The sequence below is a fragment of the Treponema denticola ATCC 35405 genome, assembly GCF_000008185.1.
Lineage (GTDB): Bacteria > Spirochaetota > Spirochaetia > Treponematales > Treponemataceae > Treponema_B > Treponema_B denticola.
This window is the reverse complement of sequence record NC_002967.9, coordinates 403,699-519,041: the sequence shown is the minus strand read 5'-3', so window position 1 is coordinate 519,041 and position 115,343 is coordinate 403,699. Positions and strand designations below refer to the sequence as shown.

96 protein-coding genes and 3 pseudogenes (1 of these 99 running past the window's edge) are annotated in these 115,343 nt (G+C 35.5%); 45 read left to right on the top strand and 54 right to left on the bottom strand.

Annotation, left to right across the window (positions count from 1 at the left end):
- The first annotated feature begins 97 nt into the window (after positions 1 to 97).
- The 3 genes from TDE_RS02250 to TDE_RS02240 all read left to right on the top strand — a co-directional run bounded on the left by TDE_RS02250 (position 98) and on the right by TDE_RS02240 (position 1,004).
- A complete protein-coding gene (locus TDE_RS02250) occupies positions 98 to 307 on the top strand; it encodes a DUF2281 domain-containing protein (protein ID WP_002672644.1) in 210 nt (69 codons plus the stop codon).
- A complete protein-coding gene (locus tag TDE_RS02245) occupies positions 307 to 684 on the top strand; it encodes a type II toxin-antitoxin system VapC family toxin (RefSeq protein WP_002681559.1) in 378 nt (125 codons plus the stop codon). The genes TDE_RS02250 and TDE_RS02245 overlap by 1 nt, the downstream gene beginning before the upstream one ends.
- 92 nt (positions 685 to 776) lie before the next feature.
- Complete coding sequence (locus TDE_RS02240) at positions 777 to 1,004, top strand: NifU family protein (protein ID WP_002681558.1); 228 nt, start codon at positions 777 to 779, stop codon at positions 1,002 to 1,004.
- A gap of 13 nt (positions 1,005 to 1,017) precedes the next feature.
- Here TDE_RS02240 and deoD read toward each other — a convergent pair whose 3' ends face one another.
- Entirely contained in the window at positions 1,018 to 1,719 is a 702-nt protein-coding gene (gene deoD / locus TDE_RS02235; RefSeq protein WP_002681557.1) for a purine-nucleoside phosphorylase, read from the bottom strand.
- 245 nt (positions 1,720 to 1,964) lie between these two features.
- Between deoD and TDE_RS02230 the strand changes: the two genes are divergently transcribed.
- Positions 1,965 to 2,774 carry an MBL fold metallo-hydrolase gene (locus TDE_RS02230; RefSeq protein ID WP_002681556.1) on the top strand — a complete coding sequence of 270 codons (810 nt, stop codon included), beginning with the start codon at positions 1,965 to 1,967 and terminating at the stop codon, positions 2,772 to 2,774.
- Positions 2,775 to 3,009: 235 nt separating this feature from the next.
- Positions 3,010 to 3,678 carry a transporter associated domain-containing protein gene (locus TDE_RS02225; RefSeq protein WP_002676815.1) on the top strand — a complete coding sequence of 223 codons (669 nt, stop codon included), beginning with the start codon at positions 3,010 to 3,012 and terminating at the stop codon, positions 3,676 to 3,678.
- Between the two features lie 62 nt (positions 3,679 to 3,740).
- Here TDE_RS02225 and TDE_RS02220 read toward each other — a convergent pair whose 3' ends face one another.
- Positions 3,741 to 4,838 carry an amidase domain-containing protein gene (locus TDE_RS02220; RefSeq protein WP_164920590.1) on the bottom strand — a complete coding sequence of 366 codons (1,098 nt, stop codon included), beginning with the start codon at positions 4,836 to 4,838 and terminating at the stop codon, positions 3,741 to 3,743.
- A gap of 14 nt (positions 4,839 to 4,852) precedes the next feature.
- Positions 4,853 to 5,377, bottom strand: a complete 525-nt coding sequence (locus tag TDE_RS02215) for a PsbP-related protein (protein ID WP_002681554.1) — start codon at positions 5,375 to 5,377, stop codon at positions 4,853 to 4,855.
- Positions 5,378 to 5,567: 190 nt separating this feature from the next.
- Here TDE_RS02215 and pdxS point away from each other — a divergent pair, with 190 nt between their 5' ends.
- Positions 5,568 to 6,416, top strand: coding sequence for a pyridoxal 5'-phosphate synthase lyase subunit PdxS (gene pdxS / locus TDE_RS02210; RefSeq protein WP_002666038.1), 849 nt, complete (start codon positions 5,568 to 5,570; stop codon positions 6,414 to 6,416).
- 88 nt (positions 6,417 to 6,504) lie between these two features.
- On the opposite strand, the gene TDE_RS02205 is transcribed toward pdxS, so the two are convergent.
- Positions 6,505 to 7,746 (bottom strand): galactokinase, encoded by a 1,242-nt coding sequence (locus TDE_RS02205; protein ID WP_002681553.1) that lies wholly within the window; start codon positions 7,744 to 7,746, stop codon positions 6,505 to 6,507.
- Positions 7,747 to 7,831: 85 nt separating this feature from the next.
- Here TDE_RS02205 and TDE_RS02200 point away from each other — a divergent pair, with 85 nt between their 5' ends.
- The 3 genes from TDE_RS02200 to TDE_RS02190 are packed head-to-tail and all read left to right on the top strand — an operon-like array spanning position 7,832 to position 9,003.
- The gene (locus TDE_RS02200) at positions 7,832 to 8,539 is read left to right on the top strand and encodes a tRNA 2-thiocytidine biosynthesis TtcA family protein (RefSeq protein WP_002666040.1); all 708 of its coding nucleotides are present in this window, start codon (positions 7,832 to 7,834) and stop codon (positions 8,537 to 8,539) included.
- Between the two features lie 48 nt (positions 8,540 to 8,587).
- Complete coding sequence (locus TDE_RS02195; protein WP_002666045.1) at positions 8,588 to 8,809, top strand: DUF1902 domain-containing protein; 222 nt, start codon at positions 8,588 to 8,590, stop codon at positions 8,807 to 8,809.
- Positions 8,809 to 9,003 (top strand): type II toxin-antitoxin system HicA family toxin, encoded by a 195-nt coding sequence (locus TDE_RS02190; protein ID WP_002681551.1) that lies wholly within the window; start codon positions 8,809 to 8,811, stop codon positions 9,001 to 9,003. Before TDE_RS02195 ends, TDE_RS02190 begins: the two co-directional genes overlap by 1 nt.
- Positions 9,004 to 9,016: 13 nt before the next feature.
- Here the strand turns inward: TDE_RS02190 and arcA are convergent, their stop codons facing one another.
- Positions 9,017 to 10,249 (bottom strand): arginine deiminase, encoded by a 1,233-nt coding sequence (gene arcA, locus TDE_RS02185; RefSeq protein ID WP_002681549.1) that lies wholly within the window; start codon positions 10,247 to 10,249, stop codon positions 9,017 to 9,019.
- Positions 10,250 to 10,422: 173 nt separating this feature from the next.
- Between arcA and TDE_RS02180 the strand changes: the two genes are divergently transcribed.
- Complete coding sequence (locus TDE_RS02180; protein WP_002681540.1) at positions 10,423 to 11,856, top strand: M20 family peptidase; 1,434 nt, start codon at positions 10,423 to 10,425, stop codon at positions 11,854 to 11,856.
- 64 nt (positions 11,857 to 11,920) lie between these two features.
- The gene (locus TDE_RS02175; RefSeq protein ID WP_002681538.1) at positions 11,921 to 12,403 is read left to right on the top strand and encodes a ferritin; all 483 of its coding nucleotides are present in this window, start codon (positions 11,921 to 11,923) and stop codon (positions 12,401 to 12,403) included.
- A 52-nt stretch (positions 12,404 to 12,455) separates the two neighbouring features.
- On the opposite strand, the gene deoC is transcribed toward TDE_RS02175, so the two are convergent.
- The 6 genes from deoC to TDE_RS02145 form a co-directional block, all read right to left on the bottom strand.
- Complete coding sequence (gene deoC / locus TDE_RS02170) at positions 12,456 to 13,106, bottom strand: deoxyribose-phosphate aldolase (protein ID WP_002672661.1); 651 nt, start codon at positions 13,104 to 13,106, stop codon at positions 12,456 to 12,458.
- Between the two features lie 59 nt (positions 13,107 to 13,165).
- Positions 13,166 to 16,144 carry a tetratricopeptide repeat protein gene (locus TDE_RS02165; protein WP_002681534.1) on the bottom strand — a complete coding sequence of 993 codons (2,979 nt, stop codon included), beginning with the start codon at positions 16,142 to 16,144 and terminating at the stop codon, positions 13,166 to 13,168.
- On the bottom strand, positions 16,134 to 17,681 hold the full coding sequence (locus TDE_RS02160; protein WP_164920589.1) for a LamG-like jellyroll fold domain-containing protein: 1,548 nt from the start codon (positions 17,679 to 17,681) through the stop codon (positions 16,134 to 16,136). Before TDE_RS02160 ends, TDE_RS02165 begins: the two co-directional genes overlap by 11 nt.
- A gap of 196 nt (positions 17,682 to 17,877) precedes the next feature.
- Positions 17,878 to 19,158 carry an APC family permease gene (locus TDE_RS02155; protein ID WP_002681529.1) on the bottom strand — a complete coding sequence of 427 codons (1,281 nt, stop codon included), beginning with the start codon at positions 19,156 to 19,158 and terminating at the stop codon, positions 17,878 to 17,880.
- 52 nt (positions 19,159 to 19,210) lie between these two features.
- The gene (locus TDE_RS02150) at positions 19,211 to 19,936 is read right to left on the bottom strand and encodes a gamma-glutamyl-gamma-aminobutyrate hydrolase family protein (RefSeq protein ID WP_002681526.1); all 726 of its coding nucleotides are present in this window, start codon (positions 19,934 to 19,936) and stop codon (positions 19,211 to 19,213) included.
- 53 nt (positions 19,937 to 19,989) lie between these two features.
- Positions 19,990 to 20,964: a hypothetical protein gene (locus tag TDE_RS02145; RefSeq protein WP_002681524.1), complete on the bottom strand. Its 975-nt coding sequence runs from the start codon at positions 20,962 to 20,964 to the stop codon at positions 19,990 to 19,992.
- Between the two features lie 264 nt (positions 20,965 to 21,228).
- Here TDE_RS02145 and TDE_RS02140 point away from each other — a divergent pair, with 264 nt between their 5' ends.
- Positions 21,229 to 22,263 carry an NADase-type glycan-binding domain-containing protein gene (locus TDE_RS02140; protein ID WP_010956745.1) on the top strand — a complete coding sequence of 345 codons (1,035 nt, stop codon included), beginning with the start codon at positions 21,229 to 21,231 and terminating at the stop codon, positions 22,261 to 22,263.
- Positions 22,264 to 22,306: 43 nt separating this feature from the next.
- Positions 22,307 to 22,576 carry a hypothetical protein gene (locus tag TDE_RS02135; RefSeq protein WP_002681515.1) on the top strand — a complete coding sequence of 90 codons (270 nt, stop codon included), beginning with the start codon at positions 22,307 to 22,309 and terminating at the stop codon, positions 22,574 to 22,576.
- 99 nt (positions 22,577 to 22,675) lie between these two features.
- Here the strand turns inward: TDE_RS02135 and TDE_RS02130 are convergent, their stop codons facing one another.
- Positions 22,676 to 22,957: a helix-turn-helix domain-containing protein gene (locus tag TDE_RS02130; protein WP_002681514.1), complete on the bottom strand. Its 282-nt coding sequence runs from the start codon at positions 22,955 to 22,957 to the stop codon at positions 22,676 to 22,678.
- A 171-nt stretch (positions 22,958 to 23,128) separates the two neighbouring features.
- Here TDE_RS02130 and TDE_RS02125 point away from each other — a divergent pair, with 171 nt between their 5' ends.
- The 5 genes from TDE_RS02125 to TDE_RS02105 all read left to right on the top strand — a co-directional run bounded on the left by TDE_RS02125 (position 23,129) and on the right by TDE_RS02105 (position 29,394).
- Positions 23,129 to 23,848 (top strand): DUF2715 domain-containing protein, encoded by a 720-nt coding sequence (locus TDE_RS02125; protein WP_002681513.1) that lies wholly within the window; start codon positions 23,129 to 23,131, stop codon positions 23,846 to 23,848.
- A 292-nt stretch (positions 23,849 to 24,140) separates the two neighbouring features.
- Entirely contained in the window at positions 24,141 to 25,280 is a 1,140-nt protein-coding gene (gene tgt, locus TDE_RS02120) for a tRNA guanosine(34) transglycosylase Tgt (protein WP_002681512.1), read from the top strand.
- 66 nt (positions 25,281 to 25,346) lie between these two features.
- A complete protein-coding gene (locus TDE_RS02115) occupies positions 25,347 to 26,816 on the top strand; it encodes a HEAT repeat domain-containing protein (protein ID WP_002681511.1) in 1,470 nt (489 codons plus the stop codon).
- Between the two features lie 2 nt (positions 26,817 to 26,818).
- Positions 26,819 to 27,628, top strand: a complete 810-nt coding sequence (gene recO, locus TDE_RS02110) for a DNA repair protein RecO (protein WP_002681503.1) — start codon at positions 26,819 to 26,821, stop codon at positions 27,626 to 27,628.
- Between the two features lie 62 nt (positions 27,629 to 27,690).
- Positions 27,691 to 29,394 (top strand): RecQ family ATP-dependent DNA helicase, encoded by a 1,704-nt coding sequence (locus tag TDE_RS02105; RefSeq protein WP_002681501.1) that lies wholly within the window; start codon positions 27,691 to 27,693, stop codon positions 29,392 to 29,394.
- Between the two features lie 23 nt (positions 29,395 to 29,417).
- Here the strand turns inward: TDE_RS02105 and rbr are convergent, their stop codons facing one another.
- A complete protein-coding gene (gene rbr, locus TDE_RS02100; protein WP_002681498.1) occupies positions 29,418 to 29,993 on the bottom strand; it encodes a rubrerythrin in 576 nt (191 codons plus the stop codon).
- Between the two features lie 241 nt (positions 29,994 to 30,234).
- Between rbr and TDE_RS02095 the strand changes: the two are divergent.
- The 4 genes and pseudogenes from TDE_RS02095 (at position 30,235) to TDE_RS02075 (ending at position 34,499) form a co-directional block, all read left to right on the top strand.
- Positions 30,235 to 31,232: pseudogene (locus TDE_RS02095) on the top strand (tetratricopeptide repeat protein).
- Positions 31,233 to 31,294: 62 nt separating this feature from the next.
- Complete coding sequence (locus TDE_RS02090; RefSeq protein ID WP_002681490.1) at positions 31,295 to 32,482, top strand: LysM peptidoglycan-binding domain-containing protein; 1,188 nt, start codon at positions 31,295 to 31,297, stop codon at positions 32,480 to 32,482.
- A gap of 14 nt (positions 32,483 to 32,496) precedes the next feature.
- A complete protein-coding gene (locus TDE_RS02085; protein WP_002681488.1) occupies positions 32,497 to 33,513 on the top strand; it encodes a tetratricopeptide repeat protein in 1,017 nt (338 codons plus the stop codon).
- Positions 33,514 to 33,528: 15 nt separating this feature from the next.
- Positions 33,529 to 34,499 (top strand): annotated as a pseudogene (locus tag TDE_RS02075) (tetratricopeptide repeat protein).
- Positions 34,500 to 34,502: 3 nt separating this feature from the next.
- Here TDE_RS02075 and TDE_RS02070 read toward each other — a convergent pair.
- From TDE_RS02070 to TDE_RS01990, 17 genes and pseudogenes are all read right to left on the bottom strand, one after another.
- Positions 34,503 to 35,876: a TolC family protein gene (locus TDE_RS02070; protein WP_010956742.1), complete on the bottom strand. Its 1,374-nt coding sequence runs from the start codon at positions 35,874 to 35,876 to the stop codon at positions 34,503 to 34,505.
- Positions 35,870 to 36,874, bottom strand: coding sequence for an HlyD family secretion protein (locus tag TDE_RS02065; protein ID WP_245522436.1), 1,005 nt, complete (start codon positions 36,872 to 36,874; stop codon positions 35,870 to 35,872). The genes TDE_RS02070 and TDE_RS02065 overlap by 7 nt, the downstream gene beginning before the upstream one ends.
- A gap of 162 nt (positions 36,875 to 37,036) precedes the next feature.
- Complete coding sequence (locus tag TDE_RS02060) at positions 37,037 to 39,202, bottom strand: peptidase domain-containing ABC transporter (protein ID WP_002681480.1); 2,166 nt, start codon at positions 39,200 to 39,202, stop codon at positions 37,037 to 37,039.
- 6 nt (positions 39,203 to 39,208) lie between these two features.
- Positions 39,209 to 41,032 (bottom strand): hypothetical protein, encoded by a 1,824-nt coding sequence (locus TDE_RS02055; RefSeq protein ID WP_010956741.1) that lies wholly within the window; start codon positions 41,030 to 41,032, stop codon positions 39,209 to 39,211.
- Positions 41,033 to 41,035: 3 nt separating this feature from the next.
- Entirely contained in the window at positions 41,036 to 42,301 is a 1,266-nt protein-coding gene (locus TDE_RS02050) for a clustered-type lipoprotein (protein ID WP_002685101.1), read from the bottom strand.
- 70 nt (positions 42,302 to 42,371) lie between these two features.
- Positions 42,372 to 44,216, bottom strand: a complete 1,845-nt coding sequence (locus TDE_RS02045; protein ID WP_010956740.1) for a hypothetical protein — start codon at positions 44,214 to 44,216, stop codon at positions 42,372 to 42,374.
- Positions 44,200 to 45,486, bottom strand: coding sequence for a clustered-type lipoprotein (locus TDE_RS02040; RefSeq protein WP_010956739.1), 1,287 nt, complete (start codon positions 45,484 to 45,486; stop codon positions 44,200 to 44,202). Before TDE_RS02040 ends, TDE_RS02045 begins: the two co-directional genes overlap by 17 nt.
- 10 nt (positions 45,487 to 45,496) lie before the next feature.
- Complete coding sequence (locus TDE_RS02035) at positions 45,497 to 46,684, bottom strand: clustered-type lipoprotein (protein WP_010956738.1); 1,188 nt, start codon at positions 46,682 to 46,684, stop codon at positions 45,497 to 45,499.
- Between the two features lie 11 nt (positions 46,685 to 46,695).
- A complete protein-coding gene (locus TDE_RS02030; protein WP_002681458.1) occupies positions 46,696 to 47,979 on the bottom strand; it encodes a clustered-type lipoprotein in 1,284 nt (427 codons plus the stop codon).
- A gap of 109 nt (positions 47,980 to 48,088) precedes the next feature.
- Positions 48,089 to 49,300 (bottom strand): lipoprotein, encoded by a 1,212-nt coding sequence (locus TDE_RS02025; protein ID WP_002681456.1) that lies wholly within the window; start codon positions 49,298 to 49,300, stop codon positions 48,089 to 48,091.
- A gap of 159 nt (positions 49,301 to 49,459) precedes the next feature.
- Entirely contained in the window at positions 49,460 to 49,963 is a 504-nt protein-coding gene (locus TDE_RS02020; RefSeq protein WP_010956736.1) for a bacteriocin-type signal sequence, read from the bottom strand.
- Positions 49,964 to 49,966: 3 nt separating this feature from the next.
- Positions 49,967 to 51,235 (bottom strand): clustered-type lipoprotein, encoded by a 1,269-nt coding sequence (locus TDE_RS02015; protein ID WP_010956735.1) that lies wholly within the window; start codon positions 51,233 to 51,235, stop codon positions 49,967 to 49,969.
- A 104-nt stretch (positions 51,236 to 51,339) separates the two neighbouring features.
- Positions 51,340 to 52,564: pseudogene (locus TDE_RS02010) on the bottom strand (hypothetical protein).
- A gap of 10 nt (positions 52,565 to 52,574) precedes the next feature.
- Complete coding sequence (locus TDE_RS02005; RefSeq protein ID WP_010692167.1) at positions 52,575 to 53,846, bottom strand: clustered-type lipoprotein; 1,272 nt, start codon at positions 53,844 to 53,846, stop codon at positions 52,575 to 52,577.
- A gap of 40 nt (positions 53,847 to 53,886) precedes the next feature.
- Positions 53,887 to 55,971 (bottom strand): CHASE2 domain-containing protein, encoded by a 2,085-nt coding sequence (locus TDE_RS02000; protein ID WP_002681441.1) that lies wholly within the window; start codon positions 55,969 to 55,971, stop codon positions 53,887 to 53,889.
- A gap of 11 nt (positions 55,972 to 55,982) precedes the next feature.
- Positions 55,983 to 56,849, bottom strand: coding sequence for a M48 family metalloprotease (locus TDE_RS01995; RefSeq protein WP_002676765.1), 867 nt, complete (start codon positions 56,847 to 56,849; stop codon positions 55,983 to 55,985).
- A complete protein-coding gene (locus TDE_RS01990) occupies positions 56,849 to 57,325 on the bottom strand; it encodes a hypothetical protein (protein ID WP_002672736.1) in 477 nt (158 codons plus the stop codon). The genes TDE_RS01995 and TDE_RS01990 overlap by 1 nt, the downstream gene beginning before the upstream one ends.
- A gap of 254 nt (positions 57,326 to 57,579) precedes the next feature.
- On the opposite strand from TDE_RS01990, the gene TDE_RS01985 reads away from it, so the two are divergent.
- Together TDE_RS01985 and gltA are read left to right on the top strand one after the other, a co-directional pair.
- A complete protein-coding gene (locus TDE_RS01985) occupies positions 57,580 to 58,416 on the top strand; it encodes a sulfide/dihydroorotate dehydrogenase-like FAD/NAD-binding protein (RefSeq protein WP_002676763.1) in 837 nt (278 codons plus the stop codon).
- Between the two features lie 13 nt (positions 58,417 to 58,429).
- Complete coding sequence (gltA, locus tag TDE_RS01980) at positions 58,430 to 59,941, top strand: NADPH-dependent glutamate synthase (RefSeq protein ID WP_002681438.1); 1,512 nt, start codon at positions 58,430 to 58,432, stop codon at positions 59,939 to 59,941.
- Between the two features lie 111 nt (positions 59,942 to 60,052).
- Here gltA and TDE_RS01975 read toward each other — a convergent pair whose 3' ends face one another.
- The 3 genes from TDE_RS01975 to TDE_RS01965 all read right to left on the bottom strand — a co-directional run bounded on the left by TDE_RS01975 (position 60,053) and on the right by TDE_RS01965 (position 64,469).
- Positions 60,053 to 61,672, bottom strand: a complete 1,620-nt coding sequence (locus TDE_RS01975; protein WP_002681436.1) for an ATP-binding protein — start codon at positions 61,670 to 61,672, stop codon at positions 60,053 to 60,055.
- Positions 61,673 to 61,800: 128 nt separating this feature from the next.
- The gene (locus TDE_RS01970; RefSeq protein WP_002681434.1) at positions 61,801 to 63,432 is read right to left on the bottom strand and encodes an MSP porin; all 1,632 of its coding nucleotides are present in this window, start codon (positions 63,430 to 63,432) and stop codon (positions 61,801 to 61,803) included.
- A 182-nt stretch (positions 63,433 to 63,614) separates the two neighbouring features.
- A complete protein-coding gene (locus TDE_RS01965) occupies positions 63,615 to 64,469 on the bottom strand; it encodes an Rpn family recombination-promoting nuclease/putative transposase (RefSeq protein WP_002681431.1) in 855 nt (284 codons plus the stop codon).
- A 252-nt stretch (positions 64,470 to 64,721) separates the two neighbouring features.
- Here TDE_RS01965 and TDE_RS01960 point away from each other — a divergent pair, with 252 nt between their 5' ends.
- Together TDE_RS01960 and TDE_RS01955 are read left to right on the top strand one after the other, a co-directional pair.
- On the top strand, positions 64,722 to 67,115 hold the full coding sequence (locus TDE_RS01960; protein ID WP_002681429.1) for an adenylate/guanylate cyclase domain-containing protein: 2,394 nt from the start codon (positions 64,722 to 64,724) through the stop codon (positions 67,113 to 67,115).
- A 33-nt stretch (positions 67,116 to 67,148) separates the two neighbouring features.
- Positions 67,149 to 68,069 (top strand): selenium metabolism-associated LysR family transcriptional regulator, encoded by a 921-nt coding sequence (locus TDE_RS01955; protein ID WP_002681428.1) that lies wholly within the window; start codon positions 67,149 to 67,151, stop codon positions 68,067 to 68,069.
- A gap of 67 nt (positions 68,070 to 68,136) precedes the next feature.
- Here the strand turns inward: TDE_RS01955 and TDE_RS01950 are convergent, their stop codons facing one another.
- Genes TDE_RS01950 through TDE_RS01925 form a run of 6 tightly spaced genes read right to left on the bottom strand, consistent with a single transcriptional unit; the run spans position 68,137 to position 74,921 of the window.
- Positions 68,137 to 69,528, bottom strand: coding sequence for a M14 family zinc carboxypeptidase (locus TDE_RS01950; RefSeq protein ID WP_002681425.1), 1,392 nt, complete (start codon positions 69,526 to 69,528; stop codon positions 68,137 to 68,139).
- A 17-nt stretch (positions 69,529 to 69,545) separates the two neighbouring features.
- Positions 69,546 to 71,129 carry an ABC transporter substrate-binding protein gene (locus tag TDE_RS01945; protein ID WP_002681422.1) on the bottom strand — a complete coding sequence of 528 codons (1,584 nt, stop codon included), beginning with the start codon at positions 71,127 to 71,129 and terminating at the stop codon, positions 69,546 to 69,548.
- Positions 71,130 to 71,147: 18 nt separating this feature from the next.
- Positions 71,148 to 72,125: an oligopeptide/dipeptide ABC transporter ATP-binding protein gene (locus TDE_RS01940; RefSeq protein WP_002676754.1), complete on the bottom strand. Its 978-nt coding sequence runs from the start codon at positions 72,123 to 72,125 to the stop codon at positions 71,148 to 71,150.
- Positions 72,122 to 73,090, bottom strand: a complete 969-nt coding sequence (locus tag TDE_RS01935) for an ABC transporter ATP-binding protein (RefSeq protein WP_002681420.1) — start codon at positions 73,088 to 73,090, stop codon at positions 72,122 to 72,124. The genes TDE_RS01940 and TDE_RS01935 overlap by 4 nt, the downstream gene beginning before the upstream one ends.
- 2 nt (positions 73,091 to 73,092) lie before the next feature.
- Positions 73,093 to 73,947 (bottom strand): ABC transporter permease, encoded by an 855-nt coding sequence (locus TDE_RS01930; RefSeq protein WP_002676751.1) that lies wholly within the window; start codon positions 73,945 to 73,947, stop codon positions 73,093 to 73,095.
- An 11-nt stretch (positions 73,948 to 73,958) separates the two neighbouring features.
- A complete protein-coding gene (locus TDE_RS01925) occupies positions 73,959 to 74,921 on the bottom strand; it encodes an ABC transporter permease (RefSeq protein WP_002676750.1) in 963 nt (320 codons plus the stop codon).
- Positions 74,922 to 75,122: 201 nt separating this feature from the next.
- Between TDE_RS01925 and TDE_RS01920 the strand changes: the two genes are divergently transcribed.
- The 3 genes from TDE_RS01920 to TDE_RS01910 all read left to right on the top strand — a co-directional run bounded on the left by TDE_RS01920 (position 75,123) and on the right by TDE_RS01910 (position 77,351).
- Positions 75,123 to 75,770 carry a TetR/AcrR family transcriptional regulator gene (locus TDE_RS01920; protein WP_002676749.1) on the top strand — a complete coding sequence of 216 codons (648 nt, stop codon included), beginning with the start codon at positions 75,123 to 75,125 and terminating at the stop codon, positions 75,768 to 75,770.
- 163 nt (positions 75,771 to 75,933) lie between these two features.
- Positions 75,934 to 77,106, top strand: a complete 1,173-nt coding sequence (locus TDE_RS01915; protein WP_002681416.1) for a double-cubane-cluster-containing anaerobic reductase — start codon at positions 75,934 to 75,936, stop codon at positions 77,104 to 77,106.
- Positions 77,103 to 77,351 (top strand): DUF3343 domain-containing protein, encoded by a 249-nt coding sequence (locus TDE_RS01910; protein WP_002666122.1) that lies wholly within the window; start codon positions 77,103 to 77,105, stop codon positions 77,349 to 77,351. The genes TDE_RS01915 and TDE_RS01910 overlap by 4 nt, the downstream gene beginning before the upstream one ends.
- A gap of 47 nt (positions 77,352 to 77,398) precedes the next feature.
- Here TDE_RS01910 and TDE_RS01905 read toward each other — a convergent pair whose 3' ends face one another.
- The 4 genes from TDE_RS01905 to TDE_RS01890 are packed head-to-tail and all read right to left on the bottom strand — an operon-like array spanning position 77,399 to position 80,475.
- Positions 77,399 to 77,659 carry a DUF3343 domain-containing protein gene (locus TDE_RS01905; RefSeq protein WP_002681415.1) on the bottom strand — a complete coding sequence of 87 codons (261 nt, stop codon included), beginning with the start codon at positions 77,657 to 77,659 and terminating at the stop codon, positions 77,399 to 77,401.
- A complete protein-coding gene (locus tag TDE_RS01900; protein WP_002681414.1) occupies positions 77,656 to 78,930 on the bottom strand; it encodes a double-cubane-cluster-containing anaerobic reductase in 1,275 nt (424 codons plus the stop codon). Before TDE_RS01900 ends, TDE_RS01905 begins: the two co-directional genes overlap by 4 nt.
- A gap of 1 nt (position 78,931) precedes the next feature.
- Positions 78,932 to 79,729 (bottom strand): hypothetical protein, encoded by a 798-nt coding sequence (locus TDE_RS01895; protein WP_002681413.1) that lies wholly within the window; start codon positions 79,727 to 79,729, stop codon positions 78,932 to 78,934.
- On the bottom strand, positions 79,726 to 80,475 hold the full coding sequence (locus TDE_RS01890; RefSeq protein WP_002681412.1) for an acyl-CoA dehydratase activase: 750 nt from the start codon (positions 80,473 to 80,475) through the stop codon (positions 79,726 to 79,728). Before TDE_RS01890 ends, TDE_RS01895 begins: the two co-directional genes overlap by 4 nt.
- Before the next feature lie 155 nt (positions 80,476 to 80,630).
- Between TDE_RS01890 and TDE_RS01885 the strand changes: the two genes are divergently transcribed.
- Entirely contained in the window at positions 80,631 to 81,647 is a 1,017-nt protein-coding gene (locus tag TDE_RS01885) for an ABC transporter substrate-binding protein (RefSeq protein ID WP_002681411.1), read from the top strand.
- Between the two features lie 47 nt (positions 81,648 to 81,694).
- Here TDE_RS01885 and TDE_RS01880 read toward each other — a convergent pair whose 3' ends face one another.
- The 8 genes from TDE_RS01880 to TDE_RS01845 form a co-directional block, all read right to left on the bottom strand.
- Positions 81,695 to 83,161, bottom strand: a complete 1,467-nt coding sequence (locus tag TDE_RS01880) for an ATP-binding cassette domain-containing protein (protein ID WP_245522435.1) — start codon at positions 83,159 to 83,161, stop codon at positions 81,695 to 81,697.
- A 135-nt stretch (positions 83,162 to 83,296) separates the two neighbouring features.
- Entirely contained in the window at positions 83,297 to 83,854 is a 558-nt protein-coding gene (locus TDE_RS01875; RefSeq protein ID WP_002681409.1) for a GIY-YIG nuclease family protein, read from the bottom strand.
- Positions 83,823 to 84,293 carry a DUF6884 domain-containing protein gene (locus tag TDE_RS01870; protein WP_002681408.1) on the bottom strand — a complete coding sequence of 157 codons (471 nt, stop codon included), beginning with the start codon at positions 84,291 to 84,293 and terminating at the stop codon, positions 83,823 to 83,825. Before TDE_RS01870 ends, TDE_RS01875 begins: the two co-directional genes overlap by 32 nt.
- 3 nt (positions 84,294 to 84,296) lie before the next feature.
- Complete coding sequence (locus TDE_RS01865; protein ID WP_002681407.1) at positions 84,297 to 84,509, bottom strand: hypothetical protein; 213 nt, start codon at positions 84,507 to 84,509, stop codon at positions 84,297 to 84,299.
- 11 nt (positions 84,510 to 84,520) lie between these two features.
- Positions 84,521 to 84,970, bottom strand: a complete 450-nt coding sequence (locus tag TDE_RS01860; RefSeq protein ID WP_002681404.1) for a zinc ribbon domain-containing protein — start codon at positions 84,968 to 84,970, stop codon at positions 84,521 to 84,523.
- A 29-nt stretch (positions 84,971 to 84,999) separates the two neighbouring features.
- Positions 85,000 to 85,551 (bottom strand): hypothetical protein, encoded by a 552-nt coding sequence (locus tag TDE_RS01855; RefSeq protein ID WP_002681402.1) that lies wholly within the window; start codon positions 85,549 to 85,551, stop codon positions 85,000 to 85,002.
- 53 nt (positions 85,552 to 85,604) lie between these two features.
- Positions 85,605 to 86,444, bottom strand: a complete 840-nt coding sequence (locus TDE_RS01850; protein WP_002681400.1) for a hypothetical protein — start codon at positions 86,442 to 86,444, stop codon at positions 85,605 to 85,607.
- Between the two features lie 21 nt (positions 86,445 to 86,465).
- Positions 86,466 to 86,738 (bottom strand): hypothetical protein, encoded by a 273-nt coding sequence (locus tag TDE_RS01845; RefSeq protein WP_002681398.1) that lies wholly within the window; start codon positions 86,736 to 86,738, stop codon positions 86,466 to 86,468.
- 424 nt (positions 86,739 to 87,162) lie between these two features.
- Between TDE_RS01845 and TDE_RS01840 the strand changes: the two genes are divergently transcribed.
- The 5 genes from TDE_RS01840 to TDE_RS01820 all read left to right on the top strand — a co-directional run bounded on the left by TDE_RS01840 (position 87,163) and on the right by TDE_RS01820 (position 94,320).
- Entirely contained in the window at positions 87,163 to 88,782 is a 1,620-nt protein-coding gene (locus TDE_RS01840) for an ABC transporter permease (RefSeq protein WP_002681397.1), read from the top strand.
- A gap of 22 nt (positions 88,783 to 88,804) precedes the next feature.
- The gene (locus TDE_RS01835) at positions 88,805 to 89,755 is read left to right on the top strand and encodes an ABC transporter ATP-binding protein (RefSeq protein WP_002681393.1); all 951 of its coding nucleotides are present in this window, start codon (positions 88,805 to 88,807) and stop codon (positions 89,753 to 89,755) included.
- Entirely contained in the window at positions 89,752 to 91,038 is a 1,287-nt protein-coding gene (locus TDE_RS01830) for a glycosyltransferase family 4 protein (protein ID WP_002681391.1), read from the top strand. The genes TDE_RS01835 and TDE_RS01830 overlap by 4 nt, the downstream gene beginning before the upstream one ends.
- A gap of 191 nt (positions 91,039 to 91,229) precedes the next feature.
- Entirely contained in the window at positions 91,230 to 92,801 is a 1,572-nt protein-coding gene (locus TDE_RS01825; RefSeq protein WP_002681389.1) for an ATP-binding cassette domain-containing protein, read from the top strand.
- The gene (locus TDE_RS01820) at positions 92,776 to 94,320 is read left to right on the top strand and encodes an ATP-binding cassette domain-containing protein (RefSeq protein ID WP_002681387.1); all 1,545 of its coding nucleotides are present in this window, start codon (positions 92,776 to 92,778) and stop codon (positions 94,318 to 94,320) included. The genes TDE_RS01825 and TDE_RS01820 overlap by 26 nt, the downstream gene beginning before the upstream one ends.
- Before the next feature lie 47 nt (positions 94,321 to 94,367).
- Here the strand turns inward: TDE_RS01820 and TDE_RS01815 are convergent, their stop codons facing one another.
- Both TDE_RS01815 and murD read right to left on the bottom strand, forming a co-directional pair.
- Entirely contained in the window at positions 94,368 to 96,215 is a 1,848-nt protein-coding gene (locus TDE_RS01815) for an alpha/beta hydrolase family protein (protein ID WP_002681385.1), read from the bottom strand.
- A 172-nt stretch (positions 96,216 to 96,387) separates the two neighbouring features.
- Complete coding sequence (gene murD, locus TDE_RS01810) at positions 96,388 to 97,818, bottom strand: UDP-N-acetylmuramoyl-L-alanine--D-glutamate ligase (RefSeq protein ID WP_010956725.1); 1,431 nt, start codon at positions 97,816 to 97,818, stop codon at positions 96,388 to 96,390.
- A gap of 162 nt (positions 97,819 to 97,980) precedes the next feature.
- On the opposite strand from murD, the gene TDE_RS01805 reads away from it, so the two are divergent.
- The 8 genes from TDE_RS01805 (at position 97,981) to TDE_RS01770 (ending at position 111,451) form a co-directional block, all read left to right on the top strand.
- The gene (locus TDE_RS01805; protein ID WP_002681381.1) at positions 97,981 to 100,596 is read left to right on the top strand and encodes a type I restriction-modification system subunit M; all 2,616 of its coding nucleotides are present in this window, start codon (positions 97,981 to 97,983) and stop codon (positions 100,594 to 100,596) included.
- Positions 100,590 to 102,395, top strand: a complete 1,806-nt coding sequence (locus TDE_RS01800) for a restriction endonuclease subunit S (RefSeq protein ID WP_002681379.1) — start codon at positions 100,590 to 100,592, stop codon at positions 102,393 to 102,395. Before TDE_RS01805 ends, TDE_RS01800 begins: the two co-directional genes overlap by 7 nt.
- 3 nt (positions 102,396 to 102,398) lie before the next feature.
- Positions 102,399 to 103,418, top strand: coding sequence for a virulence RhuM family protein (locus TDE_RS01795; protein ID WP_002681377.1), 1,020 nt, complete (start codon positions 102,399 to 102,401; stop codon positions 103,416 to 103,418).
- Positions 103,411 to 106,530 (top strand): type I restriction endonuclease subunit R, encoded by a 3,120-nt coding sequence (locus TDE_RS01790; RefSeq protein WP_002681375.1) that lies wholly within the window; start codon positions 103,411 to 103,413, stop codon positions 106,528 to 106,530. The genes TDE_RS01795 and TDE_RS01790 overlap by 8 nt, the downstream gene beginning before the upstream one ends.
- The gene (locus TDE_RS01785) at positions 106,531 to 107,229 is read left to right on the top strand and encodes a M48 family metallopeptidase (protein WP_002681373.1); all 699 of its coding nucleotides are present in this window, start codon (positions 106,531 to 106,533) and stop codon (positions 107,227 to 107,229) included. It begins immediately after the preceding gene.
- A gap of 117 nt (positions 107,230 to 107,346) precedes the next feature.
- Positions 107,347 to 108,903 carry an ATP-binding cassette domain-containing protein gene (locus tag TDE_RS01780; RefSeq protein ID WP_002681370.1) on the top strand — a complete coding sequence of 519 codons (1,557 nt, stop codon included), beginning with the start codon at positions 107,347 to 107,349 and terminating at the stop codon, positions 108,901 to 108,903.
- 69 nt (positions 108,904 to 108,972) lie between these two features.
- Positions 108,973 to 109,416, top strand: coding sequence for a helix-turn-helix domain-containing protein (locus tag TDE_RS01775; RefSeq protein ID WP_002681368.1), 444 nt, complete (start codon positions 108,973 to 108,975; stop codon positions 109,414 to 109,416).
- A gap of 91 nt (positions 109,417 to 109,507) precedes the next feature.
- Positions 109,508 to 111,451, top strand: coding sequence for an IdeS/Mac family cysteine endopeptidase (locus TDE_RS01770; protein ID WP_002681357.1), 1,944 nt, complete (start codon positions 109,508 to 109,510; stop codon positions 111,449 to 111,451).
- Positions 111,452 to 111,539: 88 nt separating this feature from the next.
- Here TDE_RS01770 and TDE_RS01765 read toward each other — a convergent pair whose 3' ends face one another.
- A complete protein-coding gene (locus tag TDE_RS01765; RefSeq protein WP_010956723.1) occupies positions 111,540 to 112,913 on the bottom strand; it encodes a sodium/glutamate symporter in 1,374 nt (457 codons plus the stop codon).
- A 194-nt stretch (positions 112,914 to 113,107) separates the two neighbouring features.
- Between TDE_RS01765 and TDE_RS01760 the strand changes: the two genes are divergently transcribed.
- The gene (locus TDE_RS01760; protein ID WP_002681349.1) at positions 113,108 to 114,850 is read left to right on the top strand and encodes an ABC transporter ATP-binding protein; all 1,743 of its coding nucleotides are present in this window, start codon (positions 113,108 to 113,110) and stop codon (positions 114,848 to 114,850) included.
- Position 114,851: 1 nt separating this feature from the next.
- A protein-coding gene (locus TDE_RS01755; RefSeq protein ID WP_002681347.1) for an ABC transporter ATP-binding protein crosses the window boundary here: on the top strand, positions 114,852 to 115,343 show its 5' portion. The gene runs 1,416 nt beyond the window's last position; only the first 492 of its 1,908 coding nucleotides appear in the window; the start codon lies at positions 114,852 to 114,854; the stop codon falls past the right edge of the window.

The following is a 115,343-nucleotide window of genomic DNA, read 5'->3' as shown; positions in this document are numbered from 1 at the left end:
GGAGGTGTGATAAACAGTTCGGCAGAAATTCTGCCTCGCTGTTTGTCTTCGAGTTTTGTGCTTTGCACAAAACATCGTGTTATTATGGGAGTAAACTATGCCATATATCGCTTTGGAAAAAAAGATAAATAACTTAACTTTAGAACAACAACAGTCTGTTTATGATTATGTAAATTTCCTTTTATATCAAAATACAGCTGCAAAAAATCAAAAAAATATACGCAGAAAACCCGGAGGCCTTGAAGGTAAATTCTATATGGCGGAAGATTTTGATAAAACTCCGGAATGTTTTAAGGACTATGTTTGATGTACCTGCTGGATACGCATACATTGCTATGGTTTTTAAGAGATTCTCCACAACTATCAAAAAAAGCTTTAGAGATAATTACTACAGAAAATAAAGTTTATGTCAGTATTGCCTCATTATGGGAAATAGCAATAAAAAAAAGTATAGGTAAACTTGAATTTGAACACTCTATAGAAAAAATCGCTGAATTATGCCATGAGAAGGATATTTTAATATTACAAATTCAACCCAAATACTTTGATAAAGTAATAAAGCTGCCAAATATTCATAACGATCCTTTTGATCGCTTGATTATTTCACAGGCAATAATTGAAAATTTGGTAATTATTACAAAAGATACAATCATTCCTAAATATAGTGTAAAAACTATTTGGTAACTAAAAATATTTAATAGCTTGCTTCACCTTGCTTTATCCTATTATTTTTTGTATATTTTGTGAAGTATTTATTAAGATAATCGGAGGTCATTATGTTAGTTAAAGAAGAAATAGAAAAAGGCATCGCTCTGGTAAGGCCTTATTTACAGGCTGACGGCGGAGATATAGAGCTTGATTCGGTTGATGAAGCCGGAAAAGTTTATGTTAAATTAAAGGGAGCCTGCGGCTCATGTCCTATGGCTATCTACACTCTTAAAATGGGTGTTGAAGAACAGCTTAAGGACATGTTCCCCGAAGTTACCGAGGTAGTCGCAGTTTAAAATTTTAGAGCGGTTAAGCTATTATTGCCTCTAAGGCAATTTCCATCATGGTTTTAAAGGTAGTTTGCCGCTCTTCGGCACTTGTCTGCTCCTGTGTAACTATATTATCCGAAATGGTAAGAACGGCAAGGGCTTGGCGCTTATACTTTGCAGCCAGAGTATAAAGCTCTGCAGCTTCCATTTCAACAGCTAAAACCCCGTAAGCGGCCCACATCTTCCATGTTTCAAGGTCATCATAAAAAACATCAGAGCTGGCAATCGAGCCTACTAAGGGTTTAATTCCCATTTTTTGAGCATGATCATAGGCATTTTTTAGCAAGCTCCAATCGGCGGTAGGAGCATAATGACAACCCCTAAAACGGTGCGTGTTAATACCCGAATCGGTAGAGGCCGCCATAGCTAAAACTACATCCCGCAAGCCCATATCCTTTTGCAAGGCTCCGGCCGTTCCGATACGGATAGCCCTTTGTACGCCGTACTCGTTAAACAGCTCATTTGCATAGATCGAAAAAGAAGGCTGCCCCATTCCGGTTCCCTGAACCGAAACCCTTACACCCTTGTAGGTTCCCGTAAAGCCCAACATACCTCTAACCTTGTTATAACATTGGGGATTTTCCAAAAAATTGTTTGCAACAAATTCCGCCCGTAAAGGATCCCCCGGTAAAAGAATTTTATCGGCAATTTCTCCTTGTTTTGCAGCTATATGAACACTCATCTTTACCTCCAATATATCTACGATAATATAAGTATACCCTATTCAAAACTAAAGTGCAAGACAACGCTTGGATTTAAAAAGCTCTCATGGATACCTCTTTTATTAAAAAAATATTACAAAATTGATTTCCGTGTTGAGGCAATGCGCAGACTTGACAACTTACAAAGTGATTGCTAGAATAATAAGTAGGAACTAAAAACTTCAGTTTTTAGAAATGCCCATATATTAATATAGGAGGTGTTTTTATGAGTTTGATGGATTATTTTGCAATTCATGTTGTTCCGAAACTGTATAGAGGAAAAGGAGCTTTTCATCCTGCGGAAACCGGAAAATTGACGGAAACGGTAAGTTGCGTAAGAGAGTACGATGTTAATATCTTTTTTATCCGCAAAGGTAACACTCTGATCGCAATAGATTCCGGGTACAAAAATCATCATGCTCTCTTGCCGGGGTGTAAAAAAATCGAAATCGATCCTAAAGCGGTTCAGGCGCTGTTTCTTACACATGCAGATCCGGATCATGCAGGCGGCTTGGATATTCGTTGTGAGAATTGTTTTATTAACGCTGAAATTTATCTAGGCGAAATTGAAGAAAATTATCTGACAAATACCATATATCGTAAAAAAATCGGCCCGTTCGGATTAAAAAATTCCGTGAAAATAAAAGACAATTATCACCTTCTTAAAGACGGCCAATCCGTTTCCGTCGGTGATTTGACAATTCAGCCGTTTTTAGTTCCCGGTCATACTCTCGGGCACTTAATGTATTTAATCGACAACGAACTGCTTTTTACGGGAGACTCCATTGCACTGAATCAAGAAGGCGGATGGTGTTTTTTTGATCTGTTCAACTACAACAGTGAAATGAATATTAAATCCTTGAAAACATTAAAGGAAAAACTGGATTTAAATAGAATTAAGTATGTATTTACTTCACATAACGGATTTACGGATAAAGCGAAGGAGGCCTTTGCGCATGTCGATGTTATTCCGAAATGGAATGAAAAAGGATTTATATTTGACAAAACGGCCCCTTATGATTGTTTTGCCGATTAACAATATTTTTCGTAAAAGTGCTTGACATTTATTTTAAAATTAAGTATATTACCTTCACACACAGAAGATACACACTATTATTCTATTCACAAGCAGCCCTTTCTCCTCCTTTTCGGGCTGCTTTCTTTTTATAAAAACGAATATTCCTAAGCTCAAAAGTTAAAGATAAAAATATTGACAAAAAAAAATCTTTTAGGTATACTTTCACCGGAAGTCGGAGAAACAAGGAGGGCATATGCAAAAAATTAAAGCTTTTTTTCATCAACAAAATCTAAGACGAAGAGCGGCAAGATTGGCAGGACGAATCGAAATTGTTCTATCTTTTGCAATGCTTATTGGAATTTTAATTCTTTCAATTGAAATCTTCTTTGACTTAAAAGAAATGATTTTCGCATTTATTTACGACAAAAAAGTTCCTTCTTTCTCCGAATTCTTATCATTGATATTTTCTCTTGTAATCGGTCTTGAATTTGTAAACATGCTTATAAAACATACACCGGGAAGTGCTCTTGAGGTTGTGCTTTATACTATTGCGAGAAAGATTATTGCCGATCACGGAAGTATGCTTGATGCACTTTTAGGTGTTGTAGCCATTGCAGCCTTATTTGCCGTAAAAAAATACCTAAACGAAGGCGGAGAGTACGGAGCCGGAAATGAATGTGATTATATCGTAAACGGCGGAACGAGTATCCATGAGATAAATCACAGGCTGGATTCGGATTTTGATGAGGCATACGGAAACACGGTTGCAGGTTATTTATTTAACTATCTTAAACAACAAGGCCGCTCACCTCACCTCGGATTGGAAGCCGACATAGGAGAATATAAATTCATAATCCACGAAATGGATAATGACTTAATAAGGTATATTAAAATTCTTCCTATAAATGAACATAAAAATTAAGTTTTGATTGAGTCCGGCTATTTATGAGAGCAGACCTCCATCAAACAGGGTAAGCCTTCAAGCTAATTATTCGGGTTCAAATAAATTACTTCGGATTCATGCAAGTGAGGAAATGAGACCTGTTTACGGTCGTTCGTATGACCATTGAACAATATGGTGATACTGTCATTGGATGTAATAAATACAACATGAGATTCTTTTATAAGACAGATAAAACCGCCCTCACTTGCAGCAGAATAATTTGTTGAATAAAATATTTTTTTTTGCTGCATATAGTCGGTTATTCCGCTGCTGGTATATCGGGGACTTCCTGTCCTGATCCAAATCATACTTTCAGGATACCAAGCAGCTGTCGGCGAAATTCCGCCTGCATAGATACACTGAGAAACATAGTTTGCACAATCATTATCATATGTCTTGTATTCGGGATTCCAAACCGAAATATCACTCGACATATTTAAGGGATTAGACGTGTATTTATTTGCATAGATGACGGCAGCTGCATTATTGTAATCAATCTTTTTTGAATTTGTATTAACGTGATATTTTATAAAATCAAAACCGTTTTGCATAAGAACCTCAGGCTCCGGAGGTTTTAAAGAAAAAGCATCTATTTTTGTAAGATAGGTTGCTATTTCAATTTTTATATTTTCAAAGTTATCTTTTTCGGTAAATGTGATCTTAAAAATATTGTTTTCAATTTGAGTTTTACCTATATACTTTTTTAATTCCGTAGTTCTTTTGTTGTATTGATTCAAAGCTTTTTTATTATCTTTAAAATATTCAACAGCCTTTTTCATTCCGGCAACAAAGGGAAGTTGATAAACCGAATTAAACTTCAACTTTTTTTCTATCGAAACAAAATAAAATCTTTCATTTGAACCATAGGATTCATCATCAGGTATATAATCATAAACGGAAATGTCCGAAATATCATAATATTCCGAGTATAAACTATCGGCATATTTTTTAAAAAAAATCTCTTCTTTTGAATTTTCCTGTTTAGGTTTTGACTTTATGCTTACATCATGTTTACTTAAACCTGATTTTCCTTCTTTAAATTCTTTTATTATAGGATACAGTTTAAAAATTACAACTATCCAAAGTAAAATTATAAAGAGAACAAAAATAAGTTTCGCTTTTTTTACTTTTTTTTCCATGAAAGAAAACTAAATTACTCTTCTTCTTTTTTATCAAGTACCTGAAATGTTTTCATAGAGGCATCGAGCATTTCCACAATTTCCGGCTCTACATCATGGGACAAGGTAGCAGCACAGATATAAAGAATATTGTTGTGCTTAAACAAATAAAAATAATGTTTTGCAATGCCTTCCCCTTCAGGCAGTTCTATAATTATTTTTCGGGATTCCAAATTATAATTATTTTCAAATTTTTCTTGCGTTATTACTGTATAAGCGGAGGCAGAGTCATCGGGCTCTTTTTGACCGGATAAATACTCACTGACTACTTCCTCCATTGAACCGGAAACTTCTTCGGAAACAAAAATCATATTTTGATTTTGCCCCTTTACCGAATCGCCGTATATTATCTTATATTTCAGCCCCGGATAAGTCATTGTTTCCCAACCGTCAGGCATTTCAAAGGTAAAATCCTTAAAGTCATCCATATAATAATCTTGAGATGACAGATAAGAAATCAGTATAAAAATAAAAGAAAGTATCGATAATTTTTTTTTCATAAAACGGCTCCTAATATAAAACCAACCTTAAAAACTATACAAAAGATGAGGAAAAATGTCAAGGTTTATCTTTAACCGTTTAAATAACACGGTTAAAAAATACAGCCCGGTTTTAAAATGATACCCTACTTTAACTTATCCCTGCTTTGCGGTATAATTGCACCCGTTCTAAACATTTATGGAGGTTTTTATGGATATTTTAGATAAACTGAGGGGCGGCGTCATTATGGACGTAACCAACCCTGAACAGGCCAAGATTGCAGAAAATGCGGGAGCCGTTGCAGTCATGGCCCTCGAAAGAATTCCGGCCGATATAAGAGCTGCAGGCGGGGTCTCAAGAATGAGCGATCCTAAGATGATTAAAGAAATCATAAAGGCCGTAAAAATTCCCGTTATGGCAAAGGTCAGAATCGGCCACTTTGTAGAAGCTTCAATTTTGGAAGCCATCGGTATCGATTTTATTGATGAGTCCGAAGTTCTGTCTCCTGCAGACGAGGTTTACCATGTAGATAAAAACAAATTTAAGGTGCCCTTTGTATGCGGCGCCCGAAATTTGGGAGAGGCATTAAGGAGAATTCAAGAAGGCGCAAAGATGATCCGCACAAAGGGTGAAGCCGGAACCGGAGACGTTATTCAGGCTGTAAAACACATGCGCCAAATCCAAAGCGAAATGAGGCAGCTGACATGCCTTCGCGAAGATGAACTCTATGTCGCAGCAAAGAATTTTCAAGTACCTTATGCCCTTGTAGAATATGTGCATAAGCACGGGAAGCTCCCCGTTCCGAACTTTTCGGCAGGAGGAGTTGCAACCCCGGCAGACGCAGCCTTGATGGTTCACCTCGGTGCTGACGGCGTTTTTGTTGGAAGCGGTATTTTTAAATCAGGCGATCCTGCAAAAAGAGCTGCCGCCATCGTAAAGGCCGTAAAGAATTACGATAATCCTGCAATCTTAGCAGAGGTTTCAGAAAACCTCGGCCCTGCCATGGTTGGAATCAACGAAGAAGAAATAAAAGTTATAATGAGCGAAAGAGGCGTGTAAGCCGCTTTTCTCAATCTTAAACAAAAAAGAGGTGTTTTATCGAGCTTCTAGACTCATTAAAACACCTCTTTTCGTTTTACACCTATCTTTATAAGATACGGACGCCTGCAGCACTTTTAAATTCAAAAAATTCGGGACTGCCTCCGGTTTTTTCAAAATACCTTTTATGTACCTCAAGATAAAATTCGTCAAGAGCATCTTTTTTTACCAAGGCCAGAATATAGCAGCCTTCGGTATTTCCGACTAACTTTGCTCCTCGGCATCCTCTTTGAATAATGGCAGTTTCAAAAAGAATATTTTGTTCGGTACTCATAAGCTCAAAATCATCTCTCATCGAAATATGGGATTCACAAAGGAGTTTCCCCAAAAGATCCATGTCTCCCTTCTCTAAAGCCATTACCGCCTTGGAGGTTCTTGCGTTTTCGGTAATGCAGTGCTTTACCCTCCGCATAATTGTCTTATCCAAAAAACTAGGTTGATAGTACGTATAATCAGCCTCGGTTATTTCGCAAAGATGATCCAAGTCTAATTTGTTTTGTAAAATACGCAAGCCCTCTTCACACTCCATGTAGCGGATATTGGAAGAAGCTCTATAAGCTTCACTATTTGAGCGGGTACCTATTATTACTATTCCATATTCTCTTAAATTTAAGGGCAGACTTAAAAAAGAAAGATCCCTAGAGTCAAACAAATTAAGAGAATCTTGTTTTGCCGAAAAGGAAGATATTTGATTTGACAGCCCTCTCTTTGTGTTTAAGATTTCATGTTCGGCTTCCAGACAGAGCGAGGCTATAACTTTAAAGTTCTCTTTAAGTTTAAATATAGATAAAAGCCCGGTACAAAAGCCCGCTTCAAAGGCCGGTAAGGAGGTTTGCCCTGTTTTAAAGCGTAACTTATCGAAGACCATTATATCAAAACCGCTTAAAGGATTTTCAAAATGCTTATTAATTTTTTGTGCCGTTAAAAGAATAATATTGAATATGGAGCTTGCAAAACCTTCTTTCCTGCTGTCCGGATTTTGATTTTTTCCGGCTTGCCCGCTTATAAGGCCTTCAAATTTTTTATTTAAAACCAAATCCGTCAAAGAAATTTTATCCGAGCTGTTTTTTCTAATAAAAAAATAAATAGATTTATCGCAGCATAAATTTAAAACATTTCCGCCGTTATAATCCAGCTCTTCGCCCATGAGGGTCAAACTAAGAGGAGAGGCTATTAAAATTCCTTCTTCCGGCGAAGCGTCATAAACCTCATCAAAAAGTTTTTTAAGTTCAAGTTTTAATTCGGCTTCGTCCATGTTTTCCAAATTTTTTATATCCGCATTAAAGTTCATACAACACCTCTATTCATTATCGGCAGGCAGCTTATTAAAACAAAAGCCATTGTCTTTTTTTAAAAAAAATATTATTCTCATATCCATGGCAAACCCCAAACTTTTTAGAACAATCGACAGGGCTGTTTTTGATTATAAGATGATAGAAGAAGGAGACCGAATTTTACTTGCTGCTTCAGGCGGAAAAGATTCTACGGCCTTAGCCGAGTATTTTTCAATGCGCTTAAAACGCCCCTCACCTAGATTTGAAGTTCATGCTATGCACATAGCAACCGATGTAGCCCCGCCCCTTTCTCCTGATTTAATAAAAATGTTTGAAAACTGGAATATTCCGCTCACAATAAAAACCGTTTCCGTCTTGGGAAGATTAAAACCTAATGAAAAGATGAATTGCTGGTGGTGCTCAACTCAAAGGCGAACCGAGCTAAATAAATTTGCTATGGAGGAAGGCTTTAATAAGATAGCCTTGGGTCATCACTTGGATGATATTTTGGAAACCCTTTTGATGAATTCCTTAGAAAAGGGAATATTGTCTACAATGCCCCCCGTCTTAAAATTCGAAAAATATCCCGTTACGATGATAAGGCCGCTTTGCCTTGCAGACCTCCCCATGATTATCCGCCATTCGGAGCAGGCCGGCTATATATGCTCGACCTGCACCTGCAACTTTCAAGAAAACTCCGCCCGCAAAACAGCCCGCTCAAGACTCGACCGCCTGACAGGCGGCTCCTACAAGCTCAAGATAAACCTTTTTAATTCTCTAAAGAATATCTTGCCTGAATATCTGCCGTGAAATAATTTACACTTGTAAAAATATCCCGCCTATGATAAACTTATAATCATGGAATATATCATTAAAATAAACTGGGACAATGAAGCCGGGGTATGGATAGCAACAAGCGATGATATAAGAGGCCTTGTTCTTGAAAGCGGTTCTATTGATGCCCTTATGGAAAGAGTACGATACGCCGTGCCTGATCTGCTCCAAGAGAATAATCAGATTCCTCACAATCAAACCACATTGCACTTTTGTGCCGAAAAATCCGAACGGATGTATGCATAATGGCACAGTATGAAAAAATTGTGAGAGAAATATTGCGTAAAAACGGGTGTGCTTTTGTAAGGCACGGCAAGGGCGATCATGACATTTGGTATAGTCCAATAAACGATTGCCGTTTTACCGTTGATTCCAAAATAAAATCACGGCATACCGCTAATGCTATCATGAAGCAAAGCGGTATAGCCCATAAGTTTTAGTCTTTATGTAAAGTTACCTTATATCTTCTCTTAATAAGGGCATGCTCATACAACGGGGGCCGCCGCGGCCGCGGGAAAGTTCACCGCAGGGCATTTCGAGGACTTTTAAGCCCTTCTTGTTTAAGATTTCGTTTGTAACATCGTTTCTTTCATAAACGACTATTGTGCCCGGGCTTATGCAGAGGGTATTGGAGCCGTCATTCCACTGTTCGCGTTCAGCTGCAATCTTGTCGCCTCCGGCACATTGGATGAGTTCAATCTTTCCGGCTCCCGTATATTTTTCAAGAACCTTTTCCAAGGTAGAATCAATCTGCTTTACATTGAGTTCTCCCTTTTTTGTTCCTCGTGTAATTTCAAAGACTCTTAAAGGCCCTAGAATTCCGGGGTGAATGGTAAACTTGTCAAAGTCTATTTGAGTAAAGACCGTGTCCAAGTGCATAAAGGCCCTGATTGCAGGAATCTGAAAGGCAAGGACGGTTTTTATAGGAGATGTTTCATTATCAAAGATATTGTTTGCTATAGAATCGATAGCGTTGGCAGATGTCCTCTGTGAAAGACCTATCGCCAAAACATCTTTACCGATATTTAAGATATCTCCGCCCTCAATGCTGGGAGCATCATAGCGGTTGTAAAATCTGTTTACCTTTCCGGCATATTCGGGATGGTGATCAAAGATGTATTCTCCGTAAATAGTTTCACGGCATCTTGTTACCGAGTACATTTTATTTAAGCTGACCCCGTTTCCTATACATGCAAAGGGGTCGCGGGTAAAGTAGAGGTTGGGCATAGGGTTTATTACCATAGAGCCCGAATCTAAAACATAGTGCGAAAGCGAATGTGTATTCTTAAAAGGTATCTCGTTTGCGTTTACACCTTCCATTGTTTTTAGGATAAGCTCTTTCGGATCCTTGATTGCATTAAGAAAATCATAGATCATTTTTTGATAATATTCGGAATAGATGTCAGCTTCGTTAATATACTGCTTTATAAATTTTTCGCGGATTTCCGCACTTTGAGAAACAGCCTCAGCCGCCAAGTCTTCAAGATATACAACCTCAACTCCGTTTTTTGATAGAATATCGGCAAAAGCATCGTGTTCTTTTTGGGCCATTTTTAAAAACGGAATATCGTCAAACAATAGTTCGTCAAGTTTATCGGGGGTAAGATTTAAAAGTTCCTTTCCGGGGCGGTGCAGGAGCACCTTTTTTAGTTTTCCTATTTCGCTTGTAACATTTATGACAGCCATGCAATTCTCCTAAAGTTTAATAATCCGGATGATTGTACAGGATAAAGACAAAGAATTCAATAGGGAAGATTCAGATACCTAAGGTCGAATTGTCATGCGTACTTTACACTTAAGCCTTTGTCAATTTCGAGACTTTATGCTATAATATTAAACATAAAAAAGGGAGAAACCTTATGAATTATTTTTACCTATTATTTTTACTTCTTGTATTTCCCTTAGTTTTGCTGCTAAGGGCTCTCACATTTAAACCTAAAAAACCGAATAAACTTATCGTAGAAAATGTCGATATGGATTTTGATAAGGCCATAAGCCGGTTTTCAGGGATGATAAAGATTCCTACGGTATCTCACGCCGATGTCAGTCTTGAAGACCCGTCAGTTTTTAAGAAATTCCAAGACTATTTAAACGATGCCTACCCTCTTGTTACAAAAACCTGCCCGCGCCGAATCTTAGGACCTAAAGGACTCCTTTATCATTGGAAGGGCAAGAGCTCCGAAAAGGCTTCGGTTTTTATGGCCCATTATGATGTAGTCCCCGTAAATCGGGAGGGCTGGAGCCGAGATCCCTTCGGGGCTGAAATTATAGATAATGTACTCTGGGGACGCGGCACCTTGGATACTAAGTGTACCCTTTGCGGCGTAATGGAAGCTGCCGAGTATCTTCTTTCAAAGGGTTTTGTACCCGAACATGATATCTATCTTTCTTTTTCGGGGGATGAAGAACCGCACGGCCCAAGCTGCCCTGCAATAGTCGAAGAGCTTAAAAAAGAAAATATAAATGTGGAGTTCGTTCTTGACGAGGGAGGGGCCGTAGTTGAAGGCGTCTTCCCCGGCATCAAAGAAAGGTTTGCCGTAATAGGTATAGGAGAAAAGGGACAGATGGATGTGGAGCTTTCGATGGAAAGTAAGGGCGGACATGCTTCAACACCTCCTAAACACACGATTGTAGGTAAATTAGCTCAAGCCGTCTGCAATATCGAAAACAATCCTCTCCCCATGCATGTAACACCTCCGGTTTCGGCTATGTTCGATGTTCTCGGCCGTCATGCAGGCCTTGGAATGAGATTAGTCTTTGCAAACCTAAAAGTTTTTTATCCCCTATTTAACATGCTTACCAAAAAAACAGGCGGAGAATTAAACGCCATGCTCCGCACCACAACGGCTGTAACAAAGATGTCCGGCTCCGATGCCTTTAATGTTATCCCGCCTAAAGCCAGCATAGGAATTAATATCCGCTATTTAGCCGAAGACGGAAGAGAGAACATTATTTCTCATTTTAAAAGAGTGATAAAAAATGAGGATGTAAAAATTGAAGTCAAATACGATGAAGAACCCAGCCGTTATTCAAAAATAGATAGCCCCGAATTCGAGCTTTTAAGCGATGCAATCAGACAAACTTGGGAAAAGACATTAGTAACTCCCTATCTGATGATGGCCTGTTCGGATTCCCGCCATTACTCAAAAATATCGGATAAGGTTTATAGGTTTTCTGCGATGCACCTAACAAAAGAAGAAAGAGGCTTAATTCACGGCAATGACGAAAGAATACGCTTGAATGAGTTTAAACGCACTCTCGCATTTTTTGTACGAATAATGAATAAATTTTAACTTGACTGTAGACAAAAATAGTAGTATCTTTAATATATTATACATATATAAGGCGGTAAATATTATGAACGAAAAAATTACAAAGGCTTTAAACGAGCAGATTAACAAGGAAATGGAATCGGCTTATTTATATTTAGGAATGGCTGTACATTTTGAAACTGAGGCTCTTACAGGTTTTGCCCATTGGATGCAGGAGCAAGCTAAGGAAGAAATGGAACATGCTCTTAAGATATACAGATACTTGTTTGAGATAGGAGCAAAGCCTGTTTTGGGAGCCATCGGTGCCCAAAGTACCGAATACGGAAAACCCATCGATGTAATCAAAAAGGTTTTAGAACACGAAAAACTTGTAACCGCTTCTATCACAAGCCTTTACGAGTTGGCTCTAACCGAAAAAGATTATAAAACTCAAAGCTTCTTAACTTGGTTTATCAATGAACAGGTTGAAGAAGAGGCCAATGTTACGGCTATCTTGGATAAGTTTAAATACATCGATAACAATACAGGTCTTATGATTTTGGATAAGGAACTAGGCAAAAGAGCTTAAATTTAAAGACGTAAAAAAAACGGCCCTTGGAGGCCGTTTTTTTTCTAACAATTTACTTGCCGGTAACTATTGCTATACCGCTGCTAGCTCCTATCCTTGAACAGCCCAAACCGATATAGGTTTCCGCATCTTCACGGGTGCGCACCCCGCCGGAAGCTTTTATCTTCGTATCTTTTTTTAAGTATTTTTTAAATAGTTTTATATCTTCAACCGAAGCCCCGCGGGAGCCGTAGCCTGTCGAGGTCTTTATAAAATCCGCCCCGGCCTTTTCGATAATTGCACAAATATCCGCAATATTTTTTTCTTCAAGATAACAGGTTTCGACAATTACTTTAAGAAGAACATTCTTTTCATGGCAGGCCTTTGTTATGGCACTCACTTCATTTTGAGTATATTCCAAATCTCCTTCTAAAAGTTTCCCTACATTTATAACCATGTCTATCTCTTCAGCACCGGCTTCAATTGCCTTTTTAGCCTCTTCTACTTTTACCTCCGTTGAAGATGCCCCAAAGGGAAAAGAAATAACGCTGCAGACCTTTACATCGGAACCTTTCAGCTCCTTTCTCACCAATGAAACATTGCAAGGATTTACACAAACGGAAGCAAAATGATACTCTTTTGCTTCATTACAAATTTTGATTATATCCTTTTCGGAAGCTGTCGGTTTAAGAAGGGTATGATCTATATATTTATTTAATTCCATATTTAAACTCCTCATTTAAAAATAATATATATTTTGTCTTTTGTCCAGCTATGAACGCCTTATTCGATTTGTTCTATCAGGCTATTGATCTTTCCTATACAGGCAGAAGCAAATCCCTTATCAGGCAACTGAGATGCAATTATTCTAAGATAGCCCAAAACATCCTTTAAAGTTTTATCCGTAGAAGTTTTAGGGTCTATTGTTTTTTTCAAAGCACCTTTTACATTTAAGAGAATCATCCTGCGTTTTAACCCGACCTCTCCGGACAATTTATTTATAACATATTCCATTTGAATACGCTCATTACTTATAAGAAAATCTTTTAATTCGATAGAAGGAAGATTATCCATCAAGTCACGCAAATAGACAAAGAGATTAACTATTTCATAACCCTCGATAATATCCAACTCTTCTTCAAATCGAGGAGATTCTTTTAAGCTGTGAGGCAGAAGTGAAAGATACGGTTTATCGGAAAGTTTATTTACAATTTCATCAACAGAATCGGAAGTATCCAAATCATCATCAAAGGAAGAAGGAATAAGGGAGTCGGGAGCCGTACCCGCAGGATCTAAAAAATCCTCATCATCAGAGCTTAAATTTGTTTCTTCGGACAAAGGCACATTCGAGCTGGCAGGCAGATCATCAATTAACTCATTTTCATTATTTAATTCATCTTCATTACTTAAAGAATCTTCAGCACTTAGATCCATCTCATCAAGGTTTGGACTACCCGAAGCTTGAGACGTTTTTTTATCTGCCGGTTTTTCAGACAGAGGGCTAGAAGCGTCCCTTGATTCCGGTACTGCTTCCAATTCCGGTTCCATTTCGATTCCTTCATCTTCCGAACCAAAGCTGTCAGCTGTGTCAGGCTTTGCTGCAGAAAAGGGCATATCGGCTGTGTCGGGCTTTCCGGATTTTGCGGCAGAGCTAAGATCTTGGGGATAATCCGATTCCGGTATACTTGATTGCTGCTGCGGCTGAGCTTGATAAGAAGCCGGTTCATTTGGAGGTACTTGATACGGCGGAGATTGAAGAGGAGCCGATTCACTTGAAGGAGATTGATATGGCTTAGATTGGGAAGGAGCAAAGTCCTTTGTAGGTGTTGTTTCTTTTGCAGGAACATCTCCTTTTGATGAAGTATCTTGAAGTTGTAACTCTTCTTCAGGTATATCGTTCTTTCGATTCCTATTGGGCCCCGGCTTGCCCAGCTCAAGAGGATCATACTCGGCCCCTATGTCCGGACTATCGTCAATGGGTGCATCAACATAGACCAAATTATCTAAAGAATCTTCATCTTCTCCTCGATCAAAAACTTCATCATCAGCCAATTCCATTAAATCATCAAAAGGCATCTCTAAATCAGGCATATCTTCAAAGCTTTCGCTAAGAGTTATTTCATCATCATCTTCAAAATTTACCGCCCCCAAATCTTCTAAATCCGGTTCAGGGCTTATATCAAGTTCTTCTTGAGGAGGGCGCAGCTTATCAAGATTTTTATTCAGAATACCGTCATCGCCGTAAGACTTAACGGCATCTTCATATAACTGAACGGACTTGGACAAACTGCCTATATCGTCATTTTCTATTTTATCGGTTTGAATATCAACAATTTTATTTGCAAGACGAACAGCTTCAACAGTATTGCCTTCATTTTTGTTCAGCTCCAAAATTGCCGCAAGAGCTTCGGTATTATTTGCATCATTTTTTATTATTTTATTATATTCATGCTTGGCTAAATCATACCTTTTCATTTGTTCATAAGCTTTTCCTAGTTTTAACCTTGCAGAAATTTCTTGAGGCTTTTCATTTAGATATTTGATAAGTTCATTTGCGGCTTCTTTATATTTATCGTTATGAAAATATAAATCAGCCAATTCGGCCCTCATATTTATTTCGCTCGGAGACAACTGAAGTAAGTGTTCAAAAATAAGCTCTGCTTTTTTTGTATCCCCTAATACCGAATAAAGCTTACCCTGCATTTTAAGAACATCTTTATCGCCCTTAATTTCTTTACTTAAATGATTTAAGATTTCTTTAGCCTTTGCATAATCTTCAAGCATCAAGCAAACTTCTGCCGTGCTCAATAGTAGTTCTTTATTATTAGGATATTTCTCTTTATTATTTATCAAAATATTATAAGCATCAAAATATCTTTTTTGTGCTTTAAGCATATTGGCATATCCGAGTACTGCAGGCAAAAAGTTTCCATTTATAGAAACGGCTTTTTTATAAAAATCTTCGGCATCTTTATCTTCATGAATTTTTTCATAAAGCTTAGCTAATTTTGTAAAATTTTCTTCCGATTGACCTGTTGACCCTATAATCATTTTATAGGTTTCAATCGCCTTTCCGAGTTCTTCCATTTCTACATAACAATCGGCAATAGCCGCAAGAGCCTCATACCAATTAGGTTTTGTTTTCATGGCAGTTTGATATGAATTAATCGCTTCTTTATAATGCTTTTCTTCTTTATACAACTCTGCAAGATTAAAATTCAAAAAAGGATGATTGGGATCTACTTTTAAACCGATCTTATAAGTTTCAAGAGCTTTAGGGTAATCTTTGCATAAAAAATATACGCTTCCTAAATGGTTATATGCAAGGGCATCATCCGGTTTTATATCCAATACATCGGTAAAACATTGTATTGCATGTTTGTAATCGCCGTTTTGTTTATATGTATTGCCTAGATTATAAAGAGTTGTTTCATTTTTGCTGTCTATAGCCTTTGCCTTTTCCAAGATAACTATCGACTCATTAAACATGTTAAGACGGCGGTAGATAACGCCCATATTGTTTAGAATATCTGAATTATTGGGATTAAGAGAATTTAGTTCTTTGTATATTTCCAAGCCCTTTTTCATATCGCCCGATCGGATATAGAGTTTTCCCAAAAGATTTTTTAATTGATAATACTCATCAGGTGTATTTTTTTGTTTTTTTAATTGATTTAATAAAATTTTTTCTGCAAAAGCATAGTCACGAGATAAAATAGCTGCATTAGCCTGCTCAATTATAATGTTCAAATTACTCGACATTCTTTCCTTCCTTTTTACTTTGCAGAGGCCGAGCCCACACCTCTTTTGATGTATCTCCGGCATGTTCTCCATTCTCTTCATCATAAGCGGCTATTGCAAAAAAGTATATTTTGCCGTTTTTTAAATTTTCTATTTTATAACTTATCACATTTCCTACATCAATCGGAGAACCTTCAACGAAATATTCACCTTTTTTATTTCCAAAATAAATAAGATAACCCTTTACATCCGTATCTATAGAAGGAGACCAAAATAATTCAACCGATGAATCTCCTGCCCTTGCAATAAGCTTTGAAGGAGGAAGAGGAAGGTTATCTTTTTCATACTCCAAAGAAAATGAATGGATAAGGGGAGATTTAAGCCCTTCCGCATCGGGATAAATATTACAAGCAATCTGAAAGAAACGGCCCGAAATATTTTTTATCTCTTCATTCGGTCTGATACTCTTCCATTCAGGATAGGTTCCGTTCCAATTAAAAGGACTATCGGCAGCTCTGATAAAAAATTCCGCATCGGTTTGTTCGGGTTTATCATATAAGGCTTTTAAAACACGAGGCTGCGATTTATTTCCTCCGGTATCGATTATATTCGTTTCTATACGGCCTCCGTCTTGAGGGTACTTTTCAAACAAGGAAGATATTTCCCAAGGCATTCCGAATTGGGAAAAAAAGTTTGTTACTTTTAGTTCATCGATTAAACCGGAATAGTTTAAGCCTATGAGTACATCCGATGAAGTACCCAATGCAGAATACAACACCTGATTGCTCTCTCTTCCCGTCTCGGTCATATAAACAATGGCTTCGGACTTACCGTTCATCCTATATTCCAAAAGACCGGTAGTTTCATCATAAGTAATAAGATGATGACTCCAAATTTCGGGGATTATGTTTGACTTTCCTGAAAGTCTGACATCCAGTCCCTTATTGTTTTTGTCCTGCCAAATATTTAAAAAAGACCATTCGAGCTTATTGTTAAAAATACTTGCCGCAATATTTTGATACATTGTTTTTCTGCCCTCAACTAAGGAAGTCCACCAGCGCAAAATCGTACTTCCGCTTTCCGTTGTCTGAGGGCATAGCCAGAATTCTATTGTAAAGGATTTTAGAATTTTAGTGCCTGCAAAAAAAGAAGTCTTTGAGGGTTTTAATGTCAAACTTTCATTATTGGAATTATAATGAAAAAGAGCCGCACCTTCTCCGATTTTTGCCTTTTCAGCACCAAGATGGATAATCGATGAATTAGCTACAGTATAATTTCCGGTTTCTTCAATCGTATCCTTAAAATCGAAGCTAAGGTACATATCCGTAGTTTCGGTAATATTATGAGAAGCGGATGTCAATCCCAAAGACTGAAAGCCGAATTTCCCGTTTCTTTGTTCTATATTGCGGGAATAAAAAAGATTATTCCAACCCAATTTTCCGCCGAAATTCAGTACCGCATCTTCAGAAAAAGCGGAAATTAAGAGAAGATTAAAAAATATAAGGCTCACAACAGAGCTTTTTCGTAAATTCAGTTTAAATTTATACATAATCTGCATTTATTATCGGCAAAAAAGCCCTGTAGGTCAATAAAATAACCGCGTTTTTATAGATTTAGAATATTTTTCGGCAATAATTGAATCAACAAACCTCCGCACGAATAAAAAACCGGCCTAAATTAAGCTTTAACTGCCTAATTATCCGGCCGGTTTGGTTTAAAACTAAAAAGACAAAATCTTTTCTAAATTGAAATGTTTAGTTAGCTTTTTTCTGTGTAAGTTTCATTATAACGTAAAAAACGGCTCCGACTACAAGACCGCCTAAACCGAATAAAATCTTGTCCCAGCTTGAATTATATAAAAGCCAAAGGCTTATTCCTACCGCCAAAAAAGAAACAACATAAACACCGGGAATTCTAAAAGAGCCTTTCATACCGCGTTTTCTGAATACTAAGATTGCAAGACAGGTCGGTATATATTGAGCAAAGCGGGAAACAACCGAAATTGCGGCAAGTTTTGAAAAACTGCCCGTTAAGCAAACCAAGGCTGTCAAGGCGGTTGTTAAAATAACCGAAATGTAGGGAACATCTTTTTTATTTCTTTTAGTTACAAACTTGGGTAAAAAACCGTCGTCGGCAAGAGCTACGGCACTTCGAGGAGCTAAGAAAGAAGAAGCAACATTTATTCCGCCTATTGAAACCAAGGTTCCGGTTGTAACAACGGCTTTTGCAACGGGGCCTAAAAACTTTGCGGCAGCATCTGCAACAGGAGCTTCACTTGCTGTAAGTCCATCACCCAAAATACCTATAGCAACTACTTGAATAAGTATATAAAAAACGGAAACACCGCTGATTACCAAAACAATAGCAAGAGGAACATTTTTTTCAGGCTTATCCATATCTTCAGCGGCAACGGCAATAGATTCAAACCCCGTAAAGGCATAAAAGATTAAAAGAGCAGCTGCTCCGAAAGACGTTGTAGTTAAGGCACCTACCGACTGCATAGGTTGAAAATTATCGCCTTTTATAAAAAAGATACCTAAAAGAATAAAGAAGATAAGGGGCACCAATTTTCCGATTGTAATAACATTGTTTACGATTTTTGAAATTCGTACTCCAGCAATGTTCATCAATCCTAAAAACAAAAGAATAGCTACGGCTATAACGCTTCGCCAAAAAGGTGTTGCTGCTAAAGGAAATACACTTCCTAACGCTGTGGGAAAACCTACAGCCATTGCAGCCCAAGCAATAACCATTATTGCCCATTTCATAAAGCCTACTTCAAAACCGACGAATTCGCCGAAGGCTTCTTTTGCATAAACATAAGGACCGCCGTTCTTTTTAAACAAGCCTCCTGCTTCAGCAAAACAAAGTGCAATCAAAATAACCAAAACGGCATCGAATAAAATAACTCCGATACTCGATACACCGACCAATTTGGCGGCCTTTCCCGGAAGCAAAAATATTCCGGTACCGACAATGGCATTTACTCCAAGAAGGCAAATACTTAAAAGCCCTAATTTACCTTTATTTTCCATTTTCAACTCCTTATACTGAAATATGATAGATAGATTAAACAGCCGGAATCAGCTAACAACGATTTATAAATTCTTTAAACAGATCCAATGACGCCTTATGTACGGCCGCCATCATTTCAGGATGAAACTGAACACCCATTATAAAACCTTCTCCCGTATATTCTATGGCTTCAACCACACCGTCAGGAGCATAAGCCGTAATCTTAAAATCCTTTGCAAGGTCTTTTACAGCCATGTGATGATAAGAATTAACCATATCTTCCTTGCCGAAAACTTTTTGCATAATTGAAGCAGCTTCGGTCTTGATAGAATGAGTGCGTTCCTGCGGGCGGGCTTTTTGAACATGCTGTATTTGAATATCTCTTTTTATGAGTGAAAGATCTTGATAAAGTGAGCCGCCGAAGGCAACATTTAAAATCTGCATTCCCCTGCATATCCCCAAAACAGGCTTTTTTAAAGCCTTAGCTGCTTTGATAAGGCTCAGTTCGTAAACATCCCTCTTAGGAAGAATTTCTCCAAGACAGGAAAGCGGCTCCTCATTAAAAAAATGAGGCTCGACATCATGCCCGCCCATAATGATAATCCCTGAAAGATTTTCAAGCTGTCTTTGAATAGCATCTTCGTCATCAATTATAGGGAGCATAAGGGGAACTCCTCCCGCAGCCAGCACCGAATTCACATAGTCGGCATTGGTGTACATTCTTTCATAACCTGCAAAAAGACTTTGTGAGGTTTCATAGAGGCAGCTGCCTGTAATTCCTATAAGCGGTTTTTTCATAATAAACTCCTGTAATAGTTTTTAAAGGATTAAAAAATCCTATTGTATCCGGATTACTTCCACTTTAAAAGCTTTTTTATTTTTTTTCCGTATTGGTCCTTTAAAGAAGAATAGATATAATTTTCACCTATCTTTGCAGCAATTGCAATTTTCATGATGGATTTTTTAAGATATTCTATTTTTGCCGACATGTAGGCAAATAAGATCGAGTTGATTAAAACAATTATTGCACATATAAGAATAATTCCAATATAAATCGAGTGATCATAATCATTGCATGCTGCAATTAAAGCTAAAATAACTACCACTGACGGAAGAGTAATCCATACAAAAAAATGGAACCAGCCTGCTTTTTTTAGCATTTTATTTAATGATTTCATATCCTCTATATTATATTGAAACAGTAGGTCTATAATCAATTTAACGCCGTAAGCGTCTTCTTTTGTTTCAGCAAAAAAGTCTGTATTTTCTTGCTGACCGGAATTACTTCTAAAATCTTCTTGTGAGCTATCTTCATATTTTGTTTTTATTATATAGGGTTCAGCCAACTGTAGATATTTTTTTAACCGATTAATAATTTCTTCTCCGGCATAGGCGAAAGAATTCTTGTTGCAATAGGCATAGAATTCTCTTATAAATTTATTTACATCCATATTTTTATTACTTGCCGACATTTCGAACATTCTATACAAAAGTTCACTGTATATTTTTTCATTTACATGTTTAAATCCGGATAAATCCAAAAAAATTGCTTTTTTGTAAAAACCGTAGAAAGTTTTTTCCGAATTTTTAATTTTCTTCAATATTTGAGTATCAAGCTCAATGATGTATTTAACAGGATCATATTTATCCAATATATCCTGCTTTAAGCCTACATTATTTGCAAGCTCAATTTCATACTCTATATGATTATCAATAGATTGCAGCACTTGAACCAATTTAGCAGTATATGAATTTAAAACCTTTTCAGAATAATTTTTGTTTATACCTGAAAACTTTTCTTTAATATTAGTAAAAAAATTCCACATATCATTCCTCGTTTCCATATCGGCCGATTAAATCACTTTATTTTAATCGGCTTGAGTATAACACAAAATTATATCTTATTCAATGGAGGCTATAAAAGGCTCATTGAGTAAAATTTCATTATATTTTAATTAAATATAATGTTGACACAAGAAAAATAGCATGATATAAATATAGTTATATGAACAGCTCGGTGAGCTGCTTGTTTGAAATTTTGAAATATAGACATTTTAGTAGAAAAACAAACTATTGCCGGAAGAGGAAAAATGAAAAAGAATTGTTTATCAATCTTATTGATTGGATTTTTGTGTATGAATTTATTTTCACAAAGTTATGACGAGCGAAGAATCCTTTTTGGTGAAAACTATCAGGCAATTCAAAAAATCTCAAAAGAAAGGGAATCTATAATAAAAGATTCCTATTCGGAGGTGCTTGCTTTTGCAAATAAATTTCATATTTTTTCAGACTCTTCTTTGGTAGAACATGGTATTTATAAGGAAGTCCATAATTCATTTGTTTTTTATAGGTTTTTATTTACCGATAATCACTCGTATGGAACTTTTGTTTTTAACTATTTGCAGATTTTTTGTCTTGCATACAAAAACAAACTTTATGTCTTGGGTTCTTCTTATTTACATGAAGCACATTTGATAGAGGAAACGATTCACGTTGCTGAAGAAAATATATATTCAAATTATTCTGTCATTCAAGAGGATGACGATTTTGAAATTATAATGCATAAAACAAAAGACAAAACCGAGTCCTATGATGATGGGGAAAGCGATTCCGAATCAACTGTTGAAGTGTCGGGAGATGGAAAAGCATATTTTTATAAATTGTCGGATATTCTTAAAACAATAGAAAAAAACTATAGTAAGGCAGGTAGTATAGTGCAAGTAGAATTGAAAGACTATAAATCTGTAAGTTGTGGAAGAACATTGATTGATGAAAAATGTCCGTTTATGTATACAATTCAAAATGCATTCGATAAAAATCCTGAAACAGCTTATGTAGAAAACACCGAAGATAATGAAATTACTATTTCAATATTTAGTGATAAAAAAATAAAACGAGTCGGCATAATAAATGGGTTTGTAAAAAGTTCTAATTTATATGAAAGTAATAACCGTATAAGAGAAATGTATATTAATGATAAGATTTTTGAGTTAAAAGATGTGCATTCAAAAGACTTCGTATTTTTTGGTATTCCGCTTTCTTCCGACATCTATATTCAAACTGTAGAATTATATAAAGGAAACCGTTATTCCGATACTTGTATTGCAGAAATACAAATTAAATAGTAAGCGACCTTCAAAGCTGGGATGCGAGGCTTTATAAAAAGATATGAATTGTTTTAAGACTATTATCGAATTACAAGATATTCTCTTCCCGAAATTTTATACAGCAATGGATTCTGAAAATAATGAATATATATTTTTAAAAACTCAAGATTCAATGATAAATTCATTGGATAAAGTATCTGATAAAACACAATTAGAGGCATATGAAAATCATATTCATATTTTAAGATTTCATCAATTATGGGAAAATGAAGAACCGTATTATGATGTAAAAGATTTTCCAAATATCGAGGTATTTAAGATTAGAGCCTAAACCCCAATTAATAGCTTAGGCTCTTTAATTAAAGTAGATGTGATGGGTATTTCTGCATACCGAGTGGCAAAAGAAATCAATATGAACCTGAAGCGCAGCCTACATCCATCTTTGTATGATATCAAGAACCTGCTTTTTTGCTTTTTCCTTTTCTTCTTCCGTATCGGAAAAAAGAACAGCAGGATTTATATTCAGAGCATGACAAATTTTTAAAAGAGTATCAAGGCTGGGAGTCCTTTTACCCGTTTCAATATAATTTATCATATTTTGGGAAATATCCGCCCGCAAAGCCAATTCCAACTGGGATAAACCTGCTTTTTCTCTTTCTTTACGAAGTCTATTGATAACAAGATTTTGTTGTTCTCTTAGAAACACACTCATTCATAATATTTTAACTAAATATAGTATTGACACAATGAAATATAGTATGATATTATCATAAATATAGTTAGATTGACCTGTTTAAAGACAGGTGTACAGAACCAATTTAACATTTTCAACAAAAAAATAATTGCAATGTAAAAAGGTATTGCAAAAAGGAAGGTTTAGACTATGAAAAAAATGATTATTGTTTTTTTCTGTATGTTGTTTATTTCTGTAAATAGTTTTGCAGAATTCGTAATCAGCCCTACATTAGGAGCTTCGAATGTATTCTCTACAGATGTATTCCCTCCAACCGTATACATAGGAGGTCTCTCACATAAAGAGAAGAGCTCACTGTCATGGACGCCAATGAATTTCGGAATATTACTCGGCACAGTAAAGGAAAAAGGTTTCACCTTTTTGTTTTCAGTTGATGCTTTGTTTATCGGGAATGTTAATGCAAATTACAAAGAATTTGTAAGGGATACGGAGGTCTTGAACTTCAAAGCCAAAGCTAAAATCGGCGGAGGAGCTGTTGCACAAGGAAATTTTTTATTTGGATACACATATAAGGGTGTTCCCAATTTATATTTAACTTTTGCTTCCGGATTAACTCTTGGCGGTGGAGTAAATACGATAAAAGAAATATCGACATCAGGTATTACAGTACCAAATATTAATGTTTCCTTAAAAACGGCTAATTTTGGAATTCCATTATATTTTAGCGCAAGTTATTATTTCACTGATAAAATTGGCATAAATGTCAGTTTTTTGAATAGTTTTTGCGCCGGCTGGCAGTGGTATAACGATAAGTCGCCTTTACCATATTTAGGTACAGGTTACGGCCCCGAAACGCCTGCATTTGTTAATGTTTTTACATTTAAGATAGGTCCTACATTTAAACTTTAACATCAAGCGTCTGCATACACAAAAGTTCTGTAATGTATGCAGACGCTTGTCAATATTATGGTGTCGATATAATAGATGTTTATGATTTTGCTTTGCCAGACGTATTTTAATTTATACAGGTATACAAAACCAATCCGACAGTTTTTCGCATCTCAAAAAATTCTTTGCGTTCTTTGCGCCCCCTGCGGTTAAATACCGACCCCCAGCTGTCCCTGCCGGCAACTTTCCCCTTTAATTGATTTTTTCCCGTCTTTGTGATAAACTTTCAAGCGGTTAAAGGATTGAAAATTTAATGAAAGAAAAAAAAGAAATTTTTACACTTTTACATCAAGATGCGGCTTCTCCTGCAAGGACGGGAGTTTTGGAGCTGCCTCATGGAAAGGTGCTTACACCGGCCTTTATGCCTGTGGGAACGGCGGCTACCGTAAAGGCGATGACAAAGGATGACTTAGACGAAATAGGTTTTGAAATTATTTTGGCCAATACATACCATCTTTTTTTACGCCCGGGAATTGAAGTTATAAAAGCGGCTGGAGGCTTACACGGCTTTTCAGACTGGAAAAAAAACTTTTTAACCGATTCAGGGGGCTTTCAAGTTTTTTCGCTTTCACAATTAAGAAAAATTACCGAAGAGGGTGTAAAATTTCAAAGCCATATAGACGGAAGCCGTCAATTTTTAAGCCCTGAAATTGCGGTAGAATTGCAGACGGGTTTTAACAGCGACATTCAAATGCAGCTGGACATCTGCTCTTCTTTTGGGATAAGCAAAACCCAAACCCTTGCCGACCTTAAAATAACTATGAACTGGCTCGACAGGGCCTTTGCAGCTTGGCACAATACCCCCCATGAATATGACGGAGCCCTCTTTCCTATAGTACAAGGCGGGTTCTTTGAAGACCTAAGACTTCAAAGTCTTGAAGCTATCTTAAAGCATGAGCCTAGGGGAATTGCCATAGGCGGCCTTTCCATAGGAGAACCTAAAGACCTCTACCAAGAATATTTGAGCTTTACCGCAAAGCACATCCCTAAAAATAAACCCCTCTATGTAATGGGAATCGGAACTCCCGACTACATCCTAGAGGCTGTAAAAAACGGAGTCGATATTTTTGATTGCGTACTGCCTTCCCGAAATGCCCGAAACGGAAACCTTTTTACCCATGAAGGAGCCATTTCAATTAAACGGAAAGAGTACGAATTTGACTTTAACCCGATCGATTCTCAATGCAAGTGCAAGGTTTGCCGACAATATACAAGGGCCTATTTGCGGCATTTATTTAGAACAAAAGAAATTTTATACTCAATGCTTGCAACCTATCATAACTTGGCTTTTTTATATAGTATGGTACAAGACATAAGAGAGGCCATCCAAAATGATTCTTTTAACGATTATTATAAAAACTTTTTAAAGAAATATGAAAATCGTTTAGACTGAGTATTGTGTAAGTCTAAAACCGGTAGTGTTTTGCAAGGCAAAAACTTGTATCACGGAGGATAATTTATGAAAACCCTAAAAAAAGAATTAAACTTTTTTTTAAAACCCGGCGTACTAAGCCTCTTATTTATTTTAAGCTTCGCAGTTAAACTTGGAGCCCAAGAAACCGCCCAGCCTCCTTCAGAAAATAAGGCAGCTCAAGCTGATGAAAAAAAGAAAAAAGAAGTTTCGGAATTTGAAGAAAAAAGAGATACGATTCTTTACGGCATAGGCGACGATATCTTGGAACTTATAAAAAGACTAAAAGCCGATGAAGATGACCGCTTTGATACCGATTTACAGAAAGTATTTGCCGAGACCAAGATTCCTGCAATCAGAGAAGCCTTATTTGCTTACTTTGCCGAAAAAAAGAATGATTGCTTAAAGGCCGATGCCCTCATGCTCTTGGAAAATAAAGATGACGCCCCCCAAGAAACTGTCCGTTCAGCGATCTCCTACATACGGGACCTTGAGATATATGAAGGTATAGATTTTTTAAGGCAAATCTTAAAAGATGAAGAAAGCGAGTACAGGGACCTTTGTATTTCGGCAATAGGAAAGATAGGAAAACCGGAGGATGCCGTTTTTCTTACAGAGCTTTTTGACTCCGAGGCTTCAGATGATGAAAAAAAATCATTGATAATAAAGCAAAACATAATGTTTGCATTGGAAGATCTGCACACTCCCGAAATATGGGATTTTTTAATCCGTACGGCGGAAGATTCCGATCAAAATTCCATCATAAGAGGTTCTGCCGTTTCAGCCCTAGGAAAAATAGGCGATGAACGGGCTATCCCGATTTTATCCGAAATTTTTGAAAGTAAAGATCCGATTTTAAGAACTGCTGCTATAAAGGGTATTGCAGGCTTTAAGGATGTAAAGGCCAAAAGCGTCCTGACTCAAGCCTTTAAGGATTCCTATTATAAAGTAAGGCTTCAAGCCGTTCAGTCCGCAAAAGAAGAAAAAGCCGAAGATGCCGTTCCATTTATTTTATACCGTGCAAAAAAAGATCCTGAAAATGTTGTAAAACTGGCCGCCATCGAAGCCCTCTCTCATTTTAACAATGCGGAAGCAAACGAATGGCTCATAGATTCTTTTAATGAAGAAAGAACGGGCTTATCCATCCGCTTAAAAATTGCCGAAAGCCTTTTAAAGAATAACTTTGATGTAATTTTCGATGATGTAAAGAAGGCTGCATTAAAAGCTATTTCGGACAAACAAAAAAGCAAATTTTCCGCAGAGCTTGGCAAGGTTATTTCAACAATCGAAAACAGAGGAACGGCGCCTATAGCCGAGGCCTATCTAAACCATAAGGATCCGATTTTTAAGAGTATAGGGCTTGATATGTTCAAACGGAATAAATATCCCGAGCTGGTGCCCCTTGTTTCCTTAATTGCCGAAGACGAAAAAAACGGAGCGTTGAGCCGAAGGGCTAAAGACCTCTTACAATCAGGTAATACAAACAGCGCTCAAAACAATCAAACAGGCACTAAATAAAAATGGCAAACCGCTCTTGGTCTTCCGAAGCCCTTGTTCTTTCATTGAAGACATTCGGGGAGGGACACAGAAACGCCCTCCTCCTCTTACCCTATACTGAACACTCCTGCCAGCTGGTAGATGCAGCCGTCTTCGGCGGGCCTAAAAGCAAACTGCGCAGCATGGTCATCCCTTATCATACAGGAGAAGTTTGGATTTATTCCAACCCCATAAAAAATTCAAACAAGATAAGCGACTTTAAGGTAAGCGACTACCGCATAGGCCTCAGCGATAACCTGACCCGTATTTGGTGTGCCGCATTTGCAGCCGAATTAGCCGTAAAGCTTAAGGGAAACATCGATTGGCAAATCATAAATTCCTTTTTAACGGGAATTGCCGTTTCTTCCGAAAACGAATGTAGAAAAGCCCTGCTCCGTTTTTTGTGGCGTGTAATCTCTTTATCTGGTCTTGCCCCAGATATGGAACATTGCTGCCGTTGCGGAATAAGGGTTTCAAGTAAAATGCCGGAAACGGATTACCTTAATAAAAGCGTTTCGGCCTTTTCTTATGCTGAAAAAAACTTTTTTTTCGTTCCGCATGAGGATTCTTGCGTTTGCAGTTCCTGCCTTGATAAACACGAACCGGCCTTTCCCCTTTCAGGCGAAAGCCTTTTATACCTCTTTGCAGTTCAAAATCTTATCCCTAAAATTTCAAGAGAATTAAACCTCTCGGATCAAGCCTATGCCGAGTTAAAAGATTTTTTATTCTATCTTATAAGACTTGCCGCAGGTTCAAATTTTAAAACCCTTGAATCTTGTGATTTTCTGTTGTAATTTCTTTTTAAAAAATTACGATTTCTTTCATCTATCTCATACAATAATATTGAGAGGTGAAAATGAAAAATCAAAATTTACAAGAAACCGATGAGCTGTACCGATGGGAGGATACGCCGGATGACCTTTATTGTCCCTTTGTCTGCGAGACCGACAACCCCGAATACAGTTTGGAAAAAACCGAAGATGCCGTTGCAGTTTGTGCAAAAAACGTTTTCGGTATTCCGTCGCTCTATCCTTGGCAGAGGCTTGCAATAGCCAATATCTTAGATGCGGTTCACGCAGTGGAAGCCCGCATTGAAGCCGAACAAACCGAACTTAAAAATAAAGACGGGGAAGATTCGGACAAAGAGGAAAAAACAAAATTGCTGCAAAAAATTACCTCAAACACCGAAGATGAAAAAATAACTTCACTTTACGATGAGGACGGAATTATGCGGGGCAGGCAAATTATTCTCCTGCCTACAGGAGCCGGAAAATCTTTGTGCTTTCAAGTTCCGGCCCTTCTGCTGGACGGGCCTACAGTAATCATCTATCCCCTCCTAGCCCTTATGAGCGATCAGTTTAGGCGAATGGCGGAGGGCGGACTTGAGCCTGTCATCTTTAAGGGCGGGCAAACTAAAGAAGAAAGAGAAGCCCAGCTTGCACGCATGGAAGGGAGCGACGGCAAACCTCCTGCAAAGCTCATAATTGCAAATCCCGAAGTTCTTTCAGGCGGAACTCTTATAGATAGGATTGCAGCCTGCAATGTGGTTCACTTGGCAATAGACGAAGCACACTGCGTTACCGAATGGGGAGACAGTTTTAGACCTGCCTATCTTGAGCTTACAAACATAATCAAAAAGCTTCATCCTTATGCGGTTTCAGCTTTTACGGCAACAGCGAGTCCTCCGGTTTTACAACGTATAGCCGAAATTCTTTTTGAGGGCAGGGCTCATTTGGTTCGAGGCGAATCGGATAGAACAAATATAATTTATTTTGTAAAGCATTGCAGGGTAAAAAATCCTGCCCTTCTTGAAGAGGTGCAAAAAAGAAAAAGACCTATGGTCATTTTTTGTTCCAGCCGGAAAGGAACGGAACAGACAGCTTCATTTTTGCGGCTCCGTTTAAATGATGAAAATATAAGATTTTATCATGCAGGCCTCGAAAGAGAAGAAAAAGCCGAAACAGAAAAATGGTTCCATGAACATAAAAGCGGTATACTGATATGTACTTGTGCCTGGGGGATGGGTGTCGATAAGAAGGATGTTAAAACTGTAATTCACATGGATCCTTCTCCTACTGCCGAAGCCTATATTCAAGAAGCCGGAAGAGGCGGGCGGGACGGGAGCATTGCCGAAGCAGTTCTGCTATGGTCGCCTGCCGATAAAAAAAGGATAGAGCTTTTACCCGAAAAACAGCGTCTTAGGGCCGGTGTTCTTAAAGACTTTGCCGAAAGCGGAAAGTGCCGCAGGGCAGTTCTATTAAAGGCCCTCGGTGAAACAAGGGCAGAAGCTTCCAATCCCGACGAAGAAGTAATAGCCTGTTCGGGCTGCGATATTTGTAATAAAACGGCTGTTCAATATCCCGAGGACGAAAAGCTTTTTATAAAACTTATAAAAGCAAATAAAAGAATTTTTACTCAAAATGAAGCTATCGATTTTTTTTCTTCAAAGAAAATATTTTGGGAAGCTGGGGATGTAAAGCGTTTAAGTGCAGAGCTGCTTCAAGAGGGGCTTATCAAAAAACTGAAAACCCCTCTTTGGAAGGATAAGCTTAGTGTTTAGATTAAGTTTAAAACTTGATAAGTTTAAAAACTTTCTTCCAAACGGGCAAAATAAGCTTTGGGATGAGCACAGGCAGGACATTTTTCGGGAGCGTTTTTACTTACCACGATAAAGCCGCAGTTTAAGCACTTCCATGTTGTCGGACTTTCTTGTACCCACATAGAATTCTCTTCGAGCCTTTTGATAAAGGCCTCATACCTTTCTGCATGGTATTTTTCGGCAACAGCGATGCTCTCCATAACGGCAGCAATTAAAGGAAAACCTTCTTCCCTTGCAGTTTTAGCAAACTCCGGATACATGTGCTGCCATTCATGATTTTCACCGGCGGCAGCCTGCCTTAGATTTTCCAAAGTTGTACCTACCACGCCTGCAGGAGCCGCAGCCGAAACGGTAACCTCTCCGCCCTCTAAAAAGTTAAAGAGGCGTTTTGCATGTTCCCTTTCCTGCTCTGCCGTTTCAATAAAAATCCTTGCGATTTGCACAAAGCCTTCTTTTTCGGCTGTGCTTGCCCAAAATGTGTACTTATTACGAGCCTGAGACTCTCCGATAAAAGCCGAAAGAATATTCTGTTCGGTCTTTGTTCCTTTTAATGATTGCATACTCTTCTCCTATTAGTATAAAAGTGACTAATGTTCTTAAAAAGGGGCACAGAGTAAAAAACTCATTCTTTAAAAACAAAAGCCTATATTTTAGTATAACTCTATTTTTAAAAGAGTAAAAGAGGGCAAGAAAAATAATTGACAACACAAATTTTGCCTATTATAATATTCTTATTGTAACCAAATAGCCTACGAAGCTCTGACCGAAATGGAAGGAAAGAAATAAACGGAGAGTTAAAAAATGAAATCTAAAAATAGACTTTTTATCGCAATCATATTTATCTTAATCTTACTCTACGGCTGTAAAACAACCGATACAAGTAAAAAACAAAACTACAGTCAAGCCGAGTATTTTAACATGGCAGGGAGCACTGCAAAAGAAAAAAAGATATACCAAGAGCAGTAACCTATTACACAAAGGCTATTGAAGCAGATCCTATTTATGCCGAAGCCTATCTAAACCGCGGAGAAGCATATGTTTATCTGGGTGAACACGAAAAAGCCCTAGCCGATTTTGATAAGGCAATTGAGCTTAATCCTCAATCAGATAAAGCCTATTATTGGAAAGCCGTCTTTTTTGTATACTCAAAGCAAGAGAATAAAGCTCTTGAAAATTTAAATAAATCAATAGAACTTAATGATAAAAACTATAAATATTACGAAACCAGAAGCAGGTTATATATACACTTTAATGAATTTGAAAAAGCTCTTGAAAATGTAAACGCCGCAATTAAATTAAATCCGAAATCTGCAGAACTATATGATTTGCGCGGATCATTTTACATAGAGCTAAAACGCTATGATGATGCAATAAATTCTGCGAATGAGGCCATTTCATTAGATCCTAACTATATGCAAGCATATTATGGACTAATTTTAGCCTATATGTCTGCAAATAAACATAATGAAGCATTTGAAGCCATCAATAAAACAATTAAACTAAAACCTCCATACATAGATATGTTATATGGGTTTAGAGCCAGCTTATTTTCACTACAAGGCCGATATAAAGAAGCTATTGAAGACTGCAATACCAGTATAAAAATAAATTTCCATAATGCGATTGTATACAATATTAGAGGAACGGCTTACTTAGCTCTAAAAGAATATAAAAAGGCAATAGAAGACTTTGATATGGCTATTAAATTTGCTCTAGAAAACCAAAATACAGAAAAACAAGATGCCATCGAATACAAACAAAAAGCCTACGAAGCCTTGGCTGAAATGGAGAGAAAATAAAAAAATTACTATATTGACAAGAAAAGATTTATATCTTACCATATACTATAGGAGGATTAAGTATGAAAGAAAATTCAAACATAAAAAAATCAGGAATCAGAATATTAACCATTGAAGAGCTGTATATGATAAACGGCGGTAAACAGACATCTAAAGATGAGAATGAAGGAGATTATACAGTAAAACAAGGAGATACTTTAAGTAAGATAGCACGGGAACACTATCCTGATGCAAGCACTAAGGAGTTATCCGAAAAAATTAAAGAAATTGCAAAAAACAGCGGTATAGAAAACCCTGACCTGATACGGCCGGGGCAAAAAATAGTATTTGGCGATAAAGAAAGCAGCGTATCGTCGTCTTCCTCTACTCCAAGTGAACCGTCGCAGACTCAAACGGATTCTTCTTCGACAACATCACAGGAAGAATATGGGGACAAAACCGATTATTCGGAAAGAGGGGATACCGAACCGGATATGACGGAGAATACTCCAAATAAACAGGAAAAATCCTATGGTAAAGAAAAGCAAGTAAACGGAAATGGGCAACATTCATCAGACGAGAAAAACTCAAACAAACAAGAGTCATCATTTGGGATTTCTATCGCAGATATTAAAACAAAAAAGGGCTTTTTTAAACAAGATAATAAATTAAAAAAAATAGATAATGATAAAACCATAGATACTTCAGAAAAATTTAAAAATCAATTAAATAATCTAAAAACAATCACACAAGATATAATGGATGGTGAGCATAAAAATAAGAATGAATATGATCCCGATGCCAATATTTTTAAAGGCCAAGATCCAAAATCTCTAACCAATACCATAGTTAATTTTGTAACCAACCATTATGAAAAACTTCCTCTACTGGGAGGGTTTGGCCTCATTGCAGGCGCTTTGTATTTAGGCAATGAAACGGTAAGAAACGGAATTAACTCTCTGATAGAGACCAGGGGTACAATTACCAAGCCCTTAAATGAAAATTCAAATTTTTCATTTAGCTCCTTACCGGGAACATCTAACACAAAAGAGGGTGAAACTGTATATTATGTACAACCTCAGTTTGGAATAGATATAAAAACACCTTTTAAATCAGGTGCGGGAGCAGGTAATATTTATGTAGAAAACAGAATAAGAACTAATTTGGATGTATATTCGACTAAAACAGGACCATTTCCACAACTGACCGGAAAAGATAACAATCCTTTTTCAACTCTGCAAGTTGACATCGGTGTACAAATCCAATACTAACCGGAGAGGCGCAAATGAAATCTAAAAATAAATTTTTTATCACAATCATATTTTTATTAATCTTAATCTACGGCTGCAAAACAACAAATAGAGATACAACCGATACAGAAAAAAAACAAAACTACAGTCAAGCCGAGTATTTTAACATTGCAGGGAACACTGCAAAAGAAAAGAAAGACGGAACAAGGGCTATATACTATTATACAAAAGCTATTGAAGCAGATCCGGCTTATATTGAAGCTTATCTAAACCGCGGAGAAATGTATTATTACGTAAATGAACACGAAAAAGCTCTAGCTGACTTTGATAGGATAATTGAGCTTAATCCGAAAGAAGATAAAGCCTATTATTTTAAAGGTTTATTGTTTAATGATGCAGGTAACTATAATAAAGCTATTGAAAACTTAAATACTGCGATAAACTTAAACGATAAAGATTATGAATATTACGAAGCAAGAAGCCGAGCTTATGAACAAATCAATGAATATGAAAAAGCTTTTGAGGATATAAATACTGCAATTAAATTAAATCCGAAATCTGCAAAACTATACAATTTAAGAGGGAGATTGCACGAACATTTTGAAAGAACTGATGATGCAATAAACGACTTTAAAATAGCTATTAAATTGGATTCTAATGATATATGGCCGTATAATGGACTACTTTTTATATATCTGGAAATGGATAAAAATAATGAGGCATTTGAAATTGTCAATAAGATGATAAAAATGAAGCCTTCATGGATAGGTATACTATATGGAATACGCGGAACATTATTTTCAATGAGAGGGCAATATAAAGAAGCCATAGAAGACTGTAATACCGGTATAAGGATGTATCCTCATAATGCCTCTCTATACAATATCCGAGGAAAAATTTATTTTGATCTCAAAGAATACAAAAAAGCAATAAAAGATTTTGATATGGCTATTAAATTTGCTCTAGAAAACCAAAATACAGAAAAACAAGATGCCATCGAATACAAACAAAAAGCCTACGAAGCTCTGACCGAAATGGAACAAAAGAAATAAACGGAGAGTTAAAAAATGCAATCTAAAAATCGCTTTTTTATCGCAATCATATTTATCTTAATCTTACTCTACGGCTGTAAAACAACCGATACAAGTAAAAAACAAAACTACAGTCAAGCCGAGTATTTTAACATGGCAGAGAGCACTGCAAAAGAAAAAAAGACGGAACAAGAGCTATATACTATTATACAAAAGCCATTGAAGCAGACCCGGCTTATATTGAAGCCTATCTAAATCGAGGAGAAATGTATTATTATGTAAATGAACACGAAAAGGCTCTAGCTGACTTTGATAAGGTAATTGAGCTTAATCCGAAAGAAGATAAAACTTATTACTGGAAAGGATTAGTATATGAATATTTAAAACAATACGAGAGTTCACTTGTGTATTTAAATAAAGCTATACAACTCAACGATAAAAATTACAAATATTATGAGCTTAGAAGCTTGGTTTATAAACAACTCCGTGAATATGATAAAGCCTATAGCGATGTAAATGTTGCAATTAAATTAAATCAAAATAATGGAATACTATACAGTTTAAGAGGTCTATTAAATAAATATTTAAATAAATATAATGATGCAATTATCGATTATAACAAATCCATCGAACTTATGCCTGAGTTTATAGCACCCTACAAATCATTACTAAGTATATATTTACAGACTCAAAATTATGAAGCAGGCCTTGAAGTTGCCAATAAAGCTATTAATATTGAACAATCTTGGATATTATATAGTACAAGAGGATATCTATTTTTAATGCTGCAATCATATAATGAAGCAATATCCGATTCTAATAGAGCAATAAAACTAAATTCAGGTTTTGCAGACTCATATCTGACAAGAGGCAAAGCTTATTTAGCCCTAAAAGAATACAAAAAAGCTATAGAAGATTTTGATAGGGCTATTGAATTGGATTCGGACAATATTGATAAAGTTAAACAAGAAGCATACGAAGCTCTAGCTGAAATGGGAGAAAAATAATTATTAATAATTTAAAACTTCAATTATATAATCAAGCCTGGCTTTTAGACTATTTAATTGTGAAAGCTGATAATCAAGATTTTGAATTTTAAAATCGATCTCGGTTATATAGCCTTGTTTTAGTAAAACTTCTGAAGAAGCTAAACGATTTTGTATATTCTCTTTATTCTTTTCTGCTAAAATACAAACCTCGTTTAAGATATTTAAATTTATTTCATGAACTTCTTTTTTATTTTGATAGTTCATACTAAGAGCTTCAATTTCCAGTTTATTTAAATTAAGCAGTTCTTTAGTAGTCTTATCTATATCATAGACTTCATCAAGTGGAGACAGCGGAATATTTATTCCAATAGCAAAATTAAAAAGCCAGTCCTTCTCGGCCTTCCAGTAATTTTGAATAGTATCTTTAAATTTCACACCGCCTTTTGATTTAGAAGCCGGATCAAGTGTAAATGAAAATATAAACGACGGAAGCCGATTAAGCTGTTCTTTCAATGTATAATATTGATTTACCTTCAATTGCTTTTGTTTAAGTAAAAATTCGGCATCGGTATTTATATACTCATGAGAAATATAGCTTTCAAGTTTTTTTATCCAAGATTCAATATTACTCGGCATTGCATCTGCACTCATCCCTGTCAAATTTAAAGTATGAAGCATTTGAAGGTATCTTTTTTTTGAATTTAACAAATTTAATTGATTATTATATCTTTTTGTATTTCTTTCCGAAAGTTCAAGCGTAGAAAGTTTTCCTTGCTTCCATAAAGCTTCATCATTTAAGCCCAGTTGTAAATCTATTTGTGACTTTTCTTCCTCAATTGCTATAGTCTTTTTTTGAAGCCAATAAGAAACAGCAACATATATTGCCTCTGCAATTATTTTTTCTTTTATTCGTTGTAATTCCAAATCGGCAAAACTAATACTATTTTCACCCAAATAAAACTCATGCTCTGAATACGGTTTTAAAATAGCCGGAGCAAAAAAATAAAGCGGCATTGAAAATTGAGTTTTAGCGGAAGAGCTGTATTCATTTTTTATACCTTTTATTTTACTTAAAGCAAATGTATTATCAATATTAAAAGTTAAGCCCATTCCCATAGGTAGGGTTTGTTTTAAATTGAGACCTGTTGTAAAGGCATGTATTTGATCATGAGTCTTAATCTCCACATTGCTAATATAGTTTAACTTTAAAGATAATTTAGGAATCCATCTATATTGTATTTTTTGTGCTGTCGTTTTTTTTATATTATATTTACTAAGAGCTTTTTGATATTCATTACTGTTTGTTAAAACCCCGGCAATAAATTCTTCATATTCAATTGCATATAGTGAAGATAATATACAGCATATAAATATATAAAAAAATTTTTTCACCATACAAGATCCATCGTTTTTAAAAAATGCCATAAGATACTTTGCTCTCTTAAAATAATGCGGGCATCAATTTCAAAACCGGGTTTTACAAAGTATTCTTTTTTCTCTTTATCAAGTAATACATTCTTATCGAGAGTTCCTGTAACGGCAAAATAGACCGAACCATCACGGGCTACAAATGAATCCGGTTCTATATTAACCACTTCCCCTGTTCCGCCGCCGAATTCATGATATGGGAATGCGGTAAATCGGTATTTTATTTTCATTTTTTCCATTATTTTACCTGCATCTTTTGCAGGAACACGGATTTCGATTTTATAGTTATCTGTTCCATCCGGAACAATATTAAGAATCGATTGCCCTACATTAATATAATCGCCTTTATTTAAGGAAGAAATTTCTTGTACATAACCTGATATGGGTGATCTAATGCAAGTGTTTTTTAAAGAAAGATTCGCATCTTTTAATTGACTGTATATTTTTTCTTTTTCTATTAAAAAGTTATCCAGTTCAGAAAGAAGAGAATTAATAAATTTATTTTTGTAAGTAGTCAAATCCAGCTCTGCCATATCTGCCTTGTATTTTAACTCTCTTAACTGAGCCTGTTGAATTGCTGTTGCAGGTAATTCAAGTGCTTCAAGCCATAATTTTTTCACCATATTATAACGTTTTGTCAAAATTTCTTTTTCATTTACATAAACTCTAAAGCGTGCATAAGTTGAGCTGTCTGTCTTAGAAATTAAATTTTTATCGGCATGATAACTTTTAATTAAATTTTTGAGTCCTTCAATTTTTTTATTTATTTCATCATAATAGGCTTGAAGAGCTTCTTTTCTTGCCGAATAAATACTGTCATCAATTTTTACAAGTTCTACACCCTTTTCTATTTTTTGTCCAGGCAAATAATTTATTTGTACAATCTCACCTGCAATTATATTTTTTACTAATGATATATTTTGTACAGGCCTTACCTGTCCTTTTGCATATACTACTTCTTCCATTTTTCCAAATATGCAATATAAAAAAGCAAACAGCATCAAGCTACCTATTATGTAAATAAAAACAGTTAAAACTACAGGCGGTTTTTGTAAAAATATTTCGTGTTTATAACGTAAATCTTTAAGATGTATAAGGCGTATAGGGTTCATAGTTAAGAATAAAAGTTAAACACCTGTATTTTGAGCATTCCAAAGATCGGTATATATTCCGTTTTTTAAAATAAGCTCTTTATGTGTTCCTTCTTCTTTTATTTTACCTCCATCAAAAACAAAAATTTTATCGCAATTTATAATTGTCGAAAGCCTGTGAGCAACAATAATTGTAGTTTTATTTTCAATTATTTCTTCAATTGTGTTCATTATAGCTTTTTCGGTAATAGCATCTAAACTTGCAGTCGCCTCATCAAGTATCAGTATTTTAGGTTCTCTAAGTAAAATACGGGCCAAGGCTATACGCTGCCGTTCACCGCCCGAAAGAGTTGCTCCCCGTTCTCCTATAATTGTTTCGTAACGATCGGGCAGCTTATTGATAAAAGCATCGGAGCGGGAAACTTTTGCAGCATAATACAAGGCATTTTCAGGTAAAAACCCGTTTCCCCATAAAATATTTTCTCGAATTGAACCTGAAAATAATAGAACTTCTTGAGGTACATAACCTATAAGTTTACGATACGATTCGGTTTCCAAATCTTTTATATTTAAACCGTCAATAAGGATTTCCCCGCTTTGAAAATTATAAAATTTCATAAGCAGTTTTACAAGTGTTGTTTTGCCTGAACCGGAGGCTCCTACAAAAGCAATTTTCATTCCGGGTTTTATATTTAAATTAATATTTTCTAATGTATTACCATGTAAACCGTAGGCAAAACAAAGGTCTTTAATGTCGATAGAACCTTCTATATTTTCTATTTTAGTTTTTCCCGAATAGGTTGTTTTTTCGATAGGCATATCAAGTATTTCGGAAAGACGGTTTGCTGCAACAAAGGCTTCCTGTAAAGTGGGTTGTAAGGTTAATAAACGCCCTAAGGGGCCTAAAAAATATCCCGATAAAATAGAAAATGCTATCAACTGCCCGAGGCTCATAGTTCCGGTTAATATTTTAAAACTGCCTACCCAATAAACGCCTAAAGTTCCAAGCTGTGAGAGAGTCATTTGCACGGCATTTTCTATATTTGCAAGCGTACCTATTTCAATCCCCTTATTTACGGAATCTACCATTTTTACCTCGGTTCGCTCAAATGCAAGATCTTCACTTGAAAGAGCCTTTACCGTTCCTATTCCGTTTATGGACTCTACCATACCCGAATATTTTTCGGCATCTATTACGGCCTTTTCTTTTATCATTCTCCTATATGGCTGCACAAAAAAACATATTACAATAGCGGAAATAATAACCGGAATAACGGCAATCAGCATGAGTATACCGCCCGATGCACATAAAAAAGCTCCGCCTACAACCAACATTAGAGAGTCCAAGATAATATTCATTCCTGTAGAAGACAGAACCTGTCTTATAGTATTTACATCATGAATACGGGAAAGGACCTCTCCTGTTTTGCGTGTAGTAAAAAAATCCATCGGAAGATGAATAACATGGTCAAAGTATTCAAAACTTAAAGCAGCTTCCATCTTACTGCTCATATGAAGCATAAGTTGATTACGCGAAATATTTAACAGCGTTTGAAAAATAATTACAACAAGGTATCCTAAAGAAACCAAGTTAAGCGTTATTTTTGTACCTGAATATAAAACTTCATCAACCAAAAACCGAAAATAAAAAGCAACGATTATACCTAAAAAACTTAAGAGTATACTTGCCGTAAGAACTTCGCCTACTATTTTTTTATGGGGCTTTAAAAGATAAAAAAAACGGGTTAAAATACTGCCTGAATCTTTATTTAACTTAAATTTTTCTTGAGGAGTTAAAACAAAAAAGACACCGCTCCACTCTTTTTTAAATTCACTTATAGGTATTTTCAAAAGCCCTGAAGCAGGGTCTCCTATAATTACGTTATCTTTTTTAATTTTAAAAATTACAACATAATGTTCTGAATCATTTCTTTTTAAATGAGTAATTATGGGGAAGACGATGTCCTCGGAAAATTCTTTTTCGGGACTTAAAGCTCCCTGACATGAAAATCCTAATTCTTCTGCACCGCGAACAATTCCGTATCCTGAGGTACCGCCTCTATCCGTACCTGCTATTTTGCGTATATAAGAAATAGGTATTCTTTTCCCGTAATATTTGCAAAGAGTTGCAAGACAGGCAGGACCGCAGTCCTGAGTATCTTGCTGCAAGACCACGGTTAAATTGGATTTTTTATTAAACACGGCTCCTTACACCCCAAACGGCTCTTCTTTTATTGCAGTATCGTTTACAGGAAGCCCCGCAACATTTAAACTTGTTATCGGTTGTAAGGCGGATAATTCATTACTTATAATAGTAGAATTAAATGCACTTGATTCTTGTGCACTAAAAGGTTTTGTACCGTATAACGAGCCTAAATAATATTCATTGTTTGTATCGATACTTAGAGGTATCATATCGCCAGGTTTTGGAATTTTTGGAGGCTTAGGTTTACTGCCGTCGTTATTTCCTCCACCGCCTCCGTTTCCGGGAGAGGAGTCCTCATTAGGAGGAGCCGGGTTTTCGCCGTCACCATCTGTAGGAGGTGTTTGATTTCCATCGCCGGTATTTTCAGGTGGAGTAGTTACACTTCCTTCATCATTATCTTCATGGTCATCTATAGACTCATCAGTATTTTCATCAGAATCGTTAGAATCTCTGCCAGAATCGGAATTATCGGAAGCTTCTTTTTTCTTCCGCTCTTCTTCCTCTTTCGCAAGCCTTTCTTTTTCAGCCTTTTCTTTAGCCGCTTTTTCTTCTGCTATCCGTTTTGCTTCGGCTTCGGCTATTGCTCTTTCTTGTGCTGCTCTTTCCGCTTTTTTCTGTTCAATATAATCACCGGCTGTTATTCTTCCTAAAAGAACATCATCTACATTTTTATCTCCTTTTCTTATTATTGATAATAAAGTCATGTTATTATTTCTTAATTCCTTAGCTCTTCTATCAATAGAATCTAGATTGTCAACTATATATTTGGCCGTATTTGTAACCATTCCAATAGGAAAAGGAAAGACATCCTCTTTTGTTCTGAATTCAGAAAACATAACAGAATTTTTTAGTTCTTCAAGTCTTTCTTCTTTTAATTTTCCAAGATATTCATTTTCTTCTGCTTTTCTTTTTCCATAATTTATATAATTATTTTCATCATAAGTAGAATCATGTATTGAAATAGATTGTTTTCCTGTTAAGTCATTATAAGCAAGCCCGTATCTTTCAAAGCCTTCATTTGCTCTAAAGGTTTGATTGCGATCATAGTAATATTTGACAGTTCCGTCTTCAAATCCTTTTTGAAAGCTTTTACTTACGGTACTAAGTTCATTCTTACTGCCCACATTTGATATTTGAGGGTCTGTAGTCGGCGTATTCTTATCGAGATCCGGGCGTACAGTAGAAATATGACCGCTATATCTATTTCCTTTTTTATCAGTTTCTGTATTTTCCCACATAACAACTACCGTATACCCCTGATTTGCCAAATCTTGAGCCTGTTCAGCAGTAATTTCCTGTATAGGACAATCGGCTTTACCTTCAGCGTATAACTCGTTATACTTTTTTGTATAAGCTTCATTATAATTTTTAACCGAGTTCGGCCCTATATAGTCAAACCCTGCCTCTATATTTGTTAGTCCAACCTCCTTTATCTTAGCGTTAACCCATTCTTTTGCATATTTATCTATATAATTTTCGACATTTTTACAGGCTGTATTTGCATTAACCCAATATCCTGCGCCTCTTTGACCTTCTTTTCCTTCATACCCATCCGGTTTCCCATAAAATGGTTTCATATGTACACCGGTAGCTTCCATTACATCATAACTTGATTGGTTACACCAAGTTACATCTTCTGCTGCACCTTCATAGTCAAAATTTCCTTTTGCATAAGGCCGATAAATTGCCGCTTCACGCACAACATCCTGTGCATATTTTAAATTAGTTCTTCTTACAATTTCACCCACAGAATTATATTTTTCTTTATCCGTTCCGCCTCTTACCAGTAATAACTCTTCATCCGTCAATTTAATAAATTTTTCCATTTTTTAATCATCCCTATATTTTCTTTTTAATAAAATAAACTCTTTTAAAGTATCATTCCATTGATAATCATCTATCCATTCACCGCTCCTCGACTTATCTTTTATTATAATCATTTTTTTATACCAATCAATACCTACTATATCGTAACGATTATCATATACATAACCGGAAACAAAAGATCCATCATTATATTCAATAATTAATAGTCCTCCGCCGTATATATCAAATAAAGCAGCAAGATATATTTCATTTATTCCGTTTTGATTAAAGTCGGCTATCCACCCTTGTGAAAATTTAAAGCCGAAATCTTTCACTTCAGAAAGTTTATCATACCTAAGCCCCGGATAAAAAAAACCTCCGGAATTACTAATATAGTAGTCATTAATTATTTTATCTTCAGAAACTATAAAACATCGCACTCTTTCTATAAACTGATCATCTATTTCAGGATTCGGATGATCCCTATAAAACATAACAAAATATTCATCATATCCTGAGTTTGTAAAGTTCCCCTTTACATAATCAAGGATTTTCATATCATACTGTTTATACCCCTCCGTTTTGGCCCCCGTCTTCCAATCCGTATTAGCAACCTCAAGATATAAAGGATATTGTGTATTTTCGTAATCTTCAAACAGTTTTATCATTTCATCTTTTTTTTCATCGTTTTCCATACTATATATAGAGCCGTGCACTTGGTTTTCTATAAGTTCGTCATTTATTTTTACCATATTAGTCTCACTTAAAAGGTCATAAGAGAGAGGAAGATACATCTGTTCAATGTTATACCACTTATAGGTAACCTGATAATCAAGAATTCCGCCGTTTTGAGTAGGAGCTTTATATTTACAATAGCAAAATTCACCATCTTTTTTTATCTCATAAAAATGAATAAAGTCAAGATTATCTGCATGACTATAAAGTGCCGGAGCCTTTTGCTGTGCCAGATTATCAATACTCATAAATACCGGACATTTATATCTTAGGATATCTTCTTTTTTATCCAGTTCGGTTCTAAGCTGCTTAAGCTTTTCTTCATATGCTTCACTTCTTTTGTATTTTTCTTCTAATTCCTTAATTTGTTCAGGGCTCTTCACGTGCGTGTTATATTCGGGCTTTGATAAAAATTCATTTTCTTTCGGTTCAATTTTTGCAGATGATTCAACTTTTGTCTCCTCAGGCTTCTGTTCTTTAAGCTCTTTAGAACACGAAAATAAAAGAGCCGCTAATATTAAGATAAAAATAAGTTTTAATTTGTCTTTTTTCACTATAACCTCCATACCTTAAGATTTTAACATCTATATATAGAAGTTGTCAAGTGTTTTATATTTAAATTCCCTACACCCCAAACGGCTCTTCTTTTATTGCAGTATCGTTTACAGGAAGCCCCGCAACATTTAAACTTGTTATCGGTTGTAAGGCGGATAATTCATTACTTATAATAGTAGAATTAAATGCACTTGATTCTTGTGCACTAAAAGGTTTTGTACCGTATAACGAGCCTAAATAATATTCATTGTTTGTATCGATACTTAGAGGTATCATATCGCCAGGTTTTGGAATTTTTGGAGGCTTAGGTTTACTGCCGTCGTTATTTCCTCCACCGCCTCCGTTTCCGGGAGAGGAGTCCTCATTAGGAGGAGCCGGGTTTTCGCCGTCACCATCTGTAGGAGGTGTTTGATTTCCATCGCCGGTATTTTCAGGTGGAGTAGTTACACTTCCTTCATCATTATCTTCATGGTCATCTATAGACTCATCAGTATTTTCATCAGAATCGTTAGAATCTCTGCCAGAATCGGAATTATCGGAAGCTTCTTTTTTCTTCCGCTCTTCTTCCTCTTTCGCAAGCCTTTCTTTTTCAGCCTTTTCTTTAGCCGCTTTTTCTTCTGCTATCCGTTTTGCTTCGGCTTCGGCTATTGCTCTTTCTTGTGCTGCTCTTTCCGCTTTTTTCTGTTCAATATAATCACCGGCTGTTATTCTTCCTAAAAGAACATCATCTACATTTTTATCTCCTTTTCTTATTATTGATAATAAAGTCATGTTATTATTTCTTAATTCCTTAGCTCTTCTATCAATAGAATCTAGATTGTCAACTATATATTTGGCCGTATTTGTAACCATTCCAATAGGAAAAGGAAAGACATCCTCTTTTGTTCTGAATTCAGAAAACATAACAGAATTTTTTAGTTCTTCAAGTCTTTCTTCTTTTAATTTTCCAAGATATTCATTTTCTTCTGCTTTTCTTTTTCCATAATTTATATAATTATTTTCATCATAAGTAGAATCATGTATTGAAATAGATTGTTTTCCTGTTAAGTCATTATAAGCAAGCCCGTATCTTTCAAAGCCTTCATTTGCTCTAAAGGTTTGATTGCGATCATAGTAATATTTAACAGTCCTATCAGGATAATCATCCAAACCAAATCCTTTTACTACATCTGTTATCTCATTAAAACCTCCTACATTACTTATTTTTGGATTATTTTTATATTTATCATAATTTAGATCCGGGCGTACAGTCGAAATATGTCCGCTTCCTTGGATGATTTTACCGTTCTTTAGTTTCTTTGGGGGATTTTCCCACATGGCAACTACCGTATATCCTTGATTTGCCAAATCTTGAGCCTGTTCAACAGTAATTTCTTGTATAGGACAGTCAGCTTTACCTTCAGCGTATAACTCGTTATACTTTTTTGTATAAGCTTCATTATAATTTTTAACCGAGTTCGGCCCTATATAATCAAATTCCGCCTCTATATTTGTTAATCCAACCTCCTTTATCTTAGCATTAACCCATTCTTTTGCATATTTATCTATATAATTTTCAACATTTTTACAGGCTGTATTTGCATTAACCCAATATCCTGCTCCTCTTTGCCCTTCTTTTCCTTTATACCCATCCGGTTTCCCATAAAATGGTTTCATATGTACACCGGTAGCTTCCATTACATCATAACTTGACTGATTACACCAAGTTACATCTTCTGCGGCGCCTTCATAGTCAAAATTTCCTTTTGCATAAGGCCGATAAATTGCAGCTTCCCGTACAGTATCTTGAGACTTTTCAAGATTAATACGCCTTTTTCTCGATAATATTACCTCATCATCTATAGCATCATTAATTTCTCCTCCTCCGTTTATTTTTAACAACTCTTCATCAGTTAATTTAATAATTTTTTTCATTTCTTAATCCTCCTAATATTTGCTCTTTATATAGAATAAACTCTTTTAAAGTATCATTCCATTGATAATCATCTATCCATTCACCGTTTCCCGACTTATCTTTTATTATAATTATTTTTTTATACCAATCAACAGATACTATATCGTAACGATCACCATATACATAACCAGTAACAAAAGATCCATCATTATATTCAACCATTAATAGCCCGCCGCCTTCTATATTAAAAAAAGCAGCAAGATATATTTCATTTATTCCATTTTGATTAAAGTCGGCTATCCACCCTTGTGAAAATTTAAACCCGAAAGCTTCCACTTCAGAAAGTTTATCATTACTAAGACCTGGATAAAAAAAACCGCCGGAATTACTAATATAGTAGTCACTTATTATCTTGCCTTCAGAAACTACAAAACATCTCACCCTTTCTATAAATTGATCATATATTTCCGGATCAGGATCATCTTCATAAAACATAACAAAGTATTCATCATATCCTGAGTTTGTAAAGTTCCCCTTTACATAATCAAGGATTCTCATATCATATTGTTTATATCCTATAGTTTTGACTCCCGTATCCCAATCTGTATGCACAACTTCCTTAAATAAAGGATATTGTGTGTTTTCGTAATCTTCAAACAGTTTTATCATTTCATCTTTTTTTTCATCGTTTTCCATACTATATACAGAACCGTGTACTTGGTTTTCTATAAGCTCTTCATTTATTCTTCCCATGTTGTTCTCACTTAAAAGATTATAAGAGAGAGGAAGATACATCTGTTCAATGTTGTACCACTTATAGGTAACCTGATAATCAAGAGTTCCTCCGTTTTGAGTAGGCGCTTTATATTTACAATAGCAAAATTCACCATCTTTTTTTATCTCATAAAAATGAATAAACTCAAGGTTATCTGCCGGACTATACAATACCGGAGCCTTTTGCTGTGCCAATTCATCAATAGTAATACCTGTAGGGAATTTATAGTTTAGGATTTTTTCTTTCTTATCCAGTTCGGCTCCAAGCTGTTTAAGTTTTTCTTCATATGCTTCACTTCTTTTGTATTTTTCTTCTAATTCCTTAATTTGTTCAGGACTCTTCACGTGCGTGTTATATTCGGGCTTTGATAAAAATTCATTTTCTTTCGGTTCAATTTTTGCAGATGATTCAACTTTTGTCTCTGCAGAGTTCTGTTCTTTAACCTCTTTAGAACACGAAAATAAAAGAACCGCTAATATTAAGATAATGATAAGTTTTAATTTGTTTTTTTTCATTATAACATCCTTACTTATATTGTTTATTTGATAAAAGAACATAACAATGCTCTTTTTCACACCACTGATATTCCGCAAAATATTTAGGTCTGGTATCTTTAGAATCCAATACCAGTGACCGAAATGGATTAGTTTCAACTACTATTTTAGATTGTTCCCAGTCAACTGATTTAAGAATATCTCCTCGATTAGTGATAGGTATTTCAACAAATCTATTATCAATAAATTCTATTGAGAAAAAACTTGAACCGAATACCTCTTTGCGGTGAACAAATATTTCATTCCTTCCATTTTGATTAAAATCGGCAATCCACCCAAAAGAAAATTGCTCGCCCAAATCTATTTTTGTTTTTTCTCTCGGTACAACATGCCCCCAATGCCCCGGGAGTTTATACATTTTAATTACTTTATCGTTTTCCATGATAAAACACTCGACATATTTTATATAGCTATACTCCAAAAGAAATATCCCATCTTCCAACTCAGATTTAGTAAAAGGAGCCGTGAATAAAACTATATATTCATCTTTTCCTGAATTACTAAAATTACCCTTTACATAATCCAACACCTTATACGGTTTGTCACCCGTTTTATGCCGATATTCCTTGGTGTATTTATTTATGTATCTTTCAAATATTTTAATATTTTTATCTTTGTTTATATCTTTTTCGGCTTCTGTTATTTTCCCATGAAGTTTTTTTGATCCCTGTACTTGCCTATCGGCTATTACGGGTTTTTCTCTTAGTGCATAATTTGTATAAGCAAAATTTTTCGGGTATGGATAAAAAGTATAAACAACATCATATATTAATTCTTTTCCACTTGGAAGGTTTAATGTCTGCTTACAATAAATAGTTTTATTATCCGAATCAACTTTGACTATCTCTGTATTTTTTTGTCTGTTTAGATAGTCAATGCCGCTTTTTTCAAACTCTTCATACGAATTTCCATGAACATCGTACATATCTATTTCTAACTGGATTTTATGCAGACTCCAGGCATGTCTTTTTTTGCTTTCCAGTAATTTTATAAGCTCTGTTTTAGGTGTGTTTTCATCGGTCAGTACAATCGGCGGTTCTTCTTCAGTAACGTCATTTGTAACTACAGACTTCCGCTCTTCTGCCGATTCTTTAATTTCTTTAGAACACGAAAATAAAAGAATACCGGCTAAGATTATTAAAGATATTTTTAGCTTCACAATAATTGCCCCTAATATTTTATATTTACCCAATCATCTTTAGTCCAATCCCATGACATCTTATATGACCTATTCGGAGATATATTACATGACTGAAGCCAATAGTTATCATCATCTTCATTCCATTGAAAGATTTCTTTATACCATATTATACCGTAGGTGTCGTCTCTCAATTCTATACTGTAATAGTTACCGTTAAAAGTTTTTTTATGCCAATCTACATTGTTAAATTCATCTCCTAAAATTTCTATACACTTAAATTCAAAGTCTTTATCGATAAATTCGGCCATAGTAATACGTACAGTACCCTTCCATGGAAAATATATATATATTTCATTTATTCCGTTTTGATTAAGGTCGGCTACCCACCCTTGAAAAAATTGTTTACCGAAATTAGTTATATAAGGCATTTGTCTCGGATTCAACGAACCATATAGGCTTGAACTTTTTTCATAAGCAGGTAAAAAAATACTGCCTCTAAAATAAATATTATATACTTTTTTAAATGTACTACCTTCAACAATAAAACAAGCTATATCGCATATATTATTTTTCCATGTTATATCAGATAGTTTTCCATCCTTACTATAAAAATTAGGATGATGCTCTCCGGCTTCTTCCATCTCTTTTCTAGAATCATTGGTAAAAAAAACTATATATTCATCATATCCCGAATTTGTAAAATTTCCTCTTATATAGTCCAACACATAATATGTATAATGATATTTATCATTTTTATCAAGTTTTGTCATATATGATTCAAACATAGGTATTAAGCTTTCTCTATCGGGATCTTCTTTTGATTCTATTACAATCCCGTGTACTTGCTCTTTTATTATTTTTTCATCAATTACACCTATGTTTAACTCTTGCTCAAGTTCGTATTTTGTATTTACGAATTTTTTTGCTCTTTTATCCCATTCATATTTTATACTATAAAAAAAATCCTTGCCGTTTTTAGCCGTTCTTTTTTGTCTGCATTCTATTTCTTTTTCTCTTTCGAATTTTATAACCTCAACATCGGTATAATAAATCCTGTTATCTTTTCCTATATTCGTCCTTGTATACAATGCTTGAATGTATACCAAATCATAGTCATCTAATACAAAAGGAGTTCCTACAAACTCATCTTCTTTTCCCTTCCCTGATACTCCTGATATTTTATTACTTTCTATCATTTTAGAAAATTTTTCTATTCGCATTTCTCTGCCGCTTTTTGTATCAGAAGCTTTACACGAAAATAAAAGAAACGCTAATATTAAGATAAAGATAAATTTTAATTTGTCTTTTTTCACTATAACCTCCATACCTTAAGATTTTAACATCTATATATAGAAGTTGTCAAGTGTTTTATATTTAAATTCTTTTTCAGATAACCTCTTTTTACTTTTAGTTATATTCATCTCAATACTTTTTATTTTTATACTTCAACCTCCATAATTTATTTTCTATATATGCTGTTTCATCTTCCATTGTAAACATAAAATCCTTACCCTTCCTTACCCAAACATTATATTTATATCTACCCATTCTAGTGCCATAACATGTACCTGTATATCCGGGCCCTTCAAAAACTTTGTACTTTCTTTGAAAATGATGCATTAATATGTATGTATCTTCATCAGAAGATCGGGTCCTAAAATGTATAACCTTACCTTTATACCACCAAACGCAGACTTCTTCATCCCTACTTTCAAAACCATCCGGGTTATCCTTATAAACAGAATAATACAAATCAGAAACTGGTGAAAAACCCGCCCCTTTATAAATAATGTAATTGTTGAAAAGTTTTGTTTTTATTGTTTCCATATCATCTTTTATGTGAAGATCATAAAAATATAAATCGCCAAGTTCCAAAATATCGTCGGATCTTCGATCGGCTTCTTCAAAATAAGTTTTATACCCGTCTCTGGTCATTATAATGGTTGTCGCCTCTGTCGGATAGTATATCTCATTTCGATAAATAACATTATTTTCCGCTGTGTGTGAATAATAATCCGGTGTTTCAAAATATGTATACCCCTTCCCGCTTGATTCTTCTAATTCCCATATTTTAGGGTAGATATATTCTAAATCAGGAAGATAAAATTTATAAAATCCCAGATTGTAAGCAAAAAATTTGATAAATCTTATTATTTTGTCATCTTTAAAAATTATATAAAAATCATTACTTGAATCTTCTTCTAAAGTCTTATCATCAGGAATGTAAGCCTTACAGCCCATCTCTTGTAAGCTTTTAGGCATCATTGCTGTAGAATATAAACCGTTAACTCCAAAATCTTTTAATTTGGCTAATGCCTGTTCATAGGTATCGTTTATATTTAAGTTATAAAATAATAAACTTCCCTTTGCCATATAGTGCTTTTCATCGGAAAGATATTTAAGCCCCTCTTTTTCGGCTTTTTTAGCGGGTGTTTCGTTTATAACTTCTTTTGTTTCCGTTTTTTCTTCTTTTGCCTGAGTTTCTTTAGACTGAGACTCTGTTTTTGTAGATGTTTCAACTTTTGCTTCGACAGGCTTCTGTTCTTCCGCAGGTTCTTTAACTTCTTTAGAACACGAAAATATAAAAGCCGCTAACATTAAGATAAAAATAAGTTTTAATTTGTCTTTTTTCACTATAACCTCCATATCTTAAGATTTTAACATCCGTATATAACAGTTGTCAAGTCTTTTAGATGGAAATTTTTACACCCCAAACGGATCTTCTTTTATTGCAGTATCATTTACAGGGAACCCTGCAACATTTAAACTTGTTATAGGCTGTAAGGCGGATAATTAGTTATACTTTTTTGTATAAGCTTCATTATAATTTTTAACCGAGTTCGGCCCTATATAATCAAATTCCGCCTCTATATTTGTTAATCCAACCTCCTTTATCTTAGCATTAACCCATTCTTTTGCATATTTATCTATATAATTTTCAACATTTTTACAGGCTGTATTTGCATTAACCCAATATCCTGCGCCTCTTTGCCCTTCTTTTCCTTTATACCCATCCGGTTTCCCATAAAATGGTTTCATATGTACACCGGTAGCTTCCATTACATCATAACTTGATTGGTTACACCATGTTACACCTTCTGCGGCGCCTTCATAGTCAAAATTTCCTTTTGCATAAGGCCGATAAATTGCAGCTTCCCGTACAGTATCTTGAGACTTTTCAAGATTAATACGCCTTTTTCTCGATAATACTACCTCATCATCTATAGCATCATTAATTTCTCCTCCTCCGTTTATTTTTAACAACTCTTCATCCGTCAATTTAATAAATTTTTTCATTTTTTAATCCCTCCTATATTTTCTTTTTAATAAAATAAACTCTTTTAAAGTATCATTCCATTGATAATCATCTATCCATTTACCGCTCCTCGACTCATCTTTTATTATAATCTTTTTTTTATACCAATCAATACCTACTATATCGTAATCATTACCATATACATAACCGGTAACAAAAAACTCGCCATTGAATTCAATTATAAATAAGAAATTCCTACCTGTGCTAAAATGAGTTACAAAATATATTTCATTTTTACCGTTTTGATTAAAATCCGACACCCACCCTTGAGAAAACTCAAATCCAAAATTTTTTAACCCAAAAAGACCGCCTCGTTCAATATGCGGTGGAAAAAATGATGCACTAGGAACAGTAATATAGTAATCTTTGATTATCTTATCTTCATCAACTACAAAACATCTCACTCTTTCTATAAACTGATCATATATTTCCGGATCAGGGTCCTCTTCATAAAACATAACAAAATATTCATCATATCCTGAGTTTGTAAAATTCCCCTTTACATAATCAAGTATTCGCATATCATACTGTTTATATTTCTTAGTTTTGACCCCCGTGTCCCAATCCGTATTGACAACCTCAAGATATAAAGGATATCGTGTATTTTCGTAATCTTCAAACAGTTTTATCATTTCATCTTTTTTTTCATCGTTTTCCATACCATATAAAGAGCCGTGCACTTGGTTTTCTATAAGTTCGTCATTTATTTTTACCATATTAGTCTCACTTAAAAGGTCATAAGAGAGAGGAAGATACATCTGTTCAATGTTATACCACTTATAGGTAACCTGATAATCAAGAATTCCTCCGTTTTGGGTAGGAGCTTTATATTTACAATAGCAAAATTCACCATCTTTTTTTACCTCATAAAAATGAATAAAGTCAAGATTATCTGCATGACTATAAAGTGCCGAAGCCTTTTGCTGTGCCAGATTATCAATACTCATAAATACCGGACATTTATATCTTAGGATGTCTTCTTTCTTATCAAGCTCGGTTCTAAGCTGTTTAAGACTTTCCTCGTATGCTTTACTTCTTTTGTATTTTTCTTCTAATTCCTTAATTTGTTCAGGACTCTTCACGTGCGTGTTATATTCGGGCTTTGATAAAAATTCATTTTCTTTCGGTTCAATTTTTATAGATGATTCAACTTTTGCTTCAACAAGCTTCTGTTCTTTAACTTCTTTAGAACACGAAAATAAAAGAACCGCTAACATTAAGATAAAAATAAGTTTTGATTTGTTTTTTTTCACTATAACCTCCATGCTTTAAGATTTTAACATCTATACATAAAAACCGTCAAGTGTTTTATATTTAAATTCTTTTTCAGATAACCTCTTTTTACTTTTAGTTATATTCATCTCTCGCTTCCTCCATAATTAAATATACCTGCATTTACAAGATTTAATGAAAATAAATAATCTTTTTCATCTCTATCACTGCCGTAACCTTCAAGCCGCCTTAAAATAAATATATAAGGGCCCATCATAGTGCCGCAACAATAATAAAAAGGATCGTCGGCACTGATGAGAGGATATTTTCTTTTAAAATACTGCATTAAAATATATGAATCTTCTTCGTCTGTATATACATCCAATAAAACTATCTTGTTTCCGCAACAGGCAACCCAATCAGATTTTTTTTTTGGTTTTAAGTGCATAAATAAAATCATCAAGATTTACAGAAGTCGAATGATAAGAAAAGAATTCATCTTCATAATCTACATTGAATTTATTCATTTTTTGTTTGACTATTTCAATATTATCTTTGATATTAAGTCCGTAAAAATATAAATCACCAAATTCAAAAATCTCATCTGCAATTTTATCTGCTTTTTCAAAATAAGATTCATAACCGACTCTTGTCATAACTACTGTAGTTAAAGCTGTAGGCAAGTAATGCTGATTATGATAAATAACACCTCCCATTTCCTTTTTATAATAATCATAGCCGCTTGAATCTGTTTTCATATCATCAACTATGGTTAATTTATTAGAAGTGCCGGCATTATAAAATTTCTCAAACGCCGTATGTTCCGCTTGATATTTTATAAATCTTATTATTTTATTATCTTTGAAAATTATATAAAAATCATTACTTAAGTCTCTTTTATAAGATGAATCATCGGGTATATATGCTTTACAACCAAGTTCTTGCAATTCTTTGGGCATAATTATTGAGGCAGGATAGAATCCGTCTACGCCAAACTTCCGTAGTTTTGATACAACTTCGTCATAAGTGTCATTTATATTTAAATTATAAAAGAGCAAACTTCCTTCCTTGTAATAGTGTTCATCATTTGAACGATATGGAGTGCTCCTCGACATAAATCCGCTGCTTGGTCCGCCGTTAAGATTTCTTAAAAGATAAGTTTTACTTTCTTCTGCTAATTTTTCTGTCAAATTTTTAGTTTTTAAATCGGCTTCTTCTTTTGCCTGAGTTTCTTGAGTCGGAAGCTCTGTTTTTGCAGATGATTCAACTTTTGTCTCCTCAGGCTTCTGTTCTTTAATTTCTTTAGAACACGAAAATAAAAAAGCCGCTAATATTAAGATAAAAATAAGTTTTAATTTGTTTTTTTTCATTATAACATCCTTACTTATATTGTTTATTTGATAAAAGAACATAACAATGCTCTTTTTCACACCACTGATATTCTGCAAAATATTTAGGTCTGGTATCTTTAGAATCCAATACCAGTGACCGAAATGGATTAGTTTCAACTACTATTTTAGATTGTTCCCAGTCAACCGATTTAAGAATATCTCCTCGATTAGTGATAGGTATTTCAACAAATCTATTATCAATAAATTCTATTGAGAAAAAACTTGAACCGAATACCTCTTTGCGGTGAACAAATATCTCGTTTATTCCGTTTTGATTAAAATCTGCAATCCACCCAAAAGAAAATTGCTCGCCCAAATCTATTTTTGTTTTATCCCTCGGTACAACATGCCCCCAATGCCCCGGGAGTTTATACATTTTAATTACTTTATCGTTTTCCATGATAAAACACTCGACATATTTTATATAGCTATACTCCAAAAGAAATATCCCATCTTCCAACTCAGATTTAGTAAAAGGAGCCGTAAACAAAACTATATATTCATCTTTTCCTGAACCGGTGAAGTTTCCTTTTACATAATCAAATACCTTATACGGTTTGTCACCCGTTTTATGCCGATGTTCCTTAGTGTATTTATTTATGTATCTTTCAAATATTTTAATATTTTTATTTTTGTTTGGGTTTTTTGCAGCTTCCGTTATTTTTCCATGTACTCTTTTTGCTTCCGGTACATGCCGGTATGCTATTATTGGTTTATCTCTTAGTTCATAATTTGTATAAGCAAAATTTTTCGGATATGGATAAAAAGTATAAACAGCATCATATATTAATTCTTTTCCACTTGGAAGGTTTAATGTCTGCTTACAATAAATATTTTTATTATCCGAATCAACTTTGACTATCTCTGTATTTTTTTGTCTGTTTAGATAGTCAATACCGCTTTTTTCAAACTCTTCATACGAATTTCCATGAACATCGTACATATCTATTTCTAACTGGATTTTATGTAGACTCCAGGCATGTCTTTTTTTGCTTTCCAGTAATTTTATAAGCTCTGTTTTAGGAGTGTTTTCGTCGGTTAATACAATCGGAGGTTCTTCTTCAGTAAAATCAATATCTTCATCATCTTCTTCTTTTGAAGGAATGGTATGCTCAAGTATTAATAAGGGTTTCTTTTCCATAACTTCATTTTTAACTACAGAGTTCCGCTCTTCTGCCGGTTCTTTTATTTCTTTTGTACAAGAAAATAAAAGAACCGCTAACATTAAGATAAAAATGAGTTTTAATTTGTCTTTTTGCATTAAGGAATTCTCCATGTTTAGAGTTTCATAATTTAAAAAATTATTTTGTATCGGCCTTCCAAATGCCCAGCCACTCGCCTTCAGGTTTTTGGGAAATAAGGGTTTTACATTTTTCTGCATAGTGCTTTGAAGGAGGATCGGCTTCTTCCGTTTGAACAAAAATATTTAAGGCTTCTTTAAAGTTTCCGGCGTAAAATTCTTTTAAACCTCTATCAAAGGAATCGAGCAAGGCTTTTTTTTCGTTATAAGTTTTTTCGTCCATGACTTCATAAACAACTACGGGTTCGGATTTTCCTACAACTGCGGCACGGGCAAGCTCTCTGAATTTTAAAACCGTACCGCTTTCTTCAGCTTGTTTTTTTGCGGCCTCCGCGCACATTGTGTAAGAACCGAATTGCTTATTTAAACCTTCCAAGCGGGCGGCCAAGTTTACCGAATCACCTAACATTGTATAATCGAAGCGGCTTACCGAGCCCATGTTGCCGACGATAGCAAAGCCCGTATTAAGCCCTATGCGCATTTTAAAGGGCCTGCCTCCGGCCCGCTTTTCAAAATCGGCGCGCCTTTCTTCAAGTTTTTTTTGACAAGCCCAAGCCGCTTCTAAGGCAGAACGGGCATGATGTTCCACTCGTGCAGGAGCATTCCAAAAAGCGATTATAGCATCACCTTCATACTTGTCGATTGTTCCGCCCGAATCCAAGATAATTTTACTCATATCCGAAAGATAATCGTTTAAAAGCTCGGTAAGGGCCTCAGGGGTTAAACTCTCCGAGATTGAAGTAAAACCTTGCAAGTCCGAAAAGAAAATCGATATTTCTTTACGCTCCCCGCCGAGCTTTAATTGGGATGGGTCGGCAATCAACTGTTCAATAACGGCAGGGCTTAGATACTGCTTAAAGGCATTTTTTAAATAACGCCTTTGTTTTCCTTCAACCATGTAACTGACTGCGAGGGAGGCAACAAAAGATAAGGCCATTCCGGCAAGCACCGAAGCCGCGGGTATCGCAATTCCTAAACGGAATAGATAATATGCGATAAAAAGATAGAGGGCAACAAAAACCAAAAAGCTCACAGCATTTACAATTATCGAAGCAGTTCTGGATTTTATTTTTTCCGAAAAAATTTCGGGCAAACCTGCAAGAATAATACAAATTAAAATAATCAAAGCATTAATCAAAAAGCCGGTGTTTACAATTCTATTACCCGAAAGAATATTATCTAAAAGAGTTATATGAATGCCGACTCCCGGGTATGAAGCGGAAACGGGGGTTTGACAAATATCGAAAAGACCGGGAGCATAGAGACCGAAAAAAACATACATGTCTTCAAAATCTTCAGGATTAAGTTCGCTTTCCCTTCCCGCCCTTATGTCGGCTTGTGCCTTTAAAATATCGCCTGCACTGTAAGGCAAATAATCATCAATACTTTTTGTAAAGCGGAGATTAAGCTCCTCAGGCAAGGCCTCATCTTCATTCCCACCCACAAAATAAGAAGCAACTCCCAGAGTAGGAATCTTATAATTTTTCCACGAATAAAAAAGACGGGCACGTCTGATAGTTCCGTCAGAATCGGAAAGGCTGTTTACATTCCCTATAAGTCTGGCAGACGAAGCAATTTCTTCTATAGGAAAAATACCGGGTAATTCCTTAGCAGGGCCTAATCCATTTTTACTTAACTGTTCAGGCTTAGGCGCACTGTCAGGCCAGCTTTTCGTATTCCCTTGGACCTTGTCAAAAAAAACGATTTGAATAACTATGCCGCTTTCCCTTGACGCATCAGCAAATTTTTTATCGTCAGCAACCCCATAGGAAGAAGGCTCCGTAAAGAGCATATCAAAGGCTACAGACTTTGCTCCGCCGCCTGAAAAAAAATCGATAATATCGGCATAGGCTTCACGCGGCCAAGGCCAGGTCCACCCTCTTTCTGAAGCTGCATAGTTTAAGCTTTTTTGATCTACCAAAACTAAAACAATCTCATCGGAGGGAGAAAAATACGAAGCCGTCCTATTCATTCTATCATCATAAAAAAAATATTCCGCCTGCTTAAAAACTCCCAAATAAATAAAAAAAAGCACAATGAAAAAAACCGGAATGGAAATAAAAAACAGCCTTCGTATTTTCTTCATAAACTTTTTCCTTATTTCAGTTTGTTCTTTTGATAGCGGTTAAGCCTCGCTGGACGGTTATAATCGCCTGCAAGCTTTTTCGATTCCTTTTCTACGGATTTTATACGGGAAACTGCTGATGGGTGAGTTTTGCCGAAGCCTCTACTGTCATGCTTCTGTTTTTCACTCATAATTTTAAGCATTTCGGTCATAGCATTGGGATCATATCCCGCCCTTGCCATCAGCTTGACGGCAAAACGGTCTGCATCATATTCTTGGCTTTTAGAATAACCAGAATTTACCAAGGTTGTTACGATTTCTTTTGATGCATCTTCTAAAAATTTAAGTTCCGCTTTTTTCTCGGAACCTACAGCCATTGTTGCCGAACTTTCTACAGCGGCAGCCGTTATTCTATTAGCCTTAATGGCTCCTATACCGTGCTTTAGTTGAATGTGCCCAAGCTCATGGGCTATGACACCGGCAAGAGCATCTTCGGAATCCGCACAAGACAAGAGTCCCTTAGTAACCAGCACATGACCGCCGGGTGTTGCAAAGGCATTTATTTCGTCCGTATCCAATATCGCAACATGATAGCCGTTATAGGATTCGGGTACGTCGGAATTCAAAACCAAGGTCATACAGATCAAGTTAAGATAGTTTTCCAATGGCTTGTTCCTGTAGAGTTTATAATTGCTTAAAATAATGGCAGCCACTTCCCTGCCTATATAATACTCTTCCTCATTTTCAATAGGCTTCGAGGCTTCAACAATAGGGGCTGCAGCATCAATAGCATTTTTTGTAAAGGCAAGAGGATCATCCAAACTCCCCAATAGGGCACAAGATAGAACAACTACCGGTATTAAACTTATAATTACAAATAATCCGAATTTTTTCTTCATTATTCACCGTCCTCCAATAAGCCTTCTTTAATAAAAAAATGTAAATCCGACGGGTTTATCTTTATGCCTTCAACACTGTCAACTGCCGCATAATTTTTTTTACCTGAGGACGAAAACTCTGAGCCCGAGCCTTCAGTTAGGCCCTTTCCTGCAAGCGACAATTCCTTTGCTTCCGCAGAAGTTTTCTTATCAAAAGAGCCGACTATTTTTTTCTTTGTAAGATTTGCCTTCGGAAGCCAGCCTACAATGTTCGGGTTTGAAACGGGAGAAACCTTCATCCATTTTCCTTTTTCTTCTAAAAGATATACCTGATCCCCGTACCTTACCCTCACAAGGTCTTTAGCAAAAAAACCTGAATCGGATTTTATCCAAGTCTCTTTTATATTCACATACATTTTTTTAGAGGATTTTTCCGCCGTCAGTATTCCCAAAACAACAAAAAACATAAGTAAACACAATATCTTAGATTTTTTCATAAAAACCTCCTTCTTAATGTGAAAATTGTATCACAAAAAAAGCCGCTTGTCCAGTTTTTATTATCGGCAGTTTTTAGTGAAATTCATTTCCGTGGGACATTTCTATGGTGTATTGACAAATCAAATTTCTGCCTGTTGCAAGATTTTTTGAATTTTGATATAATAACCTGTTAAGGTTATCATTGATTTGAAGACTTGTCTAACATCTTAAATCATTATTTTTTTATAGATTATAAACCTTAAGGAGTATGATTATGCACAAAATACTTGAAAAACGGCAATATTCGCCTGAGGTTTTTTATTTGCGCGTTGAAGCACCGGAAATCGCAAAAAACAGACATCCGGGACAGTTTGTAATCGTTCAAATAGATACCAACTTCGGTGAAAGAGTTCCGCTCACAATTGCCGATGCAAATGCCGAAGAAGGCTGGATCGCCCTCGTTATTCAGGCCGTAGGAGCCACAACCATCAAACTTTGCAATAAAAACGTAGGTGATTCTATCGCTGCAATTTTAGGCCCTCTTGGACGCCCCTCCCACATCACAAAGTGCGGAACCGTTGCCTGTGTCTGTGGAGGTATTGGTGTTGCCCCAATGTATCCTATAGCTCAAGCCTTTAAAAAGGCAGGTAACAAGCTCATAGTTATCATCGGAGCAAGAAACAAGGATCTAATCGTTTTTGAAGATGAAATGAAAGCTATCGCCGATGAGCTCATCATTACAACCGATGACGGTTCTTATGGAAGAAAAGCTCTTGTAACCGTACCCTTAAAAGAACTCTGTGAAAGTCAAACTCCTCCCGATGAAGTTTTTGCAATAGGCCCGCCCATAATGATGAAATTCTGTGCCGAAACCACCCGTCCATTCGGAATAAAAACAACGGTTTCACTTAACACGATTATGATTGACGGTACGGGAATGTGCGGCGGCTGCCGTGTAACCGTAGACAATCAAATCAAGTTCGTATGTGTTGACGGCCCCGAATTCGACGCCCACAAGGTTGACTTCGATAATATGATGATGAGAATGAAGGCCTTCCGCGGACGCGAAGATCAGGATAGGCATAAGTGCAAGTCCGGTATTTTTAATTAAGGAGCGGAAAAATATGGAAAATATAAATAAAGAATGTCATAAACATGTAACCCATGAAGATCTTTCAGATCGGGCCAAACAGCTTTGGGCCGATTTAAAGGGCAAAACCTTAACCCCTAAAGAAAGGGCTCAGATTCCTATTCAGGAAATGCCGACCCTCGATCCCCATAAAAGGGCCTCATTGATGAATGAGGTTGCCATGGGCTACACTGATGAACAGGCCCGCATTGAGGCGGAAAGATGCTTAAACTGCAAAAACAAGCCCTGCGTTAAAGGCTGCCCCGTAGGTATACCGATTCCCGAATTTATTGCCGAAATCCAAAAAGGCGATTATAAAAAGGCTGTCGATATTATAAAAACAACAAACCTCTTACCTGCAATTTGCGGACGCGTTTGTCCACAAGAAAAGCAGTGCCAAGCTTTTTGTACTGTAGGTAAGATGCTCAAATCCACGGAACAGGCTGTAGCCATCGGCCGTCTTGAACGCTTTGTCGCCGACTGGGAAAGAAACAATAATAAGATTACCATTCCGCCCGTTGCTCCCGAAACCGGAAAAAAAGTTGCTATCATCGGTTCAGGCCCTGCCGGTTTGACTGTTGCAGCAGATGTCCGCAGGGAAGGCCACTCGGTAACAGTCTTTGAAGCCTTCCACAAAACAGGCGGCGTTATGGTTTACGGAATCCCCGAATTCCGCTTGCCGAAAGAAATCGTTGCAAAGGAAGTCGAAAACCTCGAAAAGATGGGCGTTGAATTCAAAACCAACTTCTTGGTAGGAAGAACCGAAACCCTTGAGCAGCTTTTAAAAGAAGACGGATATGATGCCGCCTTCATCGGAACCGGTGCCGGTCTTCCCAAATTTATGGGAATTGAAGGCGAAAACCTAATCGGTGTTTTTAGTGCAAACGAATACCTGACACGGGCCAACCTTATGAAAGCCTATGATGCAGAACACTCCGATACTCCTCTTTATGAGGCTGAAACCTTGGCCGTAATCGGAGGCGGAAACGTTGCTATGGATGCTGCAAGAATGGGCTACCGCCTTGGCTGTAAGAAGGTTTACTGTATCTACCGCCGAACCCGTGCAGAAATGCCGGCCCGAATCGAAGAAGTTGCCCACGCCGAGGAAGAAGGCGTAGAGTTCTGCTTCCTTCAAAACCCCACAAGAATAATCGGAGATAAAGAAGGAAAGGTTTGTGCAATAGAAGTTTTAGACTATGAATTGGGCGAACCCGATGAATCCGGCAGAAGAAAGCCTGTAGCAAAGCCCGGGACCGAGCATCAAATAAAGGTAGATGCCGTAATTGTTGCCCTCGGAAACGACTCCAACCCCCTTATGGCTCAAACAAGTCATGGTTTGGAAGTTACCAAAAAAGGAAATATCGTTGTTGACGAAAACCAAAAAACCTCAATCGAGGGAGTTTGGGCAGGCGGCGACATTGTTTTAGGTGCTGCTACCGTAATTCTTGCAATGGGCGAAGGCCGAAAAGCCGCTGCTGCAATTAACGAATATTTAAAGACAAAATAAGTCTTTTACTTTAAACCGATAATTAAAAAGCTGTCCAAGTTCAAATGCTTGGGCAGCTTTTTTGTTTTATGATTTTTCTATAAATTGTCCTTCTTACAGATTTTTAATTGCTTAAAGTTCTTCCGTCTTCCATTCGCCGATAGTCCTTTCCTCCTCATTAAAACTCGAACCTATCAGAATTATCTTTTTGCTGCTTGTCTTAAATTGAGCGGCATAGCCATTTTCTTTTATTTGGACTATTGCATCTTCTGCCGTACCTGCACTCATCAACTTAAACTCAAAGATGTATATGGAATCTTTAGTGTGCACTATACAATCGGCTCTGCCTTTTAAACAGTGTATTTCCGTTTGCACAAATTGCCCCATAAGTTTAAAGATTAGGTAAACGGCAGTCTGGTAGTTTTGCTCTCTCAATTTAAGTTTATCTTTTGGAAGATTATCGTAAGGCACACCGGCTATTATAGCCTGCATCCTATCCATAAAATCATCCACATTCCCGGCCCTTATGTCTTCTACAAATTTCCATATTGAAACTCCCGTTTCATCGGCTCTAAGCGAAGAATAGGCAGGTACAAGATTTTCTAAAAAGCTATAACGTACCTCATCATTCGGAAAGCCTAAGCGATACATATTAACTTCTTCTATGTATTCTTTTATCGTTAAATAACCCGATTGAAAAAGTATAGGTATGGGGTCTTTTGCATCGGCTCTATATTCATTCAGCATGGACTCATCAAGCTCTACCTTTCCATCTAAGTCTGGAATATTATAATGAGCAGCTTTTAGATAATTTACCAAAAAGGTTGGTGTGCCTGTTGCAAACCAATAGTTTTTTAATTCACCAGAGTTGAAAGTATTTAATATGCTAAATGGGTTATAGACAGATTCTCCTAAAACACTGAACTTATAGCCGTCGTACCGCTTTTTTAATTCTTCAAGCATTTTATCATAGCTGTTTTTGGTGTTCTTCGCCAGTCTTTCTATTTCAGGCTTAAAGGTTTTTTCTATCTCGGCTTGAGTCAATCCGCATATTTCAGCATAGTCATTGAGCATACTTATATCTTGCAGATTATTTAAGTCGCTAGAGATACTTACCTTACTGAACTTTGTAACTCCCGTCAAAAAAGCAAAGCGGATATATTGGTCGCAAGTTTTTATTACAGAATAAAAGGCTTTGAGGGTATTGCGGTATTCTTCATTTAGAGCCTCGTTTACACCCATTGTTTGTAAAAGGGGTTTATCATATTCGTCCACAAGAATAACCGCCTGCTTGCCGGTTTTATTGTAGGCGGTTTCTATGAGTGACTGAAAACGTTTTCCGAAAGAATCGCCTTCGTTTTTTAGCCTGTAGATTTTTTCTTCTTTTTTTAAAAAGTAGTCGAGGCTTTCTGCAAGAGCACCATCCAAGTCATATCGACCCACATTAAAATCCAAGTAGAAAACAGGATACTCACCCCATGCTTCGTTTTTTTCGATTTCGGCCCGCTTTTCTTCAGCCTTTTCGATGTACAAGCCCTTAAAAAGCTCTTTTTGTCCTAAAAAATAAGCCTTGAGAGTCGAGAGAAAAAGACTTTTTCCAAAGCGGCGGGGACGGCTTAAAAAGTATACCTTCCCTAAGTTGGCCAGCTTAAAAGCATATAGAGTTTTATCTACATATAAAAAGTTTTTTCTGCGTAAATCTTCAAAACTTTGAATACCTATCGGTATCTTGCGCGAAAAATCAAAATCCATTTTAAGCCTCCTAAAACCGATTATAGCATAAGACGCATGATTATTCAATGTTTTGAGAATAGCAGCAGAGTCTATTAGACACAAAAAAACCCGCCTTGCGGCGGGTTTTAAACTATACTAGGTATAGATTAGTAGATAACTTTAACACCGATTACAAAAGTACCATTGTGTGCATCAAAAGCAGGAGCGCTAATCATACCTTCAGTACCTTCATATTTATTCCAGGAAAGTTTACCCTGTGACCAGTAGGTGTCAATTTCAATTTTCTCTGCAGGAGAGAATGTTGCACCAACCTTATAGGCAACACCGAAGAACTTATCGGTTTTGCTAGCATCTATAGATTTTCTGTTGGTTTCACCCCAGAAGTTAGCATAGGGCTTTACCCACATTGAATCTGTAAGAGCATACTTGTAGTTTACCCAAGCACTTATACCCATAGGTAATGTAGATTTATCACCGGTGGGAACTGCGCTTAAGAGATGGTTAAGTCTGAAGTCTACGCCAAATGCCAAACCTTCAACAAAATTCGTATCTCCTGAAGCTGCTGATTTAAAGGCAATCATTGCTGCCATATCACCAATAGCCTTATTGTTCTTGTCTTTTCCGGCATAAGCAGACAAATCATTACCGAAATAGGCACCAAGAGCTACCCACTTATAAGAAGCATCAAAGCGAAGATCAAAAGCGACCTTTGAATCCGTGCCTACATTCATTAAAGCATCCATGGCTAAGGTTAGAGCAAGACCGTCAACAGGCTTTGATCCGAGTTTCAATCCCATACCTAAATACGGCTTATCCGGATTTGATCCTGCTGCAACATCTTCATGAACACCGGCCTTTCCAAAGTCCTTAACGTTATCAAAAGTTGCATTGATACCGAAATCAAGGGTAACCCACTTATCATAACCTAAGCTTAAATCAAGTCCGAAAGCATATTTGTTTGCTGCGGGACCGGTTGCAGTAGACGCTGTCTTTACCAAATATTTTCCGTCTTCACCAGCACCTACGGTAGGAGGAGCAGCAAAAACAGCTGCTGTAGAACTAAATATCGGCTTACCTTCTGCATCGATACCATTTTGTTTATAATATGTAGCACCGGCAATTAGTGTGTCACCAACTTTCAAATCTACAACCTTAAACTTATCTTGAGCTGTTGTTCCTTTAGCTTTCCATGAACCGTTTGATCCGAATTTTAAGCCGGCATCAAATTTAAGCCCTGTTCCTGCAAGGTCATCGCTTGCATAACCGAGTTTTGTACCAAAACCAGTGATATCGCCTGAGGTTTCAGGGCCCCATGCTACACCATTGTCGCGGATAGGTGACCAAATCTGGGCATAGTTTGTAGAGAAGTCAGGTCGTCCATAAACATTCATGTAACCGCCGAAGAAATGAATAGATGCAGACATATCGCTTAATGTTTTTCTCCAGAGTTTAAACTCGGCATCCGAATCCCAAGCCACATGGGGTGATGCACTATTTGACAACTGGTCATAGAATCTGTAAGCTAAGTTTACACCAAGATCAAAGTTCATGCGAACGTCACCTTCGGTCTTTGAGTTTAAAGTACCCATGTAAAGAGGGATTACGACCTTTGCATCCAAAAGATTCTCAAAACCATGTTGAGCCTTTGCATTCTTTCCTGCGCCAAAGTCAATTCCCCAGTTTACAGAAGCCTTTGCTGTAACTTGAGGTGTAAGTTGAGCAAAAGCAACTCCGCCCACGAGCACCAAAATCATCAAAATCGCCAGAATTTTTTTCATAAAAAATTCCTCCTTGTTATTTGTTTGCCATTATTGTAACACAGCCAAAATCACTTGTCAAGCAAAAATACAAAAAAGTTACACAAAATTCGCATTTTTTTTATAATTTTTCTAATTTCTTTGCCTTTTTTCGGCATATTAACAACAAAAACAATGAATAATTTATTTATCCACCTAATTAATTATAACTTTTCGATTTCTTCTTTACTGAGCCCTGTCATTTGTATGATAAAGTCAAGCTCACAATTTGCTTGTTTCATCAATCGTGCAGTTTCAAGAGCTTTTTGGTAAGAGCCTTGTTCAATACCTTCTTGATAACCCACATGTTTCCACGAGGCTTTGTCATGTTCATATTTCATGCGGTTTTCATAAAGCCACTTCTCTTTTGGGCTCATTTCCATTAACTCAATAGTGGAATTTGCCTTCCGCATCATAGGGGATTCTTGTGCCAGCATATTACGTACCTCCTCATCATCAGTTTCGATAAATTTCAGCCAGTTGTAAAGTTTCTTTTTCTTTTCATCGGATTCTATATTTTCATCCTGTTCTTTAACCTTGGCTAAGTTTAAAAAGTGAATTTCAAGCTCATCGGAAAGCCTGTCGTTTAGGTGTTTTTCTACTACATTGTACTCACTATGGATAAGTGAATTCAAATCAAATCCTTCACCCACTATGTTTATTGTAATACATTTAGGTAATTTTGTATATACTTCACCTGTTTTTAAGTTTTCAGTATACATTTTAGCCCAATAAAAGATTGTTCTTTGAACAAACTCACTGTTCCACCTGTTTTGAATTTCGATGTCGATAATCGTGTTGTTCTTTAGGCGTAATTTTACGTCTAAGACACCGGTTTTATCGCTTATAGAATCCTTATGAAACTCCTTATCCAAGAGCTCCAAACCTGCGATATCTTCAGGTTGAATGTCCAAGATACATTCCAATAAATCCTGTAAAACGTCCTTGTTTTCTTCCACTCCAAAGACTCTTTTAAAAGCATAGTCGTTTCGTAAAGTTATTTTAAATAATTTTTCCATAAATTAAGCCTCGTTAATAATTTTTTTTAGAGAAGAAAAATTTTCCCCTTTTCATAATTATTGTACGCAAAGTTTGCAATAAATAGTAAAATTTGAAAAAAGTCGGGGTTTCCAAAGGGGGAAATCCCCTTTGGCAGCGCGAGGAAAAGGGATGGGGTTAAAGGGGAAGGGAAAAACCACCGCTCTGAACGGGGGTTTGTCCCTTCCCCTTATTGTATTGACAAAAAGCATTTAGTGTGTAAACTATTATCTATGATGATAAATGACCTAGATAAATTCCTTAACCGGATAAAAAAAATTTATGTTCACCCCGATACGGTAAAAATAGCTTCTCTTATAATTCTTGCAGGACTTATGGTTTTGCCGTTCAGTATGACTAAAATGGACTTGTTTAATACCTCGCAGAAAGCGGTAAATCTTTACCCTATGACGGTATTATTTTCGAACCTTATACAAAGCGGTTTAAACTTTTTTTATGTAAGCAGCTTATTGCTGTTTTTATTGCCTATAGCATTTATAATCATCTTTGTATCTATTTTTCAAACAAGAATATCCTCAAAAATTGTTTATTTTTCGGCTTTAGTGCCTATAAGCCTTTATCTTTCAGCCTCGATTTCCGGCATGAATTTATTTGCAAACACTCCCAGATGGTTCTATTCTCTGAGTCCCCTTACATATTTTGCTTTTTTTATAGCCCTTATCTTTCATGCTTTCTTGATAGCACACGGCATAATTTCCATAAAAAGGCAAAACGAATCATATGTTGAATATAAACGCCTGCTAAAAGAAGAGGAAAGCAAGGAAGAACTGTTAAACAAACGAATAGCCGACAAATTAAAAAAACAAAAAGAAAAATCACTAAAAAATAATCCCGAACCCATACAGGAAGAAGCTTTTTCTATAGATAAGCTATTAAAACAATACATAACCCGTTTTAAAAACAGAAAAAAAAGGTCGCATATAAAAATAAAAATTACAATAGTTATTATTTTTACCATATTAGTGATTCTTTCAACCTTTATTTACACGGATTTGAGAAACTATAATATGCTTCTCACCCAAAATGTCAACACGACAGGAAAAAGCCAAGCCGAGCAGGTCGCAGCCATATACAGCTTTTCGGACGGTCTTCACGCTAAAATCAACGCCTTCATCGAAGGAATAAGAAAAACCAATCTATCTTCGCCCTTCCCCTTTCAAAGGGTTGATATAATAACCACAAGCAATAAACAGCCTGTTTTTCTTGAAGAAATCGATGAATCTACCGAACTGCCTTTTTTTGACGTATTTTCTTATACTACAGCCGCAGGGCAGGTACGTCTTATCTCTGATGAAGAAAAGAACATAAGTCCTGAGGAAGCAGCCCTTTATATAAAACATTTCAAAAATCAAGCTACGGTCAGTACACCTATTTACAAGGAGGATAATGGAACCTGCCTTTATATCTATCCCGTAACCTTTACCCGCAAGGAGGGCCAAAGACTTGTAGGCTTTTCCGTTGTTACATATCTTAAAGAAATTCTCGACCGCCCTTATTTTCAGGCAAAGGTATTTGTGTTTTCAATTTCGGCCGTGTTTTTCTATGCTTCTATAATCATTGTTCTTTTTTTGGCGGACTTTATTGCAAATCCGATTATTTTCTTATGCGGAAATATACGAAAAACCGCAAATATTTTACGCGGAATGATTTCGAGCAATGCTGCAGTTGAAGCCGACCGGCTTATTTTTGAAGAAAACATCAAAACCCATGACGAAATAAAAACTCTTTCAATAGAATTAAAAAATATTATCTCACTTATTCGCGGAATTTTACCCTATGTATCTTTTCATACTATTCAAAATGCAGAAAAAAATCTTTCAAGTAAAAGCGCCACAAGAGACCTCTGTTTCTTGTTTACCGATATAAGAGGTTTTACAAGCATGTGTGAAAATATGCAGCCTCGTGAAGTCATCAATATTTTAAACCGATATCTCGATATCGAAACAAAGATAATCTTCGAAAACGGTGGAGATGTAGATAAGTACGTCGGCGATGAAATTATGGCCTTTTTCTCAGGACCTAAAAAAGAAATCAATGCATGTAAGGCCGCTATGGAAATACGCAAGGCAATGAGGAGAGAACAGAAGGCAGCTTTAAAAGAAGGATCCGCTTTAGTTTCAGTAGGAATAGGTATTAATTCGGGGCCCGTAGTATTCGGACCTGTCGGCTCAAAAACACGCAAAGATTTTACATCCATAGGAGACACGGTAAATCTTGCAGCCCGGCTTGAAGGTGCAAACAAAGAATACGGCTCAAAGTCGATTATATCGGAAGAGGTTTATAAAAATTTAAGCAAAGATTTTATTTGCAGAGAACTCGATTTTATTGCAGTTAAGGGAAAAACGGAAGCTGTACGTATTTACGAAATCCTTCAGCCTACCGAGAAACTTACAACCGAAAAACTTTATGATATAAAAAAATTATTTGAAACGGGACTTTCTTATTATAGAAAAAGAAAATGGAAGCACGCCGAAAAGTATTTTTCTGAATGTGCAGAAAAGTATAATGATGCACCCTCTAAAGTCTTTTTAAGAAGAGTTACCCACTATCAGGTTTCTCCGCCGAAACCAAAATGGAGCGGCGTTTTTGTAATGAACGTAAAATAAAATCGGCTCAGTTTACACCGAAAAGGAGTCTTCATGGAATTTAAACAACTTGAGATATTTATCAAACTTGTAGAAAATTTAAGCTTTTCCACTACTGCAAGCGAGTTGAACATATCGCAGCCCACAGTCAGCCTCACCTTAAAGCAGCTTGAAGAAGAGCTCGATACTCCCCTCTTTTTGCGTTCTACCCGAGAGCTAAAATTAACCGAGGCAGGAAATAAACTTTACAACGAAGCAAAGAACATTCTCGCCGAAAGGGATAAGCTGATAGAAAAATTTATCCATCCTGAAAGGAAGGTTATAACCATAGGAGCATCCACCATTCCGGCAGGCTACCTTCTTCCTTCAATAGTGAGAGAGTTTAAAAAAAAGCATCCCGACATTTATATAAAGGTTGAAGAAAAAAACAGCCTTGAAACAATAAAAAAGGTTTCACTGAATACCGTCGATATAGGCATTGTCGGAATGAAGATAGAAGATGAAAACTGCGAGTTTCTTCCAATTTATAAAGATGAATTCGTATTTATAAGTGCAAATAATTCCTATTACCAAAAGCTGAAAAAATCAAATCCCAACTTAAAACGCATTGCCGAAGAACCATTTATTATCCGTGAAGCCGGCTCGGCCGTTAAGCAAAATATGGAGCTGATTTTAAAATCGCAAAAGATAGATTTAGATTCGATAAATATAAGCGCCTCGATAAACGACACTGAGGTCATCAAGCAATTGACTGCAGAAGGACTGGGTACATCTTTTATATCGAGAATAGCAGTTGAAGACATGGTAAAAAATAAAAAGTTGATAGCCTTTGAGCTGGGTGATGTTCCCCACCAATACCGCAATATCTATCTGGTATGGAATAAAAAAATAAACTACGCAAGCCATATCAAAGACTTTTTAAACTGCACGGAATGTTTTAAGGTAAAAACAGCGATTGAAGAAAAAACTACTTGACAGTGAAAGGGCTGTCTAAAAGCGATAGCAACTCAATTTTTTAGACGGCCCTTTCAGATATTTTTACTTATACATTTTTTAAATATTCGGCAACGAGCAAGCCGCATTCCAACTGTATGGATACCAGCTTTTTGATGGGAACAACACTATACTTAATATTGGCTTCCAATTCGTCGCTTAATACCTGGAGTTTCTTTTCCGCTGCGTTAAATTCATTAGATAAAGCTTTTTCTTTTTCTTTATTTTCCTCCTTTGCTTTTTTCATTTTAAAAAGCTCTGTTTCATTGGCTCTTGTTAAAAGGCCGAAAGACAGCATCTTATAAAATTTTTTAATCCATTCATTGTCAAATTTTTCTGCAACCGTAGCATTCTTTTTACTATAATTTTCATCTTCGTAAGTCATCTTAACGGCAGCTTCATAATCATCCTTTCTTCCTGTAAAAGCATCCAAGGCAAGTAAAAACGGATTATTTTTTGCCATATGCTTCCTTGTCTTTTTTAAAGAATCCAAAATGAACGCTTCGCTTTTTCTGTTTTCTTCTAAAGATTTTCTCACTATCTCACCTCGGTTTTCTCCGCTGTCCGATAGGTCAATAATCTTTTCGCTATAAAAATACGGAAGTTCAGTCAACATTGTAAAAGATTTATACTTTTCCCCGGCATAGTCTGCGCTGCATGTCCCGACGCCGATTGCTTTCGGAATATCTTTTACACCGTATTTTTCCAAGTAATCGTAATTATCGCGAATACCGAGTTCTTTATAAATTGCAGGGGCAAAGGCCTTGCAGTATGGAGCCTCAGGTTCCCCCAAATTCAGCGGTACATTTTGTTTTTTTGCCGCTTCTTTTAAGCCGGCATATACTTTCGGGATATCGCGCGATAAATACCAGTAGACCCCACCAAATCCTGCGTTATGAAGCGAATAAATGAATCGAGGTTTAATTTTATCGATTAGATGCATCATTGCAACAGTTTCGGGAATGGAATCGGTAAATTTCAATTCCTTGTACTCTATCGGGAATGTCCAATCCACTTGTTGATGACCTGCAGGCCTAAAAAAATTTCTTGCGTAGTTATAAAGCGTAAACGGCCCCTTAAACCAGCCCTCGTTCAGTCTGGTCCCGTCGGAATCCCAAGCTTTTACAATATACCACGTGTAATTCAGTTCATCCCGCAATTTGTTATTTTCAGCCAATTCTTTTGTAAAATAATCCAACATCATAGTACCGATAGGTTCATTCGGATGAGGGAGGCCGAAAACAAGAGCATTTTGCCTTCCTTTTCCTATTTTTAAACCTATGATCTTATCACCGTCTCTGGTCGTCCCGAATTCGAACTCTTCCACTATATCAGGATATTTTTTTGCAAGGGCTTTACTTGCCGAATTCATTTCATCGACGGTCATAAACTCTTTATAATCGGGTACCCGGTTGATAACATCTTCAAATATTTTATTCACTTGATTACCCTTCCCTGTTATTTCACTTTTTCAGTAAATGTATATTCTTGCCAACCCCATTTTCCTGTTCCGTCTATAGGTAAATTTTTAAAATTTACTGAATTTGCATCGTAGGATGCAAACCCTACTATAGGAATAAAAGGTAAATCTTCGGCTAAAATTTTTTGGGCTTCTTTATAAATTGCAGCTCGTTCTTCTTTATTACCTACAGTCAAACCTTTTTTACATAGCTCATCAAACTTTATATTGGAATACCCGCTCCAATTATTTGATTCATCAGTACCATATCTGGAATAAAGAGCTGCCGGATCAGGCCCCATAAAGCCGCCTTGTAGTTCCAGCATAAAATCTCTATTTGCCCCTACTTTATCCGACCATGCATTATATTCAGATACGTTTACCTTTAATTCAATACCGGCTTTTGCAAGTGTTGCCTGCATTAATTTTGCAGCATCGGGATATCCTCCTCCCTCAAAAACTTCTATTTGCAAACCGCGTACAAAAAATCCGTCTTTATCAGCCTTGTATCCGGCATCCTGTAAAATTTTTCTTGCGGCATCAATGTTAAATTGAGGAGATACATTTTCCGTATTGCTTACCCATTTTATAAATTGAGGATACATAGCATATTCAGGCTTTTGTACTCCGTCGAAAATTTTATCGGAAATTTCTTTTTTATTTATTGCACTTGCAATCGCCCTTCTTAAATTTACATCCTTAACTTTTTCATTCCGCATATTAAAGATAATTCTCATCGGCGACGGATATTCATTGAATACCAGTCTAAGCTGAGGATTTGCTAAAAGTTCTCTATTATTTGCTGCCGGTATATTTTCCAATACATCTATTTCGCCGTTTACAAGAGCTTGTACTGCTGTAGCACTATCGGGAATTATTGTAAAAATTACATTGTCTATTTTCGGGGCTCCCATAAAATAGTTTTTATTTGCTTCAAGTGTAACCGATTCCCCTTGTTTAAATTTTAAGAGTTTAAAGGGCCCCGAACCTATCGGCTTTTCTTTGGCTGCAATATTATCTTCCCATTCCTGTCCGTTATCAAAAATATGCTTCGGGAGAACAAATGACGCATACCAGCCGAGATTTGCCACAAGCGATACATCAGGAACTTTTAATTTAAACACAACTGTCTTACTGTCTTTTACAACTATTTCGTCAATAATTTGAAGCCGTGAATATAACAAGTATGTATTTTTCTTTGCAATATAATCAAATGTGTATTTTACATCATCGGCCGTTACAGGTTTTCCGTCATGCCATTCAGCCGTGTGAAGATAAAACGTTATCTCTTTTCCGTCGGGTGAAATATCCCACGATTCGGCCAAATCGGGTATAATATTTTTTGATGCGTCCAATTTGACCAACCGATTGAATATATTTTGGAAAATCGGATACCCGTTGTCATCGGGCAAGCTGTCCGGATTCCAACTCATCGGATCTCCGCCTGCTCCTACAATGAGGGTAGTTTTTTCCGTTGTTTTTCCACCGGTTCCCATTTCTGCCTCATCCTTACTGCATGAAATTACCAATACAGTAACCATCAAGACCGCTGCCATAAGCAGCATTGCAATTCTTTTTTTCATTTTCTTCTCTCCTATTGTTTATAATTTATGACAAGCAGCAATGTGCCCTTCATACAATTTTTTAGTATCCGGATAAGAACCGAAACATTCATCCGTCGCCATAAAACACCTCGGTGCAAAATAACACATATCTTTCGGGTCAATCGGAGTTGGCGGCTCTCCTTGTATAAAAATTTTTTCGGTTTTTTCCGTAGGGTCGGACGAACCGCAGTTTGATATTAAAACTTTTGTATACGGATGTTTGGGATTTTTGATTATATCATCAGCATCTCCATATTCTACAATTCGCCCTAAGTACATAACAGCAATTTTATCCGAAATATACCGAGTTAAACTTATATCATGGCTGATAAAGACAATAGTTGCATTATATTGCTTTTTTAAATTAAGAAGCATATTTATAATATCTGCCCTAACCGATACATCCAGCATTGAAACGGGTTCATCGGCAATTATAAATTGCGGTTTTAATAGCATTGCGCGTATAATCGAAATTCTTTGTAATTGGCCGCCAGATAATTGATGCGGATATCGTTTTAAAAAATCGGCAGCAGGATGTAAGCCTCCGTTTTCCAATTCCGTTATGAGAATCTTTTTTCTTTCAGCATCATTTTCTGCAATATTGTGTATTTTTAACGGACGCAACAATATTTCTTCTATGGTATTTTTCGGTGTAAAGGAATCATACGGGTTTTGAAATATAATTTGCACTAATCTTCTAAAACCTTTAGAGTCGTTTTTCATTATCTGCTTTGTTGAAAGTCCGTCTATATATACATCACCGTCCGTCGGTTCTTCCAAGCGGCTTAATATTCTTCCTAATGTAGATTTTCCGCAGCCGCTTTCGCCGATTAAACCCAGAATTTCTCCTTGTTTTAATTCCAAGTTGATATTATCAAGAGCTTTAACAAATGAACGGCTTTTTGTAAATAATGATTTTCCTTTTTTTACCGGATAAAATTTTTTTATATTTTGAATACTGATAAATTCTTTCATTTTGCCGCCTCCTCATAAAGATGACAATACACATCCCCGTCTTTAAATTCGGTTTTCTGAGGTTTATGGGATTTGCATATATCCATTGCATTCTTACAACGCGGAGCAAAAATGCATCCTTTGTATTGCTGCGATAAATCGGGAATAAACCCTTCTATGGATTTAAGCGGTTTTTTTTCTCCGTACAAGGAGGGAAAGGATTCTATAAGCGCTTTGGTATAAGGATGTTTCGGATATTTTAAAACGGTTTCCGTAGCTCCTATTTCCATTAATTCTCCTGCATACATAATTCCTACTTTATTACATGATTGCGAAACAACACTTATATCATGAGTAATCATAATACGAGTCATATTCATTTCGGTTTCGAGCTTAACTATTTCATCCAATATTTGTCCCTGTGTAACCGTGTCCAGAGCCGTCGTAGCTTCATCTAAAATTAAAAGTTTAGGCGAAAACAATAGACTGATTGCAATCGATATGCGCTGCAGCATTCCGCCGCTTAGCTCATGAGGATATAAATTATAAACACGGCTGGAAAGATTAACCAGTGAAAATAAATATAATGCCCTCTCTTTAATTTTCTGGGACGGAGTGTCTGGATAATGTACGCGGTAAATGTCTTCTATTTGTACGCTGATTCTATGTACAGGACTTAATGCATTCATTGATTTTTGAAACACAACAGAGATTTCTTTCCATCGCAGTTCGTTATATTGCCGGTCGGTTAATTCCAATAAATTTTTTTTATCGAATTCGACGCATCCTGTAATAGCTGTACTGCGGGCGGGTAATAACTTTAAAAGCCCCATAGCTAATGTGGATTTTCCGGAACCGGATTCACCTACAATTCCCAGCGAATCTCCTTGATTCAGCATAAACGAAATATCTTTTACCGCATACACGCTTTTATGTTTGTTTCTATATGTGATGTTTATTTTTTCTACATTTAAAACGGTTTCCATGTTTACCTGCCTCCGCTTGATATGTTTTTCGGGTTTAGGATGTGATTTAATCCGTCACCTAAAAGATAAAATGTAGTTACCGTTACTACGATCCCTATCCCTGCAAATGTCGATATCCACCATGCGGTTGTGATATATGGCTTTCCCTGATATATCATTTGTCCCCACGAGATAATATTCGGATCTCCCAATCCTAGAAAAGAAAGGCCCGCTTCCGTTAAAATAGCATTGGACATTCCTACCGTAGTATTTGCAATCACAGGAAAAATGCCGTTAGGAATAATATATTTAAATAAAATTTGTCTGTTGTTTTCTCCGAGAGCTTTTGCCGACTTAACATATGTGCGTTCCCGTATTGAAAGGGCTTGAGCCCGCATTAGTTTTGCATTACTCGGCCATGTTGTTATTCCGATAACTACCATGACGTTATAAATGCTGCTCCCGAAAAGAGCTATAATCAATAGAATCAAAAAGAAGGTGGGGAGCATCATAAAAATATTTATACATTCGGATATTATTTGATCTACCTTGCCTCCAAAAAATCCTGCTATCCCTCCGATTATTACACCTAGGATTCCCGATATTAAGGCTGAAATGATAGCAACTTTTAATGATGTCGCTGTGCCGTAAATAATCATACTGAAAACGTCTTGTCCCATATGGTTGGTTCCTAAAATATGTCCGTTTTTTCCTAAGCCGGATAGAATATCATTCCCGTATTCATAGGGATTAAAATTTGCAATTTGAGGAGCAAACGATATGATTATCAGCAATATTAAAAGACAGATAAGTCCCAGCCTCATTTGCTTGTCAGAATAAGCCGCTTTACAAAGTTCCCGTATTTTTTCGATTTTCATAATTCATCCCCTTAATATCTGATTCTGGGATCTACTATTGCATACACAATATCTACAACCATCATCATAACAGCAATTGCAATACTCATAATGAGATAAATACCCATTAAAACGGGATAATCTCTTTGATTAATGGCATTTAATACAAGCCTTCCCGTTCCCGGCCATGCAAAAACAATTTCGATAAGAGCTACACCTGTAATTAAATATGCCAACGATATGCCGAAAACGGTAATTGTAGGTAAAATCGCATTTTTAAAAATATATTTTCTAAAAATCTTTTTTTCATTCATACCCGCAGCTCTTAATGTCATAATAAAATCTTCATTTGTTACCTGTAGAACCGAAGACTTCGCAATTCGAAAATACAACGGAAGCTCTATCAAGACTAAAGTTGTTATAGGTAAAATTAGGTGGATAATTACATCTTTTATATATTTAATTCCGGTATATCCTGCTCTGGGATCGGTCATTCCGAATGTCGGCAGCCATTTCAATTTTGTAGAAAATAAAATAATCAGCATTAATGCCAGCCAAAAAGACGGTAAAGCGTTTAAAACATAGTTTATACCCGATAAGCTTACATCAATAAAACCTCCTTCTTTCCGAGCAGCGACTATTCCCATAGCCGTACCAAGAAGAAGCGATATAACTGCAGCTGTAAGTACAAGAAGGATTGTAGGCCCTATTTTCTCTAAAATCATTTTTGAAACGGGTTTATTGTATATAATTGAAATTCCTAAATCTCCTGTTGAAATATTTTTTAAATATCGGAAATATTGCTCATATAGAGGCTTGTTTAAGCCATATTTTTCTTCAAGAGCTTTAGTTTGCTCAATATTATCGGTTTCTTTTCCCATCATAGTCTTAATGGGATTGCCGGGGGCAATATTAATAATTATAAAATTAATGGTAAAAACGACAATAATCGTTATAAAAGCTGAAAAACTCCTTTTCAAAATATACTTTTTCATTAAGCCACCTACTCATAAAAAAATCTTAAAACAATCACATTCCTATAATGCATAGTGAACATGTTCACTTTAAGAAAAGTATAACACGGTTTTAAATGGCTGTCAACAAAAAAAATAAAAATATTGCTTTTTTTCCTAAATTATTATACAATGTTAGCTAATGTCAAACGTATATCAAATTATTGGAGAATCTCAGAAAAAATGCCTAAATCCACTTTTTTAAAATTATCCGATGAACGGAAAGAAAAATTACGTAAAACTATATATAATATGTTTATAAAAAAAGATTATGAATCTATTTCGATAAGAGATTTAGTAAAAGAGATGGACATATCAATAGGGAGTTTTTATAAATATTTTGATGATAAGGCGGAAATGTACCTATTTTTCTTCTCTGAGATAGAAAAAAAAATTTTTGAAGAGGAAAAAAGGCGGAATGCGTCTTTTTTTTACCCGGCGAAACTGCTTGATCTGCATGAAATTTTGACGCAGGAAGAGATAGATTTCAGTACTTCATGGTTGAATGTTCCCGAAGACGTACTGTACAAATTTTATTTTAGAGGGCATGCAAAGCAGCTTTACCGCTCAATTCTTGATGAGCTTACCGAAATGCAGCAAAAGGCGCAGCTTAATCCGAATATTAAGGCAAATATAGCTTACCACATAATAATTACCTCAATGTTCAGTTTTATGTTATACATAAAAGAGAATAAAATCACGGATAAGGAAGATTTCTTTAGTAGAAAAACAACTTATTATCAAACGGTAATTTTACCGGGTATATTATCCGAAAAATACTATAAGCAAAAATATTCTAAAAATGCAATAAAAAGTGAGATTATATTATAAAAATATCTCAAACTACCGTAATGAGTTTTTAAACGAAACTGCTCAAACATAACAATAAAATTTTATATATTTACCTCAACTACTTGTAATTTTTTTTAATAAATATTAATATATTATAATAAATATAGAGTGTCTCAATCTAAACTATTTTTGGAGTATGATTATGAACAATTTGCCTAAGGGCTTTGACAGCTTGGCTGAAGCTCAGCAGAAAAAATTTTTAGCTTTAAAAAGTTTAAAAGATGGAGGCGGCAAGGTTATCGGCCTTTACTGTTCCTATGTACCTACCGAACTTGTATATGCAGCCGGGGCCGTTCCCGTTTCTTTATGTGCAACAAGTGAAAAGCCCATAAGTGCAGCCGAGAGAGATTTACCTAAGAACCTATGTCCTCTTATAAAAGCTTCTTACGGACATGCCATAACCGACACCTGTCCGTTCTTTTATTTTTCTGATTTTATTGTGGGAGAAACTACCTGTGACGGCAAAAAAAAGATGTTCGAACTTTTAAACGATATAAAGCCGACCTATGTGATGCATCTTCCTCAAAATAACCTTGATCCGAAGGCATACCCCTTTTGGGCTGATGAGGTAAAAAAGCTAAAAGAAAGAATCGAGGAATTTTATAACATAACAATAACCGAAGACGATTTAAGACAGGCTATAAAGGACTGCAATCAGGAAAGAAGAAACCTTGTAAATTTCTTTGAACTTTCAGCCCTAGACCCTTCTCCTGTTTCAGGCTTGGAACAGTTTAATGTAAAAGAAGCCTTCGGTTTTCAATACGATATACAGCAGAAAAATGCCGAGATAGTAAAACGCACAAAAGAATTAAAAGAATATTGGGAAAAGAATTTAAAAGGCACAAGGGATGAACGGCCGAGGATTTTAGTTACGGGCTGCCCCTTGGGAGGCGTAAAAGAAAAAATTTTGGCACAGATTGAAAAACTGGGAGCTGTAATCGTAGGTTATGACAGCTGTTCGGGTTTACGCACCCACATGGAATTTGTAGACGAAGACCCAGCAAGAGATCCGATTGAGGCTATTGCCGAAAAGTATCTTAAAACAAACTGTTCCGTTATGAGTCCAAATCCCGGAAGGCTCAAGGATTTGGATTATCTTTTAGATCACTACAAGGCTGATGCCGTAATCGAATGTACCTTGGTTGCCTGCCACACCTTCAACCTTGAAGCTCATACTGTCGGAAAACACATCATGCAAAAAGGACTTCCCTATATTCACATAGAATCGGATTATTCGCAAGAAGATGCGGGACAATTTGCAACAAGACTTGAAGCCTTTTTGGAAGTTGTTTCAGAAAGGAAAAAACTAAAATGAATTATATAATTACCTTTGGAACGACAACAGCAGCAATTCAATGCGACTCGATGATAAAGGCTGACCCTATAAATGCAAAGCTGGTTCCAATACCGGGCTTTTTAAAAGCCGGCTGCGGTTTTGCATGTCTTTTTCAAAATGCGCAAAAGGAAGAAGTTGAAAGCTGGATAGGCAAAAATAATATCAGTTATGAGACTTTGATTGAAGTAATATACGAAAATGGACTTATAAGTCCTAAAGCATAAAAAGAAACGCCGTACAAGAATTATTCTTTACGGCGTTCCCTAAAAAATCAGCAAAATTTATTTCTTTCGGGATTAAAAATTTTTTCACTTTCCCAAAATTTACTTATTTTAATGCCTTCTTCTTCGATTATCTCCTTAATTTTATCCGTGTCGGAAAAATCATAATAGAGAATACTTACTCCGCAGCAAGCTTCAGCTTCCCTGGGAGTAGGAGCCATTGTACACTTTATGCCTTCTTTTTTTATAAGACCGTAAAGCTTAAGAGCTGTTTTTGAATCGGGCAAAAAAACATAATAATTTTTCATCATCTTAACATTTCTATAAAAGCACCGATACGGGTTTTTAGCTGCTCTGCATCTTCATCGGTATAATCCGTTTCAATGCCTAAGCAGGGAATATTATGTTCGCGTAAAACCTTTTCGACAAAATATCCTTCCGTATCATAGATATTACAGAATTTTAAATTTAAATCGATAACGCCGTCTGCCTTATATTCTTTTGCAAGCCGGATAATATCATCGATTCTTTCTTTATTTGGGGTAAAACAAGCACAGTTTATATGTCCCAAATACCTTTTTGTTAAGTTATTAACCATTTCATCAATTGTGGTTCCCGTTTCATCAACCAAAGCCTCACAGTATCTTATTCCGGTACACATCTCTTCACAAACAACAGCTCCTCCCGTAGTTTCGATTATGTGATGAATTTTCCAGTTTGGAATTGAAAGCGGAGTTCCCGTCAAAAGGATTCTCTTTGTTCCTTTTTTAAAGACGGAAACATTTTGCTTTTTTCGTGTTTCAAGTTCATCACAGAGCTTGTTTACCATTGTTACAAAACGGGTAGGATCATCGTAAAAGGCAATCTGATGAATCAATAAAACATCTTTACCGGAAATAGGAATGTTTTCCAGCTTTCTAAAATTATTCAATCTTTGCAAGGCCTTTCTTTTGTTGTTTACAATTTCGATTGCCTTTTTTAAAGATTCGGGTGTAACGGTGTTTCCTGTAAGTTCCTCAAGTTTTTTGATGTAGCCCTTAATTTCGCAAGCCCATTTTTCAAAATCCTGAGGCCTTTTCATCTGGGGAATGTCCATAATATGCATGGGTGCATCTTCTGCCAAAATTTCCCAAGCCTTCTTTTTTCCGTCACAGGTTGTTTCACCGACAAACAAGTCACATATTCTAAAGAAAGGACAGGTCTTTCCAAAGCGGGCTCCTAGTGAGGCCTTGATTAACGGACAAGTTGCCGTAGGTAAAAATTTTTCACCGTCGGGGACCCAAAATTGTGACCCGCTGCAAAGGCCCGTTGCAATGGCTCCTGCCGCAATTACTACTTCATCAGGAACATGAATACAAAAGGAACCTACAACCTTTCCTCCTTCCTTTTGAAAATCCACAAGTTCTTGCGGACGAATACCGTGAATGTCTGCTACAACCATGTTGAAAAAATCCATTCCCTCAGGTCTGTTTTCTTGAGCCAAGTAGACATCTCCAAATGCGCCGGGCAAGGCCTCGCATAACAAGTCGTGGGTTTTAACATCCATACCCAGATCTTCCCACATTTTTCTGTAATCTGCCATTTTAATCCTCCTGGTACATTACGTTCATATTATATTTATACGGACAATATTTATATCCGTAATCAGCATTGTTCCAGCCTCGGCAAAGGCGTATAACTCTATTTTCTTTCGGATTAATATAAGCTTCTTTTTTTACCTCCTTTAAAATTGTTTTATATGAACCTCTCGGGCAGAGAGCAATAATTTTTTGAATTATATTTTTTTCGGTTTTAAATTTTATGCTGTTACAAATATCGTCAAAATATTTTTTTCTTCTTTCAAGGTCTAAAATATAAGGCGTATAATAACGCAGTAAAAAAGCTTCTTCAGCACTGAGGTCTGAATACTCATCTATTTTTTTTAAAACACTTTCAATGTAATCTAAAATTTCTTTTGCTTTTAGGTATTTTAAATTATCAAACTTTTTTCCGTAAACTTCCTGTATGTTTTTTTCCAATTCGGATTTGCCTTTATATAAAATAACCTTTTTATCGGTGTTTTCTTTTAGCTTATTAAAAAAATGGGTACAGGTATTTTCTATTAAATACATGCTGCACGAAAAAAGAATGGGACACTTATCTGTTTTTAAGTAAATTACGGAACTTTTTATAACATCGCATACATTTTCCATATCACCGAATTTAAAAATTGCAGAATCGGTTCCTTCGCAGGGTACGGGCAATAGGCCGTAAGCATAGAGGATATCGAGAGGTAAATCCTCTCCGAAGATTCCTATAACATTTGCTGAGGATAAATAATTTTCGGCAGCTTCGACGTATGCCTCACGTCTAAGATTTTCCAAAAATGAAATATCTATCATGATAATATACAGGCTCCTATTGCTCCGGCAAAGACCCCCAAGTCATCCGATAACACGGAGGCTTCAAGTTTTTTTGAGATTTCTTCTATTATATAATCGTTTGAACTAAAGCCGCCGGTTAAAAAATATAGATCGGAGCGCGGTTTTCTGTTTGCTAACGAAACTACTTTTGAAACTATTTGATTGATAACGCCCCTTGCAATATCTTCGCGGGGGCTTCCCTTTCCCATGAGGGAGGTTACTTCAGATTCGGCAAAGACAGTACATACGGAAGAAAGATTTAAATCCTTTCCGCGCGCTGCGTACTCGCTTATTTCCTGTAAGCTCAAGCCCAGCCTGTTTGCCATTAACTCCAAAAATTTACCCGTACCGGCCGAACACTTATCGTTCATGATAAAGTCAATTACAAGCCCGTCCTTTACAAGAATGACTTTTGTATCCTGCCCGCCGATATCAATTACGGTTACATCTTTTTTTGCCAAAAAGTGAGCCCCCTTTCCGTGGCAGGAAATTTCGGTTAAGGTTTTGTCAGCAAAAGGAACGCTCACTCTTCCATAACCTGTGGCGGTTATTTTAAAGTCCTTATTTTGCAAGGTCTCCTTTATCCAGTCCAAGACAGCCTCTCCCGTTTCCTTGCTGTTCCACCCGCTGGGTATACGGTTTTTATAAAGGATATTTTTTTTATTTTCATCCATAATGACGGTCTTGGTTGCCGTTGAACCGATATCAATTCCTATGTAGTGCATACTCACAAGTTCTCCGTGTGGTACCTATAATCCTACATAAAAAATAAAAAGTCAATAGATATATTAGGAATTTTATTAATTTATTAAAATTTATATTGACTCTTTTACAATATCATAGTATCTTGAAATATCTAATTATAATTTTGGAGGGCAAAATGAAAAAAATTATTTTTGCTGCACTATTTTTATTGCTTGCAAGTACCCTTGTGTTTGCAGCCGGTTCTTCCGAAAAAGAATCAAAGGATCTTTCGGGAAAAACATTGAACGTGGTTGCAACAAGTGCTTACAAGGAGCTCTTTGATGCATTTACTGCAAAGACAAACGTAAAGGTTGAATTTCTTTCTATGTCAAGCGGAGAGGTTTTAGCAAGAACAAGGGCAGAAGGAAAGTCCATGGCCGATGTTTGGTTCGGAGGCGGACTTGATGCCTTTATGGCAGCAAAGGCCGACGGACTTTTGGAAAACTATGTTTCTCCCAACTCAAAGGATATTCCGGCTCAATATAAGGACACTGACGGAGCTTGGATTGCAAAAGGAATTACCGTTGTAGGCTTTATCGGAAACAAGGATGTCTTAGCCGAGAAAAAACTTCCCATGCCCAAAACCTGGGCAGAGCTTGCAGACCCCAAATACAAGGGCGAAGTTATTATGAGCGATCCTGCAATTTCGGGTACAAACTACGGAGCGGTAAAAGGCTTACTCGATCTTTTCGGCGAAGAAAAAGGCTGGGATTATTGGAAAAAAATAAACGCCAATATTCCGTTCTTGGGAAAGAGAGGAAAGGATCCGCAAGAAAAAACGGCTCAAGGCGAATTTGCAGTTGGCATTATTCCTGCCGATGGAAAAGCTTTTAAACTTGCCGACGATAAAAACCTAACTGTGGTATATCCCGAAGACGGAATTCCGTGGGTACCGGAAGGAACTGCAATCTTTAAATCATGTCCGAATCTCGATGCGGCAAAGGCTTTTATCGACTTTATGCTTACAAAAGAAGCTCAGGAAATTATTGCAAGGCTTGACGGAAAAGATTCCGCTCAAATTGTAAAGCCTGGTGTTAAGGGGCTTTCATTAGGCTTACCTAAAGATAAGCTTATAAAGGAAGATTTAAGCAGCTTCGGAAAAGACAGACAAAGAATCTTAGATAAATTTGCTTCGTTAAGATCGAAAAACTAAAACAAAGGCTAATCACCGGTTTAATATAAAAATCGGTGATTAGTTTTTTAGTATACATTATAAATTTTATCTGTTAAAATAATCGAAACACAATTCTTAGTTTTGATATATTGTTTTTCACTTTCATTATGAGAGATATAAAAAACGATTTTACCTTTTTCAACCTTATCAAAAAGTATATCGATGAGGTTTTTTTTATTTTTAATATCCAAATGAGCGGAGATTTCATCAATAAGATAAATATCTTTATCAGAGAATTCAATACGCAATAGTTCAATTAATAACTTTTCACCGGAACTCAAATTTTCTGAAGCCCAGTCAAATTTTCTTTTAAAGCCTCCCAATTGTTTTACTATATCCTGTATTTTTTCATTTTTACAATTAATTATTAAATCTTTATCAATATTAGAAGATAACATAATATTTTCCAAAACCGTTCCTGAAATAATTAAGGCTTCAGGACTATGATACGAAACAGAAGAATTTGTATTATCCTTACGGAGAATCGTTTTACTTTCTTCCTGCGTATTTATTTTTATATTTAAAATTCCTGCAAAATTTTTAAGCAAACTTGATTTACCTATTCCATTAGCCCCTTCAATTAAATAAAATGCAGGCTTATTAAAATAGAGTTCATATTCACTTTTTGAAAATAAAATGCCGTTTTCAGCCGTATTTTCTTTATACCCATTTAAAAATAAAAATATTTTTTGTATTGAGGCTCTTTTTGAGCTTATAAGAATAATGGAATTCAAAATATTTGAAACGGGAGCAAAGATATTGCCAATCATCAATTGAATAGCTAAAAAGCTTCCTATTGAAGGAGCGGCAGATTTGTTTTCAATCACAAAAAAGAAGGCTGCAATTACTTGTGTAAGGATGGTAATAAGTCTTAAAATATTTTTTCCAAATTGTTCGGCCCTTGCAGCTTGTGCAGAAATACTATAAAAGCCCTTATTAAGCACACCGAATTCTTTTTGCATATATTCATTGTGTTTATTTGCATAAATATAAGAATATCGCTCATGGATATAAACAATAAAATCCTGTTTTTCTTTTAATTTCTCTCTGCTTATTTTACTAAGTACCGAATTCTTTTTTGAAATAACCAAGGCTATTATAATATTTGTAAAAGAAGCTATTATACATAATAAAAATATATTTAAAGATTCTATTTTAATATAGCGTAAAGCAAAAGTTAAAAATAAAATTTCTACAATTAACTTAGGATAAAATTGCGTTATATATGCGAAAAAAGAATTTATATCATTATTCAAAAGTGTAATAATTTCTCCCGATGAATAACTTATACTTTTGGCAGGTTTCTCCGTTTGATATTTATAAAATATCGTATCGGATATAAAATAATATATTTTTTCAAGTAAACGAGTTAAAACCGAAATAGACAATATACAAAAGATAAAATCACAACAGAAAAAAGTTATGAGAAAGAGATAATCAGATAATTTAATATTCGGCAAATTAAACAGTTTATCTATAAATTGTTTAACCATAATAGGTTCAAAATAAATAAGTAAATTTTGCAAACCTAATAGGATAAATATCCATAGATCATAAAAACATATTTTTTTATAAAATACCTTTCTTCGATGCATTTATCTTGATTTTAGATTTTTTTATAATTTTTTTCAAGCTATAGCCGTATTTTTACTTATTTTTCTAAGCCGTTTTAACTCTTTTTTTATTTCTTTTGCACAAGGATGATTATTATCCCTAATATTTAAAACTCTCAAATGTTCTTGTAATAACTGCTTTTCAATATCGGTCAACTCATTTTTTGCATCAGTAGATTTTATCGGATTATCATTAAAAAAATATTCCACTTCCAATTTATCAATAAAATTATCCGTAGCTTCTTTATCATACTGATTATGAGCAACTATACTGGCTATACTTTGTCTAAGCGTTGATAATGTTCCATATTTTACACTGCTTTCCGTATGTTTATCATTGACATGCCAATTTAATCTATCTCTAATAGATTCTTTTACGGCAATACCGACATATATGCAAAACATTCCCGACTTTGTTTCAATTGATGATTTTACATCATCAAATTTGACATTAAGTTCGGTTAAGATAATATCCAATTCAGTTCGTTTTGCCCACCATTTATAATATCCCGGTACTTTTTTTATCTTTTGTAAATTTTCTTTATTTCTTAATTCTATCGCTTTTACTATCATGAGGCTTTCCATTCCTATATTCGTTTTTTTTATCCAAATCAATACAATTACTATTTTTATACCTAAAAACAACACAGTTTAAATGAGGCATTAAATGCTCATAGTATGATTTACCGCCAAAAATATAGAATATATCGTTTTTTAACTCATACTTTGATTTTAATTTATTCAACACATCTTCCGCCCATTTCTTTTTATATTCTGTCGATTGTTTTCCCAAATAAAGGTTATAATATGAAATATATTCATCTTTATCTAATAGTCCGTATTTTCCTGATAGAATATACCATTCTTCACATTTGTACTTTTTTAATCCCTCTTCTTTTGAAAGAATAAAAGTGTGTCCCTTATATATATCTTTCGCCAAATATTTTTCGGCAGGGCTATTTTTTCCTAATTTAGTACTGCTGCAAGCAATTAACCCAATTATTTTACCCATAATTTATCTCCTTTCATACCAATAACAGGTATCTTTTTTTAAAGTCTTTCCATCCTTGTGATATTCAAGTTCTACCCATTTACCGATTTCTTCTCCATCAATTTTTATCTCAAGATATACTTTCTCACCGGCAAATAATGATGCCGTTACGATACTAGAAAGAAAAATAAATATTGCAAAAGATAAAAATTTTTGTATCTTAATTTTGACAATCATAATTACCCCTCCTATAATTGGACCCCGAATAGCTCATTTTTACTACCGCATTTTGGACAGACTCTATCAGAAACTTCTATATTTTCACCGCAAGAAGAGCATGATACCATTGGAGTTTCATCTTGATTTATTTTTATATTATCGCTTCTCTCCGTACTATTTATTCTTTCTACAAGAGTAAGAGCTTCGGTTTTTCCTTTTGCAGGTAAATTTTCGCATAATATGTCATATATTTTAAACAATATCACAAAAAAAGGTATTATTGCAGATTCTATTAAAAAGGCTATGACAATAAATATGAGGCCGCCTAAAAAACTATATAAAAATTCGCCGCTGCCGATGATTTTATTTGCAAAAAAATAACCTAGTATAGCCCCTACGATACCTGCTTGTATCAAAAAAAACCATGCAAAAATTTCCATTAAATATGTATAACATTTCACAAGTAGTTTTGTAAGCATCATATTTCTCCTTACATTATAAATACAGTTTACTCAAGCATAAATTTCATCGGAAAAAATCCTTTCGGTTTTAATCCGTGTTTTATCCACATTTTCCTTGATGACAATTGACAGTCTAATAAGGCATTTACTATATTGTCTTCCGTATCCGTATTTATCGGTTTTGCACTAGCACCCATTTCAAATACGGTAGATAAAAATCGGTCGTCGGCAAACCTTAATAAAAACACCCCGTTAGAAAAATAAAACCATATATCATAACCTGTAAAATTCGGTTTAGAGAGTTTCATTATCCTCAGCTCCCATTTGTTTTGCTGTTTATATGATTCATCATATATCATCCATTCATACGCACAATGTGACGAATTTTTAAGATAGGCATTCATTTTTTCTTTCATTAACGCAATGATTTTAGCTTCCGTAATTTTATTATCATTCCGTGTAGAAAATATTTGCTCATACTTAGTCTTATCTTGAGTATAAGAAAAATCTTCTTCTTCCCACCAGTTTTGTTCAGCAAAAAGAGAAATGCTGAATAGAATTAAAAATATCGAACACGTAATTTTTTTGTATACACTCATGGTAATACTCCTTCATCATTAAACTAGTATTAAAAAATCAATAGATATATTATTTATTGTTTTTCAATCTTTACAATTTTATTGTATTTAATATAAGCGTCTACTGTCATTCCTTCTTTAGTCAATCTTCTGGTATATCCTTGTTTCTCATAATATTTTTCGTTTTCGAGTGCTTGCGAAAGGCTAATCTGCCTTCCTTTTGCATCATAATATGTAAGATGTTTCAAATCGAAAACGTAAGCGATCTCTGTTTCAGTAGTTGCCTTTTGAGTTGATGAAACATCCACTCGCCAAATATTATAATGGTAAAAGGGAATATTACTGGGAGGTTCTTTTACATATGGGTTTCCGCCATGATATATGTATTCACTGCTTTTTGTGTACATAAAATACCAGCTGCCGACAGGTGTATTATTAAAACGGGCATCCTGCTCACTTGTAGAAACAGCTTTAAGTCTTTTAACTTCATACCAGAACCGATTAAGTTCATTTTTTATAATGGCATTATCATTACTATGCCTCGGCATGATTACTTTCCCAAAAGAAGATGTGCCTCCTGAATAATGACTCCGTCCATTTAGAACAAGGCATCCGTCATTATATTCAACAAAATCCAAAGAAAAAACACATTGCGGTGTTCCCTTTTTATACATATTTACGGTTGTTTTATCCATATAGAGCGTATCTATTTGGTTACAGAATCTTATTACTTTATCATATTCTGTTTTGTTGGATAATTCTACGCCATGGTCTCCAAAATATTTTATCAAATCATTTTCGGTTTTACCAACAAAATATTGTTCTCCATGCATCCATATCCCTAAACTTGCACAAGAAGTACATACTAGTAGAAGGAGGCAGTATACAAGTATTACAGTTATTCCCTTTTTCATATCAAACTCCTTTTATCGCAATTATTTTCTTAGTTTATTACGGGCAGCTTTTCTATCTTCTTCCGTAAATAAATCGTGCCACTGTTCTTCAAGGACAATGCTTTCCATTGTCAGTTCAGGATGCCCCAATTCATGAAGTTTAAGAAAACCGCCTTGAGGTCTTGGATCATGGATAAGCCTTTTTATCGCTTGTATTGTTCCATAGTCGTTTCTCATTTGCATAAAATAAGTCGGCTTATATCCCAAGCTGTTCATCTTTTTTATGGCGCCATCAATGTATGTTTCAAAGTCCATATATCATACCTCCTACCATTGCACCAATTATTAAAATTAATGCACAAACCATCGAAATCGATCTTTTTTGTTTCATTTTAATCCTTCCTTTTTGAGATCTAATTTTATAAATAAAATTATTTTTATAAGAAAAACAATAATGTAAAAAGTTATTCGTTAGAGATATTATAGTTAATAGAGAAAATGGGGGGGTAAACTAAGGCTAACATTTTTCTCTACTTTTTTAATAAGCAAATTTGAGTTTTGAGAAAAATAAAATTGAAAACAATCTAAAAATTGCTCAAGCATATATTTATATTAAGCCAAAACCTAGAATCTGTCAAGCCTGAGTAAAACGGGTTTCCTATATCAATCACCTAAAATTTATTCCATATCATATACTAGTAAATTTATTAAAAATAATATAGACTTATAGGATAATTTAATGAAACAACAGCTTAAAAAAAATTATAACGGCCTCATCGACTATATCCTCATACTAAGCTTAATTTTAAGTATTTTTATATTTATAGCTATGCCTTTTTTTTATGTATTTAAAGAAAGCCTTGTTATAAACGGAAGCCTTAGCTTTGAGCTTTTTGAAGATGTGTTTAAAAATCATCTTCATCTTTTAAAAAATTCCTTATCGGTAGGATTTTATACGACGGTTTTAACGGCAATCGCAGGGATAAGCACGGCCTTGTTTTCTTATCTGATGCCTAAAAAAATAAAACGCCTGATTTTTTTAATTTTAGCTGTAACGATGATAAGCCCGCCCTTTGTAACAGCCCTCAGTTATATAAACCTTTTTGGAAGGAGGGGGCTTGTTTCTTATTATCTTTTAGGTATTTCAAAAAGTCCATACGGAATTACCGGCATTGTGCTGATGCAGTCTTTAAGTAATTTTTCTTTAGCGGCTTTAATTTTAATTGGTTTTTTAAATAATTTGGATAGGTCGCAATTGGATAGTGCCCGCAACCTCGGAGCAAAGACAGACCGCCTGATTATCGATATAATTCTTCCCTTTCTTTTTCCTGCAATCAAATCGGTTATGCTCTTAACTTTTTTGCGAAGTTTGTCGGATTTCGGAACGCCCGTAATCATAGGAGGCTCTTTTAATGTGCTTGCAACCGAAAGCTATTTTGCAGTAATAGCTCAAGGCAACTTAGGTAAGGCTTCCGCAATAAATGTACTTCTTTTAATTCCTGCAATTATTATTTTTATTCTTTATCAAAAAAGTTTTAAAAATATTTCCATCTCTTCACACGGTACGGCCACGTCGGAAATTGAAATAAAAAGACAGGGAATTCTTTTTTATCTTATAAGCATAATTGCCGTTTTCTTTTTATTATGGATAAGCATTCAATATTCTTCTATTATATTATCCGCATTTACAAAAATGAAAAAGGGGAAAATGATTTTTACCTTTGCAAATATTTTAGAAACAAGAGATCATATTACAAGCACGGTTATAAGGAGCATAGTTTACAGTCTTATCGCTGCAGGCGGAGGCAGCATAATCGGTTTGCTTATCGCTTATTATAAACAAATAAGAAAAATAAAGATAATGCAGGCTGTAGATTTTGCCGCAACTCTTCCCTATATAATTCCGGGAACTTTTTTCGGGCTCGGTTATTTATTGGCCTTTAATTCAAAACCATTAATGCTTACAGGAACGGCAGCAATAGTTGTTTTAAATATACTATTTAAACAGCTGCCATTTTCTACAAAGATAGGAAATGCGGCAATGGAAGAAATAAACATCGACACTTTAAATTCAATCAGAGATTTAGGCGGTAAAAGAATAAATGAAATTACCGATGCCGTTATTCCTTTAAGTAAAAATGCTTTGGGCGTTTCTTTTATCAACGGATTTACAACGACGATGACTACAATAGGTTCAATTATTTTTTTAGTATACCCGAGTCAAAAAGTTTTAACCCTTGTTATGTTCGATGTAATTCAAAGCGGTTATTATGAAATAGGTTCCGTAATTGCCTTGCTTATAATTATAATTTGTTTAATTGTAAATTTAATTTACTTTTTAGTTTTAAAGAAAAAATAATTTTTAAAAGGCCGGAGGTTTTATGTATTTGGAATTAACAAACCTAACAAAAACATATAAAGAAAAAAATGCGGTAAAAAATATAAGCTTTAACCTTGAAAAAGGAAAGCTCCTCTGTCTTTTAGGACCGTCCGGCTGCGGAAAAAGTACGGTATTAAAATCGATAGGAGGTTTTTTAAAACCTGACAGCGGAAAAATAATTCTTGACGGCAAAGAAATTACAAATGACCCGCCTGAAAATAGAAATGTTTCTACCGTTTTTCAATCCTATGGGCTTTTTCCTCACATGAATGTTTTATCGAATATTATTTACGGTTTAAAATTTAAAAAGATGCCTAAGGCTGAACGAGTTGAAGCCGGAATGAAGATGATAAAAACAATGGGCTTATCTGGTTATGAAAAAAAACACATAAGCGAACTTTCAGGCGGAGAACAGCAGAGGGTTGCTCTTGCACGCAGTTTGATTATAAGGCCTAAGCTTCTTTTGTTGGACGAACCTTTAAGCAACTTGGATGCAAAGCTTAGAATCAATATGCGTAAAGAAATAAAACAAATTCAAAAAGAATTTAATATCACTACAATTTTTGTTACCCATGATCAAAGCGAAGCATTTGAAATTGCCGATAAAATTATTTTGATGAATAATGGAGAAATTATTCAGGAAGGAACGGCTGAATCTCTTTATAATCAACCTGCAAGCGAATTTGCTCTTGACTTTATCGGTACAAACAATAAAATAGAAAATTCATATATCAGGCCTGAAAAGATAAAAGTATTTAAATCTTTACCGGAAGAAAATATGGGAAATTTTGAAGAAGCCCAAATTATCAATATTATTTTTAAGGGCGAAATAATAGAACTCTTTCTTAAAACTAAAGAAAAAGAATTAAAGGCCATTGTTTTAAACAATGACTGCAATTATCAAAAGAATGAAAGAGTTTATATTACCTATATTAAGGAGAATTTAAATTGAAGATACTTCACTGCCTTGCACAATTACCGATGAAAACAGGAAGCGGGGTTTATTTTAGCACCCTCGTCGAAGGAATGATAAAAAAAGGACATGAAAATGCGGTTCTTTACGGCACACAGCTTCCCTTTGCCGAAAAAACTTTTAATGAATCTTTACCCGATAAATTACAGGGAAGCGTAAAAGAATATCCCATCAAATTTTTATCCGATTATGAGCAGGAAGAAAAAACTGTTTTTAATGCAGACCTCCCTTTTCCGATTGCAGGAATGAGCGACATAATGCCCTATACCTCAACCGTTTATTCCAAAATGAGCGATGAGATGTATCAAAAATGGATTTCGGTTTTTGAAAAAACTCTTCTCCGTGCAAAAGAAGAATTCAATCCCGATATCATTATAAGTCATCATCTTTTTATTTTAACCTCTTTGGTAAAAAAAATATTTTCCGGCAAAAAAATAATAGGCATAAGTCACGGTACGGATATCAGGCAGATTAAAAAAAATCCTTGGATAAAGACACGGTACATACAAAACTTGGACAAGCTCGATTTATATTTTACCGTAAGCCCTAAGGATATTGCCGAAGCGCAAACTATTTTTTCGGCACCGCCTGAAAAAATTAAATTGGCAGGAGGCGGCTTTAATCCCGATATTTTTAACGATAAGGATAGACATATCTTTGATGGAACATTCAAGCTTTGCTATGCAGGAAAGATATCCGATTCAAAGGGAGTGTTTGAACTTGCAAAAACTCTTCCGCTTATTTTAAAAAAATATCCTAATACGGAACTGACCTTGATAGGAAATGCAACAGAAGAACAAAAAAACATTCTTTTAAAAAATGCCGGCTTCAACGAAAACTTAAAAATAGTAAATGCTTCATCTCAAATATGTATGTGTAAAATTTTAAAACAAAACGATATTTTTATTTTGCCTTCATACTATGAAGCCTTAGGTCTTGTCGCCGTTGAAGCCTTAGCCTGCGGCCTTTTTACAGTTACCACAGAAATTGAAGGACTTATAAACCTCCTCGGCGAAAAAATCAACACAAGCGGCATTATCGAATTTGTCAAACTTCCTCGCATTTACGATGTAGACAAGGCATACGAAGAAGATAAGCCCGCCTTTGTCGAAGCCCTTTCCGAAAAAATCATGCTTCAAATGGAAAGACTTAAATCCCAAAAAGATTTTTATTCCCCTGTCGCAGAAGAAATAAAAAAACATTCTTGGGAAAGTATTATAGATAGGATTGAAGAGGAGATTAAAGGTACTTTTTCTTATTAATGATATTAATGTGTTTACCTATTGCATAATATATATATAATAAGTATATTATTGATTTACAGAAGATATGACTCTGAAAGTTATAGTTAAAAATCCGAAACTATTATTAACAAAACATTCTTAATTTCTGGATACAAAAGGTAGTTGCGGAGTAAATGAACATAATCAGTATTATAAAACAGGAGACAAAAATGTACTTCATATTGATTTTTATTCTTAAAACCATCCAAACGGCAGCCTCAACAGGTATTTTGTATTTTTTTGGGTTCGCTATCGATAAATTTACAAACGATCCTTCTCCGGAAAAAATTAAACTCATTATATTCTATGCTCTGCTTGAAGTCCTTTTTGTAGTCATTCATCACCTATGTCAACGGGGTGTATTTTTTATACGCAAGAAATTTGCTCTTCTTTATAGTCAAAATCTTTCAGACGCTATTTTTGACATTCCTCCTGAAGATTTTTTAAAGCATGAAACGGATTATTATTTTACCGCATTTAAAGATCAAATACCTAAAATACAAACCTCATATTTACTTGGACGCATTAATATCGCTTCAAGTTTTGTAGGAATTTTGTTGACGGTCTTTGTTTTGATATCATTCCATTTTAGTTTACCGATTATTATGCTTTCGTCTTTTGTAATAGGGAAATTAGTTACAAAAATCATCGAGCCTCACATTGACAAAATCTCTTCTCAAGAAATTACTCTGCAAGAAGAATATAACGCCAAAACAACCGAAAATCAAAGAGGTCTTCCCTTCTATATTTTAAACGGAAAAAGAAATCTGCTTTTTACCCGTCAAGTAAGCGCAAATAATACATTCGAAAATCAAAGCTGCAAAATAGAAATTAAGAAAACGGCTTTTGAATGGATAATGATTTTAACCTCAATGTTTTTAGCGGCAGCCGGATTAGCATTTGCAATTTTTTTGTTTACAAAAAACAAAATAACAATAGGTATGTTGAGCTCTACAATCTTATATATGAATGTTTTTTCGCAAAAGCTTGAAGGGCTGCTTAATCTTTTTATTGAAGTGCGTTACGGAAAAACGAGCAAAGAAAAAATAGACGGGATCATAAAAAGTAGAAAAAATAAAATTTTATCTACAAAGGAATTTCAGATTCTTAAATTCAAAGATGTTTCTTTTTCATATAACACAAAAGACGGAGAAAATATTTCCATTTTAAAAAATATAAGTTTACAAATCAACAAGGGTGATAAAATATTATTAACGGGAAAAAGCGGCAGTGGAAAATCTACTTTGATAAAAATTGCCTTAAATTTATTAAAACCCGATACCGGTAAAGTATATTTTAACAATGAGGAAATTTCAGATAACGAATATCCGCCGTTTTATTTTATTAATCAAAACTTTCATCTTTTTAAAACATCGATTGAAGATAATATTTTCTTTGGAGATAAAAAACAAAAAGAACCTTATGAATTTGCACGGCTTGAAAAATTTTACGATAAGGATATAAGCGCATTAGATACTGACGGAATGCAAATATCCGGAGGAGAAAAAGAACGCACCGCATTAGCTCGGGTTTTTGCAGGTTCATATAAAAATATAATTATGGATGAAACCTTTGCAGGTCTTGACTTTGAAAATTATAAATTTATTCAAAACAAATTTTTGGATGACAAGGAATTGACATATATTGAAATTTCTCATCGTGAAATTGATACCGAAAAATTTGATTATATATTTAATCTGGATGAAGGAAAATTAAATGTTAAAACTGTTAAAGAAAAATAAATTTCTATTTACTATAACCTTTGTACTGGTTTCAATAACGGCATTTTTAGATACTTATTCATCAAAAATTTTACAAATTACTATTGACAAAACTATTGAAGGAAACGGAAAAATTGAATATGTTTTTATATTTGCCGCATTCGGTTTTCTTGCAGGCCTAATAATATTTATAGAAAACTTAGCCGAAACTAAACTGCGAAAAGATTGCAGATTGACACTTAGAAACAATATTGCGAATTATATGGCTTGCGAAAACAGAATTGAACATCATCAGGATAAAACAAAATACTATGAACTTTTTATAAACTCTTGTGATTATTTTTCATCTGAAGCAATTTGTAATTTAATGGATGCTCTCTATAATATAAATGCAATTATATTCGGTCTTGTAACGACATACTTTATTTTTCCGCCGTTTATTATTTTTTGTTTTGTTTCAATGGCTTTTTCATTTTTAATGTTTAAAAAAATTGATCCTAAACTTGATGAACTCTCAAACACATTTATAGAAAAACGATCCGGCTATTATAATTATATTCAAGATATTTTAACGGGACATTTTACGATTTTTATTAACCGTGCAAAAAAATATTTTGTACAACGTACAAAAAAAGAATTTGAAAATTATGAAAACTACCGATATAAATATAGCGCAAACAGGGATCTGCTTTTGGATATCGTGAATTTCCCCAGCATTCTTATAACCGTTTTGATGATTATCTTTTTATTCTATTTTATTTTGAAAGGAAAAACAACGCTCGGCTCGCTTGCTGCTGTGCTGGGTTTAAATGCACTTATTTCAAGCAGCTTTGAAAATTTATTCTATAATGTCATTTCGATCCGTTCAGGTCTTTTAATTTTAGACAAAAAATATTTTGAAGTTAAAAGTCATCTTTCAGAAACTAAGATACCTAAAAATCCCCTCACTTCCATAGAAATAAAAAATCTTAATTTTTCTTATGGGGATAATCATGTCTTTACCGATTTTAACATATCGCTTAAAAACGGGTTTTACTATTTACAGGCTGAAAGCGGAAAAGGAAAGTCTACTCTAATAAAACTTATTACAAAGGAATTACCTGCCCCTGATAATTCGATTTTTATTAACGGTAAAGATATCAACTCTTATACTGAAGATGAACTTATCGGTGAAATTTCATATATTCCGCAAGAAAATTTTATTATCAATGGATCTATCGAAGAAAACCTTTTTACTTCCGTTGAAGAAAAACAAAAAGAGCTCGACCTTGTATGTGCATTTACCCTTGCAAATACTTTACATGAAAAAGGCAGCTTAGATGAAAAAAGTATTTCGGGAGGAGAAACCCGAAGGCTTAACCTTGCCCGAAATCTTGATTTATCAAAAAGCGTTATCATCTTGGATGAACCTTTTAAAAATGTAGAACGCGAAATTTATAAAAAAATAGAGCAAAATCTTATGCGAATAGCCGATAAAATTATTATTGCCGTTACACATGAAAAAATTGAAGATAAAAATGCAGTAGTGATAAGTATTTAAAATATTATAGTTTGATAGAGAGTTAAGGAAATAATGTTACTACTTATCTAATTGTTTTGTATAAACTCATATGTTTTAGGTATTACAATACACCCTGCACAATATAGATAGGTTGTATTATCCTTTTTTAAAATTTCAAATACATTATTAATTTTCTTTATTGTCGCTATATTTTTTGACATATTAAGCAATGCTTCCGTAGCATACATACGGCCGGCAGGGTTTTCACCTATTAATATATTTTCAAAAATTTTTGCATCTTGTAATTCCAAAAGATGATTCATAGCTTCACGGCCATAAGGAATTTCATTTGTAATTCCAATATTATAACCATAAGCTATATCATTCTCAGAATAAAAGAGAGCATCATAGTATTTCTGATAATCTTTGGGTAAGTTCAGTTTATTCGGTTTTCCAACTAAAGTATTTTTCTCATATAAATATTTTTTCTCAATATCATTATCAACAAACGTATAAGAATAAGAATTATCTATAAGATTGTGAATAAAAAAATTATTAAATTCTGCTTCAATATTTTTATCTTTTTTAAACAAAACAGATAATCTTTCTTTTACAAAATTGTCAATCTTAATATTTATTTTATATCCTTCGTTTTTATATAAAAAATAATCAATGCGAAATCCTGCATCAGCTCCGTTTTTTGAAAATGAAGCTTTTGAAATATTAAAACCTAAATTCACAGGTTTAATTTTTTCTTCTTTTAATAATTCCTTAATATCATTTTCTGCTAAAGATTTTTTTCGTATAAATTCAAAAACCTCGTCAAGAATTTGTTTATTTTTTTTATATCTGTTCCAATCATAATCTTTGGTAAAGGCCTTTTCTGCAGAACTCTCATCATAAAACAAAACTATTTTTTCCATTAGACCTTTATCAACTTCAAAAAATTGTTTTTTGTCCAGATGTTTTTTAAAATACTTGGCTCGTATTTCAGGTGTAATTTCTACTTGCAAAGATTTTTTAAAACTTGTAAAATCTTCGCTGAGTTTTTTACCGTAACTTCTAGCTTCATCAGTATAATACAAATAACTATGTCCTCTATTATCATACTCGATAAAAGTGAATCGGCTATTGCTTCCGAATTTTTTATAAAACGGTTTATAATTATTTTCAAAAGAAACGGTATCATCATCAGAACTGTGAATAACCATTACCTTTGTATCGGAATTTTCGAATCCCTTTATGCAGGAATAATTTGCATACTTTCCGAATTTTATTTTTTCTATCAACGAAAAATATGGCATAAAAAAATTAATCCATTTTCCGATAAAGTCTCCCCCATTATCTTTTATCATACCGATAGAAGAGTTAAAACCCGAAACTGTCACAACCGCCGCTATGTCCTTATGTAAATTTAAAACACTTCCAACAGAATAGCCGCCCCAACTGTGTCCGAAAAGCATAATTGGTAAATTTTTAAATTCTTCATTTTCTTTTACAAACCTGATTGCATAGTCAAGGTCGATAATCCCCTGGGGCAAACCTCCGACTCCGCTTCCCTCACTTTCATCATTTCCTGTAGCATCATAAGAAAACACCAAATACCCGTTTCCTGCCAAATAATCTGCAACATCCATATAGGAATTATGCCCTCCGCCTCCAAATCCGTGAGCTATTATTATAAGCCCCTTATAACCGCTGTCTTCTTTATAGTATTTATACGCAGTAAGTTTTTGTCCCTTATTTGAAGTAAAAAAATATTTTTTTAATTTCAATCCTTCAAATTCTTCTACCTGCCGCTTCATATAGGAAGAAGTTGTATATCTTAAACCGAAAGTATCGTGATAAATAAAGTAAGCAATACCCATAGGCAAAATAAAAAAGACAAATACAACAGCTGTTATCCATAAAATCAATTTTCTTTTTCCTTTCATATAAAACCTTCTTTATATAATCTTTATTCGTGCGGAGGGTTTAATACCCCGACGCTTGCGTCGTAACGAAGGGTATTAAAGCCGACTGCAACCACCTTATGAGAACAACATAGTCCGACACTCTGCGTCGGGGTATGTTGATTTCTTGGTATCAAACCTTAATCAAATTCTATCAGCAAAATATTTCTTTTACCTTTTCTTTAAATTTATTTCCGCGGTCGAATTCGTTTTTAAACATGCCGAAGGAGGCTGCACCCGGTGATAGAATTACGACATCTCCTTTTTCTGCATTTTCTTTTAACAAAAGCAAAAGAGAATCCAAACTGTCAAAGGGGCCATTATATTCAATAGACTTTTCTTTAAGAAGAGGAATTAAAAGGTCTGTTCCCGTTCCTGCAAGAAGATATAGGCTTTTGGCAAGATTTGCTTTTTCGGCAAGCGGAATAAAATTTAAGTTTTTATTTGTTCCGCCGCAAATTAAGACGGGCGGCTTATCAAAGGCTTCTAAGGCAGCAGCAGATGCTTCGGGAATTGTAGCGGCCGTATCATTATAAAATTTTATTCCGTTTTTTTCATAAAAGAATTCCAATCGATGTTCAATCCCCGAATACTCGTCCATAAATTTACGGATAAATTCGGATTGCTCTTTGATGTTATTGTCTTTTAAATTTTCAGGCTTATGAATTTTTTGATAAAGCAGAAGAGCAAGACCTGCGTTCAAGACATTTTGTTTAAGTTTAAGCCCGGGAACTTTTGCATCCTTTGAAAGTAAAAGCCTTTCTCCATCACTTAAATTGCAAAGGCCTTCTTGGTTCTTATTAAAAAAAACACCTCGATATTTTTTAGCCGGCTTTTTTTCACTGTACCAAAAAACATTTGCCCTTGTTTCTTCTGCAAAAATTTTCCCCCAGCCGTCATCAAAATTACAGATTAGATAATCCGCTTCATCCATATTTTCATAGATTATTTTTTTATCGGCAACATATTTTTCCATTGTGCCGTACCAGTTTAAGTGGTCGGGCATTATGGGCGTAATAATCGCAATCTTAGGCTTAAGCAGTTTTTTATTTTTTAAATCGGCAAGCTGCCAACTGGAAAGCTCCAGAACCACAGGCGTATCGCAAGAGGTTTCTTCAAAAAAACTTAAAGGGCTGACCGTAATATTCCCGCCCAAAAAAGCATTGTATCCTAACTTTTTAAGTCCGTAATAAAGAGCACTTACCGTAGAGGATTTTCCCTTGCTTCCCGTTACCGCCAAAATCGGCGCTTTTGAAAGAGAAAGAAAAACCGAAACGTCGGACTCTATTTGCTTTGCGGCTTCTAAAAAAACATTTCCTTCAAGTTTTACTCCGGGATTTTTGATGACAAGATCGGCTTCCCTAAAATCCTCTATTCTATGTTCACCCAATACAAATCGAATATTCTTAAAGGAAGAAAGTTTTTCGATTGACGGCCTTAGCTCTTCCGAAGTTTTTAAATCGGTTACCGTAACCTCGGCTCCATATCTGGCAAAAAATTGAGCAGTCGCAAGCCCTCCCCCATTTAGACCAAGTCCCATAACGGTTACTTTTTTATTCTTTATATTTTCTAAGCTTATTTGCATAGCATCATTATAACAAAAAATTTTAGGAAGTACCAGATGAGGAGGAATGGATAAATGAAAGATAGGATTCGAATAAACAAAACGCATAAACAAACCGTATTGAATAAAGATCCAAATTCATTATATAATATATTATTTATAAAATAATGAAAGGCTTATAAAATGGCGGTTAGAAAAAGCGAATTATATGGTAGTTTGTGGGCAAGCTGCGATAGTCTGAGAGGCGGGATGGACAGCTCTCAGTACAAAGATTATATTTTAACACTATTATTTGTAAAATATGTATCTGACAAATACAAAGATATGCCCTACGGTGAAATTGAAATCCCCGAAGGGGGCAGCTTTGATGATATGCTTGCTCTACGTGGCAAAAAAGGAATAGGAGAAGGCATAGATAAAGTTATAGCAAAACTAGCCGAAGCGAACGATCTTCGAGGCATAATAGATAATGCATATTTTAATGATCCAACAAAATTCGGATCAGGACAAGAGATGGTAGATAAGCTTACCGAATTGCTTTCAATATTTTGTGATAAAATGCCAAACTTCGGTAAGAATAGAGCCGAAGGAGATGATATTATAGGAGATGCCTATGAATATCTTATGAAAAATTTTGCAACAGAAAGCGGGAAAAGCAAAGGGCAATTTTATACACCAGCCGAAGTTTCCCGTATTCTTGCTCACGTTATAGGTATAGAAAAAGCAAAATCCGGAGAAAGCACCTTATATGATCCTGCCTGCGGGTCGGGCTCCCTCCTTATCCGTGCGGCCGAAACAGCACCTCCCAATGTAGCAGTCTTTGGACAAGAAAAAGATATTACAACAGCAGGTCTTGCCAAGATGAATCTTGTACTACATAATGTAGCAACGGCAGAAATAAAAAGCGGCAATACATTTTCAGAACCCAAATATAAAAAACACGATGATGAAACGGCACTACGTCAGTTTGACTTTGCCGTAGTTAATCCGCCTTTTTCCGATAAAAACTGGACTCACGGTTTACAGGATTTTGGACGTTTTGACGGATATGAAGAAAGACCTCCTGAAAAAAACGGTGATTTTGCATGGCTTCTTCACGTTATAAAATCACTTAAGAGAAATGGAAAAGCCGCTGTTATCCTTCCTCATGGAGTATTATTTCGAGGAAATGCCGAAGCCTCAATACGGAAAGCCCTTATAAAAAAAGGTTTTATAAAAGGTATCATAGGACTTCCTCCAAACCTGTTTTATGGAACCGGAATACCGGCTTGCATAATTGTTATTGATAAAGAAAATGCAGAAAAGCGAAAGGGAATTTTTATCATTGATGCAAGTAAGGATTTTATAAAAGACAATGATAAAAACCGTTTACGAGAACGGGATATATATAAAATTACTAAAGTATTTAATAATAAAAAAGAATTGCCTTATTACTCGCGTTTTGTTTTCATCGATGAAATTGAACAAAATGATTATAATCTTAATATACCGAGATATATTCAAAACGGAACATCCGAAGAGGTACAAAACATTGAAGCTCATCTAAGAGGCGGAATTCCTTCAGAAGATATTGAAAATTTATCTGCATATTGGGACACATTTCCTAAATTAAAGAGCTCTCTTTTTAAACCGTTGCGACATGATTTTTGCTCACTTGCAGCAGAAAAAGACAGCCTCTATGGAGTAATTGAAGACGATAAAGATTTTTCAAACTATGCGGATATTATTGAAACCGCGTTTGAAAAATGGAAGCGGAAGGCAAAAAAACATCTGACTAGTATAACCAATGATACAAAACCTAAAGAGCTTATCCGCTTGCTTGCAGAGTTACTGATTAAAGAATATGAATCCGTTCATCTTATTGATAAATATGATGTTTATGAAGTATTGCTTTCGTATTGGAACAACACAATGAGCGATGATGTCTATCTTATTATGCAAGACGGTTATTCTGTAATACGGGAGATAGATATTTTTACAAAAGCAAGTACAAACAAGAACAATGGAAAAGAAAAAACAATTGAAACCGGTTGGGACGGTAAGGTCATTTCTAAAGAACTTGTAATAGAGATGTTTTTTCTTAAAGAAAAAACGGAAATAGATAAGATAGAAAAAGTTATTGATACCGTTCAGGATGAGTTAAATGAAATACTTGAGAATATAGATGAAGATTCGGTTATCAATGAATGTTTGACCGATAAAAAAAACTTAGATAAAACACTTTTAAATTTAAAGATATCTGAAATACGATCTTTTATCATTAATGATGAAATAAAAGCCTTAGTTGAACTTCAAAATTCGGAAAAACCTAAAAAAAAGGAAGTGCTTGCATATATAACTAAAAATCCTTTATGTAAAAATGCTGTAACCGATAAAGGAACTATTACGACTGCAAGTATCAATAACCGTATTGAAGAAATAAGGGATGCTTTATCTGTTCCTGAAGAACATGCTGAGGACTATGCTTTATTGTGCAAAGCGCAAAACAAGTCCGAATTGATAGAAGAAAATACAAAATTGCTAAAAGCACTCCGTACAGCCTTAGATGAAAGGGTTCGTAAGCATTACGCCAACCTGTCTGATGAAGAATGTATCAAACTATTGCTTGATTTAAAATGGTTCCGCTCAATTTCAAACGGAATCTACGAACTGTATGAGGCTGTAAATCATCATCTGTCCGAACGGATTGGCGAACTTGCCGAACGCTATGACCAAACTCTTCCCGAACTTGAAAAAGAAACAGCATTACTTGAAAACAAGGTAAAATCACATTTACAAAAGATGGGGTTTGTATGGTAGTACCTGAAGGCTGGGAAGAAATAAGCATCAAGAATATAGCGTATGATGTTCTAACAGGTGGAACTCCAAGTACTGTTGTAGAGGAATATTGGAATGGAGATATTCCTTGGATGAGTTCTGGCGAACTTAATTTAAAGCGCATTTATTCCGTTGACAAAATGATAACACAAGCAGGGTTTGATAATTCAGCAACATCATTGATACCGCCTCAATGTATATTAGTAGGTCTTGCAGGGCAAGGTAAAACCAGAGGTACGGTTGGAATTAATTACCTATCTCTCTGTATAAACCAATCTATTTGTGCAATTCTACCTAATACAAATATATTGTCCAGTGAATATCTATATCAATATCTGAATTCTAAATATCTTGATCTTAGAGAGTTATCAATGGGTAATGGAGGAAGAGGGGGATTAAATCTACAGCTTATTAAAAACTTCCCCATTCTTCTCCCACCTCTTTCTGAACAACGCTGTATTGCAGAAGTCTTATCCGATACTGATACTTATATAAGCTCTTTAAAAAAACTCATTACAAAAAAAGAAGCGATAAAACAAGGGATAATGCAGGAATTACTTACCGGTAAAAAACGATTGCCGGGTTTCAACGGTGAATGGATAGAAAAGAGATTAGGGGAACTATTGGAATATGAACAACCTCAACAATATATTGTTGTAAATACTAAATATTTTACACAGGGAATACCGGTGCTAACTGCTGGAAAATCTTTTATTCTTGGTTACACATCAGAAAGAGCTGGAGTATATAATAATCCACCGATAATACTATTTGATGACTTTACAACTGAAAGTAAATTGGTAGATTTCAAATTTAAAGTAAAATCATCCGCTATAAAAATTTTGAAAAATACAGGCATATGTAATATTAGAATAGTTTTTGAACTTATGCAAATGATTAAATTTGAATCAAAGGATCACCAAAGATTTTGGATATCAATATTTAACAAAATACGAGTCAAGATTCCTCCAACTCTTGCCGAACAAACAGCAATAGCAAATATCCTTTCTGATATGGATCAAGAAATCGAAGCTTTAAAAAAGAAATTAAAAAAAGTAGAATCCATAAAACAAGGGATGATGCAAAAACTTCTTACAGGAGATATTCGACTTTTGGAAGGAACAGAGGATATTAAAGAAGAGAGCCTTTCCAAACCAAAACTGCCGAATAAGAATCTATATGCAGCGGAAAAAGTTTACAGCTATAAAACAACCGGAAGACACAGTAAAGGATTTGATGATGCAGTCATGATTGCCGGTATTGTAAATACTCTTTATTCGCCTCAGTATCCTCTAGGAAGAAAAAAATTACAAAAGTGTTTATACCTTTTACGCCGTTATCAAGAACAAAGTACGGAAGAATTTAAGAAAAAGGCTGCCGGTCCTTATGCAGATGAAGTTAGATATAAAGGCGGGGAACCTATAGCTATAAAGTCAAAATATATTATTTCACACAAAGGTACAAAAGGAACAATATTTAGTATCGGAAATAATATAAATCAAGCTCTGGAATATATTAATCGTTGGAATATGCAAGCAGATATAGAATGGGTAAAGAAAACACTTAAATTTGAAAAGGTTGATAAGCTGGAATTATGGGCAACTGTTGATATGGCTATCTGTGATTTAAAATCTTCAAAAATGCCGATTTCAGTCGCTTCAATAAAGAATTTGATAGCAACAAATAAAGAGTGGAGCAAAAAGTTGGAAAAACTTATGTTTTCCGATAAAAACATTGCAGAGGCTATCACTATACTTCAAACCTTATTTATAAAGGGGTAAACCATGAATGCAAAACACGGCGAAGTAATCATTTATACAAGCGATGACGGAGTTACAAAGATAAACGTAAACTTACATGATGAAACGGTCTGGCTCTCTCTCGATCAAATGGCGGAGCTTTTCCAAAGAGATAAATCTACTATTTCACGGCATATCAAAAATATTTTTACCGAAGGTGAATTACAAGAACATTCAGTTGTTGCAAAATTTGCAACAACTGCTGCCGACGGTAAAATATATCAGGTAGACTATTACAATCTTGATGTTATTATTTCGGTAGGTTACCGCGTAAAATCCCTAGCCGGAACACGCTTTCGTATTTGGGCAAACTCCATATTGAAAGAATATATCAAAAAAGGTTTTGCTATAGATGATGAACGATTGAAAGGAACCGGCGGAGGAAGCTATTGGAAAGAGCTGCTTGACCGTATTCGGGATATTCGTTCATCCGAAAAAATACTTTATCGTCAAGTGCTCGATCTTTATGCAACCAGTGTCGACTATGATCCAAAGAGTGAAGAGTCTCTCGCCTTTTTTAAGATTGTGCAAAATAAACTGCATTATGCAGCTCACGGACATACCGCAGCAGAAGTTATTTATGACAGAGCCGATGCTGAAAAGCCGTTTATGGGACTTAAAGCTTTTTCGGGAGAACTTCCGGTTCGTAAAGATATCGGCATTGCAAAAAATTATTTAGATGAAGAAGAACTGAAAATCCTTAACAATCTTGTATCGGGTTATTTCGATATTGCGGAAATCAATGCCATTGAACACCGCCCCATGTATATGCAGGATTATATTGAACAGCTTGATGCAGTATTGACTTCCGGCAAACGAAAACTACTTGAAGGAGCCGGACGAGTAAGCCATGAACAAGCTGTAAAAAAGGCGGAAAAAGAATACCGCAAATATCAGACGGAATCCTTAACTTCTGTTGAAAAAGCCTACTTAGACAGTTTAAAGAAGATAGAAAAAAAAGCGAAAAAAGCCTCTAAGTCGAAAAAGGAGAGTCCCAATGCCTAAAGTCAATGAAACGGAACGCGAAACACAAGATAGAATCCTGAAGCTTTTCTGTGATAAAGAAAATTTGAATTACATATATGCAGGAAATTTACATAATCAAATAAATAAAAATATTGTAGAGAATGATTTACTCACTTGGCTGACTTCTTCAAAAGGCGGGGATTGGAATAAAATCACTGCAAAAAAAGTCCTTACTGAATTACAAAAAGTTGCAAATAATTTAGAACAAGGTTTATATAAAGCGAACCAAAATGTTTACTCTCTTTTAAAATTTGGAATAAATATTATCGATCAAGCAGGAAAACCGGCTCGTACTGTATATGTTATAGATTGGGAAAATCCTTATAACAACAATTTTGCAGTTGCAGAAGAAGTAACACTAAAACTTGGTTCCGAACGCCGTCCTGATCTCGTAATTTATGTAAATGGAATCGCTCTTGCTGTTATCGAACTAAAAAAAGCCGGCATTTCTGTGGCTAACGGTATACGTCAAAATATTTCTAATCAAGGTGAACTATTTAATAAAGCATTTTTTTCTACTATTCAATTTTGTATGGCAGGAAATTATACTGAAGGCTTGCGTTATGGTACTATCAAAACAAAAGAAACATATTATCTTGAATGGAAAAATGATATGGTTCACACACATGCACAGCCGCTTGATCAAGATTCTCTTGATATACTTGAAAAATGTAAAACATTTCCCGATAAATTTGATAACTCTATTTTCAGCATGTTTTATAAACCTAGATTTCTTGATCTTATTCATAATTTTATCCTTTTTGACAACGGTATAAAAAAAGTATGCAGGCATAATCAATTTTTTGGCGTAAAGAAGGCTCAGATAAAAATATCAAAAAACCAGGGCGGAATTATTTGGCATACACAGGGAAGTGGAAAAACTCTTACCATGGTCTGGCTTTCAAAATGGATACTATCACAAAATGATAATGCCCGTGTGCTGATTATAACCGATAGAGAAGAATTAGATGAGCAAATCGAAAAAAAATATATCGGTGTAAATGAAAAACACATAAAAAGAATAACATCCTGTTCTGATTTAATAGAGCGTTTGCAAGGAACTACAGATAAGCTTATGTGCTCTCTAATTCATAAATTCGGTGTTCATGGATATTCCGGCTCAGATGAACAAGAGGATAAGGCAAGAAAAAAATCCGTTGAACAATTTCTTAAAGAGTTGAGGGAATCTCTTCCTAAAAATTTTAAGGCACAAGGGGATTTTGTTGTTTTTGTTGATGAATGTCATAGAACACAAAGCGGCCTTTTGCATATCGGCATGAAGGAAATTCTGCCTGATGCCATTTTTATCGGATTTACCGGAACACCGCTATTAGTAAAAGATAAAAAAACAAGCCTTGAAGTTTTTGCTCCAGGTTATATTCATACATATAAATATGATGAAGCAGTCGCAGATAATGTTGTCCTTGACCTGCGGTATGAAGCCAGAGATATCGATCAAACCATTACATCACAAGAAAAAATAGATGAGTATTTTGAAGCCAAAACACGCGGTCTAAACGATGCTGCAAAGGCAAAACTTAAAGCCCTATGGAGTAATATGCAAAATGTATACAGCTCTCGCAAGCGGTTGGAAGTTATTGCAGAAGACATAGTCTCCGATTTTGCAATAAAAAGCAGACTTGTAAATGGAAATGGTAATGCCATTCTTGCCGCCGACAGTATTTACGATGCATGTAAGTATTATGAAATCTTAAAATCAAAAGGGTTTACCTCTTGTGCAATTATAACATCCTTTATACCGGAAGAAAAAAAACTCAGTACCGAAAGCGAGGATTCTGAAGAATTTAAAAAATTCACGGTGTATAAAGAAATGTTGGGTGGACAAAGTATTGAAAGCTTTGAAGAAGAGGCTAAACGTAAATTTATTGAAGAACCTGCTTCTATGCAGCTGCTAATTGTAGTTGATAAACTCTTAACGGGTTTTGATGCTCCTCCCTGTACTTATCTTTATATTGATAAAGCAATGAAGGATCATAGTTTATTTCAAGCAATCTGCCGAGTAAACCGTCTTGACGGCGAAGAAAAAGACTTCGGATATATTGTTGACTATAAGCAATTATTCGGCAGCTTAGCTGATGCAATACACAAATATACTTCAGGAGCATTTGAAGGCTTCGATGAAGATGATATAAAAGACTTTTTAAAGGATCGACTTACCGAAGCAAAAAAATATTTAGAAACAACTCTTGAAGAGTTAAATGATTTATGCGATGGAATTAAAGCACCTCACCCTCAAATAATAGATTACATTCATTATTTTTGCGGTGAAGATGGAGTATCCGGAATTGATGATGAAATATGTTCACGCAGCCGAGAGAAATTATACACGCTCGTAAATCGTCTTATCCGTGCCTATGCGGAAATAAAAGGCGATATGGAAGCCGCCGGTTATACATTGGAAGAGCGTATAGAAATTGACAATAAAGTACGGTTTTACACATCTCTTAAAATGGAAATAGGCAATGCAAGCGGTGATTTTATCGATCTTAAATCTTATGAAAAAGATATGCGTTATCTCATAGACACATATATAAAAGCTGACGATAGCCGTAAATTGGGAGCATTTGATAATTTTACACTTCTTGATTTTATTTTAATTCAGGCTGAAAAACTGAAAGGAGAAAATAAAGAGGCAGCAGCAGAAGCTATCGAAAATAATATTCGAAAAAAAATAGTAGAAAAACAGCTTATCAATCCTAAATATTATGAAAAACTTTCGGCAATCCTTTTGCAGCTCATTGAAGAAAGACGCAAAGGAGTTCACAGTTATGAGGAACTCTTAAATAAATATATTCAATTGGTAAAGCAATTGGAACAACCTGAAAATAATCCGGAATACCCTAAAAGTATTAGAAATAGAGGAACACTGCGGGCATTTTACGATAACTTCGGCAATGATGAAGAATTTGCTCTTACCATTGATAAGGCAATTCGGGAAAGCAAAGAAGCGGATTTTAGATATAATAAGCAAAAAGAACGTAAAATAAAAAATGCCTTATATGCCGTAGTTAATGATAAAGAAAAAATTGAAGAAATTTACAATCTTGCTGTAGAACAGCCGGAGTATTAAATGATTGTGATAATTTCAGATATTTCTGTTGAGATCTGCAAAAAAAATATAAAGAATATGCACCTATATGTTAAACCCCCTTATGGGAAAGTAAGTGTTTCCGCTCCATATTCCGTTAAAAATCAAACAATAGAAATGTTTATTCGAACAAAACTATCTTGGATAAAAAAACAAATCAGCAAGTTTGAAAATCAAGCACGTCAAACTAAACGGGAATATATATCGGGTGAAACATTCTATGTATGGGGAAAACGGTATTATCTGCAACTGGAATATGGAAATAAAACTTCAATTACACTTTTAGGAAATAAAGCTGTTTTTACCGGTAGCAAAAATAGAACAATGGAATCAAGTGAACGGTTTATTAGAGAATGGTATCGCAGCTTATTAAAAACGGAAATAGAAAGAATTTTACCAAAGTGGAAAAAAATCACAGGGCTGATACCTTCAAGCTGGCAAACAAAATATATGACAACCCGCTGGGGTTCCTGCAATTCGACAACAAAAAAAATATGGCTCAATGTTCAACTTGCAAAAAAAACACCGGAATGTTTGGAATATGTCATATTGCACGAGCTTATCCATCTTGAAGAAAAAAATCACAATGACAGATTTATTGCCTTAATGGATAAGCATATGCCGATGTGGCGAGAAATAAAAGATTCTTTAAACTCTCAACCATTAGACTATATGAAATAGCGGTATTTTTCCGTAAAATTCACGAAAATCTACGAAAATGCACGAAAACAAGCTTGACAAATCATAAAAAATATTTATCATTAAGAAAAGTCTTTAAAAAAGGAGAATCTTTACTTTATGAATAAAGCTTATAAGCATTTTTTTATGGCTATGGCAGTTCTTGCCTTTGTGTCGGCTATGACATCATTGGTTGTACCTTTTCTGTTAAGTTTTTGGGCAAAAACCGATGCTGAGATGAATTTAAAAAGATTTTTTATTGTTATATCGGTGCTTGTACTGATGTTCTTACTTAAAACCGCTATAATTTTTTTGCGTGAGAATTTTGCAAAACATTTTAATATAAAAAATGCCAAAAACATTATTGAAAAAATTTTAAGGTTAAAATACGATGCGATTATTTCTCAAGGGAATATGAATTTAGTTGAGAGGATGGCACAGGCTGTAAACAATATGTACATATATATGACGGGAGATGCCGTTCTGATATGGTCAAGCATAATTTCAACAATAATTATTTTAATCGCAATATTTTTTGATAATTTCATTATAGGTTTAATACTGCTTGTTTTAATTCCAATAAATTATTTAGGTTATAAATCTTTGAATTCAGAATTAAAAAAACGCTCTCAAGTTATGCAAACAAGTACTGCAACGGGATTCCAAGAAATACTTTCAGTTGTAAACCAAACAGATTATTTAAAACAATGCACCGATTATGATATTGTACTAAACCAATTAAAACCTGCATTGGATAAAATTTACGGAAGCATGGCCCAAGTAAACAAATATGCTCAAACTTCTTCATCGTTTATATCATCGCTTAATTCAATGCTGCAGACGGTTTGTATTTTACTTGTTATGTACAATTATCTAAGCGGAGAAAATCAAGTTTTACCGGTTGTAATTTATACAATTGTACTTCCTTTATTTTTTTCCAATATCAGTATAATTACAAATATTAATTTAACCAAAAATAATCTAAAAGTCTCACAAGAATTTATTGCATTTTTAGATTCGGAACAAGAAAAAGATTCAAATGAGACAATCAGATCGATTGAAAAAATAGAATTTGATATCGGTGCAATACAAATAGGAGAAGAAATATTTAAGGCCAATATAAAAGATAAGTTTATAAAAGGCGACATTGTTTGGGTACAGGGAAAAAGCGGCTCGGGAAAGTCAAGTTTAATGAAACAACTTGTAAAATTTAGGAAAACATCAGAAATCTTAATAAACGAAAAACCGATTTCTTCTATTAATAATACTTGTATCAGGTCTCTTATTGATTATATCCCGCAAAATAATTCAATTATCAATGGAACAATCCGTGATAATTTATTTTTAAACAAAAGTCATTCAATTGAAACTGAAGAAAAATTAAAAAAAAGCGAGCTCCTTTCTACAATTTTGCAAAACAAAAACTTTGATACAATAATAATGGATATGGGGGCTAATCTTTCAGGAGGAGAAAAACAAAAACTTGCCATAGCCCGAAGCTTATATTCAGATGCAGAAGTTTTAATCTTTGATGAGGTTACAGCCAATATTGATGCTGAAAGCACGATCCTAATTTTAAATGCAATAAAAAATATTTGTAAGAATAAAATAGTCTTTATAATTTCACATGACACATTGCCTGAAAATTTCGCCAATAAAGTTATACGGATGGAATAAAACTTACAATGCCCGATTGCAATCAAAGAAATATTATTATAAAATTAAAATAAAAATAGGAGAAAAGATTTGGAAAAACTATATACAATGAATCAAATAGCCGAGATGCTCGAACTCAGTGTAAGGACAATTCAAAATTATTTAAAAGAAGGAAAACTTACAGGAAAAAAAATAGGTTCTCAGTGGCGTTTTACCGAAAAAGACCTTGAACGGCTTTTTTCGGACGAGAGTTTTATTGATGAAAAAAATATTGATGAAAACCATAGATTACAAGAATTTTTAAAAAAAGATTCCGTTAACAAACCTGAAATCTTTTCAATCCTAAATTATCCGTATAAGAAAGATTTTAAACTAAAAGAATTAATGAAAAAAATAAATGAAAATATTGAGAAAGCAAATAAATGCCGATTTTATTTTGCCTCAACAGCAAACACTTTTAAATTTTTTTTGGAAGGGGATATTGAATCAGTTATCAACTTACAAAAAATAATAGATGAAAATTTTAAGTTTTAACCTTAATATTACACAAATATAGAGAGTATTCCAGATCTCTTGACTATACATACAAAATAATGTATTTTATAAACATATTGGAGATTATTTTATGATAAAAAGACAGAAATTAATAGGATTTGCGGCTATTGCAGCGTTTTTTTTGCTGCTATCTTGTAAAAACAATCTTTTAACAAAAACCGAAAAAGAGAAATCCGGTGAAATCCCCGTTAAAAACATTATTCTTTCACCGAATAAAAGCGAATTTTCTCTTGAAAAAAACACGGCACAGACCATAACCGTGAAAATCATACCTGAAAAGGCGACAAATAAAGCACTAATATATTCTTCAAAACATGGAGACATCGCTTCCATCGACAACACCGGTTTGATTACGGCAAAAAAAGAAGGGCGCACGATCATCACAATCGAGGCGTCAAACGGCGTAAAAAAAACGATAGACGTTATCGTAACACCGGAACCGATTCCCGTTACAAATATCGAATTTGAAGAAGAACCGCCAGCCTTTTTGTTCATCGGCGATGTCTATATATTCAAAGCAAAGGCAAAACCAGACGAAGCGACGAATAGAAAGCTCGAATACACCACGATGACATCAGATGTGATATCCGTTACCAATACGGAATTAGGTACGATGAAGGCAACAAAAGAAGGCAATGCAGCTATTACTATTCGTTCAGCCTCCACTCCCTCGGTAGCCAAAACGGTTACAATTGAAATTAAAAAGAAGCCGCAAATTAAGTATGAAGAAAAACAAGCTGTTATGCCCGAAAGTGCTGCCGGTACATATACATTTGAAGTGCAAACGATAGACGGTAAATTGGATTATGAACCGTACTTTACGTCGAGTACTTTACCGTGGATTACAGGAGCGCCGACAATCAGTTCACGAACCGATCCCAATAAGGACGTAATTTCATTTACCTGCCTCAAAAACAAAACCGTGTGGAACAGGCGTGCATACATTAAATTCAAAGACAAAAAAACAGGTCAATATATTAAAGGCGCTGACGGAAAAGCGGATTTGACCGTAAACATTATTCAAAAAAAGAATGAGAATCCCGTTGTGCATTACAAATGGGTCGATGGAATAGGAGCACCTACTGAAAACCAAAAAATAAAGATGAAAATAAAAAACAACGGTATTGAGACAGAGGATTATTTTACGGACCCGTTCGTGTTCAAATGGAAAGAAACTGCCGATACAAAATTTTATAATGTGCGGAAATTAGATAAGTTGTATGTACAAGGGCAATTTCCAAGTAATTATTTCGTGATAAACGGTATAAGAAATGAACAAATACAAGGGCGAGATATTAGCCAATGCTGGGCAAAAACCGCTTCCAATATGCTGCACTGGTGGTTTGAACAAAATAAAGACTATATTGAGCAGTATAAGCAAAAAGCTGCCATTGAAGAGTGGAAACGGCCTTTATATAAGCATGATTATATCCGAGGCTTGCAGGATGAAGACGAAGGCAAAAAAAGCAATATAGCCAATATCTTTAGAGCATATTCCCATAACAATGCCCGAGGCGGTTACATAGAAGACGGGCTGACGTGGTACCTGTATAAAAGAGACGGTCAAAAAAATCTAGGTTCAATCTATCCCGGGCTATTCAATGATGTTTTCGCGCATGATACAAGCCCTATTAATATTGAGCGATGTGAAACAAAAAAAGAATTTGAACAGCTTATGAATAAAACCCTTGATAACAAACGGGCAATAGGAATTTTTTGGCAGGGTTCTAAAGGTAACAGGCCATACCAACATGCCGTAACGTGTTGGGGCGCAGCCTATGACGAAGATAATAATATTATCTGTCTCTATATTGCCGAATCAAACTTACCGGAAGCTGTCCTCTATCCATTCGGCGTTAGATACAAAGGCAATATATATGAAGAAGCTGAAAAGAACAGAACATATATGTTCAATTATGCGTTAAGCAAACCTGAAAACATCTATATTGATGGCCTTACCACCCTGGACAAGGGCGAAGATCAGTGGAAAAAGTGGCTTGAGGCACATCAGTAAGCCGACAATAAAGGGCTTGGGGCCGGTCTTTTGTTTATAAGGTTGTTAGATACCCTCTATAACAAAAGACCGAACTGCCGGCCTAATTTTAGTCGACCAAGCCTATGGTAATACCAATTATCATTATATTGAAAAAATCAATAAATAAGGAGCCGACTATAGGAACGACAAAGAAGGCTATCTTTGAATAGCCGTATTTTTCGCATATAGAGCCCATATTAGCCATGGCGTTAGGGGTTGCGGCAAAACCGAACCCAATGTGTCCGGCCGTGATGACCGCAGCGTCATAATCTCCGCCCATAACCTTAAAGGTAACAAAGCGTGTATACAAATACAAAAGAACGATTTGAGCGCTTAAAATAATCATCAGAGGGATAGCCAAACTTACAAGCTGCCAAAGTTTCAGCGAAACAAGAGCTAAAGCCAAAAACATATTCAAAGAAATATTTCCGAGTGCATCAATTTCATCCATATTTACCTTGAATTTTTTTGAGGTATCTGCAATGTTCCGTATAATGGCAGCACAAATCATCGCCCCGATATAAATGGGGAATTTAAATTTGGGCGACAACGAATTAAGATGATTGGTAACAAAAAGACCAAAACCTGAGGCCAGAACTAAAAGCATAAATGACATTAAAAGCTTTTCACTGCTAAGATGCTTTTCAGAACTGGTTGTCGAGTTATCTACTTCACCTTTTGCCGAGGCTTCATGAATAACTTCCTCCTGAACCGTTACGACTTCTTGCCCCTCTTCCCTGCCCTTTGTGGGATTAAAGAAGAGCCGCTTTATAAAGCTCGGATGAACCGCTTCTACTTTCTTAACAACTTTTTTTGTTTTTATTATGTTTCCCGATTCATCAATTCTTACGCTTTCATCGGCATTTGAAGGCTGTAAGCCGTATTTTTTTATCAGACGGTTTCCGACGGGACCGCCTAAGATGGAGCTTATCAAAGAGCCGAAGGTGGGAACGGCTACTGCGAGGGATAAGGCTCCCAGAGTGTTTTCCGGATCAACAATCGGTGCAAAGGAGGCCGCTGTACCGAACCCCCCTGTAAAGGATGTTGAACCCAGCATGACGGCGAGCATCGGACTAAAGTTTATAAGCCTTGCGGCTCCTTGAGCTACAACGTTTTGCAAAATAGCAAAAACGATAGCTACAGCCAAAAAGACAAAAACTTTTTTCCCGCCGTCTCTTAAAATCGAAAACCCTGCATTATAACCCACAGAAGTAAAAAACATCACCATCCAATAGGTTTGCAGGGTTGTGTCAAATTCGAAGTCGAGTACCCTTGTTACGTGAAGTGCTAACGAAATCAGCGCAAACAAAAAGCCGCCCACTATCGGGGCAGGTATACAATACTTTTGAAAAAACTCAAACTTCGCCTTAATGAATCGTCCGACAAGCAACCAAGCGATTGCAAAGCCGAGCGACTGGTACATATTCATATGAATTACCATAACTCCTCTCCTTTTGCGTGCGTCTAACGCAATTCGGGATGCAAGAGTGAGTATAGGCTTTTTATATGAAGATGTCAATCTATGGATACAACATCTATCGATACAAAATCTTTGTCTTCGGAGACTTTAGAAGAAACAGATTGCTTTTCGGAATAAATAGTAGTATAATATGGTTTTATTAAAGGATAATATTTATGCTGAAAACCTTATCAAAAAGCCTTCGGGAATATAAACGGATGTCCGTGCTCGCAGTGCTGCTGACAATCACGGAGGTTGTATTTGAAATTATTATCCCTTCCTGCATGGCGTATTTAATCGATTTTGGAATTGAGCTCGGTGCAATGGGAACCGTGTTCAAGTACGGAGCTGCGCTGTTAATCTTTGCAATTATTCAATTGCTGACAGGTGTATTTTCGTCGATTACAGCGGCAAAGGCTTCGGCAGGATTTGCTGCAAACCTTAGGCAAGATATGTACTCTAATGTTCAAACATTTTCTTTTTCCAATATCGACAAATTTTCAACTTCTTCTATTATAACACGGCTTACAACCGATGTAACGAATGTTCTCAATTCTTATCAGATGCTTGTAAAGCTCGCTGTGCGCGCTCCCGGTATGATGATTTTTGCGATGATCGCATCGTTTAGAATCAGTCCTAAAATTTCCATGATATTCCTCTGCATGATTCCGCTTCTGGGACTCGGCATCTTTTTGATTATCAGTAAAGTGCATCCGATATTCAGAAATGTTTTTAAGACCTATGATAAGCTCAACAATGTCGTGCAGGAAAATGTGCGCGGAGTACGGGCGGTAAAGTCCTTTAACCGGCAGCAGTACGAAATTGAAAAGTTTGAAAAAATTTCGGAATCGATTTATCGAGGATTTTCAAAGGGGGAGAGGTATATCACTCTGATGATGCCGATGGCGCAGCTATGTATTTATACCTGTATGATTTTGATTTCATGGTTCGGCGCGAAGGAGATTGTTGCAAGCGGAAACAATGCGGCACAGGGCTTAACCACAGGATCGCTGATGGCTCTTTTTTCGTATGCAACACAGATTATGATGAGCTTGATGATGTTCTCCATGGTCTTTGTGATGATCACGATTTCCCGCTCATCTGCGGAGCGCATTGCCGAAATTTTAAATGAACGCTCTACCATTCAAAACCCTGAACATCCTGTGATGGAGGTAAAGGACGGAAGTATATGCTTTACCGATGCCGATTTTATGTATAGTGCCGATGCGGATAAAAAAGTTATTACCAATGCAAACATTTCAATCGATTCGGGAGAAACGGTTGGAATTATCGGAGGCACCGGTTCTTCCAAGACTTCTTTTGTGCAGCTCATTCCCCGATTGTACGATGTTACTTCCGGTTCGGTTAGCGTCGGCGGCGTAAATGTAAAAGACTATGATGTAAAAACTCTGCGGGATGCGGTTGCCATGGTTTTACAGAAAAACGAATTATTCTCAGGTACGGTGAAAGATAATTTGAAGTGGGGCAATGAACACGCAAGCGATGAAGAAATTGCCGAAGCCTGCCGCCTTGCTTGTGCTTCCGAATTTGTCGAAGCAATGCCGGAAGCTTATGATTCCCGTATCGAGCAGGGCGGAACAAATGTTTCGGGCGGACAAAAACAGAGGCTCTGTATTGCGCGGGCGCTTTTAAAAAGGCCTAAGATTTTAATCCTTGATGATTCCACCAGTGCGGTGGACACCAAGACGGATGCTCTGATTCAAAAATCATTTAAAGAGTTCCTTCCGGAAACAACAAAGATTATTATTGCGCAGCGGATTTCTTCCGTGCAGCATGCAGATAAAATCCTCGTATTCGATAAGGGTTTAATTACTGCGGTAGGCACACATGACGAACTGCTGCATACGAGCGCCATCTATAAAGAAGTCTTTGAGACCCAACAAAAAGGACATGAATAATATGAAACCCATTAACACAGCAAAACCGGAAATGAAGCTTTCCATGCCGGCCGTCAAACGGCTTCTTTCCTACCTTAAACAATATAAAACCGTTCTTGCGGTTGTTACGGTCTGTATTTTATTAAGTGCAGGAGCAACCGCATCAGCAGCTTTGTTCCTGCAAGTATTGATTGACCGGTATATTATGCCGCTGCTTGCGCAAAGCACTCCGGTGTTTAGCGGACTTTTACGGGTGCTCATCTTTATGGCGGCGATTTACGGCACCGGTGTTCTCTGTTCGTGGATTTATAACCGCTTGATGATTAAGGTTGCACAGCAGACTCTCAAGCGGATTCGAGATGAAATGTTCTCTAAGATGCAGCGCTTCCCTCTCCGATATTTTGACACACATACCCACGGAGATATTATGAGCCGTTACACCAATGATACCGACACACTCCGGCAGATGATTACACAGTCGATGCCTCAGCTGGTTTCTTCTATGTGTACGGTT

Coding starts and splice junctions, on each gene's coding strand:
- TDE_RS02105 (WP_002681501.1), top strand. CDS start 27,691: ATGAAAAATCAAAATTTACAAGAAACCGATGAGCTGTACCGATGGGAG.
- TDE_RS01865 (WP_002681407.1), bottom strand. CDS start 84,509: ATGATTGTCAAAATTAAGATACAAAAATTTTTATCTTTTGCAATATTT.
- TDE_RS02175 (WP_002681538.1), top strand. CDS start 11,921: ATGAACGAAAAAATTACAAAGGCTTTAAACGAGCAGATTAACAAGGAA.
- TDE_RS01965 (WP_002681431.1), bottom strand. CDS start 64,469: ATGGAAAAATTATTTAAAATAACTTTACGAAACGACTATGCTTTTAAA.
- TDE_RS01820 (WP_002681387.1), top strand. CDS start 92,776: ATGTTAAAACTGTTAAAGAAAAATAAATTTCTATTTACTATAACCTTT.
- TDE_RS01870 (WP_002681408.1), bottom strand. CDS start 84,293: ATGGGTAAAATAATTGGGTTAATTGCTTGCAGCAGTACTAAATTAGGA.
- TDE_RS01910 (WP_002666122.1), top strand. CDS start 77,103: ATGAATTATATAATTACCTTTGGAACGACAACAGCAGCAATTCAATGC.
- TDE_RS01795 (WP_002681377.1), top strand. CDS start 102,399: ATGAATGCAAAACACGGCGAAGTAATCATTTATACAAGCGATGACGGA.
- TDE_RS02155 (WP_002681529.1), bottom strand. CDS start 19,158: ATGGAAAATAAAGGTAAATTAGGGCTTTTAAGTATTTGCCTTCTTGGA.
- TDE_RS01780 (WP_002681370.1), top strand. CDS start 107,347: ATGAATAAAGCTTATAAGCATTTTTTTATGGCTATGGCAGTTCTTGCC.
- TDE_RS01930 (WP_002676751.1), bottom strand. CDS start 73,947: ATGAAAATCGAAAAAATACGGGAACTTTGTAAAGCGGCTTATTCTGAC.
- TDE_RS02125 (WP_002681513.1), top strand. CDS start 23,129: ATGAAAAAAATGATTATTGTTTTTTTCTGTATGTTGTTTATTTCTGTA.
- TDE_RS02130 (WP_002681514.1), bottom strand. CDS start 22,957: ATGAGTGTGTTTCTAAGAGAACAACAAAATCTTGTTATCAATAGACTT.
- TDE_RS01985 (WP_002676763.1), top strand. CDS start 57,580: ATGCACAAAATACTTGAAAAACGGCAATATTCGCCTGAGGTTTTTTAT.
- TDE_RS02140 (WP_010956745.1), top strand. CDS start 21,229: ATGAAAAAGAATTGTTTATCAATCTTATTGATTGGATTTTTGTGTATG.
- TDE_RS01960 (WP_002681429.1), top strand. CDS start 64,722: ATGATGATAAATGACCTAGATAAATTCCTTAACCGGATAAAAAAAATT.
- deoC (WP_002672661.1), bottom strand. CDS start 13,106: ATGGAATTAAATAAATATATAGATCATACCCTTCTTAAACCGACAGCT.
- TDE_RS01975 (WP_002681436.1), bottom strand. CDS start 61,672: ATGGATTTTGATTTTTCGCGCAAGATACCGATAGGTATTCAAAGTTTT.
- TDE_RS02090 (WP_002681490.1), top strand. CDS start 31,295: ATGAAAGAAAATTCAAACATAAAAAAATCAGGAATCAGAATATTAACC.
- TDE_RS02070 (WP_010956742.1), bottom strand. CDS start 35,876: ATGGTGAAAAAATTTTTTTATATATTTATATGCTGTATATTATCTTCA.
- TDE_RS01845 (WP_002681398.1), bottom strand. CDS start 86,738: ATGGACTTTGAAACATACATTGATGGCGCCATAAAAAAGATGAACAGC.
- TDE_RS02160 (WP_164920589.1), bottom strand. CDS start 17,681: ATGCAGATTATGTATAAATTTAAACTGAATTTACGAAAAAGCTCTGTT.
- TDE_RS01935 (WP_002681420.1), bottom strand. CDS start 73,090: ATGGAAACCGTTTTAAATGTAGAAAAAATAAACATCACATATAGAAAC.
- TDE_RS01915 (WP_002681416.1), top strand. CDS start 75,934: ATGAACAATTTGCCTAAGGGCTTTGACAGCTTGGCTGAAGCTCAGCAG.
- TDE_RS02005 (WP_010692167.1), bottom strand. CDS start 53,846: ATGCAAAAAGACAAATTAAAACTCATTTTTATCTTAATGTTAGCGGTT.
- TDE_RS01800 (WP_002681379.1), top strand. CDS start 100,590: ATGGTAGTACCTGAAGGCTGGGAAGAAATAAGCATCAAGAATATAGCG.
- TDE_RS02190 (WP_002681551.1), top strand. CDS start 8,809: ATGGCACAGTATGAAAAAATTGTGAGAGAAATATTGCGTAAAAACGGG.
- TDE_RS02150 (WP_002681526.1), bottom strand. CDS start 19,936: ATGAAAAAACCGCTTATAGGAATTACAGGCAGCTGCCTCTATGAAACC.
- TDE_RS01940 (WP_002676754.1), bottom strand. CDS start 72,125: ATGAAAGAATTTATCAGTATTCAAAATATAAAAAAATTTTATCCGGTA.
- murD (WP_010956725.1), bottom strand. CDS start 97,818: ATGCAAATAAGCTTAGAAAATATAAAGAATAAAAAAGTAACCGTTATG.
- TDE_RS02240 (WP_002681558.1), top strand. CDS start 777: ATGTTAGTTAAAGAAGAAATAGAAAAAGGCATCGCTCTGGTAAGGCCT.
- TDE_RS02085 (WP_002681488.1), top strand. CDS start 32,497: ATGAAATCTAAAAATAAATTTTTTATCACAATCATATTTTTATTAATC.
- rbr (WP_002681498.1), bottom strand. CDS start 29,993: ATGCAATCATTAAAAGGAACAAAGACCGAACAGAATATTCTTTCGGCT.
- TDE_RS01805 (WP_002681381.1), top strand. CDS start 97,981: ATGGCGGTTAGAAAAAGCGAATTATATGGTAGTTTGTGGGCAAGCTGC.
- TDE_RS01970 (WP_002681434.1), bottom strand. CDS start 63,432: ATGAAAAAAATTCTGGCGATTTTGATGATTTTGGTGCTCGTGGGCGGA.
- TDE_RS02220 (WP_164920590.1), bottom strand. CDS start 4,838: ATGGAAAAAAAAGTAAAAAAAGCGAAACTTATTTTTGTTCTCTTTATA.
- TDE_RS01895 (WP_002681413.1), bottom strand. CDS start 79,729: ATGATAGATATTTCATTTTTGGAAAATCTTAGACGTGAGGCATACGTC.
- TDE_RS01900 (WP_002681414.1), bottom strand. CDS start 78,930: ATGGCAGATTACAGAAAAATGTGGGAAGATCTGGGTATGGATGTTAAA.
- TDE_RS02115 (WP_002681511.1), top strand. CDS start 25,347: ATGAAAACCCTAAAAAAAGAATTAAACTTTTTTTTAAAACCCGGCGTA.
- TDE_RS02205 (WP_002681553.1), bottom strand. CDS start 7,746: ATGAACTTTAATGCGGATATAAAAAATTTGGAAAACATGGACGAAGCC.
- TDE_RS02165 (WP_002681534.1), bottom strand. CDS start 16,144: ATGTCGAGTAATTTGAACATTATAATTGAGCAGGCTAATGCAGCTATT.
- TDE_RS01995 (WP_002676765.1), bottom strand. CDS start 56,849: ATGAAGAAAAAATTCGGATTATTTGTAATTATAAGTTTAATACCGGTA.
- TDE_RS01920 (WP_002676749.1), top strand. CDS start 75,123: ATGCCTAAATCCACTTTTTTAAAATTATCCGATGAACGGAAAGAAAAA.
- TDE_RS02055 (WP_010956741.1), bottom strand. CDS start 41,032: ATGGAAAAATTTATTAAATTGACGGATGAAGAGTTATTACTGGTAAGA.
- TDE_RS01785 (WP_002681373.1), top strand. CDS start 106,531: ATGATTGTGATAATTTCAGATATTTCTGTTGAGATCTGCAAAAAAAAT.
- TDE_RS01850 (WP_002681400.1), bottom strand. CDS start 86,444: ATGAAAAAGGGAATAACTGTAATACTTGTATACTGCCTCCTTCTACTA.
- TDE_RS01990 (WP_002672736.1), bottom strand. CDS start 57,325: ATGAAAAAATCTAAGATATTGTGTTTACTTATGTTTTTTGTTGTTTTG.
- TDE_RS02135 (WP_002681515.1), top strand. CDS start 22,307: ATGAATTGTTTTAAGACTATTATCGAATTACAAGATATTCTCTTCCCG.
- TDE_RS01825 (WP_002681389.1), top strand. CDS start 91,230: ATGTACTTCATATTGATTTTTATTCTTAAAACCATCCAAACGGCAGCC.
- TDE_RS01945 (WP_002681422.1), bottom strand. CDS start 71,129: ATGAAAAAAAGAATTGCAATGCTGCTTATGGCAGCGGTCTTGATGGTT.
- TDE_RS01770 (WP_002681357.1), top strand. CDS start 109,508: ATGATAAAAAGACAGAAATTAATAGGATTTGCGGCTATTGCAGCGTTT.
- deoD (WP_002681557.1), bottom strand. CDS start 1,719: ATGAGTGTTCATATAGCTGCAAAACAAGGAGAAATTGCCGATAAAATT.
- TDE_RS02020 (WP_010956736.1), bottom strand. CDS start 49,963: ATGAAAAAATTTATTAAATTGACGGATGAAGAGTTGTTAAAAATAAAC.
- TDE_RS02145 (WP_002681524.1), bottom strand. CDS start 20,964: ATGTGGAATTTTTTTACTAATATTAAAGAAAAGTTTTCAGGTATAAAC.
- TDE_RS01885 (WP_002681411.1), top strand. CDS start 80,631: ATGAAAAAAATTATTTTTGCTGCACTATTTTTATTGCTTGCAAGTACC.
- TDE_RS01925 (WP_002676750.1), bottom strand. CDS start 74,921: ATGAAAAAGTATATTTTGAAAAGGAGTTTTTCAGCTTTTATAACGATT.
- TDE_RS01790 (WP_002681375.1), top strand. CDS start 103,411: ATGCCTAAAGTCAATGAAACGGAACGCGAAACACAAGATAGAATCCTG.
- TDE_RS01760 (WP_002681349.1), top strand. CDS start 113,108: ATGCTGAAAACCTTATCAAAAAGCCTTCGGGAATATAAACGGATGTCC.
- TDE_RS01815 (WP_002681385.1), bottom strand. CDS start 96,215: ATGAAAGGAAAAAGAAAATTGATTTTATGGATAACAGCTGTTGTATTT.
- TDE_RS02195 (WP_002666045.1), top strand. CDS start 8,588: ATGGAATATATCATTAAAATAAACTGGGACAATGAAGCCGGGGTATGG.
- TDE_RS02065 (WP_245522436.1), bottom strand. CDS start 36,874: ATGGAAGAAGTAGTATATGCAAAAGGACAGGTAAGGCCTGTACAAAAT.
- TDE_RS01840 (WP_002681397.1), top strand. CDS start 87,163: ATGAAACAACAGCTTAAAAAAAATTATAACGGCCTCATCGACTATATC.
- TDE_RS02225 (WP_002676815.1), top strand. CDS start 3,010: ATGCAAAAAATTAAAGCTTTTTTTCATCAACAAAATCTAAGACGAAGA.
- tgt (WP_002681512.1), top strand. CDS start 24,141: ATGAAAGAAAAAAAAGAAATTTTTACACTTTTACATCAAGATGCGGCT.
- TDE_RS02245 (WP_002681559.1), top strand. CDS start 307: ATGTACCTGCTGGATACGCATACATTGCTATGGTTTTTAAGAGATTCT.
- pdxS (WP_002666038.1), top strand. CDS start 5,568: ATGGATATTTTAGATAAACTGAGGGGCGGCGTCATTATGGACGTAACC.
- TDE_RS02230 (WP_002681556.1), top strand. CDS start 1,965: ATGAGTTTGATGGATTATTTTGCAATTCATGTTGTTCCGAAACTGTAT.
- TDE_RS01765 (WP_010956723.1), bottom strand. CDS start 112,913: ATGGTAATTCATATGAATATGTACCAGTCGCTCGGCTTTGCAATCGCT.
- TDE_RS02045 (WP_010956740.1), bottom strand. CDS start 44,216: ATGAAAAAAATTATTAAATTAACTGATGAAGAGTTGTTAAAAATAAAC.
- TDE_RS01955 (WP_002681428.1), top strand. CDS start 67,149: ATGGAATTTAAACAACTTGAGATATTTATCAAACTTGTAGAAAATTTA.
- TDE_RS01905 (WP_002681415.1), bottom strand. CDS start 77,659: ATGATGAAAAATTATTATGTTTTTTTGCCCGATTCAAAAACAGCTCTT.
- TDE_RS02200 (WP_002666040.1), top strand. CDS start 7,832: ATGGCAAACCCCAAACTTTTTAGAACAATCGACAGGGCTGTTTTTGAT.
- TDE_RS01875 (WP_002681409.1), bottom strand. CDS start 83,854: ATGATAGTAAAAGCGATAGAATTAAGAAATAAAGAAAATTTACAAAAG.
- TDE_RS01890 (WP_002681412.1), bottom strand. CDS start 80,475: ATGCACTACATAGGAATTGATATCGGTTCAACGGCAACCAAGACCGTC.
- TDE_RS02040 (WP_010956739.1), bottom strand. CDS start 45,486: ATGAAAAAAAACAAATTAAAACTTATCATTATCTTAATATTAGCGGTT.
- TDE_RS01860 (WP_002681404.1), bottom strand. CDS start 84,970: ATGCTTACAAAACTACTTGTGAAATGTTATACATATTTAATGGAAATT.
- TDE_RS01880 (WP_245522435.1), bottom strand. CDS start 83,161: ATGGTTAAACAATTTATAGATAAACTGTTTAATTTGCCGAATATTAAA.
- TDE_RS02215 (WP_002681554.1), bottom strand. CDS start 5,377: ATGAAAAAAAAATTATCGATACTTTCTTTTATTTTTATACTGATTTCT.
- TDE_RS02180 (WP_002681540.1), top strand. CDS start 10,423: ATGAATTATTTTTACCTATTATTTTTACTTCTTGTATTTCCCTTAGTT.
- recO (WP_002681503.1), top strand. CDS start 26,819: ATGGCAAACCGCTCTTGGTCTTCCGAAGCCCTTGTTCTTTCATTGAAG.
- TDE_RS02000 (WP_002681441.1), bottom strand. CDS start 55,971: ATGAAGAAAATACGAAGGCTGTTTTTTATTTCCATTCCGGTTTTTTTC.
- gltA (WP_002681438.1), top strand. CDS start 58,430: ATGGAAAATATAAATAAAGAATGTCATAAACATGTAACCCATGAAGAT.
- TDE_RS02250 (WP_002672644.1), top strand. CDS start 98: ATGCCATATATCGCTTTGGAAAAAAAGATAAATAACTTAACTTTAGAA.
- TDE_RS01855 (WP_002681402.1), bottom strand. CDS start 85,551: ATGAGTGTATACAAAAAAATTACGTGTTCGATATTTTTAATTCTATTC.
- TDE_RS01835 (WP_002681393.1), top strand. CDS start 88,805: ATGTATTTGGAATTAACAAACCTAACAAAAACATATAAAGAAAAAAAT.
- arcA (WP_002681549.1), bottom strand. CDS start 10,249: ATGGCTGTCATAAATGTTACAAGCGAAATAGGAAAACTAAAAAAGGTG.